At 49.4% G+C, this 115,343-nt stretch carries 87 protein-coding genes, 3 tRNA genes and 1 pseudogene; 52 read left to right on the forward strand and 39 right to left on the reverse strand.

What is annotated here, in order from left to right; all coding sequences use genetic code 11:
* Together UF06_RS26685 and UF06_RS00145 are read left to right on the forward strand one after the other, a co-directional pair.
* Positions 1–589 (forward strand): annotated as a pseudogene (locus UF06_RS26685) (hypothetical protein); the annotation flags it as partial.
* 9 nt (positions 590–598) lie between these two features.
* Positions 599–2,218, forward strand: a complete 1,620-nt coding sequence (locus UF06_RS00145; RefSeq protein WP_045568627.1) for a BatD family protein — start codon at positions 599–601, stop codon at positions 2,216–2,218.
* A 48-nt stretch (positions 2,219–2,266) separates the two neighbouring features.
* Here the strand turns inward: UF06_RS00145 and UF06_RS00150 are convergent, their stop codons facing one another.
* From UF06_RS00150 to UF06_RS00170, 5 genes are all read right to left on the reverse strand, one after another.
* The gene (locus UF06_RS00150; RefSeq protein ID WP_045568628.1) at positions 2,267–4,336 is read right to left on the reverse strand and encodes a GGDEF domain-containing protein; all 2,070 of its coding nucleotides are present in this window, start codon (positions 4,334–4,336) and stop codon (positions 2,267–2,269) included.
* Positions 4,337–4,654: 318 nt separating this feature from the next.
* Complete coding sequence (gene pstB / locus UF06_RS00155) at positions 4,655–5,404, reverse strand: phosphate ABC transporter ATP-binding protein PstB (protein ID WP_045568629.1); 750 nt, start codon at positions 5,402–5,404, stop codon at positions 4,655–4,657.
* Between the two features lie 58 nt (positions 5,405–5,462).
* Positions 5,463–6,326: a phosphate ABC transporter permease PstA gene (pstA, locus tag UF06_RS00160; RefSeq protein ID WP_039428021.1), complete on the reverse strand. Its 864-nt coding sequence runs from the start codon at positions 6,324–6,326 to the stop codon at positions 5,463–5,465.
* 21 nt (positions 6,327–6,347) lie between these two features.
* On the reverse strand, positions 6,348–7,280 hold the full coding sequence (gene pstC, locus UF06_RS00165; RefSeq protein ID WP_039428023.1) for a phosphate ABC transporter permease subunit PstC: 933 nt from the start codon (positions 7,278–7,280) through the stop codon (positions 6,348–6,350).
* A gap of 86 nt (positions 7,281–7,366) precedes the next feature.
* Positions 7,367–8,188 carry a phosphate ABC transporter substrate-binding protein gene (locus UF06_RS00170; protein WP_045568630.1) on the reverse strand — a complete coding sequence of 274 codons (822 nt, stop codon included), beginning with the start codon at positions 8,186–8,188 and terminating at the stop codon, positions 7,367–7,369.
* 434 nt (positions 8,189–8,622) lie between these two features.
* Between UF06_RS00170 and UF06_RS00175 the strand changes: the two genes are divergently transcribed.
* The gene (locus UF06_RS00175; RefSeq protein WP_045568631.1) at positions 8,623–10,266 is read left to right on the forward strand and encodes a methyl-accepting chemotaxis protein; all 1,644 of its coding nucleotides are present in this window, start codon (positions 8,623–8,625) and stop codon (positions 10,264–10,266) included.
* Positions 10,267–10,409: 143 nt separating this feature from the next.
* Here the strand turns inward: UF06_RS00175 and UF06_RS00180 are convergent, their stop codons facing one another.
* The 6 genes from UF06_RS00180 to UF06_RS00205 all read right to left on the reverse strand — a co-directional run bounded on the left by UF06_RS00180 (position 10,410) and on the right by UF06_RS00205 (position 20,484).
* Complete coding sequence (locus tag UF06_RS00180; RefSeq protein ID WP_045568632.1) at positions 10,410–10,982, reverse strand: DUF1566 domain-containing protein; 573 nt, start codon at positions 10,980–10,982, stop codon at positions 10,410–10,412.
* Between the two features lies 1 nt (position 10,983).
* Positions 10,984–12,426, reverse strand: a complete 1,443-nt coding sequence (locus UF06_RS00185; RefSeq protein WP_045568633.1) for a DUF1566 domain-containing protein — start codon at positions 12,424–12,426, stop codon at positions 10,984–10,986.
* 34 nt (positions 12,427–12,460) lie between these two features.
* Positions 12,461–14,755, reverse strand: a complete 2,295-nt coding sequence (locus tag UF06_RS00190; protein ID WP_045568634.1) for a proprotein convertase P-domain-containing protein — start codon at positions 14,753–14,755, stop codon at positions 12,461–12,463.
* Positions 14,756–14,764: 9 nt separating this feature from the next.
* On the reverse strand, positions 14,765–16,906 hold the full coding sequence (locus UF06_RS00195) for a TonB-dependent hemoglobin/transferrin/lactoferrin family receptor (RefSeq protein WP_045568635.1): 2,142 nt from the start codon (positions 16,904–16,906) through the stop codon (positions 14,765–14,767).
* Complete coding sequence (locus tag UF06_RS00200) at positions 16,903–18,909, reverse strand: prolyl oligopeptidase family serine peptidase (protein ID WP_045568636.1); 2,007 nt, start codon at positions 18,907–18,909, stop codon at positions 16,903–16,905. Before UF06_RS00200 ends, UF06_RS00195 begins: the two co-directional genes overlap by 4 nt.
* A gap of 234 nt (positions 18,910–19,143) precedes the next feature.
* On the reverse strand, positions 19,144–20,484 hold the full coding sequence (locus UF06_RS00205; RefSeq protein WP_045568637.1) for a DEAD/DEAH box helicase: 1,341 nt from the start codon (positions 20,482–20,484) through the stop codon (positions 19,144–19,146).
* A 331-nt stretch (positions 20,485–20,815) separates the two neighbouring features.
* Between UF06_RS00205 and UF06_RS00210 the strand changes: the two genes are divergently transcribed.
* Entirely contained in the window at positions 20,816–21,115 is a 300-nt protein-coding gene (locus UF06_RS00210) for an Lpp/OprI family alanine-zipper lipoprotein (RefSeq protein ID WP_045568638.1), read from the forward strand.
* Positions 21,116–21,134: 19 nt separating this feature from the next.
* Here UF06_RS00210 and UF06_RS00215 read toward each other — a convergent pair whose 3' ends face one another.
* Genes UF06_RS00215 through UF06_RS00230 form a run of 4 tightly spaced genes read right to left on the reverse strand, consistent with a single transcriptional unit; the run spans position 21,135 to position 25,211 of the window.
* The gene (locus UF06_RS00215) at positions 21,135–22,052 is read right to left on the reverse strand and encodes a L,D-transpeptidase family protein (RefSeq protein ID WP_045568639.1); all 918 of its coding nucleotides are present in this window, start codon (positions 22,050–22,052) and stop codon (positions 21,135–21,137) included.
* A complete protein-coding gene (phrB, locus tag UF06_RS00220; RefSeq protein ID WP_045568640.1) occupies positions 22,053–23,462 on the reverse strand; it encodes a deoxyribodipyrimidine photo-lyase in 1,410 nt (469 codons plus the stop codon).
* Positions 23,459–24,268: a MerR family transcriptional regulator gene (locus UF06_RS00225; protein ID WP_045568641.1), complete on the reverse strand. Its 810-nt coding sequence runs from the start codon at positions 24,266–24,268 to the stop codon at positions 23,459–23,461. Before UF06_RS00225 ends, phrB begins: the two co-directional genes overlap by 4 nt.
* The gene (locus UF06_RS00230) at positions 24,258–25,211 is read right to left on the reverse strand and encodes a DUF523 and DUF1722 domain-containing protein (RefSeq protein ID WP_045568642.1); all 954 of its coding nucleotides are present in this window, start codon (positions 25,209–25,211) and stop codon (positions 24,258–24,260) included. The genes UF06_RS00225 and UF06_RS00230 overlap by 11 nt, the downstream gene beginning before the upstream one ends.
* 415 nt (positions 25,212–25,626) lie before the next feature.
* Here UF06_RS00230 and deoD point away from each other — a divergent pair, with 415 nt between their 5' ends.
* The 7 genes from deoD to UF06_RS00265 all read left to right on the forward strand — a co-directional run bounded on the left by deoD (position 25,627) and on the right by UF06_RS00265 (position 34,526).
* Positions 25,627–26,337, forward strand: a complete 711-nt coding sequence (deoD, locus tag UF06_RS00235; RefSeq protein WP_045568643.1) for a purine-nucleoside phosphorylase — start codon at positions 25,627–25,629, stop codon at positions 26,335–26,337.
* A gap of 50 nt (positions 26,338–26,387) precedes the next feature.
* Complete coding sequence (locus tag UF06_RS00240) at positions 26,388–27,857, forward strand: lactate dehydrogenase (protein WP_045568644.1); 1,470 nt, start codon at positions 26,388–26,390, stop codon at positions 27,855–27,857.
* Between the two features lie 168 nt (positions 27,858–28,025).
* Positions 28,026–29,522 (forward strand): hypothetical protein, encoded by a 1,497-nt coding sequence (locus UF06_RS00245; RefSeq protein WP_045568645.1) that lies wholly within the window; start codon positions 28,026–28,028, stop codon positions 29,520–29,522.
* On the forward strand, positions 29,503–31,086 hold the full coding sequence (locus UF06_RS00250; RefSeq protein WP_045568787.1) for a GGDEF domain-containing protein: 1,584 nt from the start codon (positions 29,503–29,505) through the stop codon (positions 31,084–31,086). Before UF06_RS00245 ends, UF06_RS00250 begins: the two co-directional genes overlap by 20 nt.
* A 294-nt stretch (positions 31,087–31,380) precedes the next feature.
* The gene (locus UF06_RS00255; RefSeq protein ID WP_045568646.1) at positions 31,381–31,929 is read left to right on the forward strand and encodes an ECF-type riboflavin transporter substrate-binding protein; all 549 of its coding nucleotides are present in this window, start codon (positions 31,381–31,383) and stop codon (positions 31,927–31,929) included.
* A gap of 6 nt (positions 31,930–31,935) precedes the next feature.
* The gene (locus tag UF06_RS00260; protein WP_045568647.1) at positions 31,936–33,687 is read left to right on the forward strand and encodes an ABC transporter ATP-binding protein; all 1,752 of its coding nucleotides are present in this window, start codon (positions 31,936–31,938) and stop codon (positions 33,685–33,687) included.
* The gene (locus UF06_RS00265) at positions 33,684–34,526 is read left to right on the forward strand and encodes an energy-coupling factor transporter transmembrane component T (protein ID WP_045568648.1); all 843 of its coding nucleotides are present in this window, start codon (positions 33,684–33,686) and stop codon (positions 34,524–34,526) included. The genes UF06_RS00260 and UF06_RS00265 overlap by 4 nt, the downstream gene beginning before the upstream one ends.
* A gap of 49 nt (positions 34,527–34,575) precedes the next feature.
* Here UF06_RS00265 and UF06_RS00270 read toward each other — a convergent pair whose 3' ends face one another.
* Positions 34,576–36,900: an FdhF/YdeP family oxidoreductase gene (locus tag UF06_RS00270; RefSeq protein WP_045568649.1), complete on the reverse strand. Its 2,325-nt coding sequence runs from the start codon at positions 36,898–36,900 to the stop codon at positions 34,576–34,578.
* Between the two features lie 928 nt (positions 36,901–37,828).
* Between UF06_RS00270 and UF06_RS00275 the strand changes: the two genes are divergently transcribed.
* On the forward strand, positions 37,829–38,731 hold the full coding sequence (locus UF06_RS00275) for a LysR family transcriptional regulator (protein ID WP_045568650.1): 903 nt from the start codon (positions 37,829–37,831) through the stop codon (positions 38,729–38,731).
* Between the two features lie 14 nt (positions 38,732–38,745).
* Positions 38,746–39,612 (forward strand): formate dehydrogenase accessory sulfurtransferase FdhD, encoded by an 867-nt coding sequence (gene fdhD / locus UF06_RS00280; protein WP_045568651.1) that lies wholly within the window; start codon positions 38,746–38,748, stop codon positions 39,610–39,612.
* A 30-nt stretch (positions 39,613–39,642) separates the two neighbouring features.
* Here fdhD and UF06_RS00285 read toward each other — a convergent pair whose 3' ends face one another.
* Positions 39,643–40,824, reverse strand: coding sequence for an MFS transporter (locus tag UF06_RS00285; protein ID WP_045568652.1), 1,182 nt, complete (start codon positions 40,822–40,824; stop codon positions 39,643–39,645).
* Positions 40,825–41,021: 197 nt separating this feature from the next.
* Positions 41,022–44,183, reverse strand: a complete 3,162-nt coding sequence (locus tag UF06_RS00290; RefSeq protein ID WP_226972228.1) for a S41 family peptidase — start codon at positions 44,181–44,183, stop codon at positions 41,022–41,024.
* Between the two features lie 392 nt (positions 44,184–44,575).
* On the opposite strand from UF06_RS00290, the gene UF06_RS00295 reads away from it, so the two are divergent.
* Positions 44,576–45,076 (forward strand): GNAT family N-acetyltransferase, encoded by a 501-nt coding sequence (locus tag UF06_RS00295; RefSeq protein ID WP_045568654.1) that lies wholly within the window; start codon positions 44,576–44,578, stop codon positions 45,074–45,076.
* 47 nt (positions 45,077–45,123) lie between these two features.
* Here the strand turns inward: UF06_RS00295 and UF06_RS00300 are convergent, their stop codons facing one another.
* Positions 45,124–45,399 (reverse strand): GNAT family N-acetyltransferase, encoded by a 276-nt coding sequence (locus UF06_RS00300; RefSeq protein ID WP_082069508.1) that lies wholly within the window; start codon positions 45,397–45,399, stop codon positions 45,124–45,126.
* Positions 45,400–45,587: 188 nt separating this feature from the next.
* Between UF06_RS00300 and UF06_RS00305 the strand changes: the two genes are divergently transcribed.
* Positions 45,588–46,322, forward strand: a complete 735-nt coding sequence (locus UF06_RS00305) for a flagellar brake protein (RefSeq protein WP_226970788.1) — start codon at positions 45,588–45,590, stop codon at positions 46,320–46,322.
* 230 nt (positions 46,323–46,552) lie between these two features.
* Here the strand turns inward: UF06_RS00305 and UF06_RS00310 are convergent, their stop codons facing one another.
* On the reverse strand, positions 46,553–48,913 hold the full coding sequence (locus tag UF06_RS00310) for an ATP-binding protein (RefSeq protein WP_045568657.1): 2,361 nt from the start codon (positions 48,911–48,913) through the stop codon (positions 46,553–46,555).
* Between the two features lie 273 nt (positions 48,914–49,186).
* On the opposite strand from UF06_RS00310, the gene UF06_RS00315 reads away from it, so the two are divergent.
* Together UF06_RS00315 and UF06_RS00320 are read left to right on the forward strand one after the other, a co-directional pair.
* On the forward strand, positions 49,187–49,681 hold the full coding sequence (locus UF06_RS00315; protein WP_045568658.1) for a hypothetical protein: 495 nt from the start codon (positions 49,187–49,189) through the stop codon (positions 49,679–49,681).
* A gap of 14 nt (positions 49,682–49,695) precedes the next feature.
* Entirely contained in the window at positions 49,696–51,327 is a 1,632-nt protein-coding gene (locus tag UF06_RS00320) for an ABC transporter ATP-binding protein (RefSeq protein WP_045568659.1), read from the forward strand.
* A gap of 213 nt (positions 51,328–51,540) precedes the next feature.
* On the opposite strand, the gene UF06_RS00325 is transcribed toward UF06_RS00320, so the two are convergent.
* The gene (locus tag UF06_RS00325) at positions 51,541–53,586 is read right to left on the reverse strand and encodes a prolyl oligopeptidase family serine peptidase (protein WP_045568660.1); all 2,046 of its coding nucleotides are present in this window, start codon (positions 53,584–53,586) and stop codon (positions 51,541–51,543) included.
* Between the two features lie 160 nt (positions 53,587–53,746).
* A complete protein-coding gene (locus UF06_RS00330; RefSeq protein WP_045568661.1) occupies positions 53,747–54,646 on the reverse strand; it encodes a LysR family transcriptional regulator in 900 nt (299 codons plus the stop codon).
* 172 nt (positions 54,647–54,818) lie between these two features.
* Here UF06_RS00330 and UF06_RS00335 point away from each other — a divergent pair, with 172 nt between their 5' ends.
* The 10 genes from UF06_RS00335 (at position 54,819) to UF06_RS00380 (ending at position 65,699) form a co-directional block, all read left to right on the forward strand.
* On the forward strand, positions 54,819–56,513 hold the full coding sequence (locus UF06_RS00335) for an L-lactate permease (RefSeq protein WP_045568662.1): 1,695 nt from the start codon (positions 54,819–54,821) through the stop codon (positions 56,511–56,513).
* A gap of 164 nt (positions 56,514–56,677) precedes the next feature.
* Positions 56,678–57,817: an FMN-dependent L-lactate dehydrogenase LldD gene (gene lldD, locus UF06_RS00340; RefSeq protein WP_045568663.1), complete on the forward strand. Its 1,140-nt coding sequence runs from the start codon at positions 56,678–56,680 to the stop codon at positions 57,815–57,817.
* 95 nt (positions 57,818–57,912) lie between these two features.
* The gene (locus UF06_RS00345; protein ID WP_045568664.1) at positions 57,913–60,756 is read left to right on the forward strand and encodes an FAD-binding and (Fe-S)-binding domain-containing protein; all 2,844 of its coding nucleotides are present in this window, start codon (positions 57,913–57,915) and stop codon (positions 60,754–60,756) included.
* 115 nt (positions 60,757–60,871) lie between these two features.
* On the forward strand, positions 60,872–61,627 hold the full coding sequence (locus UF06_RS00350) for a helix-turn-helix transcriptional regulator (RefSeq protein ID WP_045568665.1): 756 nt from the start codon (positions 60,872–60,874) through the stop codon (positions 61,625–61,627).
* A 124-nt stretch (positions 61,628–61,751) separates the two neighbouring features.
* The gene (locus UF06_RS00355; RefSeq protein WP_045568666.1) at positions 61,752–63,620 is read left to right on the forward strand and encodes an MFS transporter; all 1,869 of its coding nucleotides are present in this window, start codon (positions 61,752–61,754) and stop codon (positions 63,618–63,620) included.
* A 48-nt stretch (positions 63,621–63,668) separates the two neighbouring features.
* Complete coding sequence (locus UF06_RS00360) at positions 63,669–64,319, forward strand: cob(I)alamin adenolsyltransferase/cobinamide ATP-dependent adenolsyltransferase (RefSeq protein WP_045568667.1); 651 nt, start codon at positions 63,669–63,671, stop codon at positions 64,317–64,319.
* Positions 64,320–64,488: 169 nt separating this feature from the next.
* On the forward strand, positions 64,489–65,070 hold the full coding sequence (locus UF06_RS00365; RefSeq protein WP_045568668.1) for a porin family protein: 582 nt from the start codon (positions 64,489–64,491) through the stop codon (positions 65,068–65,070).
* Between the two features lie 216 nt (positions 65,071–65,286).
* Positions 65,287–65,377, forward strand: a tRNA-Ser gene (locus tag UF06_RS00370).
* Between the two features lie 33 nt (positions 65,378–65,410).
* Positions 65,411–65,486 (forward strand) — tRNA-Phe (locus UF06_RS00375).
* A 137-nt stretch (positions 65,487–65,623) separates the two neighbouring features.
* Positions 65,624–65,699, forward strand: a tRNA-Asn gene (locus UF06_RS00380).
* Positions 65,700–65,912: 213 nt separating this feature from the next.
* On the opposite strand, the gene UF06_RS00385 is transcribed toward UF06_RS00380, so the two are convergent.
* Complete coding sequence (locus tag UF06_RS00385; RefSeq protein WP_045568788.1) at positions 65,913–66,785, reverse strand: mechanosensitive ion channel family protein; 873 nt, start codon at positions 66,783–66,785, stop codon at positions 65,913–65,915.
* 118 nt (positions 66,786–66,903) lie between these two features.
* Positions 66,904–67,356 (reverse strand): copper resistance protein NlpE, encoded by a 453-nt coding sequence (locus UF06_RS00390; protein ID WP_045568669.1) that lies wholly within the window; start codon positions 67,354–67,356, stop codon positions 66,904–66,906.
* Positions 67,357–67,598: 242 nt separating this feature from the next.
* Between UF06_RS00390 and artP the strand changes: the two genes are divergently transcribed.
* The 6 genes from artP (at position 67,599) to UF06_RS00420 (ending at position 72,107) form a co-directional block, all read left to right on the forward strand.
* Entirely contained in the window at positions 67,599–68,327 is a 729-nt protein-coding gene (artP, locus tag UF06_RS00395) for an arginine ABC transporter ATP-binding protein ArtP (RefSeq protein WP_045568670.1), read from the forward strand.
* Positions 68,328–68,385: 58 nt separating this feature from the next.
* On the forward strand, positions 68,386–69,117 hold the full coding sequence (locus UF06_RS00400) for a lysine/arginine/ornithine ABC transporter substrate-binding protein (RefSeq protein ID WP_045568671.1): 732 nt from the start codon (positions 68,386–68,388) through the stop codon (positions 69,115–69,117).
* Between the two features lies 1 nt (position 69,118).
* Positions 69,119–69,808 (forward strand): arginine ABC transporter permease ArtQ, encoded by a 690-nt coding sequence (gene artQ, locus UF06_RS00405; RefSeq protein WP_045568672.1) that lies wholly within the window; start codon positions 69,119–69,121, stop codon positions 69,806–69,808.
* A complete protein-coding gene (gene artM / locus UF06_RS00410; RefSeq protein WP_045568673.1) occupies positions 69,805–70,473 on the forward strand; it encodes an arginine ABC transporter permease ArtM in 669 nt (222 codons plus the stop codon). Before artQ ends, artM begins: the two co-directional genes overlap by 4 nt.
* 199 nt (positions 70,474–70,672) lie before the next feature.
* Positions 70,673–71,086, forward strand: a complete 414-nt coding sequence (locus UF06_RS00415; RefSeq protein WP_045568674.1) for a GFA family protein — start codon at positions 70,673–70,675, stop codon at positions 71,084–71,086.
* Between the two features lie 271 nt (positions 71,087–71,357).
* A complete protein-coding gene (locus tag UF06_RS00420; RefSeq protein WP_045568675.1) occupies positions 71,358–72,107 on the forward strand; it encodes a transporter substrate-binding domain-containing protein in 750 nt (249 codons plus the stop codon).
* Between the two features lie 288 nt (positions 72,108–72,395).
* Here the strand turns inward: UF06_RS00420 and UF06_RS00425 are convergent, their stop codons facing one another.
* Complete coding sequence (locus tag UF06_RS00425) at positions 72,396–73,172, reverse strand: transporter substrate-binding domain-containing protein (RefSeq protein WP_045568676.1); 777 nt, start codon at positions 73,170–73,172, stop codon at positions 72,396–72,398.
* A gap of 205 nt (positions 73,173–73,377) precedes the next feature.
* On the opposite strand from UF06_RS00425, the gene UF06_RS00430 reads away from it, so the two are divergent.
* A complete protein-coding gene (locus UF06_RS00430; RefSeq protein WP_045568789.1) occupies positions 73,378–74,913 on the forward strand; it encodes a methyl-accepting chemotaxis protein in 1,536 nt (511 codons plus the stop codon).
* A 35-nt stretch (positions 74,914–74,948) separates the two neighbouring features.
* Positions 74,949–75,677 (forward strand): transporter substrate-binding domain-containing protein, encoded by a 729-nt coding sequence (locus UF06_RS00435; protein WP_045568677.1) that lies wholly within the window; start codon positions 74,949–74,951, stop codon positions 75,675–75,677.
* Between the two features lie 124 nt (positions 75,678–75,801).
* Here the strand turns inward: UF06_RS00435 and UF06_RS00440 are convergent, their stop codons facing one another.
* Positions 75,802–77,844 (reverse strand): PhoX family phosphatase, encoded by a 2,043-nt coding sequence (locus UF06_RS00440; protein ID WP_045568678.1) that lies wholly within the window; start codon positions 77,842–77,844, stop codon positions 75,802–75,804.
* Between the two features lie 259 nt (positions 77,845–78,103).
* Here UF06_RS00440 and UF06_RS00445 point away from each other — a divergent pair, with 259 nt between their 5' ends.
* On the forward strand, positions 78,104–78,442 hold the full coding sequence (locus UF06_RS00445; RefSeq protein ID WP_039428128.1) for a 50S ribosome-binding protein YggL: 339 nt from the start codon (positions 78,104–78,106) through the stop codon (positions 78,440–78,442).
* A 450-nt stretch (positions 78,443–78,892) separates the two neighbouring features.
* Here UF06_RS00445 and UF06_RS00450 read toward each other — a convergent pair whose 3' ends face one another.
* The gene (locus tag UF06_RS00450) at positions 78,893–79,087 is read right to left on the reverse strand and encodes a hypothetical protein (protein WP_045568679.1); all 195 of its coding nucleotides are present in this window, start codon (positions 79,085–79,087) and stop codon (positions 78,893–78,895) included.
* A gap of 1,096 nt (positions 79,088–80,183) precedes the next feature.
* On the opposite strand from UF06_RS00450, the gene rimK reads away from it, so the two are divergent.
* Both rimK and UF06_RS00460 read left to right on the forward strand, forming a co-directional pair.
* Entirely contained in the window at positions 80,184–81,089 is a 906-nt protein-coding gene (gene rimK / locus UF06_RS00455; RefSeq protein WP_045568680.1) for a 30S ribosomal protein S6--L-glutamate ligase, read from the forward strand.
* A 65-nt stretch (positions 81,090–81,154) separates the two neighbouring features.
* On the forward strand, positions 81,155–81,583 hold the full coding sequence (locus UF06_RS00460; protein ID WP_045568681.1) for a RimK/LysX family protein: 429 nt from the start codon (positions 81,155–81,157) through the stop codon (positions 81,581–81,583).
* 26 nt (positions 81,584–81,609) lie between these two features.
* Here UF06_RS00460 and UF06_RS00465 read toward each other — a convergent pair whose 3' ends face one another.
* Positions 81,610–82,401: an MBL fold metallo-hydrolase gene (locus UF06_RS00465; RefSeq protein WP_045568682.1), complete on the reverse strand. Its 792-nt coding sequence runs from the start codon at positions 82,399–82,401 to the stop codon at positions 81,610–81,612.
* 236 nt (positions 82,402–82,637) lie between these two features.
* Complete coding sequence (locus tag UF06_RS00470) at positions 82,638–83,018, reverse strand: hypothetical protein (protein WP_045568683.1); 381 nt, start codon at positions 83,016–83,018, stop codon at positions 82,638–82,640.
* A gap of 212 nt (positions 83,019–83,230) precedes the next feature.
* On the opposite strand from UF06_RS00470, the gene UF06_RS00475 reads away from it, so the two are divergent.
* The 9 genes from UF06_RS00475 (at position 83,231) to UF06_RS00515 (ending at position 96,071) form a co-directional block, all read left to right on the forward strand.
* Complete coding sequence (locus UF06_RS00475; protein ID WP_045568684.1) at positions 83,231–83,686, forward strand: hypothetical protein; 456 nt, start codon at positions 83,231–83,233, stop codon at positions 83,684–83,686.
* Between the two features lie 90 nt (positions 83,687–83,776).
* The gene (locus UF06_RS00480; protein WP_045568685.1) at positions 83,777–85,144 is read left to right on the forward strand and encodes a TolC family protein; all 1,368 of its coding nucleotides are present in this window, start codon (positions 83,777–83,779) and stop codon (positions 85,142–85,144) included.
* 19 nt (positions 85,145–85,163) lie between these two features.
* Positions 85,164–86,867, forward strand: a complete 1,704-nt coding sequence (locus tag UF06_RS00485; RefSeq protein ID WP_045568686.1) for an efflux RND transporter periplasmic adaptor subunit — start codon at positions 85,164–85,166, stop codon at positions 86,865–86,867.
* On the forward strand, positions 86,867–89,995 hold the full coding sequence (locus tag UF06_RS00490) for an efflux RND transporter permease subunit (RefSeq protein ID WP_045568687.1): 3,129 nt from the start codon (positions 86,867–86,869) through the stop codon (positions 89,993–89,995). The genes UF06_RS00485 and UF06_RS00490 overlap by 1 nt, the downstream gene beginning before the upstream one ends.
* A gap of 94 nt (positions 89,996–90,089) precedes the next feature.
* Entirely contained in the window at positions 90,090–90,656 is a 567-nt protein-coding gene (locus UF06_RS00495; protein WP_171816680.1) for a cupredoxin family protein, read from the forward strand.
* A 163-nt stretch (positions 90,657–90,819) separates the two neighbouring features.
* Positions 90,820–92,274, forward strand: coding sequence for a DUF3404 domain-containing protein (locus tag UF06_RS00500; protein WP_045568689.1), 1,455 nt, complete (start codon positions 90,820–90,822; stop codon positions 92,272–92,274).
* On the forward strand, positions 92,271–92,921 hold the full coding sequence (locus UF06_RS00505; RefSeq protein ID WP_000821694.1) for a response regulator transcription factor: 651 nt from the start codon (positions 92,271–92,273) through the stop codon (positions 92,919–92,921). Before UF06_RS00500 ends, UF06_RS00505 begins: the two co-directional genes overlap by 4 nt.
* On the forward strand, positions 92,918–93,748 hold the full coding sequence (locus UF06_RS00510; protein WP_045568690.1) for a DUF2861 family protein: 831 nt from the start codon (positions 92,918–92,920) through the stop codon (positions 93,746–93,748). Before UF06_RS00505 ends, UF06_RS00510 begins: the two co-directional genes overlap by 4 nt.
* 88 nt (positions 93,749–93,836) lie before the next feature.
* Entirely contained in the window at positions 93,837–96,071 is a 2,235-nt protein-coding gene (locus UF06_RS00515; RefSeq protein WP_045568691.1) for a glycoside hydrolase, read from the forward strand.
* A gap of 83 nt (positions 96,072–96,154) precedes the next feature.
* On the opposite strand, the gene UF06_RS00520 is transcribed toward UF06_RS00515, so the two are convergent.
* The 3 genes from UF06_RS00520 to UF06_RS00525 all read right to left on the reverse strand — a co-directional run bounded on the left by UF06_RS00520 (position 96,155) and on the right by UF06_RS00525 (position 99,960).
* The gene (locus UF06_RS00520) at positions 96,155–97,855 is read right to left on the reverse strand and encodes a methyl-accepting chemotaxis protein (protein WP_045568692.1); all 1,701 of its coding nucleotides are present in this window, start codon (positions 97,853–97,855) and stop codon (positions 96,155–96,157) included.
* Between the two features lie 247 nt (positions 97,856–98,102).
* Positions 98,103–98,387, reverse strand: a complete 285-nt coding sequence (locus tag UF06_RS25435; protein ID WP_139046229.1) for a hypothetical protein — start codon at positions 98,385–98,387, stop codon at positions 98,103–98,105.
* Positions 98,380–99,960: an ATP-binding cassette domain-containing protein gene (locus tag UF06_RS00525; RefSeq protein ID WP_045568693.1), complete on the reverse strand. Its 1,581-nt coding sequence runs from the start codon at positions 99,958–99,960 to the stop codon at positions 98,380–98,382. The genes UF06_RS25435 and UF06_RS00525 overlap by 8 nt, the downstream gene beginning before the upstream one ends.
* Positions 99,961–100,453: 493 nt before the next feature.
* On the opposite strand from UF06_RS00525, the gene UF06_RS00530 reads away from it, so the two are divergent.
* Both UF06_RS00530 and UF06_RS00535 read left to right on the forward strand, forming a co-directional pair.
* A complete protein-coding gene (locus UF06_RS00530) occupies positions 100,454–101,038 on the forward strand; it encodes a hypothetical protein (protein ID WP_242401969.1) in 585 nt (194 codons plus the stop codon).
* Positions 101,039–101,121: 83 nt separating this feature from the next.
* Positions 101,122–101,712 (forward strand): hypothetical protein, encoded by a 591-nt coding sequence (locus UF06_RS00535; RefSeq protein ID WP_045568694.1) that lies wholly within the window; start codon positions 101,122–101,124, stop codon positions 101,710–101,712.
* A gap of 43 nt (positions 101,713–101,755) precedes the next feature.
* Here the strand turns inward: UF06_RS00535 and UF06_RS00540 are convergent, their stop codons facing one another.
* Together UF06_RS00540 and def are read right to left on the reverse strand one after the other, a co-directional pair.
* On the reverse strand, positions 101,756–103,087 hold the full coding sequence (locus tag UF06_RS00540; protein WP_045568695.1) for a ferric reductase-like transmembrane domain-containing protein: 1,332 nt from the start codon (positions 103,085–103,087) through the stop codon (positions 101,756–101,758).
* A gap of 142 nt (positions 103,088–103,229) precedes the next feature.
* On the reverse strand, positions 103,230–103,736 hold the full coding sequence (gene def, locus UF06_RS00545; protein ID WP_045568696.1) for a peptide deformylase: 507 nt from the start codon (positions 103,734–103,736) through the stop codon (positions 103,230–103,232).
* A gap of 333 nt (positions 103,737–104,069) precedes the next feature.
* Between def and UF06_RS00555 the strand changes: the two genes are divergently transcribed.
* The gene (locus UF06_RS00555) at positions 104,070–105,362 is read left to right on the forward strand and encodes a hemolysin family protein (RefSeq protein WP_045568698.1); all 1,293 of its coding nucleotides are present in this window, start codon (positions 104,070–104,072) and stop codon (positions 105,360–105,362) included.
* Between the two features lie 89 nt (positions 105,363–105,451).
* Here the strand turns inward: UF06_RS00555 and UF06_RS00560 are convergent, their stop codons facing one another.
* From UF06_RS00560 to UF06_RS00580, 5 genes are all read right to left on the reverse strand, one after another.
* Positions 105,452–106,627 (reverse strand): D-alanyl-D-alanine carboxypeptidase family protein, encoded by a 1,176-nt coding sequence (locus UF06_RS00560; RefSeq protein WP_082069514.1) that lies wholly within the window; start codon positions 106,625–106,627, stop codon positions 105,452–105,454.
* Positions 106,628–106,802: 175 nt separating this feature from the next.
* A complete protein-coding gene (locus UF06_RS00565; protein WP_045568700.1) occupies positions 106,803–107,321 on the reverse strand; it encodes an NUDIX hydrolase in 519 nt (172 codons plus the stop codon).
* Positions 107,322–107,490: 169 nt separating this feature from the next.
* The gene (locus UF06_RS00570) at positions 107,491–109,671 is read right to left on the reverse strand and encodes a TonB-dependent receptor (RefSeq protein ID WP_045568701.1); all 2,181 of its coding nucleotides are present in this window, start codon (positions 109,669–109,671) and stop codon (positions 107,491–107,493) included.
* Between the two features lie 206 nt (positions 109,672–109,877).
* Complete coding sequence (locus tag UF06_RS00575; RefSeq protein WP_045568702.1) at positions 109,878–110,810, reverse strand: exopolyphosphatase; 933 nt, start codon at positions 110,808–110,810, stop codon at positions 109,878–109,880.
* Positions 110,811–110,967: 157 nt separating this feature from the next.
* On the reverse strand, positions 110,968–111,834 hold the full coding sequence (locus UF06_RS00580; protein WP_045568703.1) for a YdcF family protein: 867 nt from the start codon (positions 111,832–111,834) through the stop codon (positions 110,968–110,970).
* Between the two features lie 175 nt (positions 111,835–112,009).
* On the opposite strand from UF06_RS00580, the gene UF06_RS00585 reads away from it, so the two are divergent.
* Entirely contained in the window at positions 112,010–113,380 is a 1,371-nt protein-coding gene (locus UF06_RS00585) for an L-serine ammonia-lyase (RefSeq protein ID WP_045568704.1), read from the forward strand.
* 299 nt (positions 113,381–113,679) lie between these two features.
* Entirely contained in the window at positions 113,680–115,164 is a 1,485-nt protein-coding gene (locus UF06_RS00590; protein WP_045568705.1) for an MFS transporter, read from the forward strand.
* Positions 115,165–115,343 lie beyond the last annotated feature (179 nt).

Raw genomic sequence — 115,343 nt, forward strand, 5'->3', positions numbered from 1 at the left:
ATATCAAACGCAAAAGCAACAGCAACAGCAAAAGCAAGCGCACCAGCAACAGCAACAGCAACAGCAACAGCAACAGAAAAAACAACAGCAACAGCAACAGCAACAGCAACAGCAACAGCAACAGCAACAGCAACAGCAACAGCAACAGCAACAGCAACAGCAACAGCAACAGCAACAGCAACAGCAACAGCAACAGCAACAGCAACAGCAACAGCAACAGCAACAGCAACAGCAGTCTTCGAGTTCAGAGAGCAGCCGTCAAGAAAAAACGGCAGAAAAATCGTCGTCAGCAGATAAAAAAAATGCGCAAGATGATCGCCGCGAAGACGCAGAGTCAAAGCCTCAAGAAACTGCCAAAGCACAAGAGCAAGAGCAAGAGCAAGAGCAACAAGGCAAACCCAACTCCACAGAAAGTAGCAATAGCGAACAACAGCCAAGCGTTCAGGCAAAGCAAGACGAAGTGGATGCTGATAAACGCAAGTTGGAGGCGATAGAGAGTGCTCGCGACCCTGCTTATTTGCTCAAAGTGCAGATCTTGTTGCAAGCACAAAAGAGACCTAAACCGGATAACAATGGAAAAACTTGGTAGCGAAACCCGATGAAAAAGTTAAGCCTGTTTCTTATCTTGCTGATTGGCTTTGTCAGTCAGCATGCCTTGGCAAACTCCTTGGTTGCCAGCGTCAATAAGACCCGATTGGCACAAAATGAGCTGATCGAGCTGCGCATTCGCGCCGATTTTTCTGTCGATTCCAGCGACATTGATTTGAGTGTACTCGACAACGATTTCTTCAAATCGGGGCCTCAGTTCAGCTCAGCCAAGAACTACATCAACGGTCAGTACTCACAAAAAAGTGAATGGGTACTTTCCATCTCGCCAAAACGTACTGGGAACCTGACTATTCCCGCGTTCAGTGCGGGAGGGCTGCAAAGTCAACCCATCGAGTTGATCGTCTCAAGCGATAGCAATACGCCAAAGGTGAGCGACATCATCCAATACTCGATGCAGCTCGGGCAACAAACGCTCTACCCCGCGCAGACCACACCGCTAAAAGTGGAGATCCGCATTAAAGCGGACCCAAGACGTTTGGAAAACCCGCGCATCGTTCCGCCCTCAGTAAACGGTTTGTCGATGCAGCCTGTCGGGCAAAGCAAGCAATACCAAATAGTCGAACAAGGACTGCAAGTGACCGTGGTCGAGCAAAACTACCTCATCAGCGCACAAACAGCAGGCGAGTATGAAATCCAAGGCCCGCAGTTTCAGGGCTCACTGATTTATGGCGACAGCCTAACCGGCTCGGCCCGCCTGCTATCGCTCAACAGCAGCGGTGAATCGAAACACATTGAAGTGAAAGCCATCCCGGCCAACGCTAGTCGGCCTTGGTTGCCCGCGAGCCAACTTGCACTGACCCAAAGCTGGCAAACCAGCCAAGGGGGAAATTTAGACAGCGTGGAACAAGGGAGTGCGATTTCACGCATTATCAAGCTCAAAACCAAAGGGATCTCGGCCGACCTGCTACCGGAGATTGCGATCAATTATCCCGACTCGGTGCGTGTCTACCCAGAAAAGCCACAGTTTAGTACCGCTGATGATGGCAGTGTAGAAATGACGGTCAAACAGGTGCTGATCCCAAGCCAAACAGGCCGTTTAACGTTACCTGAACTGAGTATCGATTGGTGGAACACGCAAAGCGATCAGCCAAAACGCGCGACGCTCGCTGGGCTAACCCTAGACATCACACCGAGCAGTTCACAAGTGTTGAGCCTGCCAACCTTGCCGGCGGCAAGTCAGGTCAACAACGAAAGCAACCAGAACGCGGCGGCAGAAAGCGGCGCATCCCCCATTTGGGTTTATCTCACGAGCCTGTTTGCCGCGCTGTGGGTTCTCACTCTGCTTGCCTTTGCACTTTACTGGCGCCGCCAAACTCGTCGCACGCAGGCACCTCATCAGCAACAGGCGCTCACGATGGGCGAAAACTCGGTACTGCAAGCGATTGAGCGGGGCGACGCGGCGCAGATTGAGGCGGCCACGCGCATTTGGCTAAACCAACATAAGGTAGACGCCGCGTTACGTGCGGAAATTGAGCAGCAGCTTGAGTTAATGAATCAAGCGCACTTTTCAGCCCAAGCGGGAAGTTGGACGCCCGAACCACTGAAGCTTTTGCTTAGTCGCGTAGGGAAAAGTCACAACAGACAGGAACAGCCGCTCGCCAAGTTGTAAATGGCCTCACCACGTCACGAAAATTTTTTGGCCATCGATTGATGGCCATTATTCGGTGAGCGCTTCAACGATATCGTGATAATGACACACTCGGTTGCGCCCCGTTTCTTTTGCTCGGTAGAGCGCTTGGTCGGCTTGTTGATAAAGGCGATCAAAATGCAGGTCGCGGCCATAGGCTCGTTTGCTTGATACGCCGACAGAAACGGTCAGCAAATGGCCATGCGGATTCACTTCGTGCTTAATTTGCTCTTGTTCAATCCGCGCTCGAATACTTTCTGCTCTTGCTCTGACCGTCTTTTCATCGCTCCCTACCATCAACAAAACAAATTCTTCACCGCCAATGCGGCAGAACACTTCTTCTTCATTTTGCGTGTGATGCTCAAGAATGTGGCCGATGCGTATCAAGGCAATGTCGCCTTCTAAATGGCCGTAATGGTTGTTGAACAAGCCAAAGTGGTCGATATCAAGCAAGATCAAACCAAAAGCGAGTTCCTGCTCATCGTCATTGTGGCAAGCGGTTTCCATAACATGTTCGAGCATGCGGCGGTTACCAAGCCGTGTGAGAGGATCGAGTTTAGAGAGCACTTCCAGTTGCAGATTCGCTTGTTCCAGCTCCAGCGTGCGTTTACGCACCTCTTTTTCCAGATTTTCATTGAGCTCACGAATCGCTTCCTGCGCCTGAGTGCGTTGCAACACCTCAGCCAAACTGGAGGCAAACATACGGATTACCTCTCGCAGTTGCGAGGTCAGCGGCCCACGGGTTAATAGGTTGTCAACCGCAATGAATGCAATCGGGCCATCGCTATTGCTGGTGAGTAGCGTCATCGCTCCCCAGCCAAAACCGACAATATTGCAATCGTGATAAATTGGTACTGACTCTTCAAACGCGACTTCGTTAGGCATAGAGCGAGCGAGATTAATCAACGAATAATCTTGTGTTTCACCAAAGAAATAGGACTCGTCGACCACATTGCCTTGAATGTCCGTACCCCAAGTCCCTTGCATGTAAGAGCAGCTCTCATCGGTGAGAAACACCGCCATGCGATCCACGCCTAGGTGAGTAATGGCAAAACTGACCGCCGAACGGCACACGTCGCTCACTGTGGTGCAACGCGACAACTCCACCATACTGGAGTGCAACATGCGCACGTTTTGCTCTTGCCGTTTACGGATATAGATCTGCGACAGTAGCGCACCGAACGACTGCAACATCTGCTTTTGATAGCTGGTGATGGGTTTGCGGTGAATAAAATTATCCAGCGCTAGCCAGCCGAAGGGCTCGTTTCCGTCACGCAAAATCAGCATCACATTCCAACCCTGCCCGACCACTTTGCCAGCCGTATAGAGCGGCGTTTCATCAATCACTACCAGGTTGGTTTCACGCGAGGAGAGTGCGGTGATGTACTCTTCACCAAGTTGGTGTAGATCGTATTGAGTGTGGAATTCGCTGACGGTATTGCCGTGTTCGTCGGTACCGTAAGTACCGCTAAAACAGCGTTTTTTCATATCGAGCAACATGAATGTTGAGCGGTCAAAACCAAGGCGATCACGCAGCGCCTCGACTGCCATTCGGTAGAGATCGTTGAGCGAACCGGGGTTTGAAATTTCTAATGCCACTTGCTGCACCAACTTCATGTTGTCGATAAACCGCTCACGCTGATTGATTTCGTCAATGTATTGCGCTTCACGGATATCGCGATTTTTCACTTCCAAGCAAGCGTGTTTTTCGGCGCGGATGCACTGCCAGCGCGCCGCAGCCAGTTGCATCACATCGTGGGTCTCTTCATAAATATGGTGCGCTGAGCCTTCGTTTACGCCCTGAATTAACAAATAGGTACGCAGCATCGGATAGTTGTCCAGCATCATGATGTAGCTGGCGCCACCTAAAGGCTGTTGGTGATCCCAGTTGCAGGTGTTGATGGCCAGAGGAATTAAGCTTTCCGAAGTATCAAACTGGCCCGCCCATGACCAAAAGGTGGCAGGAAACTCGCTTAAACTGCACGGTTCACCATGACGGTATTGCAAAGTAAAAGAGGTGTTGATCAGCGGATCGTCGAAAATCACCATCGCTTTCGGACCCACCAACTCAGACAAAAACTCAAAGATGGTTTGCGCCAACAGTCGATGATCCCTCGTTGACGATACCTTACGTGTAAAGTTCCTGATCTTCACCTTGCTACACCACTTAATTATTCTCTCGAATTAAAGTTAGCGAGGAGTCAATGTGCAATCAATCGCATTAACAATCAGCTGTTAAGTGCTTCGCAAATTTGCCCGTTGAATAGTCACAAATACGATAGCGGCAACAGTTTAAGTGCCAACAGACTTGCTATCTTATGAGGCTTTTTATTACCACAAATAGAAAAAAGCCCCTCGTATGAGGGGCAAGATTTACCATCGCTTGTAGTTATAATATTGTATGCCAGCAATTCGGTATTAACCAAAGTCACCATTCACATAGCCGCGAGTACGGTCATCTTTCGGCTCACCGAAAATCACTTGCGTCTCGTTGTGCTCCACCAACTCTCCCATCAGGAAGAAAGCGGTACGGTCGGAGATACGGCGCGCTTGCTGCATCGAGTGGGTTACGATAACAATGGTGTAGTTCTTCTTCAGCTCTTCCATCAACTCTTCGATTTTGTGCGTTGCGATCGGGTCAAGTGCGGAGGTCGGTTCGTCCATCAGAATCACATCCGGCTCCATGGCAATCGTTCGAGCAATACACAAACGCTGTTGCTGACCACCAGAAAGGCCGAACGCGTGTGATTTCAAGCGATCTTTCACTTCATCCCACAGCGCGGCACTGCGTAGAGAGCTTTCTACTACTTCATCGATGTGTTTTTTGTCTTTGATGCCTTGGGCACGCAGGCCATAGGCCACGTTTTCATAGATGCTCATTGGGAACGGGTTTGGCTTTTGGAACACCATGCCGACTTTGATGCGCAGATCGGCGACATCAACGTTGCCATAAATATCTTCACCATCCATCGCCAATTTACCGGTGATTTTTACCCCTTCAATCAGGTCGTTCATGCGGTTGAGGCAGCGCAGCAGCGTCGATTTTCCGCAGCCTGAAGGGCCGATTAGCGCCGTCACCTGGCGGACAGGAATCGGTAGATTGATCGCTTTTAGCGCTTGGTTGTCGCCGTAGAAAAGGTCTAAGTTTTCGATATCAAATTTGTTCATGTTCTTCATCTCTAAATCGGAAAATTCGTGTCATTTAACCTGCGAAAGCGCGCAGTGATTAATACGTTGCGGTGTTGAAGCGCTTGGCGATCAGTTTGGTCACCATGTTGATCAGAAGGACCAATACAATCAGCACCGTTGCTGTACCGTAAGCCTGATTCCACTCTTCGATGGTAAACAGCTCTGTGGTTAGCTTATAAAGGTGAACCGTTAGCGTACGGCCTGAATCGAATAACGAATCAGGAATACGTGCAACCATGCCTGCTGTGAGGAACACAGGCGCGGATTCACCGATGACACGACCAATACTTAGAATGACCGAGGTTAAGATACCTGGCATTGCGCTTGGAAGAATCAAACGCCAGATAGTGTAAATTTTAGAAGCGCCCAAACCGTAAGAGCCTTCGCGATATGTCTGTGGCACGGCCATCAACGCCTCTTCCGTGGTACGGATAATCACAGGCAAAATCAGAATACTCAGGGTTAACGCGCCGGAGAGAATCGAGAAACCAAGGCCAAGAATGGCAACGAAAAACGTCATACCAAACAGACCGAAGATAATTGATGGAATACCTGCCAGCGATTCAGTACAGAAGCGAATCACCTTGACCAAGCGGCTACCCACTTTGGCGTATTCGGTTAAATAAATCGCGGTCATGATGCCCAGAGGCGCCGCTACTGCGATAGAAGCAATAACCATGTAAATGGTTGAGATGATCATCGGGAAGATGCCGTGCTCATCACCCGTACGAGTGTAATCGTCGGTAATGAAATTCCAATCCACGTGCTGTAAGCCATTCGACAGAATGTACCAGATGATCCAGAAGAGGAAGCCAACGGTCAGAGCCGCTGCCAACCAGATAAAGCCACTTAACACATTGTCTTTAAACTGACGTGCTTGTTTTAATTTTGCGCGATCCATAATTGTCACCTTCACAAACGATTACTTCGCTTTTTCTCGGTTAAGGTAAAGCAGAGATGCGTTGAGCATCATGATGAACACCAGCAGCACGACACCTGTGGCGTAGAGTGCATTGGCGTGCACACCACTGGCATAGGACATCTCAATCGCGATGTTTGCCGTCAGTGTACGAGCGGAGTCTAAAATGCCTTGTGGCATGGCTGGAGCGTTGCCCATCACCATAATGATGGCCATAGTTTCGCCAAGCGCTCGGCCAATTCCTAGAATAACGCCAGTCATGATGCCGCTGCGCGCAGCAGGAACAAGCAGTTTGAAGATAGTAAAAATTTTCGAAGCACCCAGCGCCAAGGAGCCCTCTTTGTAAGCTCTTGGCACCGCACGAATCGAGGTTTCTGATACGGTAATTACCGTCGGCAGAATCATCACACCAAGCACAATAATCCCTGCCAAAATGGTGTTACCCGCTGGGACGTCAAAAACGTTTTGGATCAGAGGTACGATGATAACTAGGCCAAAGAAGCCGTAAACGACCGAGGGGATGCCGGCGAGCAGTTCAACCGCTGGACGAATGATATCGGCGACACGCTTTGGCGCAATTTCTGCGATAAAGATGGCGGTTAACACCCCGACAGGCACACCAACCAAAACAGCGCCAAAGGTGGACACCATTGAAGCGACGATCATGGTCGCGACACCATAAAGTGCAGGTGGCAGCCAATCTTCACCGAGTACGATGCCTGAAACACCAGCCTCTTGGAAAGCGGGAATACTCTCTCGCACAATGAAGTAGGCAATCACAGCCAAAGAGACGATGCCAATCACCGCGCTGGTTAAGAAAAGACCGTGGAAGATACGTTCCCGCCAGTCAACTCTCTTTTGTGTACGTAAACCGGATTTGCTAATAGCTTTGGCTTCACTGTTCATAAGCTTTTCACTACGAGTTGCGATGGTCATTATAAAATCTCACGTTTCGATAAAGTTCGAAGTGGATAGAAAACGCTCAGCCCACAATCAGGGCTGAGCAAATTGAGCGATATTGATTAGTGAACTGAGATGTAGCCTTCTTTCTCTACCAGAGTTTGTGCTTCAGGTGTCAGCATCCAATCTAGGAACTTCTGAGTTTCTGCTGAAGGTTTGCCTTGCTTGTAAAGCACGAGGAAAGGACGCGCTACTTTGTAAGAGCCGTTTTTCACGTTAGCTACCGATGCGTCGGTACCGTTAATCGCGAGTGCGTGAACGGATTCATCCACAGTGCCCAGTGAAATATAACCAATTGCGTATGGGTTTGAAGCAACCATAGTTTTCAGCGCACCGTTACCGTTGGCGACTTGAGCGCGTTGAGAGATAGCCGATACTTCTTTACCAGAGACTTTCTTTTTCAAGCTCATGATGTCTTCGAATGCGCCGCGAGTACCCGAAGCGGTGTCACGAGTAATCGCAACGATTGGTTTGTCTTCGCCGCCAACTTGTTTCCAGTTGGTCACTTCACCTTTGTAAATTGCAGTCACTTGTTCAGCCGTCAGGCCTTTTAGCGTGTTTTTAGGGTTAACCACCACTGCGATACCGTCACGAGCGACCACTTCTTCAACCAAAGTTGGCTCTTTTTCAGAAGATTTTAGGTCACGAGATGACATGCCAAGGTCGGCACTGCCGTTTTTCGCCGCTTTCACACCAGCAGAAGAACCCGGTCCTTGTACTTCGATAAATACATTTGGGGTTTTCTTCATGTACGTTTCAGAGAAAACTTCCATCAGTGGAGTTACACTGCTTGAACCCACTGCAGAGATAGTTTCTTTAGCAGAAGCTGAGGTCACTGTCAGAGCGCCCAATAGAGCGATTGCACCGATTACTGTCTTTTTCATCACAATATCCTTTATGGCTCGATTGCCGTTGTGTTTTACTTGAACGAAGCTCACTTTAGGACGCGAATGTGACATTTGTGTTTCACTTAATTGAACCCTCTATGACACATTGCTGATTGATCAATTAATAATCGCAGCCACTACTTAGAGAAAATAGGCGAGAAAAACATTATTTGCGCCCTGGACTAAAAACCGCGCCATACCTGCTAGAACCGACTCTCAACAAGCAATCTATTCATCAAAAGTTACAGATATGCGCAAGAAATCGGCACTCGTTCGCACCATCTCACCGATTTGAGACACACAGCAAATTAGTAGTGATATTTTTGACAAAATAAGTGGTTGAATAGGCCAAATTTCAATTGATAGATTTATGTATAAATCACAAATAATATTTATTATCATTTAGAAAATAAATACAGAGGGTTGTTTTAATGCGTCAATTACTTAGCGCACTGTCGATCAAGGCACAAATTTTGCTGCCGGTCGCGTTTACCATTGTTCTTTTACTCGCAGGGCTCACCGTAGGCACAAGCACACTTAAGCAGGCGTTTGAACGCGTCACTGTCTCCACAGAGCAGCTCATCGTACACAAAAGTGAGTTGGGCGAAATCGTCGATAACATGTACGCCATGCGCATCAAGGCCATTTATAGCCTGTTTAATCCCGATGATGTCAGTACCTTGAGTCAAGTCCTCGGTGAGAGACAAAGCAATATTCGCCTCTTGCTTAACCAGATAAGCACCATGGATGGCTTAGAAACGGAGACGCAGCAAATGCGTCAGGCGCTGGATCACTACGTAAGCTATTCTCGCAATACCATGCTGCCACTGCTCAATACCAAGCATCACGAGCGTTACCCGCCACCGGGCTTTCAGGAGCAATACGATAACGCCATGAGCGCCTATCGCTTCGCTGGCGAAGAGATGGTGAAAGCGATTGATCGACTGTCCACAAAGCTCAATCAGATGGCATTAGATGAGGTCAGCGAAACGGGGCAACAGCACGATAAAACCCTGATGGTATCCGTGTTCGCCATGATTGGCATTCTGACCGTCGCCGCGCTGATTAGCCTGCTGTTAGCCAGCCTGATCGTTAAGCCGATCCGAGCTTTGCAGCAGACGATGCAACAAGTCGCCAGCGGTAACTTGCTGGTTAACGCCGAGGTAGAAGGCAAAAATGAAGTCGCGCAACTGGCGCAAGATGTCAACAGCACGGTGAAGCAGTTACGCCAAACCGTCGATTCTCTGGTGCGTATCAGTGTCGATGTGGCGTCAGCGTCGACCGAACTTGCTGCCGTAATGACACAGTCGAGTGTCAACTCTGATCAAGAAAAGAGCGAAGTCGAACAGGTGGCTTCCGCCGTCAACCAGATGGAATCGACCGCCGCCGATGTGACCGCCAACGCGGCCAAAGCAGATGGTGCTGCCAATCAAGCCAATCAACTGGCTAAACGTAGCCTAAATATGTTCGAACAAAACAGCCGTGCCAACGACAAGATGGCCGAGCAGCTTAACAACGCCGCCCAAGTGGTCACCTCGCTGAAAACCCAATCGGAACAAATTGGCAAAGTGATTGAAGTGATTCAAGGCATCTCGGAGCAAACCAACCTACTCGCGCTCAACGCCGCCATAGAAGCAGCGCGAGCGGGTGAAAGCGGCCGAGGGTTTGCGGTGGTCGCCGATGAAGTACGTATGCTCGCAGCAAGAACGCAAGACTCGACCAAAGAGATCCAAGCCATCATTGAAGAGCTGCAAAATCAATCGGGGCGGGCCAACGAGAGCATGAACTCCAGTTTGCAAATGCTGACCAGTAACCAAACCTTGGCCAGCGATGTCAGTGCCACACTGCAGGAGATCAGCCATTCGATTGAAGAACTGGCACTGATCAACGCTCAAGTGGCGACCGCGTCTGAAGAACAAAATCAGGTGACGTCAGACATCAACAGCAATCTGAGCAATATCTACGAACTGGTGAGTCAAAATGTTACAGGCATTACCCAAGCGGCGGCGGCGAGCCACGAGCTTTCTAACTTGGCGGAGAACCAAAAGCAACAATTGGCTTACTTCAAGGTTTAAAGCTTAGGATTTTGCTTTGAGCGCCTCGATAAACCATTTCATGTGACGAAAAAGAACAAGCTCCGCCAGTGCGGAGCTTGTTGCTATTGATTTTCAGTAAATCGCTGAGTTTTAGTAGACAGCGATTCGCATCTGCACCTTGATTATTGTTCGTCGGTCACCAATAACATTGAGAAGGTGCTGCTCTGCGCAGAATGAGGGTAGTTGTACACCTCACCATTAACGGAATCAAAGGTCATGATCCCCTGCCCATCACCACTTGGTGTGTTGCTCCAGATATAACCGCTTAAATCCCCTGTTTCCACCGTGTAGCCGCTAGCAAACGCCGTCCCATTCATCGCCGGGCCGAAGCAAGCGTGCTCGGTCAAAGCGACCAACTCTTTAATGTTTGGCAAACGCCACTGCTTTTTCTCCGCAAAATTGTGCAGTGCATGGTTACCCGACTCATCGCGGATCTGCTGGGCGGTCAAAAGTGCACTTTGCCACGTCACCTGGTCAGCCGTACCCGTACACGCTTGCTGCGCCGTATTCCAACTCATACCAACCGGGCAGCGCATCCACGTCAAACCTGTTTTCAAATCGGTTACTGTACCTTGCGCGGAGTAATCATAACGCGAGTTTGGGGCACTTTTGGCGATATCAATTGAACACTCTTGCGCGGCTATCGCCGTTTGAGACGCCGCAGCGAGCGCCAGTGCGGTGATTAATTTTTTCATCTTACTGCTCCTTTGCTGCAACCAGACGGATTGGGAATTGGAAGGAAGTACCGCTATCTGGGCTCACCTTATCGGAGTAAATTTCCACAAAGCTCACGTATCCACGATCCGCACCTTTGGTCGCGACCACCGGAAACTGAACCACGCCCAAAGTTTGATATGGCGAATAGCTGTTGAAGCTAATGTTGTTCAGCCAAATCGCGCCAGTATTAAGATCTGGGCTGCCTTGTGTCTGCTGGGGGAAATAGCGGACATCGAGACCATAGACTTGATCGTTTTCATCTTTGGCCGTTTCCCCAAAGTCGATGATGTCGTAAAACTCAAGGTAGGTCGGCAAACGCCACTGAGTGATGCCACACAGACTTTGTTGGTTCATGTGTGCAACGTATTGTTGGGTAGAGCAGAGATTGTCTTTGGCCTCGACACAACCAACCACTTGCAGATCGTCGCTGTAAGGTTTGAAAGTCTGTGACTCAAACACAAAGGTGCGATCCTTAAACTGCACTGAGCTGGCATCGCCACTTTTGTTTTCCCACACCAGCCCGCTACGCTCATCCAGCGTACAAGCCCAATTGGTCGCGTCATCGGCTAAGGTTTGACCTTTGGCATCCAACTTAACAAATTTGAAACCGTTGCCCGTCAGCGTTTGTTGGTCGCTGTTATCAAGGCCATATTCTGCATCCTGCCCAGGGTAAGACTCTTGCGCTTCCGCCACCTCTTGATCGCCATCGGTGAAATAGAGTGTCGCGCCTGTATCATTGTGGCCGATACGACGCTGTACTTCGGAGACGATGTTCGCAACGAGTGCAGCGCGCTCCGGTGAAGTAAGGAGCGCAGCCGTGAGGGATTTGCCGTCAAAACTCAGATCCTGCGCTAACAACGAAACGCCGCTTCTCATTTGATCTGTCGTCATCTCAGCCAGCAAGGCCAGCGTGTTTTGTTCCAGCGTCACCAACGCGTTTTCACTGGCATTTGCCAGCACACTGCCACTTAGCGATACGCCCGCCGCGGTCAACTGCGATTGCACGATCTGCTCCGCTTGCTCTAAGGTGTAACCATCATTGACCAACCCCGCCAGCAAGGTGGTCACGCCATTGATGCGATTCCCCTGGGCGAGTCGTTGCCCCGGAGCCGCCAGCGGTACGACCTGCCCTGCTCCGTTATCCACTTGCGCCAGGATCGTGCTGATCAAGATGTTTTTGTTGGTCGAGGTAAGAGAGAATTTGCCGCTATTGTCGCTTTTCGCTTTCAGCTCAGTGCTATCGCAGACAAAATTTTGGTTGTCATCGATACACACCGACGTATCGAGCAGTGAACCGGGCATCGCGATATTTCCTGACACTTGGTAGGTTGGCACTTCGCTACCGCTACCGCTACCGCCGCCTCCACCACCGCAGCCAGCAAGAGCTAAAGAGATAGCAATGACAGAATATTGAAACTTCATAGATTGATCTTCTTCTAGTAAATTGCGTTTGTTGTTATCGAGAGCGCAAGGCTCTCACCATGGCAAGCAGTAGCAGCCCGAGCAAAGCAAAAGGAGAACCGCTGCCACCGGAACGGCTGCTCTGGCTCTCACCATCCGTATTGTTGCGGCTGCCCGCACTGCACTGATATTGAGCAAAATGACTTACGCCCCACGATTTCAGAACCCCAACGTTCCCCGAGATGCGATCAGATATTTCAAGACGCCAAGTGCCCCAGCTTGGCTCGCCAAGTAGCGCTTGCAGCTCCTCGTCATACTGAGCCGTGAAGTAACCTTGAAAACCGTGTTGAGAGCCAGATTGGTGACTGAGCAGTGGCACCGATTTGCCTTGCGGAGAGATCAACGTCACCTGCAGGTCTTGCAGTGCGCTGTGCTCGATGTGCAAATAAACGGCGAAGCTGCTGTCAATTTTGCGCGTTTTGTCGGTTAGGGTTTGCACAAAGATCTTGTTGCCGGGGCTAGTCCTGCCTTGGCTATCGACTTTGGCATCCAGCAAAGGCGCATTCAGGTTTCTGGCTGGGGTTTGCAGCAGCGGCGTGCCGTTCACTAGCGATACGATGTCGCGCCACGACTGCGCTTTTAGTCTGTCGGCGAACTGATAATCCAACGCCACTGTCGAGTCAAACTGCGCGCCACAAACAAGCCCATCGGGCAGTGCGACCTGCAAGGTTTGCGCATCCGATAAGGTGGTCGCGATCTCTCGCACCTTCGCTCCGTTGAGCTGCCATTGACCTTGAATGCTCGCTTGGCGCTCATTGGCCGTCAGGCTGAGTTCAACTGGCTCGTTTTGTCCAATGTAACGGGAGTTGTAGCGCACGTTGAATGGCGCTTTGAGCAGGTTATGACGATTGAAGCTTTCAATAAGAAACTGCGCATATTCCTTGTTTGGAAACAGCGTTTTGGCAGCAAAAACCGTCGACTCCGCTAAATCGTGCATTTTTACCCCACGGCCAACCCCGTACATGCCCTCAAGCACAATGGTGTCAAACTCTCGAAACACGCTGTCACTGCCATCACCATAACGGGCGACCGCCGCTTTGAGCGCTTGAAACAGCGGCGTTGACCAAAGCTCGTCACCTAATTCACCTCCCACACTCACGTGCGCGGGGTATTCGGCCTCTTCGAAGTAGCGCGCGCGCTGATTCCACAAGCTGCGGGTCGAGCGGCGCACGCCAAACACACCATCCCAATTAAATACGGTATCAATCTCAAACTCTTGACCGCGACGAGAAGCGTCCAAATATTGCTGACGATAGCTGGCGCTGCCTGCCCAATAGTCTCCCAGCCCTTCGCCAATCGCTCCTGTGTGTCCATAAGCCCAGTCCGGTACTATCTGATAATGAATGCCGTGACCGAGCTCATGACGGATCACGTCGGCATCGATGGCGTCAGGCGACGCGCCACCGATACCGAACATCACCGCACGCGGGCCGTAGTAGTAACTGGAATTGTCCTTGGCTAAACCGCGCGCATCAAAACGCAGTGGCTCTCTAAACAAGGTGTAGTTCAGGCTGGCTAAATAGCGCAGCGAGCTATCGAGATGATAAAACGCCATGAGCTGCGGAAAAGCGTCGTCACCCAAACGCACACTTTGCAACGCATCAATAGAAGGAAATGCTTCAACGCCCTCAGGCGCTAAGAAATCACCACTGTCACGCACAGGCTCGCCACCCTGCTCAGTGACCGCGAGCAGCGCCTGCGCGTCCACTTGCTTAACACGCGGATTGGCAAGGTAGAGCTGGCCATCGGCTTGCAAAACTTGAATGGATTTCTCAACATACTCGACCGCTTGCGGGTATTCATCCAATGAGGACCAGACCGTCTCTGGCGCCGCTTGTTGCTGCATGGTGCGCAGATCTGGGTCAAACAGCGAGACTGTAACATCCAGTAAACTACCTGAGCTCAGTGCTGGCGGCTCCTTTGCTTCCAGCGTGCGCGGTGACTCGATTTCTGCCGCCACCAGCGCTTGGCCGTTACGCAGCTGCGTGTCTTGCACACTTTTAAACACACGCACCACTTGCTGCTCTGGGTTAGTCGTCACGACCAAGGCGCGCTGCGGCTGATAAACACCATTGACCCAAACATCAAAATTGTAATGGCGGCCCAGCTTCGACGCCGTTTGGTAGCGCAAGATAAACTCGCCGTCCTGCGCATAATGGGCATCAAGGTAGCTTTTGGCTTGCGCGGCATCGGCGACCGTCGTGCCTTCGGCAGGGTAATCCCACTGTCCGGCCTGAATCGCTGGCGCTGCCGCAACCAAAAGTGACAGCGCTAAAGGGGTTAACTTCATGGTGAAATCCTAGAACTGATATTTGGCATTGAGAGTGAAATAGCGTCCCGGCTCACTCGAGTAGTGCTTGTCTTGGTCAAGAATGCCGGCAACGTCTTGATAACGGATGTACTTTTTGTCAAACAGGTTGGCGATCGTCGCACTGAGACGAAGATCTTTAGACAGCTGGTAGGTCGCCCCGATATCCACACGATTCCACGCGCTGGTGATGGCACACTGAGCCGCTAAACCGAGATCGGTTTGGCAGGTCGGTACGCGATCCATCGCCGTTGCCCAGCTCCATAAGCCGTAGGCACTAAAATCTTGCACGTGATAGCCGAGCGACACACTGCCTTCCAGTGGCGTGATACTGCGAATGTAATCGCCGTCTGCCTCTTTCCCATCGACGTAACCCAGCTTGGCGCCGACGTCCCACTTTTGGCTCAAGGCGTAACCCGCAGAGACTTCTGCGCCATACGTTTCTACGCCCTCAAGGTTTTGATATTGCTTGATATAATTGCCGCTGTTGGTATCAAAGCTGATGGTGACGATATCGATGAAATTGTCGAACTTGTTGTAAAACGCAGCCAGCGACAAACGCACGCGGCCGTTATCAAATTTGCTGCCAATCTCAAAAGATTCCGAGGTTTCCGCTTTAAGATCCAGATTCGGCGCAATCACGAAAGGGGTCAGAGGAACGAACTCGTGTGACACATAGCCATAGGCTTTGTCATATTCCGCGGCTCGGTAACCGTGGTTGTAAGAGAGATAAACCCGGTTGTTGGCAAATAGCTCGCGCGACAACGACAAACTCGGCGACAGCTCTGAACTGTCGATATCTTTCAGCGGGAAACCGCCGACTTCGCCATCGGCATCTGGCGTCAAGCGATGAGCGTCAAAGCGCAAGCCGCCGGTAAGGGTCCATTGTTGCAACTCGATCATGTCTCGCACATACAGCCCAAGGTTGTAAGCGCGAGCCGGGGCAAACGGCTGCTTGGCTGAGATTTTGACGCCGTTCCAATCCAGCACCTTATCGCGATCGGTGCGTTGGTAGTAGTCACTTGCCAGTTCGATGCCAAATGCCAGCTGATGATCTGCGCCTGCGGCGAAAAGCGACTGCGTGAAATCAGCGCGCATGCCGATTGTTTCATCGGTGAAGGTTTTGTGTTCCTGTTCGCGGCGCTTGACCAGCAAATTATTGTGATCCACTTGATGCATCAAACGGTTGGTTTGCTCGTCTGACTCAGTATGACGCCAATAGAGTTTCGTATCTAACTGACGGAACCAAGTGGGATCCAGCGGGGTAAGTTCAGCGCCAAGGTAAGCGCTGTATTCTTCGCTGCTTTGATCTTGCGCGAAGTCTTCTATTTTCCACTCTCCATCTTTTTGAATCGAGGCGGAGCCTTCCAAACGAGTTTGGTTTTGTGTGTACAGCTCGGCGCGCGCTTTTAACATCAGCTCATCGCTGTAAAAATGGTTGAGGCTGTACGCCACGCTATAACCATCAAGCTCACGGTTATAGGAATCTTGATCAAAATTGCGCGTCTCTTGCCCTTGCCAGTAAGCCACGCTGATCAGGCTGTCAGTATCGCCAGAACGAAAGGCGAGATTGCTCGCACCTTTGTACTTTTGGCTGATGTCGGTGTACGTGCCAGAAACATCGGCGTAGAAATCCTTGCCTTGCAAAAAATCACTCGGCTGCTTGGATTTTAAGATCACCGCGCCGCCAATCGCCCCCGAACCATGCACCGATGAGCTCGCTCCCTTGATAAGCTCAATGGTACTTACATTGGCAAGATCAAAGGTATCGCGCCCCACTTGATCATTGATGTCATTGGCGCCAAAGCCGTCAGCAGAGCGAATGCCATCGCGAATGATGCTGATACGATTGCCCGTCATACCACGAATGGTGATGTTTTGTGGTCGGCCCGCACCGCCCGTCACGCTCACGCCGGGCTCGCCTTGCAGCGCATCGTACAGCTCGGTCACGCCTCTCTCTTCCAGCGCATCCCCCGTCACTACCGCGACACTGCCCGCCACCTTCGAGATCGGCTGCTCAATCCTATTCGCCGTAACGACCACTTCTTCCATCACCGCTAGGTTTTCTTGCGCGTGGACGACATTTGCAGCCAGTACCGACAGTACCGCCGCACAAACAGGATTCAACTTCATTTTTGCTCCGCTTGGCTCGATGTTTTAAACAGTGAAATCAGAAACGCGTATTCCAACGCTTGTTGCTCCAGCGCTTTTCGGCGATCGCTGGCATGGCCCGATTCGAAATCGGTTTGCAGTAAATAAGGACCTTGACCGGTGCTCAATGCGGCCAACTTACTGAGATATTTGGCTCCTTCCCAATAAGGCACACGCTGATCATTTAGGCCGATCTGCACCAATAAGGGTGGATAAGGAACGGCTTTGATATTTCCATACGGGTCATAGGCTTGCATCGCTTTTAACGCGCTTTCCACCTGCGGATTGCCCCACTCGCCATATTGCTGCTCAGTCAACGGTAGGCTGGTGTCGGTCATGCTGTTCACCACATCGACAAACGGCACTTTAAGCACCGCTCCGGCAAAAGCTTGCGGCGCTTGATTGAGCGCTCCAGCCACTAAAGTGCCGCCCGCGCTAGAGCCCATGGCGTAAACCAAACGCTCACCCTGTTGGTAGTGTTGCAGGCTTTTGGCGGCGGCGACGAAATCATCCATCGAGTGGCGTTTCTGCTCACCTCGCCCCGCTTGATGCCAAGCGTCGCCGTAGTACCCGCCGCCGCGCACATGGGCAATGGCGTAAATCGCCCCTTGATCCAGCAAGCTGATGATTTGCAGCATAAAGTAAGGTTTCATGGTAAAACCGTAAGCCCCGTAGCCGTACAAAATCACTGGCGAGTGTGCGGTAAGTTTATCTTTGCGATAGGCAAGCGTGATCGGCACCTCAACCCCATTTTGATCAAGGATCACCTGCTCAGAAACGTAGCGCTCAGCATGGTAGTTTTGATAGACATCTCGTGACAACGTCACCAGATCAAGCGTCTTCACATTCAACTCTTGCCACATTGGCGGAGTAGTCATGGACATGCTGCGCAGACGAAGTTGATTGCTGGAGAAATCGCCATTGCGCGATACCCACGCCACTTGTCCTTGCTGATTAAGCGGCAAACGCTTTTTCAACTCGCCAGCATAGTTAAACACCAAGACTTGTGAATCGGCCTTTTGCTGAGTCACGGCCACTAGCGCGTCGGCAAACAGATAGAACTGCTGCAACCCATCCAGCGCCTGAGTAAAACGCGTCCACTCACTTGGCTGTTTCAGCGGCGCGGTATACAAGCGCGGTTGGCCGTGCAAATTACTCTTGATGAACAGCGTGTCTTTGGCGACATCGGCGTAATACTCAAGGCCAGCTTGCGCTGGGCGAATTGGCCGCACTTCACCGCTTTGTAGATCGAGCAGTTTTTGTTCACTGCTATTTTCATTATTGCTTTGCAGCAAGGCATAACGCGGATCGCTGGCTTGATAAAAAGAGAGTAACCAGTCCGCTCTCTCCTCTTGCCAAATCAGTTGTTCGCTCAAATCGGCGACGGTTAGGCGGCGGATTTCACTTGGCCTTTGCGTGGTGGGATCTCTACGAATCAAGTAAACATATTGCCCATCGGCCGAGTAAAGCATTGACTGATCGAGCCCGGTGGCTAAGATTTTCTCTCCCCCTTGTTTGAGGTCGACTTCCACCAGTTGATAGCGCTCTGAGCCGTCGATATCTTCGCTAAACAGCAACTTACTTTGATCGCGGCTGACCGCCCAAGCACCGATTTGATAGTATTCGGCTTGCGCTTGTCTTGGCGCAAACGAGTAGACCAGCTGAGCTTGCGCTTTTGCGTTTGCTCGGCGCAACAAACTGAGTTCGCCCTGCTGCGAAGAGAGCTTCCATTCCATTGCGAAACGGCTTTGCCAAGGTTCATCAGCCTTACTGACCGTCATCGCTTGCCATTGGCTCAGTAACGAATGCTGCAAATCACGTAAAGGTGACAGTACCTCGTCAGTCAAGCGATTGTGTTGCTGCAAATACTCCAGCACTTGCGATGATTGGCGACTCTCATCGCGCAGCCATTGGTAAGAATCTTGGGCAAAAGTAATTCCTGCCGGAGCCACAGCCAGCATGAGTAAAACATGAGCAAATTTCATGAGAAAAGGCACTTAGATTTATAGAATTAATAAACGTGCCTATTCTGCCTATAAATAGAAATGATATCAATTATCATTGGCGTTATTTTTGAGATTAATGTCACATGACAGTAGTAGGAATACATCTCGTTTACATACGATCGACGGTAAAAGCGGCCAATCGATCATATCGCGAAGATTTAGGGAAAAAAAAAAACCGCCAGTCGGCGGTTTTTCAAACAAGAAGGTTGAGGATTACTCGTCAGCAGCAGATGGTGACTTTTTCTTCGGAATAAAGATGCTGTCGCCCACGGCCACATTCTGATAGAAGCTCCTGTCGCGCTTAGCAGGTTTCTTCGCTGTCGATTTTGCTTGCGGTTTGGCTTTCTTCTGCACCACCGCTTTTTTATGGTAATCCGGTTTGCGTGGTTTCAGACCGGTAAACTTGCCTTTCAGATCGTCGAAGTGGCTAAAGGTAATGTCCTGCTGCAAAAACGCTTCAACACGCTTAAAGCTGTCCCAATCTTTTGGCCCGACAAGCGAAATTGCGTCGCCTTTGTTGCCAGCACGTCCAGTACGGCCAATGCGATGCACATACTCTTCGGTGTGTTTTGGCATATCGAAGTTAATCACATGAGTCACGTTAGCAATATCCAAACCACGCGAAGCAATGTCGGTTGTAACTAAGATCTTAAACACCGCACGCTCAAACTGGCTCATGATGGTGTTGCGCTGGGTTTGGATTAACCCACCGCTCAGAGCCACCGCTTTGAGGTTTTGTTGGTTGAGTTTTTCCGTCAGGCGATCGGTGTCAGCACGCGTGGCGGTGAAAATGATCACCTGACGGTATTCGGCTTCGCTTAATACGCGATCCAGTAAGGCTTCTTTGTGATCAAGATGGTCACACAAGTAGAAACGCTGTGTGATGTCTTTGTGCTCTTCATTCGAAACACCGATGGAAATGCGCTTCGGTGAATCAAGCATTTCCGATGCGATGTCATTCACTTCCGCATGATCTAACGTCGCAGAAAACATGAGCGTCTGACGACGACGATGCTTGGCCGCGTTGTGGATCCGACGCAGCTCTGGGGCAAAACCGAGATCCAACATGCGATCGGCTTCATCTAGCACTAGCGTTTCCAGGCCGTCTAAATAAAGTGAGCGGTGCTCAAGATGGTCAGCCAAACGCCCAGGCGTGGCGACAATGAATTTCGGGTAGCGGCTGAGCGCTTTCACCTGATCATTGAAGTTTTCCCCACCAACAATCAAGGTCGCATCGTAAGACAAGCCCGCTAGCATAGAGCGCAACTCTCCGTACACCTGTTTGGCTAACTCACGGGTTGGCGCAAGAATGAGCGCTCGAGGATCTTTTGCAGATAATGCTTTGTTCTTTAAAGATTTGTGCAAAATCGGCAACACAAACGCAAGGGTTTTACCTGAACCGGTTTTGGACGATGCCAGCAAGTCTTTTCCTGCGATCGCCACGGGAATGGCTTGCTGCTGAATTTTGGTCGCTTGCTTGAAATCAAAATGTTTTAAGGTTTTCAACAAACGATTATCTAGGCCTAAATCTTTAAATTGCAAAGGGTTCTCCACTTATTCGCACCAGTCCAGACAGGCAAATTTTATGCTGGAAATGGCTTTTAAAAAACGCGCAATGATACCGCAAACCACTTGATAAAGGATAGAGATCACAGAAAATTAATCCACCTCTGCGGCCTAGTTTCAAGCTCAACATCCGCTAGCCGCGAGGTACAACGGGCAAAAAGTGAGTGTTTGGTCAAAAATTCAGGTATTTGCGCCTCTGCCACAGTTTAACTCACGCTTGTCACTTATACTGTTTACAATCATGGTGTCTTTATGATTGATATAAGCTTTATGATTGATCTAAGCAGTGACTAACTAAAAAGTAGAACAAGGAGTTTTTATGAACAAAATCCTAATTGCAGCTGCCGCAACGTCTGTCCTTTTACTGGCGGGGTGTGCATCAGGACCGGATGCACAGACCAAAGCGGCCATGTCGCAAGTTGACGATCTGAAGAATCAGGTTGAGATGCTGAGCAAAGAAGTCGCGGCATTGAAGAGCAATCAAGCCGATGCAGAAATGCGGGCCCAAAACGCCTCAATGGCAGCAAAAGAAGCATCAATGGCCGCGATGGCAGCACAAGAAGAAGCAGTGCGTGCTAACGAGCGTATTGATAATATCGCGCAATCTTATACCAAATAATCTTCACTCAGCGCCGGACTTAACCAAAGTCTGGCGCTGCCACTTCAACGGGCACCCCGTTTTGTGATGTCAGTACCGCTCTTGCTTTGCTGTCATCCAAATTGAGCTCTCCCATCCACCAATCCAACTCGATAGGCACAGTCAGTTCATCTTGTACACCGTTGCTGCGTGTCAGTGGTTCGTGCGCCTCAAGATAGACAATACGCCCCGGCTCCAAGCTGACTTTAACTGGCTGGTTGATAACCGCCACCTGCTCCCCTTTCTGCACTTGAGAGAACAGCCATTCGATATCTTTTGGCTCCATTCGAATGCAACCAGCGCTGACACGTAAACCGATACCAAAATCTTTATTGGTACCGTGGATCAAATAATCACCACTGCCATAGGCAAGACGCAGCGCAAATTCTCCGAGCGGATTTTCCGGGCCTGAGGGTACGATGGGAGGAAGTTCAATACCTTTCTTAAGATACTCTTTACGGATAGAAGCGGGCGGCGTCCACGTTGGGTTCGGTCGTTTTTCACTGATTTTGGTCACCATTTCTGGCGTGTCTCGGCCAATACGACCAATCCCGACTGGGAACACGTGTACCTTGTTGATTTCAGGCTCAAAATAGTAAAGACGCAGCTCGGCCAGATTGATCACTATGCCTTTGTATTCCACAGGCGGCAGGATCATCTGTGTTGGTACTGAGAGCACGTAACCCTCTTGCGGCAAGAAAGGATCAACCCCTTTATTGGCCGCCATCAAAGCAAGAAAACCGACATCGTAGTGCTTGGCAATATTGGCCATGGTTTCACCACTTTCAACCACATGGTGCTGAATGCGGCCAATCAAGCGGCTCCCTTCCCGCGGCAAATCAAATGTCGCCGCCCATAAACTGCCACTGGCCAACAGAGAAATAAAATAAGCCGATAATCGCGCCGTCTTGCCTTTCATCTAGTCGCTGTCCTTTGCTCTTTTGTACTCCGCTAAGGTTATCTCTCTTTCCCGTTTGTGATCAACCATCGGCGCTGGGTAACTGAGCATGCTTTTCCCAGGCCAGTTCCACGGCTGATGAATGTATTTATCGGGTACACTTGTCAGCTCAGGCACCCAGCGGCGAATGAAGCGACCATCCGGGTCAAATTTTTCCCCCTGACTGGTCGGGTTGAAAATGCGAAAATAGGGCTGACCGTCGCAACCTGTGGATGCCGACCACTGCCAGCCGCCATTATTGGCTGCAAAATCACCATCAATCAGATTTTGCATAAAATACTGCTCGCCATCGCGCCAGTTGAGGTGCAAATCTTTGGTGAGAAAACTCGCCACGATCATGCGCAGGCGATTGTGCATCCACCCGGTTTCGTTGAGTTGGCGCATCGCCGCATCGACTATCGGATACCCAGTTTGGCCTTGCTGCCACTTTGTAAGCCATGCTGACTTACCCGGCCAACAGAGTTTGTTTTCCCATTCGACAAAGCCCGCCCCTTTTACCAACTTAGGTTCAAACCAAATCAGATGTTGATAAAACTCGCGCCAGATCAGCTCACTCAGCCACGTTTCCCGCCCCGGCGATAAAAACGCTTGCTGCCAATGCAAACGCACGATGCATTGGCGTACCGACAACGCGCCTAACGCTAAATAGGGCGATAACTGACTGGTGCCAGCCACTGCGGGAAAATCGCGCTGCTTTTCGTAGGTATCCACCGACGTTGAGCAAAAGTCCCTGAGGCGCTGCAAAATCGCAGTGCTGTCTGCTGGCCAAGCATCGCTGGCTTTTCTCGGGAAAGAAAATGGCGCGTCAGGCGTTAAAATTTGCTCAGCCAAGCTTTGCGGTAAGTGACAAGGTGCAACCGCAGAAGAGGTGGCAATCACGGGCAGCGTAAACTGGCTTAACCAAGCACGTTTAAACGGGGTAAAGACTTTGAAGTACTCGCCCTGCTTGTTGCGCACTGAACCAGGTGGCATTAGACATTTGTCGTGAAAACTTTGTAGATGCATGCCGCTTTGCGCTAACTCAGCTTCCAGCCAATGGTCACGCGCCTGCTCATTCACTTCATATTCAGCATTGATCGCCACGCTATCTGCGCCGAGCCGCCGAGCCCAGCTAGCAACTTGTACTGCACTCTGTTGGTAAGTGTCCACTTCGGCGTAAAGCATAGGAATATTGAGCGCCGCGAGGTCGCGTTGCAACTCAGGTAAGCGACGCCAAATCCAGTCTGCTTGAATAGGCGCCATGTGCTGAGATTGCCACTGCTCTGGCGTGGCGACAAAACAGGCGACCACCTGCTGCGAGTTTTGTGTTGCATATTGCAAAGCGGGGTTATCGATCACGCGCAGATCGCGTCTAAACCAAACCAGTTTCATTGACTTTCCTGCTCAAAATGGAGTTTGCTCAGCACTTCTGACAGCGTGATCGTTGAATTTTGCTGTTGCAGTTGACGCACAATACTTTGCTGCTTCTCCTGCAGCGCACGATTGGAAAACAGGTGCACCCGCTGATATTTAGCTAACACATCGGCTTGCAGCAAACCACTGACATCATCAACGTGATCAATCAAAGTGATATGCCAGCCTTGATCGCTCAAACGCACTGCTTCTATCCAGCTTGCCAACGAATCGCTGCTTTCATAACTGATAATCAAACACTTACCTTTGCTCGCCGCTTTGTTCTCGGCATCCAATACGGCGGCTAAACGACGCACAAGGATCGAACGCAACAACCCTTTTTGCAGTGAACGGTTAGCGCTTTTCACCAACTCCACAGACTGCAATATCGGCGATAGAAACTGCTCACACACCACGTTGAAGGGGTACTCGCGCAGCACGGTGTTTAATAGGCTTTCCACTTTGCCTGCACTGAGATCGGCTAACGCAGAGAGCATAGCTTCGACTTCTTCAAGCGCTTGGCTCTCTAGGCGGCTAATATCGGCCGTTTGGCCCAACAAGGCCTGCACTTTACCAATCGCGACCCCTTTGGCCAGCCAGCCTTGGATATCGCGGATCATCGCCAAGTTTTCTTCATTGTATAGCCGATGACCTTTTTCGGTCCGTTGCGGCTGAACGAGATTGTAGCGACGCTGCCAGGCTCTGAGTGTCACTGGCTTCACGCCCGTCATTTCTGCCACTTCGCGGATGGCGTAGAGTTTCTCTTCTGTTTGCTTACAAACCATAACGTAACTTCAATTCCTGAGGATGAGGAGCCAAAAATTTCTGACTTTGCAGATAATCATCGGGATAAGTGTTGAGATAATGTTTTATCAGTGTCAGTGGCGCCAACAAAGGCAGCATGCCTTGACGATACTCGTCAATTGTTCGAGCCAACTCTGCTTTCTGCTCTTTATTGAGCACTTTCTTAAAATAGCCCTGCAAGTGCATCAACACATTGGTATTGTTTTTGCGACTGGCACGGTGGGTTAATGCACGCATCAAATCCTCTCGATATAAGGGGATAAAGGCTTCCAAGTCGTACTCAGCAATCGCGGCAACCAAGCGGCCAAGCTCACGATAGGATTGCGGGTGGTGCGCCATCAAGGTCAGTTTATAACGTGAGTGGAAATCGACAATGCTCTTGCGCGTACGCACGCGTGCCACATTCTGATTAAAATCATGCAAGCAATAAACGCGGGTGATGAAATTTTCACGCAATACCGGGTCGTGCAGTCGGCCATCTTCTTCTACGGGCAACCACGGCATTTTGCGCATCAAAGTCTGCGTGTATAAGCCGACCCCCTCTTTCTCCGTGCCATGCTGTTTATACACCTTGACCTTTTCCATACCACAGGTTGGCGACTTGGCGCAGACAATATAACCACTCAACTCTGCGTCCATCAGTTGCGATACTTTCTGTTCGGAATAGGCCAGCATTGCATGCGAGTAATCCTTGTCAGGATTTTTGCTCTCCACTAAAGCAATGCGTTCGGCGTCCGAGACCAAACGAATTGTCGGGCGTGGCACAGGCATGCCCATCCCCACTTCCGGACAAACAGAAACGAAATCCATATATGCGCCAAGATCCTGGACAACAAATCGACTCAGTTTGTGTCCAGCGTCAAATCTGACTTTATCGCCAAGCACACAGGCGCTGACGCCAACTTTGATACCTGTCTTTTCCATCACACCACACCTTGTACAAAAAAATCTCCTGTATAGATATAGCAAAAAAACCGTGAGTTATACAAACTTTCTTTTTGTATACGTACAGATTTTCGCAAACAGAATAGGTTACTTTATGATTAACAAGGTTAATATCTTGTGAGTACAGTCAACGAATCACATCATTCTCATTAACAGCCAGCCAAGTTTACTATTGGTTTGCCAGAGACAAATCGATTGCCTTTTTGCTTTCAACATATTTAGTTATCAATAGAGACACAAAGACATAAATCAAAGCAATCTGTGAGCACTGTCTCATGGAATATCCATTTATCTAGCTAGTATTGCCTCAACGAACAGAAACAGTTTCAACAGAATTGGTAATTAGAATTCACTTTTGATGATAATTACCTCAATAGAAATATTGGAGAACGCTATGGCAACCCCACACATCAACGCACAACCTGGTGATTTTGCAGAAACCGTCCTGATGCCAGGTGACCCGCTGCGCGCGAAATACATCGCAGAAACCTTCCTCGAAGACGTTAAACAGGTTTGCGATGTGCGCAACATGTTTGGCTTCACTGGCACTTACAAAGGGAAGAAAGTCTCTGTGATGGGCCACGGCATGGGCATCCCATCCGCGTGTATCTATGTGCACGAGTTGATTGCAGAGTACGGCGTTAAGAACGTGATCCGTGTCGGCAGCTGTGGCGCCGTACGTGACGACGTAAACCTGATGGACGTGGTCATCGGTATGGGTGCATCTACTGACTCTAAAGTGAACCGCATCCGTTTTAACGATCACGACTTTGCCGCTCTAGCAGACTACGGCCTGCTTGAAGAAGCGGTTAACCAAGCACGTGCGCAAAACGTCCCTGTAAAAGTGGGTAACGTGTTCTCTGCCGATCTGTTCTACACCCCTGAAGCTGATATCTTCGAGAAGATGGAGAAACTCGGCATCCTAGGTGTGGATATGGAAGCTGCGGGCATCTACGGCGTAGCCGCTGATCTCAAAGCAAAAGCGCTGACTATTCTGACCGTTTCTGACCACATCATCCGTGGTGAAAAACTGAGCTCAGAAGATCGTCAGAAGTCATTCAATGACATGATGAAAGTTGCTCTAGAAACCGCAATCAATATCTAAACTTTTGGCCGAGTTCGCTCGGCCATCCGAATAATCCCGAGGGGGTGATTGTGTCTAACGGCGAACTGCCAAAAGACGCAGATGGGTTACAACTCAACTTTTGTAAAACATTGGCGTGTGACAACTTTGGTCTGAGCGATGCAAAGCGATACGTTTTGCAACATGCGAACCCTAAGCGTCCAGCGATGGTCTGCCGTGAATGTGGTGCTTTCCCCCCCTTACTTAACAACCGTGAAGTGCTGAACGAGCTGCATCGCTTGCGTCAGCTTCACAGTGACGGCCTGCCAGCTTGCCGCAACGACGATTGCGCCAACTTTGGCCTATCCGTTCATACTCACAAACACCTCTACCATGCGTTTGGCTACAGTGGCGATCGACAAAGATATCGCTGCAAAAACTGCCAATCGACTTTTGTCGACAAATGGTCTGGGGCAAATAAAAAGCTGCAATTCCAAGAAAACTTGATGGGCCTGCTGTTTACGGGCTACTCAGTGCGAGAGATATGCCGCAAACTGCACATCAATCCCAAAACGTTTTACGATCACGTCGATCACATCGCTAGCCGTTGCCGCCGCAAATTGGCTACCATTGATGCGCGCTGGGTCAATCATGCGCAAAGTTATCAGCTTGCTTCCCATTATGTTCCGTTACAGCCGAACAGTGATAACGGCGTGTACTGGATCGCGTCTGGCGAGGCCCAATCCGGCTATATTCTCTGCCAACACGTCAACTACTCGGCCAATGAAGAACCTTTAGGCTCGGTGGATCATAACCCTTACGAGCCGGTTTCTCGTTTTGTCTCTCCCGATTACGTTGCCGAAGCCAAAGAAGCGGCAGGAGCACCGTCAGACTATTTACGCGAGCGGATTGATCAGAAATATCAAACTATTCTGGCACGTGGAAATGTGGAAGACCCGATAGGTAACATGACGGTGTTTAACTATCCGTCAAAAGGCGCAGTGGTTCGTCCGCCATACACTTCTTACGCTCACTATCTTCATGTATTGGATATGTGCAACGACGCTTGTCGTGTCTCGATTTACATGCCACAAGATCCATTGCTGCGCTCTGCGGCGCTGAGTGTTTGCCTCTCGCGGATCAAGAGCCAGAATGTTGACCTGATGTATGTTGAAGAAGATGCGGACTGGAAAATGGATCAGCCTTTTGAACGAGTCGATATTGTCTATATGAGCTGGTGGCGAGATCGCTGGGCAATCGCCAATCAAGGCGACATGCAAAAAGGCATCTGTTATCTTGCCGGCAATAATAACCATCCTGAACAATGGTTTAGTACCGCTACTACACGCAACATCGCCTTCTTCCAGCGTCGCTTCCAAGTTCTGTTTGAAAGCTTTATCAATGAACCAAGACGCAAACTCCGCCCCGGAGGCATTTTGTCACTGCTGGATATATTCAGAGCGTGGCACAATTTATGCTACCAAGACAAACAAGGGCAAACCGCTGCACAGCGGCTCGGCGTAACTGAAAAGCCACTGACACTCAAACAGCTTTTGTCCTAATGCAGCACTGTAGAAGGTTTAACCTGAGTTAAGAATGTGAAATAACGCCCAATATTCATAACCCAGCGGCAGCGAGCGGAACAATTAAGCCCGGATATAGTGCTAATTTTTGACACGTCAATATAATGAAAGTGTTAGACGCCCTCTTTACTGTCACGGATGTAAACTTTGGATAAAAGCCAATTTCAGTTAGATACAGAACTCAGACAGCTCAAGGCTCGCATCAATCAAGAGCCAGAAGCGGTATTCAAAGTCGCTGAACAGTGCTACGTCCGTGCGGAACAAATTCTCTACCCTGAAGGTGAAATTCGCGCGCTGCTGATCCTCTCGCAGTGCTGTTGGGACTTGATGGACTATCGCCGTGGGCTGAAGTTTGTTAAAGACGCCTACAGTAAACAAAACCGCTTAGATAACGACGATCATCTTCCGGAAATTCTCCATCTTCACGCCCTGCAATACTGGGGACAAGCCAAGTATTACTCCGCCCAGCAGTATTGGATAAACACTCTTGAACAATCCGCATTGGTTGATGAGGTGGCGATCCAAATTGAGGCTCTGATTGGCCTTGGCAATGTTTGGCGCATCACGACAGACTACAAACTTGCCGCCGCCACCCATGCACTCGCGGTTAAAGTCGCTAATAACGCCCGCATTGATTGGCTGGAAGGCAAAGCACGGATTTTGCTTGCCTGGGACTACTACCTGCTCAACAACTATGTGGAAATGTTAACCGTGCTGGACGGTGCAGCCGAAGTGCTTAAGGATTACCACGACAAAACATGGCAAGCCGAAATCTGGGATTTTCGTGGATTAGCCTTACTTGGGCTAGAGCGGCTTGACGCCGCCGACGAAGCGACGCAAAAAGCCCATGAACTCGCCGTTGAGCACAACCTGACGTGGATGAAAGCCCATTCGTATATAAGCCGAGCGCGCTTGGAACTACTGCGTAAAAATACCCTCAACGCGGCGAAACTGCTCGCGCAAGCAGAAGCGTCCGCCGTTCGTTTTGACAATGGCGAACTGCTCAGCCAAATTTGCTTTCAACAGTCTAAAGTCGCCGAAGAGCAAGGCAATTATGAGTTGGCATATCAAGCCTTTCAGAAATACCGCCGCCACTCACTGCAGATGCTCAGAGAACAAACCAGCCGCGTCAGCATGGACAAAGCTCGTGGCTCAAAAAGACAACTGGAGCAGCGCGCTCGTAAACTGATCAACCGCATACGCGCGCAGCACGAATATGATCCGGAAAAGCAATTTTCCAATGTGGTGTCCGAGACTTATTGGTGGGAACAACTGGTTCTGTTTAAGACCGAACTGAAAAAAGGCAACCACGCGGTGATCATGATCCGCCACAGCGACTCTGCGTATTTAGACGTTTGTACTGAACTGGCGCACAGCCTCTCCACCACTAAAGATCTGATTTCCCGTTTGAGCGCCGACCATGTTGCGATGCTGATCAGTGAAAAAGAACAGGCGGCCGAAGAGTTGTTCGCCATATTCTCCAGTATGCTGAGCATCTATCCTTGGAAACGCAAAGGTTTGAACGGCGCCCTACCCGAAATCACGCTGCACGACATTCTCACTTTTCCGTTTACGCTAGAGCAGTTGGAAGAGAGCCAAAGAAAAAAGACAAAGGTAAAGAAGCATGGAAAAGCTGCTGAATAAAGTCACCGATGCAGGTTTTGATCCTGCCTCCGTGGCCGGAGAAGAGGCCATTATTCTTTGGAATCATGTTCGCCAGCATGTTGCTTCCACCCGCAAAGAGCGCGCGCACTGCTACATCATCAGCGCGGAGTATCGCTACGAGTTAAAGCAGTTACAACTGAGCATTGACGAGTTGCGTCAAGCGCTTCAATTGCTTGAATTACCTGAAGACGCAGAAGACATTCTTACGGTTAAGGCCAGCCTGAGTGAACGATTGGTCGACATTGGTGACTACACCGCCGCACTCAATGAGTACATCTCCTCCTCTAATATTGCCGTTGAACACGGGTTTATTGATGAATATGTGACCACGATTGTCGGCATGGGTAACCTTTGCGATGCGTTTGGCGATCACAACCGCGCTCTGCGTTACTATCAAAAAATTGATGGTATTGACCACTCCATCAGCAGCCGCTCGCTGCGGCTACGTTATAAACTCTATCTGCTCTCCTGTTACATCCATTTAGGCCGTGTCAATGTGGCCAAGGATCTTTTAAAAGAGTGTGAAGAGCTGAGTATTCTGGTCAGCGATAAAATTCTTTCAGGGCAAGTTCTGCTTTACCAAGCCAAGCTGCACCGATTGCAGAACCAACACATGCAAGCCTTGCTGGCTCTGTCAAAAGCTCAGTACTCCTCAAGTAGCCTGCACTCGAACTGGCTGTCGATCATGAATCGTATCGAGCTAGCTTATTCGTTATGTGCGATTGGCAAACAAGAACTCGCCAATATGCTGCTGGTCAGTGCAGCGAAGAACATTGAGCTTAAAGCCTCTCCCATCGTTGCAAAGCAGTTTTACGACGCAATGAGTAAGGTATTAGCCGCGCAAGGTCGATTTAAAGACGCGTTGGCGTGTGAGAAAAAAGGTTTTCGCATTGAGTCGGATCTGATGAAACATATCCCGATCAGTGAACTTGGGGCAAGCCAGCTGCGCCGCATCTCCCGTTTTGATCTGCAACTGAAATTGATCCTCTCTGAGATTGAAAACAAGGAACTCAAAGAGACCACGCAGCAGCACAAAAATACCATGGCGCAGTTGCAGCAGGATGTGTTCACCGATCCGCTTACCGCGCTGCACAACCGACGTTGGCTGGACGTCAAACTCAAAGATCTGCTGCTGCATGAAACGCCGTTTGCGCTGATGGTGATCGATATCGACCACTTCAAATCTATCAATGATGAGCTGAGCCATTTAGTCGGTGATAAGGCGATCGTCAGCGTTTCACATGAGCTTGCCGCTTACTTTAGGTTTCGCGGTGCCTCATGCGTACGTTTTGGCGGAGAAGAGTTCTTAGTGATCTTAGAAAATACCGACCTCGCTAAAGCCGAGCTGCACGCAGAAAATTACCGCGAACGCATTTTCCAGTTTGGCTGGACAGAAATTTTAGGTGAACGCGGTTTGACCGTCTCAATCGGCATCACCCTACATCGTGATGGTGAAAATACCCAGCGCACCTTCTATCGCGCCGACAAAGCGCTCTACCGCGCCAAAGCCAACGGGCGCAATCAGGTTTGCACTGAAGAGTAACGCAGTGTGGGGTTTCCCACGCTGCTGTTTTTTCTCTAAAGCATCCCCCACTCGCGCCATCCCATCAGAGTCCATTCCCTCACCTAATATAATTCTGTATACTGCGCGCCTTATTTTTATGTGTGCTGAAAAATCAAGCGTGTCATAAGGATATGCAGAAAACATCACAACTTTTCTGATGATTAATCGCACCGACCATAAGCTACTTGGTTGTTTTGTCCATTTCATAGACAATCAGGCGCGACTCATCACAAACAATGATGTGTTCTTTCGATAATTGAACAGAGGTTAACTATGAATCTTTCAGCTAAAACCGTAGTGGTAATTGCAATCGGGGCGGCGCTTTACGGCATTGGTGGGTTGCCCATGTTTGGCATTCCGGTCTTTGCCAACACCACTCTCAAACCTGCGATGGCGGTCCTCGCGCTGTTTTCTGTTCTCTTTGGCCCTTTGGTCGGTTTTTTGGTTGGCTTTATTGGTCACTGGGTGACGGATCTGTTTGCCGGTTGGGGCGTGTGGCTAACTTGGGTTCTCGGCTCTGGTTTGGTTGGTTTGATTATCGGTTTCTTCCCATCTCTGACTCGCAATCGCTTAGAAAAAGGCGAATTTAGTATGAAAGACTTTGCCCTGTTCGTGCTGCTCGCGCTGCTTGGCAACGTGTTTGGTTATGGCTGCTCTGCGTTTCTCGATACCCTGTTATATGCCGAACCTTTCAGCAAAGTCTTTACCCAACTGACTATCATTGCCTCAGGTAACACCGTACTGATCGCCGTTGTGGGCTATTTCATTCTTAAATCGGTCGCGAAACGCAATAAACAAAGCCGCAACTTAACTGAGGCTTAATCGCGCATGACCATCGAATTTTCTAACTTCTCTTTTCGATATGAGTCGCTGGACAAACCGACGCTAAAAAATATCAATCTAAGGATAGAGAAAGGAGAGAAAATCGTCATCATTGGCCCAAGCGGCAGCGGCAAATCGACGCTTGGCCAATGCCTCAATGGGCTTATACCACATGCGGTTAAAGGAGAAATCTCTGGCAACCTATGCATTAATGGGCAAGATACTGGCCCTTTTGAGATGCACCAATTCACCGAGCAAGTGGGCACGGTATTGCAAGATACCGACAGCCAGTTTGTAGGGTTGAGCATTGGTGAAGATATTGCGTTCGCGCTGGAAAACCAACTGACTAGCAATATTGAGATGTACCCGCTGGTCAAAGCCACTGCGCGTATGGTCGATCTGGAGATGATGCTGGAGCGCTCGCCGCACGATCTCTCCGGTGGACAGAAACAGCGTGTCTCACTGGCGGGCATCTTAGTCGACCATGTCGATATTCTGCTGTTTGATGAACCGCTGGCCGCACTTGACCCGAAAACGGGTAAAAAGACCATTGAAATCATTGATGATCTGCACACACAAAGTGGCAAAACCGTGGTGATTATTGAACACCGTCTGGAAGATGTGCTGCATCGGCCAGTGGATCGCATCATCTTGATGGATAACGGCGAGATAATTGCCGACACCACACCTGACAAGCTGCTTGCTTCTTCTTTGCTGGCGCAGTACGGAATTCGTGAGCCGCTCTACCTTTCAGCCTTAAAAGCGGCGGGCTGCCAGCTTACTGAACATCATCATCCATCGAAGCTGTCGCACATCCCTGTCGAACCGTTTGCCGAACCGCTTCGCGCTTGGTTTGATGCCGCTACCAATGCCTCTGACTTCCCTTCGTCTGCTCCTCTTTTGCAAGTGCGTAATTTGACCTATTCCTATGATGGTGAGAAAAATGCGCTTGAGGGGATGAATTTCGACATTCAACGCGGAGAGTTTGTCTCCGTGCTGGGTAAAAACGGCTCAGGAAAATCCACCATCACCAAACTGCTGATGGGGGTACTGACGCCAGATGCAGGTGCAATGTACTTAAATGGCGACGACCTCAGTCTGTTGTCGATTTTTGAGCGCAGCCAAAAAATCGGCGTAGTGATGCAAAACCCCAATCATATGATCTCCCATCACATGATTTTCGATGAAGTCGCTTTTGGCCTGCGTAATCGTGGCCTCGACGAAATGCAGATCGAGAGCAAAGTGCTCGACGTTCTGGCGCTGTGTGGACTGAGCAAATATCGGCATTGGCCGATTGAAGCGCTGAGCTACGGACAGAAAAAACGCGTGACCATCGCCTCGATTCTCGCTTTAGAGCCGGAACTGTTGATCCTTGATGAACCGACCGCAGGTCAAGATTATCGCAATTACACCGCGATGTTGCGCTTTATCGAAAAACTCAACCGCGAGCTTGGCATCACGGTGATGATCATCTCGCACGATCTGCACCTAGTGCTTGAATACACCACACGTTCGCTGGTCATTGCCGACAGCAAATTGATCGCCGATGCGCCGATGACCCACGTTTTGAGCTCGCCCACTTTGCTCGATAGCGCCAACCTCACGATCACCAGTTTGTACCCGTTGGCGGAAAAATTTGCCATCGCAGACCGTGATGGGTTAATGCGCCACTTTATCGCCAGCGAGAAAGCCCATCGCGAGAAAGTCGACGAAAGTGAAACCTTGTCAACCGAGCGCTGTCACGAGAAGCAGGCATGAAAGAGACCAAAATGAAGTTTGGTATCAACTACATTGATACCCAATCGCCATTGCATCAACTTAACGGCATCACTAAGTTCGCCCTGTTTATCGCGTGGATCACGGTAGTACTCACTACCTTTGACTTACGGATGATTGGCTTGTTGATCATCGCAGGTCTTGGGCTGCTAAAACTCACCCGAGTGCCATTTCGCGTGTATAAACCTTTGCTGCTGGGTACCGCGAGTGTTCTGCTGCTCAACGCACTGTTCATGTTTGCCTTAGCTCCGCAGCAAGGCAGCGAATACATCGGCACTGCGCACGTACTGCTCTCGCTGCCCGGAGACTACTCGCTCACCCAAGAGACGCTGTTTTACCTAGTCACCGTGACGCTGAAATATTTCAGCATGTTCCCGATTGCGTTGGTGTTTGTCTTCACAACCCATCCGACGGAGTTTGCCGCGAGCCTTAACCGCCTCGGCGTGCCTTACAAAATCGCCTACGCGGTCAGTTTAACGTTGCGTTACCTACCGGAAGTGAAGAAAGATTTCGTCAATATCATGCACGCCCAGCAAGCTCGCGGAGTCGAACTCAGCAAGAAAGCACCGCTGTTTACGCGTTTGAAAAATGTCGCCAAAATTCTTGGCCCGCTCATTTTTTCCAGCTTAGAGCGCGCAGACCAAATTTCCAACGCGATGACACTACGCGGCTTTGGTCGGCATAATTCGCGTACTTGGTACAGTTTAAAACCGCTCAAACAAATGGATTATCTTTGCCTAACCGCGATTGTCGTGATCGTCGCGGCAGCGATTGGTAAGCGCTTACTCGACACGGCTCTATTCTGGTATCCGTGGTCGTAAAAACAGCGAGGCCCTGCATTATGCAGGGCCTCGCAATTTAGCATAGTGATTAGACTGCGGTGGTCGCAATCACCTCACTTGGCTGGGCTTTTTCAAGTTTAATCGCAATAAACTTGGAGGTTGGGGTAAATGTGCGTTCACCGTAACTCTCCAGCGGAACCAAAGGGTTAGTCTCAGGGTAATAGGCCGCAGCTTGCCCCGCAGGCATATCATACGCCACCAGCTCAAAGCCGCTCACACGGCGTTCCACGCCATCTTCCCACAAGCTCACCAAGTCGACTTTGTCACCCGCTTGATAACCCAAACGGCGAATTTCCTCTTGATTGACAAACAGCACATCACGTCGGCCAAATACGCCACGATAACGGTCGTTCAAACCATACAGCGTGGTGTTGTATTGATCGTGCGAGCGCAGCGTTTGCAAAATCAGATCCGGAATATCACCACGTGACGTAACGTGCTCATTCACCAATTGTGCTGGCAAAGCCGAAGGAGAAAACTGCGCTTTGCCACTGGCGGTATTCCACTCACGCCGCGCCGCCGCATTGCCCAGATAGAAACCGCCAGGGTGCTGCACGCGTTGGTTAAAATCTTTAAAACCGGGAATAGTCTGCTCAATCAAATCACGAATACGGCTGTAGTCGGCGATGGCCCAATCCCAGTCAATCGGGAAGTTGCCCAGCGTCGCTTTAGCAATCCCGGCCAAAATGGCGGGTTCAGAGCGCAAATGTGGCGAGCGCGGTTTCAACTGACCATACGAGAGGTGCACCATACTAAAGGTATCTTCCACCGTTACGCCTTGCGGGCCATCAGCTTGCTCGTCGATTTCAGTGCGACCCAAGCACGGCAGGATCAAGGCATCACGCCCGGTCACCAAATGCGAGCGGTTGAGTTTAGTGGCGATGTGTACCGTCAGCTCACAGTTACGCATGGCTTGGTGAGTGCGAGGCGTATCCGGTGTTGCTTGGGCGAAATTGCCACCAAGACCGATAAAGACTTTAGCGCGTTTTTCTTCCATCGCCTGAATCGCCTGCACGGCGTTGTGGCCATGTGAGCGAGGCACCTTAAACTGAAAACGTTTCTCCAGTGCATCAAGCAAAAACGCAGGCGGTTTCTCATTGATCCCCATGGTGCGATCGCCCTGCACATTACTGTGACCACGCACTGGCGATAAGCCTGCGCCCGGTTTGCCCACGTTGCCGCGCAGCAATTGCAGATTCACCACTTCCTGAATGGTTACTACCGAGTGGCGATGCTGCGTGAGCCCCATCGCCCAGCACATGATGACGCGATCGGCGTGGCGATAGATGTGCGCCAGCGACTCAATTTCATCGAGTTGCAAACCTGATTGATCAACAATTTGCTGCCAAGATGTTTGCTCAACGGCGGCTAAATAGGCGTCTAATCCGTTGGTGTGCTGACGAATGAACTCGTGGTCAAACACAGGTTCCCCGCCCTGCGCGTACGCTTCACGTTCCCATTGCAAAAGAAACTTCGCCATGCCGCGAAACACCGCCATGTCGCCGCCCAGCGCCGGATGATAATAAGCGCTGCTGGTCGGTTTAGAGCCGTTGCGTAGCATTTCAATCGGCAATTGTGGGTTTTGAAAACGCTCCAAACCACGCTCTTTGAGTGGGTTAAGGCAGACAACCTGTGCACCGCGTTTTACCGCCGCGCGCAGCGGTTCTAACATCCGCGGATGGTTAGTACCGGGGTTTTGTCCGACAATAAAAATCGCATCAGCGTGCTCAAAATCTTTAAACACCACCGTGCCTTTACCCACCCCGATGGTTTCAAACAGCCCGATCGCGCTGGCCTCGTGACACATATTGGAACAGTCGGGAAAATTATTGGTGCCAAAGGCACGCACAAACAGCTGATAGAGATAGGCCGCTTCGTTGCTGGCTCGCCCCGAGGTGTAGAATTCCGCTTCATCAGGCGACTGCAGCGCGTTGAGATGCTTGGCAACTAAATCAAATGCCTCTTGCCAAGAGATAGAGACATAGTGATCGCTACTCGCATCGTAGCGCATCGGATGGCTCAAACGACCTTGGTATTCCAACCAGTAGTCACTTTGCTTTGCCAACTCACTGACACTGTGCTGGGCAAAAAATTCCGGCTCGACTAAGCGGCTGGTGGCTTCCCAGTTGACGGCTTTGGCGCCGTTTTCGCAAAAATTGACCACGCCGTTTTCCGGCGATTCTCCCCAAGCGCACCCGGGACAGTCAAAGCCACCATTTTGGTTAGTCTTGAGCATCGCGCGTAGGTTACGAAAGGCATTGTCGCTGCCTAACCAGCTTTTCGTGACCGCTTTGAGCGCTCCCCAGCCACCAGCAGGGCCAGAATATTGTTCAATTTGTTCTTTTTGCTTCATGACGACACTCCTCGTTCGGAATGACAATGAACTCTGATTTACCACTCGGATTTATTAATGAGCGATAGAAAATAGCGATCCTAGCGTCAAGCACTTTGATTTCGGTGAAATAACGTTGAGGAGATAAAGTTCACTGACTGATTATTCAATGCCACAAATTATTTGGGGCGATTTTTATTTTAGATAGAGGTTAATCGCTATCTCTACGTTAGTCAAATTGATTGATTTAAATTTTAATTGATAGGAACTATCAGGATAATTAAATACAAAGCTTGCATTTTCATCACTTTTCTCGCTATTGCTCTCTTAAAAACAAAGCGTTGAGAGCCATCACTGCCAAACGGGTTAATATTTCAATCTTGATAGAGCTCATCTATCAATTGATAAAAACAATCAATTTGATCTGGGTCATTTTCAACTTTATTCTTGACCACAATCAAAGAAAGTGAAAATCAGCACAGAGTAAAAGCGTATTTAAAACTCAGAAACATTTCCGTAAATAGCTATTTTTTAACATTGAAAATCATTATTTAAATGAAGATTAAATGTTTTTATAAATTTTAATTTCTCTTTAATATTCGGAAATCAGCAAACTGATATATTCTGTAAATTAATTAAAATAGCTGTGGTATTGTGAGCGAAACATCTATTTTTTTGGTGAGATTGCTGTATTCCACTGAGACTTTGCCACGACCATCAATGCTTATTTATCGACCAACTCCAACCGCTATCATTACGCTACCCCGATCCGATTCACGACGTTTTTCTCTCGTGCGCCTTGAGTAGAAAGATATGGCGTTTTCAATAAGCGATGCGTACTCACCGATTGCAATCCGAAGCGCTGATCGTCAATATTGAGCAAAACGACTCAAGTCAGGCCGTTTCAATGCCTGCAACCTCTCTACGCTTGGCGGCTTAGGAAAGCACTATGGATATTAAGCAATTGAAATACCTCATTGCTCTCGACGAAACCCAGCATTTCGGGCAAGCCGCAGCGATGTGCCACATTACCCAGCCAACCCTGTCGATGCGTATCCGCAATTTAGAAGAGGAGTTGCAACTCACTTTGATTAACCGTGGCCAGCGCTTCGAAGGATTTACCGATGCAGGCGAGCGCATTCTCGCTTGGGCGCGCAGTGTGCTCGCCGCGCACGACGGTTTGCAAGCAGAAGCCGCCAACTGCCGCGGGCAACTGGTCGGGAATCTGCGTTTTGGCATGGTCCCTCTAGCCAGCCTTGACCCGATGACGTTGCTCAAGCCACTCACCCAACACTACCCAGATCTGCGCTATCAGCTCTTTTCGATGACCTCGGAACAAGTAGTTGACGCGTTAAACCGCAATCAGCTTGATCTCGGCCTTTGCTATCTCGATCAACTCGATACGCGCCAATTTGAGGTGTTTGAACTTCAACCTACCCGCATGGGGCTACTGCACGATAACCGTTATTTTTCCTTCGACCAGAGCGAAATGGCTTGGGAGAGTCTCGATAAGATCCCGCTTGGCTTGCTTACTCAGGGGATGCATTACCGCCGCTCGATTGACCTTAGTTTTCACAGTCACGCTATTGAACCGCACATTCAGTTAGAGAGTGACTCGACATTTCAGTTGCTGCAAGCGGTCAACGCCGGGCTATGTTGTACCATTATGCCACTCAATGGTGGCATGGAAGCCATGAACGAGCATCTGCGGATGATCCCGATCGCCAAAGCCAAGGTACACTCGCGGATTGGCCTACTGATTCGCAGCAGTGAACCGCGTTCGGTACTGGCTGAACGATGCTTTGCCAAAGCAAAGACGATATTTGCCGCCGACTCGCTCACCACGGCATAAAGAGAGAAAAACTCATGACCTGCACCATCACACCTCTGACGCAACTGAGTGAAACCAACTTCGCTGCACAAAAACCAGATCGTTATCAATATGTAGAGATGGATACCGGACGCACTCAAGGCAGTAAAGCGCTGGCGAGTGAAACAGCGCTCTCCATCAGTTTTAATGGCATCAGCTACGCGGTGATGATGGTGACACCGGGCAACATCGAAGATTTCGTTATTGGGTTTAGCCTCAGCAGCGGCGTGGTGCACTCAGCTCGTGAAATTCACGATATGCAGTTAAGCGTTGGCCAAGATTCACTGCATGCGGCGGTTGAGATCGCCAATCGCGCATTTTGGGCGTTGAAAAGCCAGCGTCGCCAGTTAGCCGGAACCAGCGGCTGTGGCATTTGTGGCGTGGAAGCGCTTGAGCAAGCTTTGCCATCGCTGGAAACACTGCCAGAGGTTGCGCCGCCTAAGCCAGCTTTGTTTTCTGGGCTACGTGAGCGCATTCAGCAAGCGCAAGTGTTGGCTCAACATAGCGGCGCATTGCACGCGGCGCTGTATGTCACTGACGTCGGTGAACTGGCGCTGTGCCGCGAAGATATTGGTCGTCACAATGCCTTGGATAAACTGATAGGCGCGATGGTGCAAGCAAACGTCAACCCAGAACAAGGATTTGTAGTGATGACCAGTCGCTGCAGTTTGGAGCTGATCCACAAAGCGGTGCGCGCCAGAATCGCCACCTTGGTGACGCTCTCGGCACCGACTTCACTGACGGTGCAATGGGCTCGCCGCCATCATTTGAACCTCGTCCATCTGCCCAAAAACAGCGCGCCGAGACTCTACAGCCCGGCGCCGCTTTGGGGAAACGAGCGACTCAAGCGAACTCACCAGTGAGTAAAAAGCAAGTTCGCTATGATGAATAGCTTAGCTCCAGCGCAAGACGCGCGTTTCGTTCCCTTCCTCTGGTTTGGCCGGAATATTGAGCGAGAGTAGCAAACTCACCCCAGCCATTGCCGCGCCAATGTAGAACACGCTGGAAGGCGAAACCAGCCAGATCACGCCAAAGGTCACCGGAATCACTACCGCCGCGATGTGATTGATGGTGAAAGCAACACCTGCGGTTGAGGCCATGTCTGCTGGATCAGCAATCTTCTGGAAGTAGGTTTTGATCGCCAGCGCCAGCGCAAAAAAGAGGTGGTCAATCACATACAGCGCGGCGGCCCACTCTGCACTTTTGACTAAGCCGTAGCCGACGAAGACAAAAATCAGCCCAACGTACTCAAACATCAGCGCCTTGCGCTCACCCACCACACCGATAAAACGGCCAATCCGTTTGGCAAACAAAAAGTTGAACAGATAATTGATCAAAAACAGCAGCGTAATATCTGCTGCCGAGTAGCCAAATTTTTCCACCATCAAAAAGCCCGCAAACACCGTGAAGATCTGCCGGCGTGCACCACTCATAAAAGTGAGGGCGTAGTAGAGCCAGTAGCGCTTACGCAGTACCAGCTTCTTATTTTGTTGTACCTCGGTTTTAAACTGCGGAAAAGCAAACACCATCACCAGCACCAACACGAACCCGACACTACCAGCAATCAGATACACAGTGCGAAAATCGAATTTCAGTTGCTCCAACATTAACCAAATCGAGCCGTAAGTAACCAGCGAAGCCAGTGCGCCCACTGAGACATATTTACCCAGCATTTCCGGCGCTTCCGCTTTACTCAGCCACTGTAAGGAGAGCGACTGCTTGAGGGTTTCAAAGTAGTGAAAGCCCGTCGACATCAATAACGTAGTCAGCAGCAGACCAAACAGGGAAGGAAACAGTCCGGTGATCGCCGTGCCGAGCGTGAGCATTGCCAGTGAAATCAACATGAAGCGTTGTTCACGAATAAACAGTAAGACAAATACCACGGTAAAAGCGAGAAAACCGGGTATTTCACGCACACTTTGCAATAAACCAATATCCGCACCATCAAAGTTGGCTTTTTCTATCACAAAGTTATTGAGAAGCGCCATCCAAGTGGAGAAGGCGATAGGCACGATGATGGAAACGAGCAGTAAGAAGTTTTGCGGTGTTTTCCAACCTTGGCGGTTTGCGGTCATGAGCTGTCCCTAGTTTTGACGTGAATAAGCCCAGCGCGGCCGATTCAGAACAGTCGTCATCATACTCTGCTGGCATTCAAAGGTGAAATTATTGTTACAAAAGGTATCGGTGGGAAGAAAAGGATAAAAAAGCCCCCCGAGATGGACAATCTTCGGGGGGCTCAATCGACTTCGAACAGTGAGGAATAGAGGCTCTACTACTTCGCTTTATCCAAATCTGCGAGTAGGGTTTCAACCGCGACTTTCAGTTGTCTGTCGTAATTTTTGGCTATGTCTTCCGGCGAGTTGTAAACCAACACATCCGGAATCACCTCTTGGTTTTCAAACCACTGCCCTTGGTCGTCTTTAAAACCAAGTTGAGGCACACCGTAGACGAGTCGAGACTCTTGCTGAGGCTCCCACAACACCGCCGTGCCTGTACCCGGCACCCGTTCACCGACCAATTGGCCAATGCCTTCACGCTTGTAGAAATAGGGCACAATCGAACCGTCAGAATAGCTCGCCGCATTGGCCAACATGACACTCGGCTTCGCCCAGCGGCGCTCAGGGAAAGTCGACAACTGATAGCCGTCACGAGTGACTTGGGCGCTGTGGCGCGTACCGGAGAGCACTTCCATGAGTTGGTCGTGCAAATTGCCGCCCATGTTGTAGCGAATATCGACAATCACACCTTCTTTGTCGTTGTACTCACCAAACAACTCATTAATCAACCTTTCGTAAGAGATCGGTCCCATCTCTGCCACATGAACGTAACCCAAGCGCCCTTCAGACCATTCCTCCGTCAGCGCTTTGCGCTCGTCAACCCAATGCTCATAGGCCAGTTCCGCTTCGCGGCCCAGATCAATCGCCACCAATTGGGTCTCTTGCGGCTCTTTTTCTCCCGGGCTCAGCACATTCAGACGCACCATTTTACCGACTTTGCCATCCAGTAGCGGATAAATGTTCATCTCTGGCGTGATTTCTTGGCCATCCACCGAGTAAATAATGCTGCCCGGTTTGATGATGGTCTGATAGGTGTCAGCAGGACCCGCAGGCAGCACGGCCTTAATACGCACCCCTTTTCCACGGTAGTTGTCATCATAGAAAAGCCCTAAAGAAGCTTGTTCTGGCCAGCCAGATTTTCCGTCAAGGAAGAACGCGCCAGTGTGTGAGGCATTGAGCTCGCCCGACATTTCACTCAGCAGCTCGGCGAAATCTTGGTAGGTACGGATTCCAGCCAAGTGCTTGCGGTACGCCTCACCGTAAGCGGCCCAATCCACGCCATGCAGCCCTTTGTCGTAAAACTTGCTTGCGGTTAAACGCCAAGCATGGTCAAAAATGTACGCCACTTCTGCGCTAAAGTCGTAATTGGCTTCAGCTTGGTAGTCGACATAGTTGGATTCGCCACTCGGCAGATGAAGCTCTTCAATACCGTGATCGCCAATCAGCACCAGTGTCTCACTGTCTGGCTCCATTTCGATCGCTCTCACCTCTTCCGCCGCACGGGTAAACAACACTTCGGTGCTGCTATCTTCAATCATGATCTTGGTGAACTCGACACTATCGCCAACTTGGTTTGCCACCAACAGCGCTTTGTTATCACTCGAGAGGTAGGTAAAGCGTGGCAACATGGAGTACGGCGTGATGCGGTAAGTACGATGCTTGAGTCCGCGCGGCTCAACCAGCGTATCGATAGGCATCGCTTGCTCACCCTCTTCGCCCTTGTCGAGCGCGATTTCTCGATCAAGCCACTTCTGCTCTTTACTTTTCTTTAGATCGTAATCGGCCTTTTGGTTGAGCACCGTGACGTAGACATCCGACTGCACTGCCCAATCGTCGATATCACGCAGGCTGTTTCTGTCGGTTAACCAGTAGACCATCTGTCCATCGGCGCTAAATTTCGGCTCACCTTCAACAAAACCGCTGTTGGTGATCTGTACTGGCGCTTCGCTGCCGTCGGCTTTCAACAGCACGATATCGGCATTGTAAACCGCACGGTTACGCGTCACCAAATATTGGCTGTCGGGCGACCATGCGTAGCTTAGATCTTGGTCATAGTAGGAATAGAGCTGGGTATCATTGAGTAACACATAGTGTTTATCTTCTTCCAGATTGTAGACTTTAAGCGTGTTGCTGTTTTCACGGTACGCCAGCTTTTTGCCATCAGGCGAGTAGAGTGGCTGAGTTTGATCAACTGGCTCATCCGACAATTGCTCTTCTTGCACATCCAATGAGGTGGAAAAGCTTTTGCCCGTATCGTTCACATAACTGTGGAAGATATCCCAGTTGCCATAGCGCTCTGAAGCATATACCAGCGACAAACCGTCAGCCGAGAAAGAGACATTTCGCTCTGCTTGCGGGGTTTTGGTAATGCGTTTGGTTGCCCCCGACAGCAGCGACACGGTATAGACATCGCCACGGGCCACTATCGCCACTTCAGGCGCCACCGGCGAAACCGCGATTTCTGTCGCTTCATAATTGAGATTAACGAAGTGTTTGCCTTGCCCGAGAAACACCTGACGGATATTGACCTCAACTGGCTTTGCGGCGGACTCACTCGCCGCTTTATGCCAGATCTGCCCGTCAAAGCCGTAGGCGAGATCGCCTTGTTGGCTGGTTGAAAGAAAACGCACAGGCAAAAACTCGTGCTGGGTGATTTGCACTGGTTTATCCGCTTCATTCAACCCTTTTTGCCAAATGTTGAAGCTGCCTGAGCGCTCCGACAAATAGAAGAGCGACTGCCCATCGGCAGACCAAACGGCATCGCGATCTTCACCACGGTATTGTGTGATACGGCTGTGTTTGCCTGTTTGTGGATCAAAGCGCCAGATGTCGCGCGCTGCGTCAGAGACATCGCGTTTACGCCATTGCTGTTCCATCGGGGATGGCAGATCGGTATAGAGATACTGGCCATTTTTCCCATTGATGGACAAACTGCTGAGCGGATTCGACAGCATCAACTTTTCTCGCCCACCTTCTGCATTCACCGCATACAGCTGCGCAGACGCGGTGCCGGCAAAGCCATTGTTCACGCTGGTATCGGCATCGCCCAAACGCGCTGAGCTGAAGTACACCTGTTTGCCATCGGCGCTGAAAGCGTAAGGCACATCTTTGCTGAAGTGGTAAGTTAAACGCTTCGCTTCGCCACCGTGCAGCGAAGTGATGAATACGTCACCCGGGCCAAAGCGGTCAGCATTGAAAGCGATCGACTGACTGTCTGGCGACCAAACTGGGTGCTCGCTGTAGCTGTCAGCCGAGGTCAGTGGCAGCGCATCACCCCCTTGCGAAGGCACCAACCAAATCTGTCCGGCATAGGTAAAAGCGATATGTCGGCCATCTGGCGACAAGGCAATATCGCGCATCCAAGTTGGGGATGGCATTTCGGTCTTTGGAACAACACTTTCCTGAGCAACGCTCATCATTGGGCAAGCGAGAGTCATCGCCAACACCACGGAGCTAGGAGTCAAACGTCGCAATTGCATCAGTTTTCCTTATTACTTTTTAGTTATTTAATGTGACCTGTTTATTCAACAGTGACAGGGCATCCTATTACAGAACAAAATCTTTCTGAACAAAAAAATGGCCACAAAAAATGGTGCAACTGCTCACTTATCAGCCAAGCATCCAATAACTCTGCTGAAACCTCCGCAAACCTCGGCGATTTTCTTTGGTTTTTCCTGAAATCAACTCACTAAATTTATTAACAAAAAACCTGGTTTTTATGATTTTTTCTGGTTAGATTGGTTAAAAAACAACAAACAAGGAGAAAAGCATGGAAATTATCGTTCGTCCGACTTGCGTTGATGACGCGCAAGCACTGGTGGAACTCTATTCACAACCGAAAGCGCAACGTGAAACCCTGCAACTCCCAAAACCGTCAGTAGCAATGTGGAAAGAACGCTTATCGAATATTCCCGCCGGAGTGTATAGCTATGTTGCGGTTGTCGATGGCAAAGTGGTCGGCAATATCGGCTTTCACCATTCTCAACGTCCGCGCACCGCGCATACCGCCTCATTTGGTATTGGCGTGCATGACGACTATCACGGCTTGGGGATTGGCAGTAAGTTGATCGAAACGGTGACCGAGCTGGCAGACAACTGGCTTAACGTTCACCGTATTCAGATTGAAGTCAACAGCGATAACGAAAGAGCCATCGCCCTGTATAAGAAACATGGCTTTGTGATTGAGGGAGAGGCGGTGGATGCGTCATTTCGCGATGGTCAGTTCATCAATACTTACATCATGGGGCGCATTCGCCAACGTGCTAGTTAAAGCGCAATCATAGGTTCTCAAGGCCAGCAGTGCTGGCCTTGTTTTTATCAAGCGGCCAAGCTCTGCCAGCGCGGATTGCGCTGCAAATAATGCTTCACATAGCTGCAAATGGGCACCACTTTGTAGCCAGCTTGCTCAATTTCAGGCAGTACCGCTTCCATCAATACTTTACCGTATCCCTTACCTTGCAGGGCCTCTGGTACCTTAGTTGAGGTAATGTGCATCACCCCATCGACCAGTTGGTAAGCGAGTGTGGCATAGTACTCTCCCTCCAAATGCACGCTGTAACGTTGACTTTTCTCATCATGAGTGACGTTATTCACACTATTCCTCCAAAATTTCAGGTATTTATCATTGAACATGTTAATCCCCCTGAATAAAATTCCCAATCGAAATATGCGCGAATACCATTTGGGGCATACGCTTAGTGTATGCGAGAAGGCAGTGGCTCATCACTGCCAAATCTCTCGGGCTGCTCTATCAGGGATCACAACAATAAATGACGTTATCTATGGCGAGAATTCAAGGACGTAGTCCGTCGGTACAACAGAGCAATCAAACGCACAACGTATCCACTTTAAACAGTACGGACGCACTGGCGATGATTGAGCATGGCAGTGAAATGACGCTGAACGTCACCACACCTGTCGGTATCAAGTTTCTAACCACAACTAAGTTCATTGGTTCGCACTCTAACAATGCGATATTAATCGAAGTGCCACAGATCTCGGATGAAGATCTGCGTTTCTATTTTCAAGCGGGCTTTTGGATCAATATCAAAGCGCTTTCGCATCGCGGTGAAGGGGCGATCATTCAGTTTCGCAGCCAAATTTCCTACCGCTTGGGCGATCCATTCCCGCTGCTGGTGCTGAGTGTGCCCAGCACCATGCAAGTGTCGCAGCTGCGCAAAGAGATCCGCTATGAGGTGAACCTTAGCGCGAAAGCCTATTTGGGCGAGATTGGCGTGGATTGCGAAATACGCGATCTCTCCCGTGGCGGCTGCCGATTTATTACCACACCGATGAGCCGCACTTTCCAAGTGGGCGAAGAAGTGTCGCTCGACATTGTCTTAGGTAAAAATGGCGGCGTGACGCTCGCCCCGCTCAAAGGCAAAGTGTGCAATTTGCAACGATCGACCCATTACGCTCGCTATGGGGTGGAATTCGATGACTACGGCAAAGTCAACGCCAAGAGCCTGCTCAGCCACCTCACTTTCGATGGCACCAAACTTAAGCTAAGAAGCTAGATGATAAAAAAACCGCCCAAACTTGTGGCGGTTTTTTGTTTTACAATACACGGATTTTACAGACGGAAGAAGCTTAACTGCTCTTTCTGTTTTTCGGCTAGATGCGAAAGCTCGGTGGAAACAAGCACCACCTCTTCTGAAACACACGTCAATTGTTCGACCGTGTGATACAAGTGGCGAATACGCCAGAGAAGACAAAGTAAAGGGCCACTTAGTGACCCTTGAAAGGCTTATTTGCGTAGTGCGTTGAGCTTCGCTTGGGCGATACCAAAGATGGTATCGATCGGGTAGCTGCCATCGTCGGTCGGCTCACCAGCCCGTTTGCCAGTGAAGATTTCAATCGCTTCGGTGACGTGTTCAATCGCCCAGATGTGAAACTCCCCTTTTTCTACTGCGCGCACAATATCCGGGCGCAGCATCAAATTATGCACGTTAGAGCGCGGGATGATCACACCTTGCTGCGGATGACGTCCTTTGATCACACACACATCAAAGAAACCTTCGATCTTCTCGTTCACCCCGCCAATTGGCTGCGATTCACCAAACTGGTTCATGGATCCGGTGATCGCAATGTCCTGACGATTTGGCTGTTTAGAAAATGCCGACGCCACCGCGCACAATTCCGCCATACTAGCGCTGTCGCCATCCACGCCACCGTATGATTGCTCAAAGGTAATCGTGGTGGTTAAGGGCACACGCGCATTGCGGCCGAACACCGACGAAAGATAAGCAGAGAGGATCATCACCCCTTTGGAGTGAATGCTGCCGCCGAGATCGACACTGCGTTCAATATCAATTACTTCGCCATCACCATAGCAAGTAGTGGCTGTAATGCGGTTGGGGGCGCCAAACGCATGGTCACCGGTGCTGATCACAGACAACGCGTTGACCTGACCGACCGCTTTCCCTTCGGTGTGGATCAAGGTGGTGCCATTGATAAAGCCTTCCATCACTATGTCTTTTAAGCGGCTCACACGCATCTCTTGATTACTCAGCGCCTCTTCCACATGACCGATGCGGATCATGTTGGAATTGGACTGCTTCGCCACGTAGTTCGACTCACGTAGCAGATTGGCGATGTGCGCCGAATGCAGGGAAAGTTTGCCCTGATCAGCGACGATGCGCGAGCTGTGCTCAATGATGCGTGCAATGGCTTTTTTATCGCAATGCAGCATGTTGTTGTCATGCACCACGCTGGAGATAAAACGCGCGTAGTGCAACTCGGATTCCGGAGTGCGCTTCATCTCGTCTTCGAAATCGGCGGTGACACGAAACAGTTCGCTAAACTCAGGATCGTAGTGTTGCAGCAGTTGATATGTGCGATAGTCACCAAACAAAATGATCTTAATATCCAGTGGGATAGGCTCGGGATCGAGCGATACCGCGCCAGTCAGCGTGACCTCTTTTTCCAGCGACGTAAAACTGAGGTGGCGTGAGCGCAGCGCCCGTTTTAGGCCATCCCAAACGTAAGGCTGCTCGAGCACTTTTTGCGCATCCATCAGCAGCACGCCGCCATTCGCTTTGTGCAAACTGCCTGCGCGAATCAGCGAAAAGTCGGTAAACACTGTGCCTTTAAAGGTCGCGGTTTCAATCGAGCCAAACAGAGTGTGATAGTTAGGCGTCTCTTCCACCACAATAGGAAACTCGTCGGTTTTGCGGCTGACTAGCACGTTCACTTTGTAACGACGTGGCAATCTTTTATCCAACGCAGCCGAAGCGATCTCCCCTTGCTCACCGCTCTCTTCCAAAAAGATGTCAGCATTCTCAATGATGTCTTTTTGCAGCTCGGTGAGATAGGTTTTGATCTCCGAATATTGTGAATAGTCGAGTTTGAGTTGCTTGATAAAGTGGGTGATCACATCACGCGTCACATCATCATTGAGCTTTTTGATCTTCTCAGTGTACGCCTCTTCCCACTCGGTAAGCTGGCGCACCATGGAGCGTAAACTCACTTCAAGCTCATCAATGCTGGCCCCAAAGCTCTCTTGTTCTTTGCGACTCAGCGCATCAAAGGTTTCTTCGGTATGCAGCTCTTCACCATTCATCGCGACAAACTGATAATCGCCCTGCGTGGTAATCGTAAGGCTGATGCCTTTCTCTTTGGCATCTTTTGAGATGCGTTCCAGCTCCGCTTCTTGCTTTTGCACCAGCTGATTTTTCAATTTGTCGGCGCGGCTGAAGTACATTTCATTGTCAAACGCCAAAGGCATCGCATTGACCAGCTTGGTCATCAGCTTTTCGATGTCGTTACGAAAGCGCACCCCGACCCCCTGGGGAAGTTTAAGCACTTTGGGCGTGCGGATATCTTCAAAATTCGCCACATAGCACCAATCGTATAGCGAGCTGGCATCATGAGGATGACGATTGAGGTAGCGCAGAATCATGGTGCGTTTACCCAAACCGTTCTGACCGATGGCGTAAATGTTGTAGCCTTTCTCCTTGATCGACATCGCGAACTCGACCGCTTTTTGCGCGCGCTCTTGTCCGACAATCTCATCGATCGGTGTCAACTCTTTGGTTGACTTACATGGCAGTTGTTCTAATTCAGCCACAGAGTAAAGTTGGTCTGCGGTTAGTCTTTGAATCGCCATACCTGCCTCCTTGTTCTTGTTGTTGTCTGGTTACCCTAAGCCCGAACAATGCGGTCATTGAGCGTTCTGTCGAGATGGTTGGGCGTATCTAGCATCACAGTACATCAAGTCTAGTTGGATTTAATAGGATTTTTAGTGACTTAACCTACAGCCGCGCACAACTGGACATATTTCCACCAGCTTGGCTCCTAGTCCATGCTTTTGATACTCACTTGCATTTGATAATAATTTTCATTTAAACTTATGGAAATTATTTTGCTGAGGATTGAGACAGTGGATGTGGAACAATGTTGGTTGCGCTACCTCAAAGCGCAAGAGCTGATGGAACAAGGCCACTGGCCGGAAGCGCACCATTTGTATAACGATGTGCTTTCACATCTGCCCATGCATATTCAATCTGCAACCGAGGCCTGTTCACTCAAGCCCTGCCAATTTGCTTGCCTGCTCAGCGGCCTGCGCGACGCTAGTATCGCGCAATCTGAAATTTATAACCGCATGGGGTTACATCACGACGCTTTCGCCACCCTTAATCAAACCTATGCGCTGTTTCAGTTCCTCGCTTTGGAATCGGGCGAGTTGATTAACCGATTACGCTCCACTCTAGTTCAGCATACCGACGCGCTGCTCTCCTACATGGCCGCTTTCTGCCGTGCACAGCGCAACGCGCACTGGATGCTGGAGTTGGAACATGTCAGCCGCGCTCATGCCCAGTTTTCGGCGCTCCATCATTACTCAGGGGCTGCTCAAGTGGCCAGAGTGCTCAATTAAGACAAGGAATTTCAATGTCATCGCAACCCATTCTCACGGTAGAGAATCTCTCCGTCAGCTTTACCACCAACGACGGTATCGTGGATGCAGTAAAAAAAGTTACTTTCCAGCTCAACGCAGGGGAAACGCTGTCGATTGTCGGCGAATCTGGTTCAGGAAAATCGGTCTCTTCCAGCGCCTTAATGAAGCTGTTGCCTAACAACGCCATCATCCATCCAGACTCTTTGATTGTTTTTGAAGGTCAATCGATCTTAGAAAAAAGCGAAAAAGAGATGCGCGCCATTCGCGGCGATCGCATCGGCATGATTTTCCAAGAGCCGATGACTTCGCTCAACCCTTATTTGCGCGTCGGCATTCAAGTCGCCGAAGCGATCATGTGCCATCGCGCCGTTTCGCCCAAGCAAGCCAAACAGAGAGTACTGGAACTGTTTAATCTGGTGCATTTGCCTAACCCACAGCAAGCGTATAAGAAGTTTCCCCACGAATTTTCTGGTGGTCAATTGCAGCGTATTATGATCGCCATGGCACTGATCAACGAACCCGATATTTTGATTGCCGATGAACCCACCACGGCGCTGGATGTGACGGTACAGGCGGAAGTGCTGCAACTTATCAAAGAGATCCAAGCCAAAATGGGCATGGCGATATTATTCATCACCCACGATCTTGGTGTAGTGAAACACTTTGCTGACCGCGTACTGGTGATGTGCAAAGGTGAAGTGGTGGAACAAGGTGAGACGGCGACGCTGTTTGAAAATCCGCAACACGATTACACCAAGATGCTGATCAACGCTATCCCTAAAGGCAGCAAAATCGCGCTGGATGAGCGAGCGCCCATGCTACTCAAAGCCGAAGATATTCGAGTGCAGTTTCTCACCAAACCTCACTTCATCCCTAGCCGCTGTGAGTATTTTGAGGCAGTCAAAGGCATTTCGCTGCAACTCAAACGCGGTGAAACCTTGGGGATTGTTGGCGAGTCCGGTTCGGGGAAATCGACCTTAGGCCGCGCTTTAATTGGCCTACTGCCTTGCACTGGACACATTGAATTTCAGGGTAACGATCTCCATCAGATAAGCGCCAAGCAACGTTTTGAGCTGAAGAAAGAGATGCAAATGGTGTTTCAAGATCCCTACGGATCGTTATCACCACGCATGACGGTGGGCGAGATCATCACCGAAGCGCTCACCGTACATCGTCCCCAAATGAGCAAAGCCGAGCGGATGCAACGAGCCCGTGAAGCGCTCAAAGAGGTACGCTTGGAGCCAAACGCGATTAACCGCTACCCGCACGAGTTCTCTGGTGGTCAGCGTCAGCGCATTGCCATTGCCCGCGCCTTGATCCTTGAACCGTCGTTTATTTTGCTCGATGAACCGACCTCAGCACTCGATCGCTCGGTGCAGTTAACCGTGATTGATCTGCTCAAAGATTTGCAGCAAAAACACAATATCGGTTATCTGTTTATCAGCCACGATCTGTCGGTAGTTAAAGCGCTTTCAGATCGCGTGTTGGTGATGCAAAAAGGCGAAGTGATGGAACAAGGAAGTGCCGAGGCGATTTTCCATCATCCACAAAGCGATTACACCAAGAAGCTGATCAGCGCCTCATTTGATCTCGATAGCCAACTCAAGGTGGAGGAAGTGGCCTAGCGTCATCTGTTTGTCGTAATTACACGCTAGTCTTCAAAACAGCAGAATAAATAACAACGTCAGTCATCGTTACAACAAGCAAAAAAACAGAAGTATTAAAAAGTAGGTATAGCTACCTTCGGCATGGCCGCCGACCCGTCAGTTGTCTCAGGCTTAACAGACGCTGACAAAAATGCCGCGACACTGTCGCGGCATTTTCACTTTCTCGCGGGTTTAAGCTGGGCTTAACTCTCGGATCCCCATGTTGAACAGAGTGAAGGCGTATAGGTCTGTCGACAGATCGATCATCTTACTCATTGGCATTCCCGCACCATGTCCCGCATTGACATCAATACGGATCAGAACAGGATTCTCTCCCGCCTGCTTTTGCTGTAGTTGGGCGATAAACTTGTAGGAGTGGGCAGGCACAACGCGATCATCGTGATCAGCGGTGGTCACCAAAGTCGCTGGGTAATGCACGCCCTCTCGCACATTGTGCACCGGTGAGTACCCCAGCAGATAGCGGAACATCTCTTCACTTTGCGCCGAAGTACCGTAGTCATATTTCCAACCTTCACCAGCAGTAAAGGTGTGATAGCGCAACATATCCAACACCCCCACCGCAGGCAGTGCGACTTTAAACAGCTCGGGCCTCTGCGTCATACACGCGCCGACCAACAAGCCACCGTTGGAGCCGCCGCGAATTGCTAAGTGCTCACTGTCAGTGTACTGCTGTTCAATCAAGTATTCGGCCGCAGCGATGAAGTCATCAAACACGTTTTGCTTTTGCATTTGCGTGCCGGCGTTGTGCCACGCTTTACCATATTCACCGCCGCCACGTAAGTTGGCCACCGCGTACACGCCGCCCAGTTCCAGCCAGCTTGCCACCATACCGGAAAACGCAGGCGTGAGGCTGACATCAAAACCACCGTAACCATAAAGGATGGTCGGGTTTTTCCCGTTGAGCTGAATATCTTTTTTGTAAGAGATAATCATCGGGATCAAGGTGCCATCTTTTGAGGGGTAGAACACCTGCTCAGAAACAAAATCCTCGCGCTTAAATGGCGCGCTCGATTCGCGATACACCACCGATTCGCCACTGTGTACATCCAAGGCAAAAATGGTCGGCGGCGTCACGTAGTTGGTGAAGGTGTAATAGAGCGTTGATTGCGACTTTTTCCCTTCCAGACCGCTCGCGCTGCCTTCGCCGGGTAGCTGGATCTCTCGGATCAGCTCGCCTTGGTAGCTGTACTGCACCACTTTCGACAGCACATCGACCATGTAAGTGGCAAACAGATAGCCGCCAGCTGCTACCACCTCTAAAGGCTGCTCTTGCTCGGCGATCACATCGCGCCACTCGCCGCTGGCTATATCCACTCTGACTACTTTGCCGTTAGGTGCATGTAAATTGGTGTAGAGGATAAAATGGCTGTCGGTTGCGTCGAGCAGCTCGGTGTCCGAGTCGACATGCTCCAGCAGCGTGAAGACTTGGCGCTCCTCGCTGTGCAGATCGATATAAAACAGCCGGTTACCTGAGGTTGACTCGCGGCCGCTAATCAGCAAATAGCGATCATCGTCTGTCGTTTGACCAGAGACATAGCGATGCACTTCGCCCTCATTTTCACCAAACACCAACACATCTTCTGATTGCGGGGTGCCGAGCTGATGATAATAGAGCTTGTGCTGCTCAGTGCGCGCCGAGAGCTCACTGCCTTGCGGCTTGTCGTAGCGAGAATAGTAGAAACCTTGGCTACCGAGCCACGCCACGCCGGTAAATTTCACATCGACCATTTCTGGTTCAATCTGCTCACCGGTTTGTGCATTGAGCACAAAAATCTTGCGCCAGTCACTGCCCCCTTCGGAAATGGTGTACGCCACCAGCGAATCATCTTTAGAAAAATAGACCTGATCTAACGAGGTGGTGCCATCTTGTGAAAAGCGGTTGGGATCGAGAAATACCTGCGCTTCATCCTGCTCGCCTTTACTGCGATACAACACGCTTTGGTTTTGCAGACCATCGTTTTTATAGAAGTAGGTATACTCGCCGCGCAGAAACGGCTGAGAGTATTTGGTGTAATTTTGGCTGGCCGCGATTCGCTCACGCAGCGCATTGCGAAACGGGATTTGCGCTAAGTAATCGAAGGTCACGGCGTTTTGCCGATCCACCCATTGTGCGGTTTCCTCGCTGCGATCGTCTTCCAACCAGCGATAAGGATCGGCGACTGGATGGCCAAAATAGTGTTCGATAAGCTCTTGTTTTCGTGTGTTTATATATTGCATAACGTCCCTGTGGTCTTTCTATGCTTGGAATGAAAGGAATCGCCAGCCATCGGCTATTCCTTGCTAATAAGAATAATTTTCACCCCTTAGTTCGGGGTGAGAGGCGACTTTTTCAAGGTTAAATTGGCAACAATCCTCGAAATGCTGAATAGATCGCAGTTCAGAAATAGTGCGAGATGGTGAGATAGCGCGCGCGAATGTGTTCAATTAACAGGCGGACTTTGTTCGGTGGTTGACGCGTAAATGGATAGACGGCGTAGATACCAAGCTTTTTACCCACTTGCTCTGGAAAAATATCCACCAGCTGGCCGTTGCGAAAATCGTGGTAGACCAAACAACGTGGCACATAAGCGATACCGTGGCCACCGAGCGCCGCTTTGCGCAGTGCGGTGGCGTTGTCTGTGGAAAAACAGCCAGAGACTTTGACAATGTAGTTGCCTTTGCTGCCTTTAAACTCCCAATCTGACGCGCCCGTGGTTTGATAGGCGTATTGCAGACAGTTGTGGTTGGTCAAATCATCCGGTTTGATCGGTTTACCATGCTTGGCGATATACGAGGGTGAGGCGCACACCACCCACTGCGAGTCGAGAATGTGACGCGCGATCAGACTGGAATCTTCCAAATAGCCTGTGCGGATCACCAGATCGTATCCTCCAGCGACTAAGTCAACAAAGCGGTTGTCCAGCGACATGTCAACGGTCAGCCCCGGATGCAGGTTGCAAAACTCAGCCACCGCGTCGGCTAAAATCAGATCGCCCGAGATGGTCGGCACCGACATTTTGATGTGGCCGCGGACGTTTTCGCCGAAACCGGAAATCGCGTCCATCGCTTCCATCGTGGCTTGCTTCACATTTTTAGCACTGTGTAACAACGCCTTGCCTGCTTCGGTTAACGTCAATTTTCGCGTGGTTCGATACAATAGCTGCACGCCTATCTCTTCTTCCAGTCTGGCAATTCTTTTACTAACTACTGAATTTGTAAGGCCATTTTCTTCCGCCACCTTACTAAAATTGCCCTGTTCTACCACTTGGCAAAACAAAATTAGGTCATCTGCTCGCATCTTATTATGTGATTTTTGGAAATAATGAATTTCATTATTTCCCTATATCAATAAAAAATAAAGGGGTAAATTCACCACAAATTAACAACCCCATTACAAAAACAATAAAGGATTTTCAAGATTTCAGCCGAACTCGCCTGAGATTGGAAAGTCAGAGTACGAGGAAGTACCCATGAGTGAAACCATACTTGCCTTGGTGGCCTTTTCGCCGATTGTCGTCGCCGCCATCCTACTTGTTGGCCTTAACTGGCCAGCCAAAAAAGCCATGCCAGTCGCCTTTGGCCTGACCGTTATCATTGCCCTATTCTTCTGGGATATGTCCGGTACACGCGTGCTGGCGTCTATCCTACAAGGGCTTGGCATCACAGTGTCGGTGCTGTGGATTGTGTTTGGCGCCATTTTCCTGCTCAACACCTTAAAACACACGGGTGCCATCACCACCATACGTAACGGCTTTACCGACATCTCCGCTGACCGGCGCGTCCAAGCCATCATCATCGCTTGGTGTTTTGGCTCTTTCATTGAAGGCGCATCCGGATTCGGCACGCCCGCGGCGATCGCAGCTCCGCTGCTGGTAGCGATAGGCTTTCCGGCGCTCGCGGCGGTGTTAATGGGGATGATGATCCAATCGACACCCGTCTCTTTTGGCGCAGTCGGTACGCCGATCATCGTCGGTGTCAACAAAGGCCTCGATACTCACAACATCACTGAAAGCCTGCTCGCCCACGGTTCAAGCTGGGATATCTACCTACAGCAAATCACGTCAAGCGTCGCGCTTATTCACGCCGCCGTTGGCACGGTAATGCCAGTGCTGATGGCCATGATGCTAACCCGCTTTTTTGGCAAGAATCGCAGTTGGAGCGAAGGCTTGGACATTCTGCCTTTCGCCCTGTTTGCTGGCTTGGCGTTTACCGTGCCTTACGCGCTGACTGGTGTGTTCCTTGGCCCAGAGTTTCCGTCTCTGATCGGTGGTTTGCTTGGCCTAGCCATCGTGGTTACTGCGGCAAAAAAAGGCTTTTTGGTCCCTAAAAGTCAATGGGATTTTGAAGCGGAAGATAAATGGCCAGCGGAGTGGTTGGGTTCACTAAAAATCGACCTTGAAGAGGTCAAAGGCAAACCGATGAGTTTAGCCAAAGCGTGGACACCTTACGTGCTACTGGCGGTGATTTTGGTCGCCAGCCGTGTCAGCTCAGAGTTCAAAGCATTTTTGACCAGTGTCAGCATCAGCTCTGGCAACATTCTCGGTGAAACAGGCATCACTACCGCGTTTCAGCCACTCTATCTGCCGGGTGGGATCTTAGTCTTCGTCGCACTGTTGGCCGTGCTTATCCAATCGGGCAGTGTAAAACCGATGGCGAAAGCGTTCGGTGAATCAAGCAAAACCTTGGTTGGTGCTGGCTTTGTTCTGGTCTTCACTATCCCGATGGTACGTATTTTTATCAACTCAGGGGTTAACGCTGCGGATTTGGCCAGTATGCCCGTCACTACCGCGAACTTTGCTGCGGACTTAGTCGGCTCGGCGTTTCCGGCACTGAGTGCGACCGTCGGTGCACTGGGCGCGTTTATCGCCGGCTCCAACACTGTCTCTAACATGATGTTCAGCCAGTTCCAATTTGAAGTGGCGCAAACCCTGACCATTTCCAGTGCCGTTGTGGTGGCGCTACAAGCGGTGGGCGCTGCCGCAGGCAACATGATCGCCATTCATAACGTGGTCGCTGCGTCTGCGACTGTCGGCCTGCTTGGGCGTGAAGGTGCGACACTGCGCAAGACCATTATTCCCACGTTCTACTATCTTGTGATGACAGGCATCATAGGTTTGGTGTTGATTTATGGTTTGCAACTGACCGACGCCCTGATGATTCCATAACCACCATGTCACTGCACGGCATCGCGCGCCACATTGATTCGGCGCGCATGCTTGGCAAGCTTACTTCAGATGTCGACTGCGACTTGTCGCGCAGTCAGTGAAAGCGGATTGAGCAGTGTAACACGCTCAAATCGCGCCCTTAGATTGACAGCTAGGAACCCAATATGATTATTTCTGCTTCGACCGATTACCGCGCTGCGGCAAAAGCCAAATTGCCTCCGTTTCTTTTTCATTACATTGATGGCGGCTCTTACGACGAGCGCACGCTCAAACGCAACACCGATGACCTCGGCGACGTCGCACTGCGCCAACGCGTACTGCGCGACATGGCTGATCTCAGCTTAGAAACAGAAATTTTTGGTGAAAAATTGGCGATGCCTATCGCGCTTGCCCCTGTAGGTTTAACCGGCATGTACGCGCGGCGCGGCGAAGTGCAAGCAGCGAAAGCGGCGGAGAAGAAAGGCATTCCGTTTACCATGTCGACCGTTTCCGTCTGCCCGATTGAAGAGGTCGCTCCCGCCATTCAACGCCCAATGTGGTTTCAGCTTTACGTGCTCAAAGATCGCGGCTTTATGAAAAACGTGCTTGAGCGCGCCAAAGCCGCAGGCGTAACCACACTGGTGTTCACGGTTGATATGCCAGTACCGGGCGCGCGTTATCGCGACATGCACTCTGGCATGAGCGGCCCAAATGCGGCGATGCGTCGCGTGTTTCAATCTATGCTGCACCCAAGCTGGGCGCTGGACGTTGGTTTGCTGGGCAAACCGCACGATCTGGGCAATATTTCCACCTATCGCGGCACGCCAACTAAGCTGGAAGATTACATCGGTTGGCTGGGGGCAAACTTCGACCCTTCAATCTCGTGGCAAGATCTCGAGTGGATTCGTGACTTCTGGGATGGGCCGATGGTGATTAAAGGCATCTTAGATCAAGAAGACGCAAAAGACGCGGTTCGCTTTGGTGCCGACGGCATTGTGGTGTCGAACCACGGTGGCCGCCAGCTGGACGGTGTCTTATCGACCGCCAAAGCGCTGCCAGGGATTGCCGATGCCGTCAAAGGCGACCTGAAAATCTTCGTCGATTCAGGCATCCGTACTGGCCTAGATGTGGTGCGTATGCTGGCGCTTGGCGCCGATTGCACTTTGCTTGGTCGCTCGTTTGTTTACGCACTGGCGGCGCAAGGCGGTGCTGGAGTTGAGAACCTGCTGGATCTCTATGCTAAAGAGATGCGCGTTGCGATGACGCTCACAGGGGCGAAGACCATTAGCGATCTTTCGCGCGATTCTCTGGTAAAAATGCCTTAAGCGATTGATATAAGAAATGGTGCTGGAAAACGTGAGCCCAGCACCGCAGCCATTTCAACCATAAAAGCACATCGGCTGCACTGAAGAAGGAAGCAATGATGGCTAACACCCTTTCCAACGCCACTTATCAACAACTCGAAACGCTATTTGCGACACGCATTGAGCCAAAGAGAATCATCACTCAAGAAGCCAAGCGCCTCGCTTACGGCACCGATGCCAGTTTTTATCGCTTGATCCCCAAGATTGTTCTGCGACTCAAAGATCTCGACGAAGTGATTTTCGCCATTCAAAGTTGCCGCGAACTGGGCGTGCACTGCACCTTTCGCGCCGCTGGTACCAGTTTGTCTGGACAGGCAGTCTCTGACTCCGTGCTCATTACCCTAACCGACGACTGGCGCGGCCATGAAATTATCGACAATGGCCATAAGATCACTCTGCAACCCGGCGTGATCGGCGCAGATGCCAACAAATACCTTGCACCTTTCCAGCGCAAGATCGGCCCAGATCCCGCCTCAATCAATACCTGCAAAATCGGCGGCATAGCGGCCAATAATGCCAGCGGCATGTGCTGCGGCACCGCGCAAAACTCTTACCGCACCGTGGATAGTATGAAGATTGTGTTTAGTGATGGCACCGTACTGAACACCGCAGATCAAGCCAGCATCGCGGCCTTTATGCAAAGCCACGCTTCGCTCCTCTCCGGCATCGAAGCACTTTGCCAGCAAGTGGCTGATAATAAAGAATTATCAGATAAAATTAAGCACAAATATCGTCTTAAAAATACCACAGGTTACGCTCTTAATGCCCTGGTGGATTACCAAGATCCGATTGAAGTGATTGAACACCTGATGATTGGCTCAGAAGGCACTTTAGGTTTTATTGCGGAAATTACCTACAACACTGTGATTGAGCACCCCAATAAAGCCTCGGCATTGTTGGTCTTTGCCAGCATCGAAGAAGCGTGTCGCGCCGTGACCACATTATCTAAGTTGCCCGTGGCCGCTGTGGAACTGATGGATGGCCGCGCGCTGCGCTCTGTTGCCGACAAAGCGGGCATGCCGAGCTTTATTCCATCGTTGGATCTCGAAGCCGCTGCTATTTTGGTTGAGTCTCATGCAAGCGGCCAAACCACGTTAGATTTACAATGTAAATCTGTGATGGATGCACTAACAGAGTACACCATTATTGAGTCGGTGCCCTTCACCAGCGATGCTGCAATCGTTGCGACACTGTGGGGGATTCGCAAAGGGATGTTCCCTGCCGTGGGCGCGGTGCGCGAAGTCGGCACCACGGTGATCATCGAAGACGTTGCTTTTCCAGTGGAAAACTTAGCCAACGGCGTGCGTGACTTACAAGCCTTGTTTGATCGCTTCCAATACAGTGAAGCGATCATTTTCGGCCATGCGCTCGAAGGCAACTTGCACTTTGTATTCACTCAAGGGTTTGATAGCCAAACAGAAATTGACCGCTACGGCAAGTTTATGGATGAGGTTGCAGAGCTCGTCGCAGTCAAGTATCAAGGCTCGCTTAAAGCGGAACATGGTACAGGCCGTAATATGGCCCCCTATGTCGAGCTAGAGTGGGGCCGTGAGGGCTACCAGTTGATGCAGCAGATCAAAGCACTGTTCGATCCGCAGGGCCTGCTCAATCCTGGGGTCATCATCAATGATAATCCCCATTCGCACATCGAAAACCTCAAACCCATGCCAGCCGCTGATCCTTTGGTCGACCGTTGTATCGAATGCGGCTTTTGTGAACCAGTTTGCCCATCGCGTACGCTCACGCTGTCGCCGCGTCAACGGATCGTATTGTATCGTGAGCTGCAACGACGTGAACGAGCAGGCGAAGATATTCAAGCGTCGGATTTAAAGAAAGTCTTTGACTATCAAGGCATTGACACGTGCGCGGCAACCGGATTGTGTGCCGATCGCTGCCCAGTTGGCATTAATACTGGCGATTTGGTGAAAAAACTTCGTATCGCCAAATATGAGAAATTTACGCCGATCGCCAAATGGACGGCGGAGCATTTTTCCACCACCACCGCATTGGCGCGCACTGGTCTCAAAGCCAACCAGATCGCCACTAAGGCGCTCGGCGCAAAAACGGTCGGTAAACTGACCAACGGACTGCGCTCGCTTTCCAAAGGGACCACGCCTATTTGGTTTGCAGAATATCCGCAGGCCAATACGCATGACTTAGGTAAAGTCCCACTGGCGCAGCGCTGCGACGAGAAGAAAGTGGTTTACATGCCCTCTTGTGCCAGCCGTAACATGGGGCAACAGAGCAGCGCGGCAGATCAACGGCCACTGACCGAAGTGACATTGTCACTCATAAGCAAGGCGGGATACGAAGTGATCATCCCTGCGCAATTGAGCAATCAATGTTGTGGCATGCCATACGACAGCAAAGGGATGAACGAATTAGCCACAAACAAAGCTAAACAGTTGGAAGAAGTGCTGTGGCAAGCTAGCCGAGAAGGAACCTATCCGGTGCTGATGGATACCAGCCCTTGCGCCAAACGCAGTATTGAGCAGTTTAGCAAGCCGCTGGAAGTGCTTGAGCCTACGGGTTTTGTGCGCAAGTATCTGCTGGAGCATCTGCACATTACTCCGCTCAACGAAACCGTCATGTTGCACGTCACGTGCAGTTCACGCCGCATGGGACTAGAAAACGACATGTTGGCACTGGCCAAAACCTGCACCAGCCAAGTGATCGTGCCTGAGCATATTCAGTGTTGCGGCTGGGCTGGCGACAAAGGGTTTACTACGCCAGAACTCAACGCCGCCGCGGTTCATCCGCTCAAAGCACAAGTGCCAAACGATTGCACTCGCGGTTTTAGTAACAGTCGCACCTGTGAAATTGGTTTGTCGCATCACAGCGGCATTCCTTACCAATCCATTTTGTATTTGGTCGACGAAGTCTCTTCCCCGAGAGGCTAACGTTGTTTTCCCCCTTGGCCCTGTTTAGGGCCATTTTTTGTTGTTCGCAATTTCATATTGAGGTGGGCATACTAGGCCGAATTGGAAACTGAGCAAATCAGATGGAACAAAGGCCATGACCGAATCGCAGCAACTGATCGCTGAACTGAAAACCCAACTGAAATTACGTGGTGTGCACTATGCCGACATCGCCACCGCCTTAGATCTGAGTGAAGGCTCAGTGAAACGCTTGCTGGCAGAGGGCAACAACATCAGCTTGGCGCGTTTGGAACGTATATGCCAGCTTATCGACTTAGAGATGAGTGAGTTGTTTAAGCTCGCCTATGCGCAAAAACAGGGGCTGACCGCGCTCAGTTATCAACAGGAGAAAGAGCTGATTGACGACAAAGCATTGCTACTGGTCGCGGTGTGCGTCGTGAATGGCTACACCTTTAAACAGATCGCCGAACAGTACCAATTCAGTGAACCGGATCTAATACAAAAGTGCGTGCAACTCGATCGTCTTGGTATCATCGAACTGCAACCCAACAACCGCTTTAAATTGAAGATCGCCAAGCAGTTTGCCTGGATTGCCGGTGGCCCCATTCAATCGTTTTTCCAGCAGCAAGTGCAACACGCCTTTTTCAACAGCTTTTTTTCCGCAGAGGATGAGAAGCTGGTGATGGCGACGGGTTTGATGTCGTTACCCAGCAACCAGAAAATGCAGCAGAAAATGCAAAAACTGGTCAGCGAATTCTACGCCACCTGCCAAAGTGACAATGAACTGGATATCAAAGATCGTCACGGGACATCATTGGTGCTCGCGATTCGCCGCTGGACTTTTCCGCTGTTCGCCGAGCGAGAAGCAAACGCGACCCAGCGTAAAAAGTAACATTAGATTGCATATCGAGTAACAATATACGTTACTTATAACGCCGTTCTCGCGCCTAAATGGGATTTGCTGCACTCTGCCAGCCATTGGAACCTGGTTAAGCCACGCACTCATGGAGGCTACAATGTTATTTTCTCGTCGATTTTTTCCTTACTTTTGCACCCAATGTTTGGGCGCTTTGAATGACAATGTCTATAAAAATATCTTGCTGCTGATGGTCACTTACAGCCAGCTCGATAGCTTGCCAATGCCTGTCGATCTATTTGTCAACTTGGCTGCGGGTCTGTTCATTCTGCCCTTTTTACTCTTTTCTGCGCATGCTGGGCAAATCGCCGATCACATGGACAAAGCACGCCTGATCCGCCGTTTGAAAATCGCCGAATTCTTTATCATGGGCTGCGCGGCCGTGGCTATTTTGACGCAAAGCCCTATCGCCATGCTGGTGCTGCTCTTTCTCACGGGTACCCAGTCGGCGTACTTCGGCCCAGTGAAATACTCTCTGCTGCCGCAAGCGTTGCAACCTCGTGAGCTGGTCAAAGGCAACGCTTGGGTCGAAATGGGCACCTTTATCTCGATTCTTGCAGGTACTCTAACCGCCGGATTACTCATCGCGCTCGACAACGGGCTACCGATTGCCGCAGGGCTCGTGCTCGTTTTGTCACTAATTGGGGTGTTCACCAGCCGTTTGATCCCTTCTTTACCTGCCAGTACTGCGGGCAAGGGAAGCTTCCAGCCAATTTCTGCCTTAATCACCACACTCAAAACCAGCCAGCGTAATCGCGGCATCTGGATGGCAATCCTCGCCATCAGTTGGTTTTGGTTTCTGGGCGCAACTTATCTAACTCAGTTCCCTAACTTTGCGAAAATCCACTTGCACGCCGACAGTACTGTGGTCTCGCTGCTGCTGGCCCTCTTTTCTATCGGCATTGCCGCTGGCTCTTGGCTGTGTGAAAAGCTCTCTTTTGATCAAGTCGAACTCGGTATTTTGCCCTTTGGCATTGCTGGTTTAACGCTGTTTGGCATTGACTTGCTGCTTGCTCTTCCGCAAAGCCAACCGTTGACTGATTCATACTGGCAAGCAGGAGCATTTATCGCTCAGTCTGAACACTGGCGAGTTATGTTTGATCTCTTCATGGTTGGCCTTAGTGGCGGCCTGTTCGTTGTGCCACTGTATGCTTTTATCCAATCACGCGCCGAGCATGGGAAATGTGCGCAAGCAATCGCCGCCAACAACATCATGAATTCGCTGTTTATGGTCGCGTCAGCCGCGTTGGCCATCCTCCTTTTAACGGTGCTCGGGCTCTCTATCGTCCAGTTGTTTGCTCTGCTCGCGGTCGTCAATCTTATCGTGGCGGTATACGTTTATCGCCAAGTGCCTGAGTTTACGCAACGTTTTGTCAGCTACTTACTCAGCCATCTGATGTATCGCGTGACTATTCGTGGCCGAGAGTTGATCCCTCAGCAAGGAGCCGCCCTGCTGGTGGCGAACCACGTCAGTTACGTTGACGCGCTGATTCTGATGGGGGTGTCACCAAGGCCAGTTCGTTTTGTGATGGCGAAAGAGATCAGCGAAATACCACTGCTCAAACCTCTGTTCCGACACGCTGGCGTTATCCCTATCTGTTCGCCGAAAAAATGTCGTGACACCTATCAAAACGCTTTTCAGCAAATAGACCAAGCGCTCAACAATGGCGAAGTGGTGTGTCTTTTCCCTGAAGGTCGTTTGACCACCGACGGGTTGTTGGGTGAATTTCGCCCCGGAGTAGAAAAGATTTTACAACATAACCCAGTCAAGGTGATTCCAGTGGGTTTAGTCGGACTGTGGGGATCGTTTTTCAGTCATAAGAATGGATATGCTTGTACTAAGCGACCAAGCCGCTTCTGGTCAAAAGTCAGCGTCAACATTGGCGAGGTCGTGTCTGGTGATGTCACTGACCGTCACCAATTATTTCAGCAAGTACAAAACTTGCTTGCTCAAGCAGAGTCACAGTAACGGAATAAATCGCATGCGATACTCATCGCAGCCACGAAAGGAGTCGAGATGAAAATCATCATCTTACATGGGTTGTATATGCATGGCTTGGTCATGCAGCCACTTAGCCACCGCTTGCGAAAGCTGGGCTATCAAACGCAAACCCTGACCTACAACTCAGTCAAGATTGATGAGGAAAAAGTCTATCAAACGATCGATCAGGCGCTCGACCCCTTATCTCCCAACGTGTTAGTGGGTCATAGCCTCGGCGGGCTGATGATCAAACATTATCTTGCGTCGCGACAGCCTTCGATAGCCTGTATCTCCCATGTCGTAACCATAGGCTCGCCATTAAAAGGCGCATCCATTGCTGAGCGTATTAAAGAATTAGGTTTTGGTGCCATGCTTGGTAACGCGCCTAAGCACGGTTTGGATCTGCACGATGACCGTTGGCGATGGCCGCAAAAACTGGGCAGTATTGCGGGCACCCTGCCTTTGGGAGCAAGACCGCTGCTGCTAATGGACGATCACACCCTATCTGACGGCACTGTCACTGTCGAAGAGACCAAAATCGCTGGCATGACTGACCATTTCATGGCACGCAGTAGTCACACTGGCCTAATCTACAGTCGCTTCATTGCCAAGCAGATTGACCACTTCATTCGCTACTCCTGTTTCAAACACAACAAGAGTTGGGTTAAAAATCGCCATCTAAAATAGACAGCATCTATAAATCCCACCTTGCCTATGGCTATTACTATGAGATTTATATATCATCACGCCCACTATAAAACAGTGTTCAAAATCAGAGCACAGAAAGTGTTGTGGGTTGCCAGAAAAAAACAGCAAGCAACTCCTTAGACCAAAGACCAACTTAGTGGGAATAACAATGAAAATGAAAGCGATCGCGATCGCCATATTGAGCCTAGCCGCCGTGTCTGCAGCTCAAGCTGAGTCGAAAGTGTCAGGATTTTATGTTGGTGGTGGCGTGGGTTCTACCGATTTCGACAGCGATGAAAGTGTGGATGGCAAAGCCGATGGCAGCGCGCTAAAACTTAGCGCTGGCTATCAGTTTAACCGTATCGTGGGCATTGAGGCGCAATACAACAAATACGGTGATATTAAATTCACTAATCCCGTGAATACTTGGTCGCCTACGACATTGTCGATCAACGCTAACCTAGGATACAGCTTTGACAACGGCTTTCGCCCGTACGGTTTAATAGGTCTTTCAGCGCTTGACCTGAGTGAAACGACACAAACACTCGAAGACGATCAAGGTAGTGCAATCCATTTCGGCCTCGGTCTAGAATATGCGCCGCCAACACTGGATGGATTAGCGTTGCGCGTCGGATACGATACCGAGATCTTCGGTATCAGTACCACTTATGTGCAAAACAGTACTGTGGTCACCAAAGACGTGGCTTACAGCATCGGCGCGGTTTATGCAGGTGTCACTTACAAATTCTAACTGCCCAGCAGCAGAAAAAACGTCACGAGCCGGAGTCACACCACTCCGGTTTTTTTATCTTTATTATTTGAACGCATACTTTGCGACGGAACGTCGCGGAAAAAGAGATCAAGCGCTCAAAATCACAGCGAACAAGCGCTTAAATGGCGATAAATCAAGCAATTGAATTTTTTTCGCTTTACAAGCGAATCGCTTCCCCCTATTATCGCGGCCTACGGAGAGATGGCTGAGTGGTTGAAAGCACCGGTCTTGAAAACCGGCGTACGTTAATAGCGTACCTAGGGTTCAAATCCCTATCTCTCCGCCACTTTTGCACTGTTTAGCTTCTGCTAGATAGTTTGCCTCGATAGCTCAGTCGGTAGAGCAGAGGATTGAAAATCCTCGTGTCGGTGGTTCGATTCCGCCTCGAGGCACCATTTAAAATAGCTGGTGTTTTTTTGTTGAAAACCCCGGTCAGTCCTCTGGGCGAGCCCGTTATTCCGCCTCGAGGCACCATATGTCACTGGTGATTTGTAAAAAGCCCAGTTAGTGCCGAGCACTATACACGAATAGTTCCTCCTTAGCTCAGTCGGTAGAGCGACGGACTGTTAATCCGCAGGTCGCTGGTTCGAGCCCAGCAGGAGGAGCCACTTTTAGAAAGCCTTATCGCAAGATAAGGCTTTTTTTTATGCTTCAGCAATCGGGTAACCGCAAGTCAACGCCGACGTCAGCAGCTCTTGCTTGACCGCATTACCACATCCTTTATCCATCAATTCTCTGTCTTCCCCATGGCACTGCCATTTTTTCCCCGAGCGACGTTGCGTTTGACCACACCTTTCAGTCTAGGCCTCGGCTACGCTGCTTCAAGCGGACAGAGACAATTCCGATTCTTTCTTTTCCTGAGTTTTAAAGCGTTCTTCGTACGCATGCATAAAATCCTGGCGTATCAAGTGTTCCAGATGGGTCGCTTTATCGGTCGGGCAAAAGATCATGTAGTGCACAACTTGCTCACCAGCGGCGGTGGTCGTAATGTGGATGTGCGGTTCAGAGCCCGGTAAATCGACACCCGCATGCTTTTCAATCATGGCGTTGTAGCGGCGAGCCACGTCACTGAAATAGTGGCAGTGTTCTTCAATCTTTTCGGTTAAAAGAGGGATAAGCGGATACAAGTTGACGAACTCCGGCACCACAATGGAAAAATTGTGGTAAACGTAGCGCTTCATAAAATTGAGGTTTTTCACCGGGTAGGTAAAAAACATGCTGTTCGGCAACGTCGCGGTTTTTCCAGTAAAGTGATACTGGCCGTGGTGCAAATCGATCTCTTGAATCACGGTTGCCATCATATTGTGTTCGATCACTTCACCACAGATCTTGCCCACTTCTATCCAATCTCCGACGCGAAACGAGCGCGAACTCGCTCTTTGAATGGAGCCAGTAAAACAGAGGATAATCTCTTTCGAAGCGACCACGATTGCCACCGCAATTGCGGTGACAGAAAGAGCGAACTGGTTGATTTCCGCTTGCCAAAGGGTAAACAGAATAAGAAGTGTCGCAGCGAATGTGCCATTTTTAGTGCGCGACATCCAGTTACGCTGTTTTTGCGTGATTAACGCAGCATCACCGCGGATAATTGACAAAGTAAAACGACGAATCGCGATGACGAATAACACAATCAACACGGTAAAAACCAATTTGTGCTGCAAAAGAAAATCGACAACCAGCAGTACGTTCTCCACAAAATACCCCATAGAAAAAAGAGAACTCAATCCCTCAGTTTGCGTAGGCGCACACTCTATAAAACTGGTCGCCAGAGCGCAAACGGCGGCCACAAAAACGTTAACTCACCAGAGTTATTTACTGTTTGCTCAGACGGTACAGGTCAGCCATTTGCCCGGTAACGCGCTGCCCTTGTCTATCGAGCATGAAGAGGACATTTTCTCCGACGAAGAACTGATTCGGCGCATCTTCACCAGAAAGAATCACCACACTGCCGCGCTCATCCCAATGAAATCGGTCTTGCGAGATAAATTGCCCGCTTATTTCGCCAACATAACTGCGAATGAGCTGATAAGTACCATCTTGATTCAGTGTGAGAGAAACCTCAATGCCCTCGCAATCAGCACAAGGCAGTGTACCTTGGTAAGTGCCGTTCCAATCGAGCGAATTTCTCGCATTATGCGCGCTGTCAGCAACACTCATCTCTGGCTCACTTTTCGTGGCTTGGGCATCCGCACTAAGATTCTTGCTTGACTGACAACCAAACAGTAGTGAGGCAACTCCCAAGGCTACGATTACATTCAGTTTCATTTTCTCTCCTCAATTCGTTGCTTTCGCCTCATCTTAGCCCCTTTGCTAAGAAAAACAGCGTCGTTTAGCTATTATTGACTCAATATTGGCAAAACGGATTCTGGTTTAACCAGTAGGTCTGTCTGACAGATCGGCTTAAAACTATACAAAAGAGCAATAAAATAAATTTATATACATTTTTATTGCATAGATCAGCAAAAATGCTAGCATAAGCCACATAACAACTAACGCAGAAATGAGACATGACGATTCAGGTTAATGGCATCAATAAGTCTTACGGTAACACCCAAGTATTGCACGATATTCATTTTCGTTGTGACAAAGGCGAAACCTTAGTCTTACTCGGCCCAAGTGGTGCGGGTAAAAGTTCTCTTTTGCGCGTTTTGAACCTGCTTGAAAATGCCGATAGCGGGCAACTGAACATCGCCGGGCAAACGTTCGATTTCACCCATCCAATGAGCGAGCATCTGGGTTTGCAGCTCAGACGTCAAGTCGGCATGGTTTTCCAGCAATACAACCTTTGGCCGCATATGACTGTGCTAGAAAATTTAGTGGAAGCCCCGGTCAAGGTCTTAGGTTTGAACAAAACCGAAGCCAAAGAACAAGCGACACAGATTTTAACCACGTTGCAATTGGCTGAAAAAGCAGATGCTTGGCCGTTGGAACTCTCCGGTGGTCAGCAACAGCGTGTCGCTATCGCCCGCGCCCTGATGATGAAACCCGAGGTACTGCTGTTTGACGAACCAACGGCGGCGCTCGATCCTGAAATCACCAATCAAGTCGTGAAGATTATTAATCAGCTGAGTGAAACGGGCATCACCCAAGTGGTCGTGACACACGAAGTCGATTTTGCAAAAAAAATTGCCAGCCATGTGCTCTACCTTGAGAAAGGGAAGATAGTCGAGCATGGCACTAAACAAGCCTTTACCCAGCCACAAACTAGCCAGTTTGCGGACTATTTAAAGCACTAAACGAACAATAGGCTGGCTCCAGAGGGGGCATCAGCGCATAAAAACACGGAGTATTACAATGAAAAAGATTTTACTGGCATCCCTTATCGGACTCGTCTCTGCCAACGCAGCAGCGCAGCAGGAAATTAAATTCGCCATGGAAGCCACTTATGCGCCGTTCGAATACATGGATGAGAACAATCAAATCCAAGGTTTCGATGTGGATTTAGCCAACGCGCTGTGTAAACAGATGCAAGCGAAATGCAGCTTCCACAATCAAGCCTTTGATAGCCTTATTCCTGCCCTGAAGTTCAAACGTTACGACGCCGCGATTTCCGCAATGGACATCACCGAAGCCCGTCTTGAGCAAGTGAGCTTTACGGATGCTTATTACGATAACTCAGCGGCATTTGTTTCCATCGCAGGCAAAGTGGCCGATCAAGGTGCTCTGAAAGGCAAACGCGTTGGGGTGCAAAACGGTTCAACTCACCAAAGCTACTTACTTGAGCAAATGGCAGGTGTGACCGCCGTACCTTACGCCAGCTATCAAGACGCCTTTATTGACATGAAAAATGGCCGTATTGATTCGGTGTTCGGTGACACTGCGGTTGTCGCAGAGTGGTTCAAGAAAGAGAACAATCTCGCTTACGTCGGCGAGTATGTAACCAACGCACAGTACTTCGGTAACGGCTTTGGCATCGCGGTCAATAAAGATAACCAGAAACTGGTCGCTGATCTGAATGCAGCACTTCAAGCTGTGAAAGCGAACGGCGAGTATCAAACCATTTTTAACCAGTACTTCGGAAACTAATATGGGGCTGACGGGCTACTCACTTTCACTGGTTCAAGCAAGCTGGATGACCGTTCAGCTTGCAGTGGTCAGCCTGTTGGTTGGTCTGGTTCTGGCGGTCATTTTCGCCAGCGGCGAGATGGCTCGGCTTGCCGTCGTCAAGTGGCCAACAACGCTGTTGGTCACCTTGCTGCGCGGCCTGCCTGAAATTCTCGTTGTCCTGTTCATCTATTTCGGTTCAACACAGGTACTGTTTTTGCTCACGGGGGATTTCATCGAAGTCAGCCCGTTTCTCTCTGGTGTGGTGGCGTTGTCACTGATTTTCGCTTCTTATGCCTCGCAAACCCTGCGCGGCGCACTCAAAGCGGTTGGCAGAGGACAACGTGAAGCGGCCAGTGCGCTGGGCATAGCCAAAAGCCATGCGTTTTTTCGTATCGTACTGCCACAGGCCATTCGCCACGCGTTGCCTGGATTAACCAACCAGTGGTTGGTGCTGCTAAAAGATACCGCTTTAGTTTCCTTGATCGGCGTGACGGACCTGCTCAAACAGGCGCAGTTAACGTCAGCCGCAACCCATGAGGCCTTTACTTGGTATGCCACTGCGGCGGCGATTTACCTGCTTATTACACTAATCACCCAACGCTTGGTGAAAGTGCTCGATAAGAAATTCTCCATTCAAGGAATGAGTATCAGCGAAGGAGGTAAAGCATGAAAGAGCAACATGTTTGGCAATTGCTGCAAGGCTTAGCCACCAGCTTAGAATTAACTGTCGCTTCGCTGCTTGTGGGCTGTCTCCTTTCTCTGTTGATGACCACCACATTGATTTTAAGAGTGTCCGTGGTGCATTGGCTGAGCCGGGGCTTGATCACCCTGTTTACTGGCACGCCGCTACTGGTACAGATTTTCTTAATCTATTACGGGCCCGGGCAGTTTGATTGGATTCGCGACAGCTTTCTATGGAACTGGTTTAGCCAACCTTGGTTTTGCGCCATGCTGGCACTGGCTCTCAATACGGCGGCCTACAGTACTCTGTTGTTTAAAGGCGCATTTAACGCTATCCCTTCCGGACAATGGCAAGCTTGCCGTGCATTAGGCATGGATAAAATCAGAACCTTACAAGTATTACTGCCTTATGCGCTAAGACGTGCTGTACCGGCTTACTCGAATGAAGTGATTTTGGTGTTCAAAGGGACGTCGCTGGCCAGCACCATTACCATTATGGATTTGATGGGTTATGCACAACGCATCAATGCACAAACCTACGATACCTTGACCGTGTTCGGTGTCGCTGGGGCGTTTTATCTCACCATCAATGCGATCTTGACCTTGCTTTTCCGTCAGATTGAGAAAAAAGCCCTCGCATTTGAAGCGCACTAAGTGGCCAGCTCTCAATGCTTATCCGATTGTGATATATCAACGGCAGAAAGCCATATCGCTCTCTGCCCTTTCTATTCCACCTAATTTCCCACCCAGATCACTCTTTGCAATGAAATCACACTAAAGCCACAATTCTAGTGGCAGAGCAATGCACTTTTTCCCTACAGTATCCAACATCAACTCACCAAAGGAACTGTTTATGGAATTTCCAATTAGCGCCTGCTGTCAATGTGGACAAGTCGAATATCAACTGCACAAGGCTCCTTTTAAAGTGCTTGCTTGTCACTGCACTGAATGTCAAAAACTCGCTACCAGCCCCTTTAGTGTTACAGCGCTGGTTCATGTGCAAGACATTGAATTTAAAGGTGAGATGCATGAGTGGCAACGCGCCTCCGAAAGTGGCAATATCAACGCCGCTAAATTTTGTCCCGGCTGTGGCAACCGAATATATCACTTCAACCCCGCGGCACCAGAGGTCATTAAACTGAAACTCAAGCCCGTTGCGCCTGATGTTCAGTCCCTGTTTCAACCGACTACCCATGTTTGGATCAAGGAGAAACAGAGTTGGTACGAGATCCCACAAGGTGTTGAGGTATTTGAAAAGCAATCCTAACCTAGGCTGTCACACAGAATGGGCTGAACCAGCCCATTTTCTCTCTAGGCCGAAAACGTTCGGCTTTGCTCTCCCTTCCCTTTGATCGTATCTAGATTTTCATTACTAACATCCTTATCACCAATGTGGCGACTTTAGTCTAACCTAAATAAAGCGGTCTGTTGTTTACCGCCATGGATTCAAGTATTCAGTCAGATTCACTAGTCAACCTCGACGAATAAGTTTATCGCTAACACAACTTTCATCTAGGTGACCGGAAAGGAGACACGGCATGAACCGATTAACCACCACTTTTTTTCCTTTTATTCTTATCGCACTGTTTTCATCCAGCAGCTTGGCCAACACCGTGAGGCTCGCCAATGGCGAATGGGCACCTTACCAATCCAAATCACTCAAACATGGAGGTTATATCTCTCATTTAGTCACGGAAGCCTTCGCCGCAGAAGGCTACAACGTTGAGTTTGTTTACTTACCTTGGAAACGGGGTTTTGAACAGACACAGGACGGTGAGTTAGACGGCTCATTTCTGTGGAGCAGAAATGACGAGAGAGCGCAGCATTTTTTCTACTCAGACAAAGTGCTGACTCTAAAAACATCCTTATTCCAACGCAAGGGCGCACAGATTATGTGGAGTAAACCAGAAGATCTCGCCAAATACGCTATCGGTGGTGTCATCGGCTATGCCTACGGCGTTGAGGATTTAGAAAAGCAAGGTGTGGTGAAGATCTCTCGCATCTCCGATGCCGACGCGAACTATAAAAAGCTTGCGGGCGGGCGTTTAGACATTGTTTTGGAAGACTCCAATGTCGGCCAAACGACCGTCATGCGACTCGGCTTGGCCGATCAAATCGAAATGAATGACAAACCGATCGTCGAGAGGGACTACTTTCTCATCGTGCCGAAAAAATCACCCAGAGCGCAAGAGATCTTAGATGCTTTCAACCGCGGCCTAGCTAAAGTACTGGCTGAGGGTAAGCTAAACGAATTTGAGCAAGAGTCAATCAAGGGTAATTATCAGTAACGCTACTACTTCGATGTTCCTCTAATAAAGAAATTTAGGGGAACATCAGGCATTAACTGTAATTCTATTTTTTATTCAAATTAATTATTCTAACTCTTCCTTACTGCCATGATTTTTATTATCTTCAAACATGGTTTACATTATTACCATACGAAAATCGAGTCTGATTAATTTTTCAAGTATTTTAAACACAGATAAGATAGTCAAATAATACTTATAAATACAGTATCTCGCTGCATAAAAAAGTGAGCGCATTTATCATCGCTCACTTTTCCATTAAGAGAATTATCACATTCCAGTTTTATCAGGCGTCAGACTAGAAAAATAGGTGTCGATCAATTCAAAGTAGCGCCCTGTTTGCTTCATTTTCTGCAATTCCACATCAAAGCGATTTCGTAATTCTTCACTCTGGCGCTTTTTAGAAAATGCAATATAACTCAAGGTGGTTTGCATCGGTGGCAGCATGATTTCCAGTTTGTCTTGTAGGGCTAACCGAGCGATGATACTGCGAGCACCAAACTCATTCGACACCCAAAGGTCGACTCGGCCAGCACTCAGCATCAGAGCACATTGCTCAGCGGAGTTCTGCCTAGCAATGGTTTTAAATGCGCCAGATTTGATCTTCGAATCGATATACTCTCCGTAGCTCACTTTATTGACCACACACAAACTCAAACCATCAAAACGCTTTTGCTCTACATCATTAGAATTTACCGAACTATCTTGATTACGAATCAAGCTGATATTTTGCCTAAACAAAACCTGTTCACTGAAATAAGCAAACTCTTCTCTCTGTGGCGTTTTAAATATCGTAAATATGGCATCGACTTCACCTATCTCCATATAGTTAAGTGCTCGTGCCCAAGGAAGAATGGTGATTTCAACGGGAACCTCTAAGTTGTTAAATATTTCTTCAACTAAACTCACGGCTATGCCAGATACTTGCGAGCCTTTACTTTCAATATAAGGCGGGTATTCAAGCGTGACTACATGTAGAGATTCGGCCGCCATTGATTTGGGTAAAAAGGTTAACAGGAGCAAACCCGTAGCTGTCCATTGTTTCATATTAAATCTCTCCAGAGACAAATATCACTGTTAGTTATAGTTCTGCCTATCAAGATAAATCAAGAAATCAGTAAAGTGAGAAAGATGAACTGCCGACAAAACAGATAACAGGCTATTTTCTATCAAATTAAGCGATGATTGAATTTGCATATTCTCTCGCATGACACTACTTTTTTAAGAAGCATCCAAATCGAGAGTGCCTGCCGTGAAAAGTTTAAAAATCGTATTTCTCGCCCAAGTCATTTTCGCAGTCACCTTAGTTCTTCTGGTTTCTGCCTTTATTAAACATCAGAACTTTAAACAGACTTTGACTTCTGAACTGATGCTGAGTGTCAATAACACCAGCCAACGCATGGCCATCAGCCTCCCCAAAGCGGTATGGGATTTTGACCTTGATACCGCGAAAAGAGCGATTTCTGCCGAGTTGAACTTGCCAGAAATTTCAGCGATTCAGTTGCAAGACACGCAAGGGAGCGACTTGGTGTTCTTGCAGCCCAACGAAGGTGAAAACAATCAAGTTGGTGTGGAAGTCAAGGACAAAAGCGCATTTTCAGCCGAGATGATGGTGAGTAAAGAGCTGCTTTTCTCCGACTACGGCGAGGAGAAATCGGTTGGTAAGGTGAATGTCTACTACAACACACACGTACTAGATGAAAAACTGGCGCAGTCTCTACTTCTCAATCTTGTAGAGCTTGGCATCGTTGCTCTGATTATCAGTATCGTTGTTATCGCCGCGCTGGTGGCTACCGTTTTGAAACCGATACGCCAGCTCACCAACGTGATTCAATCGCTCTCATCCGGCGATGGCGATCTGGCTAACAAGCTCGCCCCGGCGAAGTACAAAGAGTTTGATGAGATTACCGACGGCATCAACACCTTTACCGAAAGCTTGCGTGTGATTGTTCAAGATGTCAGCCATTCATCCGTCACTTTGGAAGAGAAAGCGCGTGAAAGCGGCAGTAACGCCCGCGAGAATGCCAACAAGCTTGAGCAGCAGAAACATCAACTGAGCACCGTCGCAGCGGCGGCAACCGAGCTCAACCATTCAGTCTCTATCGTCGCAGACACCGCCGCAGAAACGGCCGATCAAGCTCACACTGCGACCTCCCTTGCCAATCAAGTCAATCAGGCCATCGAACATTCTGCGAATGAAATCATTAACATGCGCAATGAAATGAATCAGGTAAACGACAAGATGCATGTGTTGGTTAACGAAGGAGAGAAGATTACCACCGTGCTCAATGTGATTAATGATATCTCTGAACAGACGAACCTACTAGCGCTTAACGCGGCTATCGAGGCGGCTCGCGCTGGAGAGCAAGGCCGTGGTTTCGCCGTGGTCGCCGATGAAGTACGCAATTTGGCGGTGAAAACTAGCCAGTCAACCGAGCAAATCCAGAAAAACATTGCCACCTTGGGCAGTGCAACCACCTCGGTAGAACAAGAGCTGTCACGCATTGCCTCTTTGTTAGAGAAAACGGCAACCCGAGTGAGTGATTCACAAGATTCGGTCAATCAAGTGCAAGAATTGATCAGCGTGATCTCTGATCGTAACGGCCAAATATCTCAAGCCACCGAGGAACAAAGACAAGCGGTTGAAGAGATCAGTCAAGCGATCGTCGAGGCATCTGAAGCGTCCAATGAAGTCTCCTCTGGAGCGATTCAAAATGCCCAACGCACCGAAGAGGTACTCGACTTAAGCCAGAGCATTGCTCGACACATGACCAAGTTCCGTACCTAAATTTAATTAGTTTCTTATAAAAAAGAGGGAAGCTTATGAAAACGCTTTTGCTTACAGTCAGTGCCTTATTACTCTCCTTCTCCGCCCATGCTGCGACCATCACGGCGGCTCAAGATCCTTGGCCACCGTTTGTTCAGCAAGACAACATGAACAAAGGGATTTCAGTGGAAATCGTTACTGAAGCCTTTAAAACACAAGGATATGATGTGGATTTTAAAATCATGCCTTGGACACGCGCGCTCACTGACGTAAAAGAGGGGCGAGTAGATGTGCTGGTCGCGACTTGGTTCACTCAAGAGCGAACTTCCTACCTCAATTACAGTCAGCCCTATCTGGAAAACTCGCTTAAGTTTATAAAGCGTAAAGGAGACAGCTTCGAGTATCAAAACATGTCCAGCCTGACCGGAAAGAACGTTGGCATCGTACGCAATTATGGTTATGGCGATGAGTTTCTCAATGCGACAAATTTCAATAAACCTGAAGCTAACGATCTACTGACTAATGCGAAGAAACTTTTGGCGAACCGAATTGATTTGACCTTAGAAGATGAGTTGGTGGCTAAATCCACCTTGTCAGGCGCAGGAATGAATCTAGATGATTTCGAGTTTACTCAAAATGCACTTTCAATTAATCCTCTCCACGTCACCTCTGGGGTAGCGAACGCTCGAAATGGTGAGATTATTGCGGCGTTTAACAAGGGTCTGGCCGAGATCAAAGCAAACGGTACGTTCGACAACATCTTACGCAAATATGGCATTAAGTAGTGTCTACCTCTCAAAGATGAAAGGGATTTGATGAGAAGAGAGACCCAAGAAACAAATAGACAGAAATAAAATGGCCCCTCGAAATCGGGGCCATTTTTGACTGCGGCTGACTGAAAAAATGCGATTAGAGCGCAATTTCTCCACCATCTTCACGGCGAATCACGACCGTTGCGGCGCGAGGCCTTACCGTTTCGCCCGTAGGTGTTACTTCTGCTGCATCATCGGTATATGGCCAGTTGCCCGGATGTTGAATGTTCACGAACACCGATTTGTAATCTGGACTAATGGCAAACCCCGTCACTTCACAACCGTTTGGTCCAACAAAAAAGCGCTTCAACTGCGTTTGGTTGTCGGCACCAACCGTCACCTGCTTGCCATTTTCGTCGACCATACGTGAAGGTACGACAGCCAACATTTGATCATTGGTGTAACCGGTGACTTCACTGGCACCGTTATCCGTTTGGATCCACAAGATACCGCGGCCATCAAAGGCCAATCCGTCTGGGCTGGCAAACTGGTTCAAATCCGTCAAACCAGAGCGGTTGGTATCGGCATTACCATTGGCAGGAGAACCAAAGACAAAAATATCCCAGCTAAACTCAGTCGCACTTGCGCCTTCTTCCCAACGAATTACGTGACCAAACTTATTGTTCAAACGTGGGTTAGCCGAGTTAGCTTCTATGCGCTTGGTATTGTTGGTCAAAGTGAGATAAACGCTGCCTGTGTAGGGATCCACCGCACACCATTCAGGGCGATCCATAGGCGTCGCGCCAACCAAGTCTGCAGCACCTGCGGTATTGAGAATGATATCGGCCAGCGAAGCAAAACTGTCTGCTAGTGTGCCTCCGTCTGTTGTCACACTCTCCAGAGTAAGTGGTAGCCAAGTACCTGTTCCATCTTCGTTGAAGCGTGCGACATACAAGGTGCCTTCGTCCATGTATTTATCGCCAGTTGCTAAGCGGTTAGCGGGTTCAGCATCTGCTGCATCCCACAGCGCTTTCGATTCAAACTTGTACAGATACTCGAAGCGAGAATCGTGGCCGGAATAGAAGACCACTGGTTTACCCACTTGCAGCTTACCAAACGTACAACCTTCATGACGGAAACGGCCAAGCGCAGTACGTTTTACCGCTCTTGAGTTCGCGGTATATGGGTCAATCTCAACGATGTAACCGTGACCACTCGCTTCATTGCGGTAGTCATCCATCGCGCTTGCCCCAGTTGGTGCAACGCTAAAACGGGTAAATTCGTCTAGGCGCTCTTCTGCATGTCCAGCTAGCGTTTCCCACGCGTAACGCGTTGTGCCACTCTTTTCAATACCGATACGAGACTGCTCTGCGGTCAAAGTGTCTGTATTGATAAAGTAACCCGGCCAGTTTTCTTCACAGGTAAGATACGTGCCCCAAGGTGTGTAGCCGTTACCGCAGTTGTTTAGCGTACCGCGCGCTTGGCTGCCGTCTGGTGAGAAGCGCGTCACCAGATGTTCGGAGTACGCCATTGGGCCGGAAATGTCCATAACCGTCGCCCCTGTGTAGCGGCGGTTAAGCGGATCGTTGTCCACCATTTTCCACACATTATCTTCGAGTTTGATACGCACAACTGAAACGCCATGTGCGTTAATCTCTTTGCGCACTTCATCAACGATGGTACGAACGCCATTGACAAAAGTTTGACCATTGGTGTGCAAGGCATCTTCATCAATGTATTCGTGGTTGATACACAGTAAACCATCATTAGGATTGCCATTGAGTGGGAAGAAATGCATCCCATCATGGTGCATGCCGAGTGAGTATTGCTGATCGTCTGCGCTGTTGCTGGCATCCGATTTCCATGCAGCCGCTTTACTATTGAGCGGAGTTCCCCAAGGAACTAGAACTTGTGCTTTGTACCCTGGTGGTACACTCACCGCATCGGTTAACGATCCAGCAATTGAGTCAAAATTAAGTACCGCCGCCGCCTTACCTGCCCCTGCGTTACTGCCAGCCGATGCAGCCGTTGAAGAGCTGTTACAACCCGCTAAACCAAATGCGCCAAACGCCGTCATCGCACTGATACCCAGCCCCCCTTTGAGGATGTTACGTCGAGTAAGACTCGCTTCTAAAACGTCTTCAAAAGGCTTGTTTTGGCTATGGTTATAACGCGTCGCGTCAAATGTTTCCTTACTCATAAGTTTATTGTCCCAAGTGTTAATAATTAGAGTTGAGCGGGAACATAATGAGATAGAAAAATGACAAATTTTGTCTATCTTTATGAAAGTTTGTTTGAATAAATGTTATGAATTAGTCAATTAGAAGCGAATAAGCGCAATAGTCTTTGGTTTCTCGGACAAACAACGTTATAAAGACGCACGCCTGAACAAGCAAAGCATACTCAGTTGTTTTTGCCGTATGGGCTTTTTATCATTACAACCCTAGCGAGAGAACATAATGAAACTAGATAAAGTGGAAAACAAAAACCGTCGTCTTCGCAAAAAACTGTTTTTAGGCGAGTTCGCTATTCTTGGTTTCGAAATCAGCTGTGAAACCGACATCCACGACTTTGATCGCTATGACGTTTTTGTCGATGACTTCATTGATTTCATCGATGCGTTGGGTCTGTGCTTTGGTGGCGGCGGTCTAGAGCATTTCGAGGGTTTTATTTGTGCCAAAGAGCGTTACGCGAGCGCGACAGAAGAGCAAAAAGCGCAAGTACTTGAATGGCTAAACGCACGTGCAGAAGTCAAATCGGTTCTTGCAAGCGATCTAGCCGACGCAAACTACCTGTAAGATCTATTTAAGATCTTGATACAAATTCGGATTCTGGTGAAATAAAACTGACTAGATGAAGAGATATTTGAGCTGGCAGTTCTGGGGACCACTCCTCCAAGCGCCAGCTCGATTTCTTTGGTATAGCTTATTTATTGCGGTATTAACTTTACGGTTTGCGGTTGTAACTACTTAGCAAGATTTTTTAGATGCATCTTTCACATCTTTCCAATATTGGATACGGATGCGATGAAGCTGAGCTCTTCTCACTTTTCTCATAGCAATCTCCTTAAATTATCTGCCTAAATATAGGCTTATCTATTTTCTCTGAGGTTTATTTGCCTCGATAACATATCGAGTAACCTCGACTCTGGCCGTGATTGACTTCACAAGTTAATGACAAAGCACCAAGAGTTGCAACTCATTTTTTGAACCCTAATGTGCATATTGTCATGGCTCTGACCAATCTACTTAGCTCATATGACAGAAAAATGGCAAATTTGTTCCGTTTTCCTGATGATTAAAACTCATACAATTCTCATGCCAGTCCATCAGCCTCATTTTTAGTAACGGCACACCCACTCCGCATTCATCCATCGGTGAGAGTGTGACAGCCGCAACATCTTTTCCCATAACAATAAAATGGTTAATAACGACTTTTGCCATCTAGTTTGTGCGAGATCTCTTACACGGAATGTAAGCCTTTCTACTATTCCCAGCTAAGACCATAACCAATAAAAACTACAACTTATTGTTTTTATATCAATTTTATTCAAATGGTATTTTTTCTCACTAATTATTTTCCACAACAGCAATTGTCAGCGTTACGTAAAAAATCAATACTAGGTTCGTCAACAGGATGTTGGCGGGAACAGGACAAAGCCTAAAGGATTGGGTATCTTCAGGATGAAGATTTGATGACTTAGGATGAGTTATCAGCAAGGAAGTGACACTCTGGGATAGAGTTACGCCCGTCAGGATGACAGGCCAGGAAGGACACCGCTAGGAAGGCGATGTAGCAAGGATTAGGTTAAAGGATTTAGCCAATATCATGGATAGATGCAGGGAGCACTATCAGTAGCTGGATTGCTGCGAAAGAGAATAAGCCCCGTCTGGGAAACCAGGCGGGGTTTTATTTTTATCCCTAAACAAGATCGCTGCACAAAAAGTTGTGTTTTTGCACATTTTCAACCATCAGTGCTAGAGAACCTTGCAGAGATCGATTAAGTTGCTACCAGTGGTTACTAAACGTTCAAGAAATGAAGGGCTGTTTGGCAAGATCGATTACCGATAACGCGCTGTCACCCTAGCTGAGAACATAGGTAGAAGAAAAAAACAATCGCATCGGATGAGTTTCCTCTTCTATTATTACTAAACAGGTAGCCCGCCACTTGTTGCATTTTCCCGATTAGATGGTTATTTTCAGACGGCCAGAAGTCTAATCGGACCAGTTGTAACTCACGCTACCATAACCAATTTTTCTAATATCCGACGCCTTTTTCACTTGACAATCATTAGCCGTAAGGGATGCCACGTTGATAGAATATTTTTATCATTACGATGATTTTTTTTCGTTTTCATCGCTAGTTAAAAAAATCTAAGGTGCGCACCTCAAAAACGATGTGGTGTTCTACCACAATCCTGAATCGTGTGAACGAATGGTTTTTGCCCGCATTATTTAAGGGGTATGTCACATCATTTAAACCCGTTCGCTTTATTCTTAAATGATTTGAAATTGGTAATGACTTACTAAGGAAATGCCATGCGTATTGCTATTCTTTCTCGTAATGAGAGTCTATATTCCACCACTCGCTTAAAGCAGGCTGGTGAAGCACGTGGACACCAAGTGGATGTCATCGACACGTTGCACTGCTATATGGACATTACGAGCAACAACCCTAAGATTCGCTACAAGGGTGAAGAATTGCCGGAGTATGACGCTGTCATTCCACGCATTGGCGCTTCAGTGACTTTCTACGGTACCGCAGTGGTTCGCCAGTTTGAAATGATGGGTACATTCTGTATCAACGAATCGGTTGCCATTAGCCGCTCGCGCGACAAACTGCGTTCTTTGCAGTTGTTATCGCGCAAAGGCATTGGCTTACCACGCACTGGTTTTGCACATCATCCAGATAATATCCAAGACGTAATCAAAAACGTTGGTGGCGCTCCGCTGGTGATCAAGCTTCTTGAAGGCACTCAAGGCATTGGTGTGGTATTGGCTGAAACCAGCAAAGCAGCTGAGAGCGTGATCGAAGCCTTTATGGGTCTGAAAGCCAACATTATGGTGCAAGAGTTTATCGAAGAAGCCAAAGGGGCTGACATTCGTTGTTTTGTGGTTGGCAATAAAGTGATTGCGGCGATGAAGCGCCAAGCGAAAGAAGGCGAGTTTCGCTCCAATCTGCACCGTGGCGGGACTGCACAGCTGATTCGTCTCAGTAAAGAAGAGCGCGCGACCGCCATCAATGCGGCGAAAGCAATGGGACTGAACCTTTGCGGTGTGGACATTCTCCAGTCGAAAAACGGCCCTGTGGTCATGGAAGTGAACTCTTCTCCTGGCCTAGAAGGGATCGAGAAAGCCACGCAAAAAGACATCGCTGGCATGATCTATGAGTTTATCGAAAAGAACGCGAAGCCGAATGCTAATCGCACACGAGGCAAAGGATAATCATCCGCGGTGAAAGCGAGCCTTTCACTATACTTAAAATTGCGTAGCAAGCTTGGATATATACTATGACTCAGAAATTGATCATCGGAAATACTGAAGCTGTCTGCTTACCAGAGTTAGGGATTACTCACTTAGAGACGCGAATTGATACTGGCGCGCAGACTTCTTCTCTGCACGTTGATAATCTACTTTGTCTGAGAAAGAAAGGCAGAAAGTACGTCGAGTTTGACCTTCATCCTGATGTCTATCATTTGGAAAAAATTGTGCGTTGCAGTGCGCCTCTTAAAGCATGCAGAAAAGTGAAATCTTCCAACGGAACCTTTGAGCACCGCTGTGTGATCGAAACCCTGTTGCGAATGGGAGACCAAGAGTGGCCGATTGAAATCACGCTTAGTAACCGCCAAGATATGACCTACATGATGTTGTTAGGCCGTCAAGGCATGTCAAATAAAGTCCTAGTGGACCCAAGTCAGTCTCACATTTTGGTATCTTGAGCTGGTAGGAGGAGATTTTCTCCTCCTCACTCTCTTTTACGACCTTTCTTGCTGCCTACCGCGAAACGCCATAGTGAACCAGCTAATCCTCTCAGCTTGACTTGCGTTACACGCCAATGTGTTGCTGGGCTGCGCGGCGCTGTACTCAGAATGTGCTGATAAGCAATTTCATCAAATACCACCTGTCCTCCATGCGCAGCAAGTAGCATTTTCGGCTGCATTTCGAACACTCGCTTAAGCGATGTACGATATTTATTGGGATGAAAAACTGGAAAAGGCGCGATTAGATGCTTTTTCACTTCCACCATTAAATCTGCGACATAGAGAATATCTTGCTGAGGATGATAGACCGAGAGATCGCGATCGGTATGCCCCGGCGTTTCTAAAATTTGCCAATCTTCAAAGCCCGGAATCGGTTGACCGTCACACAAGCGGTAGTCCGGTTTAAGCCGCCTCGAATACCAAAGATTACGCTTTGGCTTTTTTAGTCGATTAGCCATCCAACGTGCTAACGCTAGATCGGTTAAATGCATCAAAAAACCATCCCAGCCGTGATACCAATCGTGCGTTTTGTCAGCCGAGACCAGTTTGCACCCTGTCAAACGTCGCAGAAGATGTGCCCCACCCGCGTGATCTGGGTGCATGTGCGTCACCACCACCACTTTGAGGTCAGAGAATGACTTTCCCAACTCGTGCTCAATAAATTGCTTAAGATAGGGAATATCGGCCCGGCTTGCTCCATCCAAGAGCATCAGTTTGTCAGGGTATTCCGCCAAATACATGATCTGGATATAACCTTGAATTGTATGTAATCTCACCAAAATTTCCCTTTATTGCCTTTAGTTGGGCATCTTATCCGTGACTCAATCTGGTCTGACCAATAGATTAGCAACAAATTTGTACAACGTCAGCTATGCGCCACATTAACGGGGAAATCGTGTGGACCGAAATTTAAGACTCCTCGCTAAAAACAAAAATCCCTCAATCAACGCTGAGGGATTTTTTAATTTTTTGGCCTGAAAAACGCGTTTAAGTTAACTCATTTCGCTCAGTGTTACTCACTGTCCATTTCGCAATCGGTACAACTTTGTAGGGCAATTTCGTGTTCGAACACGATTGTCTCGTTACCTTGTACGGTGAGATCGGCGATTTCAGCCGCGACTTCTTGTTCATCTTCTTCTTCTACTTGATCCACCAGCTCTTCTTCTGAGTAGCCGTAGAAATTAAGCAACAAGTAATCACGCGCTTCTTCTTTGGTGCAAGTCACGTTGACCGCCAGATCAGGTTCAACATTGTCTTGTGCAGTAATTACTGCCACTTGCGCTAACACATCCTCTTTCATCGCTGCCGTTAGCCAACCCAGATCCGTGCTGACGGTGGTTTTTTTACAGTTAAAACAAGGAAGTGGATGAAAGTAATATTGGAAATTAGTCATAAGTCATTTCTTCTGTGAGTGTTGAATAGCAGGATTATGCGCGATTTCTCGCAAAATACTATCTCAATAGAGATGGAAATCAGAATTGCTGTTCTGCGGCGAACTCGCGCTAACACGATGAGGCAAAATCCTCCTATAGAACGCTTTTATTCTTGACCTTCCCCTAGGGTTAAGCTTTAAAGTACAGCTAAGTTTTTCATTAAAGGCACGACATGCGTTTCTCTTCTGTTCGCATCTTCTGGATATCCATCATCAGCATGTTTGCCATGCTGACCTCTGGTATTGTTTCCAGCGCGCCTTTAATGACTTTTCAGATGCTAAGCGCAGTGCAATCTCAAAGTACGGTGCAGTCTCAAAGCACCATGACATCCGATTGTGGTATGAGCGTGAAGGTGGTTGATCCCCACGCGATGCACTCTGGAAGCCATCAATCGGCAAACTCTCAAGCCGAAAGCAATCAAGCAGCTAAGACGCCAACCAACCACTGCGCCACTGACGCCCCATCGATACACAATTGCTGTACTGCGGCCTGTGTCAGTGTCTTTGCGTTTTTGCCCCAAACTGCGCACTCCTTACCTGTCTCTTACAACATGGCGCTGATCCCTCGTGAATCAACGGCTTGGTCTATTGAAAGACAGCAATCTCTTTATCGCCCTCCAATAGCGTAATCCGATCATCAATATGTCGTATCACAAGCTCTAACGAGCTGTGGTGTGTATTTTCACGTCGCTTTTTGACGTGCAGATTGGATTATGAAAATGAAACCAAGCTTATTGGCGCTGTGTATCAGCGTTTCCGCTCTGGTTGCAACTCCAGTGATGGCGCAGTCTTCCACTGCCCCAACAGGTCAGTTGCTCTCACAGAGCGATCCTTTAACCCTGCTGATTGAACAGGCTCTGGCGAATGACGCCAGCCGCAAGCAGATTTTTGCCCAATCACAAGCCATGCGGGAAAGCGGCGTTGCAGCCTCTACCTTGATGGATCCCAAACTGAAAGTGGGCTTTGGTGGTTTACCGGTCGATAGCTTTAAGTTCGACGAAGACCCAATGACCAACATTTCTGTCGGTCTAATGCAGCAGTTTGAACGAGGTTCAACGTTAGACTTACAGAGTAAAAAAGCCACTCAGCAAGCCGATGGTATGGCGCTTCAAGTCGACACCCGCGAACGGGAAGTGGCCAACAGTATGACGCAACTTTGGCTGGAACTCGGCTATCAGCAGCAAGCTGAACGCGTTCTGCTTGAAAATCAGCGCTTAATGCGTGAGCTAGAAAGTTTCATTAGCACCAACTATTCGATTGCTAAGAGTGAAGCCCAGGACCTGCTCAATGCGCAGTTGCAAGTCAGCCAATTAGAAGAAAAGCTGCAAGCCAACCAGCAGATGCAACGCCGCATTCTGGCACAAATGTCCGAATGGCTCGGCAGCGAATGGCTGTACCAACAACGCGATCTCAAAGCGAGTAATCAACTCAATTGGGATGCGTTAGAGCGTTTATTGTCGGCGTCATCCACGACTCAGCACTTCGCCCTATTGGCCCAACATCCGATGGTGCAAATGGCCAACGCCAATATTGCGGTCAGCCAAACGCAAGTAGAGCTTGCCGAGCAATCTTACACCCCTCAATTTGGTGTCGAAGTGATGTATGCCTACCGCCAAGCCAACAATATGAAGGGGGAGCCCGCCTCCGATCTGGTTAGCGCGTATCTCACGATGGATATCCCACTGTTTACCGGAAATCGTCAAGACCGAGCACACGCTGCGGCCCAATATCAGGTGGGTGCGGCTCAATCGCAAAAAGATCTCCTCCTGGCGCAGATGAACGCCAAAGTGAACGCGTTATTGGTGGATAGAAGCAATCTCGAACAGCGCTTTGAACGCTACCAAAATACCTTGCTTGAACAAGCCAAAGCGCGCACCAAAGCTGTTGAGCGGGGCTACCAAAACAGCACTGCACAATTTAACGACGTGATCGCCGCAACCAGAGATGAATTGGCAGTGGAGTTGGAGTCGCAGCGCCTTCTCACCGACCTCAATCAAGTGAACAGTAATCTTGCGATGTTGCTTGGCGGCTTCACCTATACCGTCACCCAACCCGAACTCGCGGATATTGACGCGAACCGTCGCTAATTTGCCAAGGAATTACAGAATGAAATCACTACAAATCGCAACGGTTGCCCTACTGATTGGCGCTGCACTCGGCTTTACGGCTAATCAATATTTCAATGCTCATGACATGAGTGCCATGGCTGCTACCGACAACAAAGCAAGTCATGAGCCGTTGTATTGGGTTGCGCCAATGGACCCAAATTACAAACGCGATAAACCCGGCAAGTCACCTATGGGTATGGATCTCATTCCCGTCTATGCCGACGATCTCGCAGGGGCAAACGACAAGCCCGGAACGGTGAAGATCGACCCTTCAGTTGAAAACAACCTAGGGGTAAAAACGGCCGCAGTCGAACTGGCCAAGCTATCACCACGCATCGAAACCGTGGGTTACATAGCGTTTGACGAAAGCCAGCTGTGGCAGACCAACGTACGCGTGTCTGGCTGGGTGGAAAAACTGTATATCAACGCCGTAGGTGAGCAGGTGAAAAAGGGCGAGGTTCTCTTTACCCTCTACTCTCCTGAACTGGTCAAAGCGCAAGAAGAACTACTCAATGCCAAACGCACTGGCCGTGATGGGCTGGTTAAAGGCGCGACAGAGCGATTACTTTCTTTGGGCGTCGACCGCGAACAGATCAACCAAGTGATTCGACGTGGTAAAGCATCACAAACCATCGAGATCAAAGCGCTCGCTAATGGCGTTATCGCCAGTCTCAACATTCGCGAAGGTGGCTACTTATCACCCGCACAAGCGGTCATCAGTGCTGGCCCTCTCAATGAAGTGTGGGTAGATGCGGAAGTGTTCGAGCGACAAGCACACTGGTTAACTAATGGAAGCCAAGCGAGCATGACGTTGGATGCACTGCCCGGCAAAGCTTGGCAAGGTGAGGTCGACTACGTTTACCCCATTCTTGATCCGAAAACACGCACATTGCGCATGCGTCTTAAGTTTGCCAACCCAAATGGCGAACTCAAACCAAACATGTTCGCCAACATCACCTTGCAGCCCGTCAGCGACTCCGAAGTGCTCACCGTACCAAAATCTTCGGTGATCCGCTCAGGTGGTATGACGCGTGTGGTTTTGGCGCAAGGTGACGGTAAATACCGCTCAGCACGCATCGAAACCGGCCGAGAAGCCGATGACAAAGTGGAAGTACTCCAAGGCTTAAACCAAGGGGATCGCATTGTCACCTCTGCGCACTTTATGCTTGATTCGGAATCGAGCCAAACGGCCGATCTTTCGCGCATCAATGGTGTTGAAGCGCCAGCAGAAACCGCGTGGGCCAAAGGCGAAATCACCGATCTTATGGCCGATCACGGCATGTTAACCATTAACCACCAGCCTGTACCAGAGTGGAATTGGCCCGGCATGACGATGAATTTCAACGCCGCGCAAGGGGTGGATTTAACCAAGCTTGCCAAAGGACAGGCCATCGAATTCGAAATGCAAAAAACCGCCGACGGCCAATACCAAATCGTCGCTATCAAGGCAGACAACAGCGCCATTGCGTCTGAAGTTTGGCTCAGTGGGGATATCTCCATGTTGATGGCGGATTTTGGCATGGTTACCCTCTCCCACCTTCCTGTCGCTGAATGGAACTGGGATTCAGGTGAAATGAACTTCTCTGTGGGTGAAGAGATCAATTTGTCGGGCTTTGAAGAAGGACAGAAAGTACGATTTCTAGTTGCTAAAGTGGGCTCTGACTACCAGTTGAAACAACTTGAAGCGATGGGAGGTCAATAATGATAACAGCGATCATTCGTTGGTCTCTCAACAACCGTTTTCTGGTGTTGATAGCCACACTATTTCTTACCCTGGGCGGGCTGTACAGCGTTAAAAACACGCCCGTCGATGCGCTCCCCGATCTCTCTGATGTGCAGGTGATCATCAAAACCAGTTACCCAGGTCAAGCGCCGCAGGTCGTGGAAGATCAAGTTACCTACCCACTCACCACCGCCATGTTAGCGGTGCCGGGTGCCGAAACAGTGCGCGGTTACTCGTTTTTTGGTGATTCCTACGTCTACATCATCTTCAACGATAAAACCGACATGTATTGGGCGCGCTCTCGCGTTTTGGAGTATTTAAGCCAAGTGGCGCCAAAACTGCCACCCAATGCCAAGCCGACACTCGGCCCCGATGCGACGGGTGTGGGCTGGATCTACAGCTACGTGCTGCAAGACAAAACAGGCAAGCATGATTTAGCTCAGCTACGAAGCCTACAAGACTGGTTCCTAAAGTATGAGCTGCAAACCGTCGAAGGGGTGTCGGAAGTCGCCACTGTTGGCGGTATGGTCAAACAATACCAAGTGCAGATCGATCCTGCGAAATTGCGTGCTTACAACTTAACGTTGCAGCAAATCAACATGGCGATTCAGAACGGCAACCAAGAAACGGGCGCCTCAGTGATTGAGGTGGCAGAAGCCGAACACATGGTGCGCACCACGGGCTATCTCAGCAGCGTTGAAGATATTCAGTCCCTACCGCTTAAGGTGACCGATAAAGGTACACCACTACTACTGGGTGACATTGCCGATATCAACATTGGCCCACAAATGCGCCGCGGCATCTCTGAATTTAATGGTGAAGGGGAAGCCGTGGGTGGCGTGATCGTGATGCGTTTTGGCGAAAATGCCAGCCAAGTGATCGACAACGTCAAAGCAAAACTGGCAGACTTGCAACGCAGCCTACCAGAAGGCGTGGAAATCGTGTCGACTTACGATCGCTCGACCCTGATCAATGCGGCGGTTGAAAATCTTTGGAAAAAACTCGCCGAAGAGTTCATTGTGGTGGCGGTGGTTTGTGCGCTGTTCTTGTTCCACATTCGTTCATCCTTGGTCATCGCACTGAGCCTCCCTGTCGGTATTCTCTCCGCCTTTATTGTCATGCACTGGCAAGGAATTAACGCCAACATCATGTCTCTCGGTGGCATCGCCATTGCGATTGGGGCCATGGTGGATGGGGCGATCGTGATGATCGAAAACGTCCACAAGCACATTGAACGCACACCGCTTACGGATAAAAACCGCTGGCAAGTGATAGGTAAAGCGGCTGAAGAAGTCGGCGCGCCGCTGTTCTTCTCACTGCTTATCATCACGTTAAGCTTTGTTCCCGTGTTCGCACTGGAAGGCCAAGAAGGCAAGATGTTCTCACCACTCGCCTTCACCAAAACCTACGCAATGGCGGCCGCGGCGGGGCTGGCCATTACCTTAGTCCCCGTTCTGATGGGGTATTTCATTCGTGGGAAGGTGCTTTCTGAACATAAAAACCCGGTCAACCGTGGTTTAGTTGCTCTGTATCGCCCACTACTTAACCTCAGCCTAAAATACCCAAAATCGATGATCGTGCTGGCATTGGGATTGATGGCATCGGCTTACTACCCGACCAGTCAATTGGGCAGTGAATTTATCCCGCCATTGGATGAAGGCGACTTGATGTACATGCCAACCACTTATCCGGGCATTTCCATCGGTAAAGCGCGTGAGCTGTTGCAACAAACCAACAAGCTGATCAAAACCGTACCGGAAGTGGAAACGGTGTGGGGCAAAATTGGCCGTGCCGATACCGCAACCGATCCCGCGCCACTGACGATGATCGAGACGGTTATTCAGCTCAAACCGCGCGACCAATGGCGTGAAGGCGTGACGACAGAATCACTTCGCAAGGAGTTTGATAACCTTGTTCAGTTCCCGGGCTTAACCAACGCATGGGTGATGCCGATCAAAACCCGCATCGACATGCTTGCCACAGGTATCAAAACACCGATCGGCATTAAGATCGCCGGTCCTGATTTGAAAGTAATCGAGCAGATCGGCTCACAACTCGAACCGATCCTCAAAGGCGTGCAAGGCACCGCGTCTGTTTACGCTGAACGTGTTGCGGGTGGGCGCTATGTCACCATCGACATCAAACGTAAAGCGGCAGCACGTTACGGTTTGAGCATTAAAGATGTTCAACAAGTGATTTCCACCGCGGTTGGCGGCATGAACGTGGGAGAAACCATTGAAGGTCTGGAACGCTACCCCATCAATGTGCGTTATCCGCAAGACTACCGTGATTCCGTGGTCAAATTGCAAAACCTACCACTGGTAACGCCAAACGGAGCACGCATTGCACTCGCCGATGTGGCAGACATTCGCTATGAAGATGGTCCACCGATGATCAAAACCGAAAACGCGCGTCCAAACGGTTGGGTGTTTGTCGATATTGATGGTCGCGATTTGGGCTCTTACGTGCAAGAAGCGCAAAGCGTGGTGGAGGAGCAGCTTGAACTTCCCGCAGGCTATTCACTCGCTTGGTCTGGTCAGTATGAATATATGGAACGCGCTAAAGAGCGACTCAGTGTGGTGGTGCCCATTACGCTGGCCATCATCATGCTGCTGTTGTACTTCAGCTTCCGTCGCGTTGGCGAAGTACTGATCATCATGGCGACACTCCCTCTGGCGATGGTGGGCGGACTGTGGCTGATGCATTACCTCGGTTACAACTTCTCCATTGCGGTGGGGGTCGGCTTTATCGCACTGGCCGGGGTGGCGGTGGAAATCGGTGTCATCATGCTCGTCTACCTCAACCAAGCGTGGCATTACAAAAAGCTTCACGCTGAAGAAAACAAACAGTCGCTCGTTGCACAAGATCTCACCGACGCGATCCGCGAAGGCGCTGGTTTACGTGTGCGCCCAGTCATGATGACAGTGCTAACAGTGATCATTGGCCTTATCCCAATCATGTACGGTGAAGGCACGGGCTCTGAAGTGATGCAGCGTATCGCGGCCCCAATGATTGGTGGCATGGCTTCAGCACTTCTGCTAACGCTGTTGGTTCTCCCTGCCATATTCAAGTTATGGAAGAGCACCGAACTGACCAAAACCGAATAAAAAATCACGGGCAGTACTGGCTGCCCCCTTAACAAAACAATCAACAACAGAAAACAAAAGAACACGACTTAAAAAGGAAACCACCATGAACAAGATGACAAAAACAGTGATTGCAGCCGTACTGACTTTCTCTGCCACCGCAGTATTGGCCAACACCATGGATCACTCCAAAATGGACCACTCTAAGATGGATCATGGAAAAGTGGACCACAGCAAAATGGATCACGGCAACATGAAAGAAGGCAGCATGAAAATGGATCACTCATCAATGATGGGTATGGAAGGCATGTCTGACGTTGGCATGCCAGCAAAAGGGGCGAAGCCTGATAAAGTGGCGCACGTAATTTTGAGCGATGACATGAAGATCACCTTCAAAAAAGAAGTGACGATTGAGCCAAACGACGTGGTGCAGTTCGTTGTGATGAACACAGGCAAAATTGACCATGAGTTTTCGATTGGCTCCGCGGCTGAGCAGCTAAAACACCGTGAAATGATGAAACAAATGGGTAGCCATGCACATGACAGCGGCAGCACGGTGACGGTTCAACCAGGCAAAGCCAAACAGTTGTTGTGGCATTTCCATGGCGATAACAAAGTCGAGTTTGCCTGTAACATCCCAGGTCACGCCGAAGCGGGGATGGTGAAAAGCATCGAGTTATAAGCACATCGTTTTACTTTTACCAATCGAGCGGTGGATATCTTCCTTAATGTGAACAATCTGCCGCTCGTTTTGCTCTGAACGACACATTTGTTGACATAGAGATTACAAATCTCCGTCTTGAGCCACTACTATTGGCATGAACCCAATTCTAAGTGTTTAGATCATGACCTTGCTGCTGAATCACCGCTGGTTAAGCCTCTTACTGTGTAGCTTATGGGCAGTGCCCGCACTGGCCAATATTGACCTGCCTGAAACTCAGCGCTGGTCGATTTTTTATCGCGCAGCGCTTGAGCAGCAAAGCACGCCACTGGTGGCGAGCCAAACCCTCAATCAATACCCGTTTGCGCTACTCAGCAGTCATAGTCAATATCCTGATTTTACTCAATATACTTGGCAAGAGATCGCGGATTTAGCCGCCATGGCCGAGCAGTGCCAGCCGCTTAACTCCTCTTCGCCGTATTTGGCGAAAGCGGTCGAATTTGAGTTGGCGTTATGTCGCCAAACGCCGCTCGGCGCAGAGTGGTTTCAGCGTGTTGCGTGGCAACATCCGGCGGGAGGCAGCTACGCAGATCGCTATATTGAACACTTACCGGATGCAGAACAGGCAAGCTTTGCTTCGACGCATCCAACACGTTTTACTTTGGCGAGTCGCTATCATCCGTTACATACCTTGTGGCAACGACCGGGCGCTGCCGGAGTGGATGCACTGCTCAACGGTTTTCGTCTCTATCTTGCGCCAAATGATGAGCTGTGGCTAAGCAGCGAAGCGGGCTGGCATATGCTTTCGAGCGTGCAGTGGCGCGCACTCACCGCACCACTGCCATTCACACTTGAGCCTTATCAAGCGCAAAAGCCTTGCGATGAACGTTACAGTAACCTCTGCTTTAATCAGCGCGTTAGCAGTCATGCGCTGCTGTATAGCGGTTTGGTTATCGGCGTGTTGCTTGCGTTTGGCGCTGCGCTGCGTTCACTTTGGCTGCGCTATCAAGAAGGGCGCGAGCGGCGCTTTATTTTGCAACTGCTGACTCACGAACTGCGCACGCCCATCACCAGTTTAGGGTTTACCGTCGAGTCACTACGCGGCCAATTTGATGAGTTATCCCCCAAGGCGCAAGAGAGCTTATGGCGATTAATGGCCGATCATCAGCGGCTAGCACAACTGAGCGAGACCAGTCGCCACTACTTGAGCCCGAGCCACGATACTATGGCGCGCTACCCAGCGCAGTTGAGTGACTTTATCGAGCATTGCATTGAGGACTTTGAGGTTGAGCTTCATCTCAAACACGACCCAATACTCGCACTGCCCTATTACTGGCTTGGGCTGTGCATCACCAACTTACTCAGCAATGCCAAACAACATGGCGCGCCGCCCATTCGCCTGACGGTAAGTGTGGTTGCACAAACGCTGCGCATTGAAGTGGAAGATTGCGGTGAATTTCCCTCTTTCTACCAACGTCTGTGCAAACGACTTTCGAGGCATCAAGACACTCACTCGCGCCCAAACACAGATAACATGGGCGTTGGCTTACAGTTGGTGCGAAAACTCATCACCCAAATGGGCGGCAAACTGGTTATCCGTCGTCATCCAACCCGTTGTATTTTGGAGCTGCCGCTATGAAGCGTATTTTGCTGATTGAAGATGACACCTTACTCGGCCAAGGTCTGCGCGATTATCTGCATGACCATGGTTATGCATGTGAGTGGGTAACGCAGAGCCAACAGGTCGAAAAGCACTGGTTCAGTACCGATCTGGTGATTTTGGATCGGCAATTGCACGATGGTGACAGCCTGAAACATCTGCCGCACTGGTTGATGCTTAAAGCCCTGCCAGTGATCGTACTGACCGCCAAAATTGAAGTGGAGCAACGGATTGAAGGGCTCAAAGCGGGGGCGAAAGATTATGTGCTCAAGCCCTTTTCCCACCAAGAGTTGCTGGCACGCATCGAAGCGCAACTGCGCCCGCTCGGCAGTAGCGTACTCAGCTACGCGGATATTGTGGTCGATGTGGCTAATCGATCTGTGCTGCATAACCAAACGCCGGTTGAGCTCAAACCGAAAGAGTTTCAACTGCTGTTGATGCTGTTGCAAAATCCGGGGCGCGTTTATCACCGTGATGAGCTGCTCAATCTTATTTGGGGTTATCAATATTTCCCAACCACGCGCACCGTGGATAACCACATTTTGCATTTGCGACAAAAGCTGCCGCAACTGGATATCGAGACCCTGCGTGGCGTGGGTTATCGCCTCAAAGGAGCCTCCGTATGATCTGCGCCTCTTTTCGCAATCACGTTACGCAACTTGGTATGCTCAGCGCGTTAGTAAGCGGCGCCGCGATAGCGGAAACGCCTCCAAGCCCCACCCATGCTTGGTTTCGCACCACACCGCTGCAAAGCAGTTACCAGCTATTGGTTGAGGGGCATCCCACGCAAGCGTGGCACGAGCTCATCCACACACTGTCTACCACGCCCGTAGCCGAGCCTTTTTGGCAACCAATTAAAGAGGTCATTCTCAGTCAAACCCAATGCGGACAAGCACTTCCAAGCACATCGCCTAACGATCTCGCGATTGCGGTGACTTTTATTCATAAGTTCAATCAGACATTCCAAGGCTACCAAGTGAGGCTGAGCGCCGAAAACCTCACCCAGCCGCTGGCGGTGCGTCTGGCTTCTGCGCAAGGTGCAACCTTGTTAGCAGCAGAGCTTGCGCCTGCCGATTACGCCGAAGTGGAAAGTCGCGATCTGCTTTCGCCGTATGCCGCAGGTGTCTATTGGCTCACTCTGGGCGAGCAACGCATGGCGTTGCTGATTTCGGCCCCTTCCAGCACACCGTGGATTGAACAATCCAGCGCGGCCGATCTCACTATCCGCTTCCCCGCCACGCCTTCGGGCTGCGCATCGTCACTGGCTCGTTGGCAATTTTTTGATCAAAACTTTACCCTGCTGCACTCACAAACCGTCAACCGTGATCAGCCTCCTGCCCCACCCACAGCCCCTTCTCAAGCGCGCTGGCGTAGCCTCAGCGTTATCCAAAGTGAATACCAAGGCACCATTCGCGTGGAGCAAATGCAGCGCCTGACGATACCCATTGACTAAGTTCAGGCAAAAGAGGGAAAGACATACTGGTGACAAAACCTATCGATGGACGAGGTTAAATATCTGGGTTACTCGATAGGAGACCGATATGAAATTGACCTTTTCCTCACTGGGGCTACTGCTGCTGGTGAGCGCGCCGAGCTTTGCGTTGACCTTAAAACAGGGCGATCAGCACTGGCAGATTGACCCCGACACACTGGCCATCAGCCTCAAGCAAGACTCACAAACTTTCGCTATCAACCAAGGCAGCCTACAGATTGACGGGCAGACACAACAGGCAACGCAATTAACCCAAAGCGCCGAGCAAGCAACATGGACACTCAAGCCAAGTGGCGTGCAAGTGTCTGCACAGTTACAACAAGGGTTGAACATCGATTTTCGCTGGCCAAGTGCTCGTGGGATTGAACGCCAAGCTCCTAAAGCACTGCGCTGGTTTGATCTCAGTGAAGCATCGACCCAAACGCTGTTACTGCCGTTTGACGAAGGAATGCGAGTGCCGACCGATAACCCGACTTGGACACGTTATTTGATAGACAATCATTCGGGTGCCAATACCACGCAAGATCTCAAAATGCCGTTCTGGAGCGCGCAACAGGGCGAACACTTCATCAGCTATCAACTGCTCAACGCCACCAATAACCAGCTGAACTTTAGTGAGCAGCAAAACAAGTTGGACTTGCAAGCCGAGCACTGGTTTACCCCGCTGAACCAAAGTGAGCCTTTTAGCGTGCGCATCACCGTGGGCGATGAGATGCTGGCAGGAGCCAAAGCTTATCGCGACTGGCGCGAAGCGGCGGGGCTGCGTGTTTTACTTGCAGAAAAACGCAAGGCAAATCCGCAGATCGAAAAAATGATTGGCGCAAGCCACGTCTATCTATTCGGGCGTGATTTAATCGCAGTGCAAGATGTGCGGGATTGGTGGGGACTGCGCGATTGGTTTTGGCGCTCTGAATTTACCCCTTCGCCAGCGTTACAAAAGGAATTGGCGAGCCTAAAAAAAGGCCAAGACTGGCTTAATCAGTATCAGAAAAAATTGCTGGTCGGTGAGATAAACCAAGCCTTGAACCAGAAGTTCAAGGCCGACCCATCGTCCATTCAAGCGCAGTACCAAGCCGCGCAGCAGCGCAAAGCTTGGCTGACTGAACACGCTGGCGCATACCTCAAACCAAGCGATCACTGGGGACAAGGGTTAGCGCAACCCATGATCAGCACCCTTCAGCAAGCAGGATTAAGCAAACTCTGGCTAGGTCTTGATAACTGGATGCCAGCCTTTTATCAGCCGCAAGTGGTCGATAGCGCCAAACAAGCCGGCTATTTGATTGGCGTGTATGACTCATACAATACCGCGATTGAAAAAGGCATCAACGACAGTTGGCTGACCGCGCAGCTGCCGGATCGCATGCGCGAAAACTGCGCGATTGAAAAAGCCGATGGCACGTTGCAACTGGGCTTTCGCGGTAACGGCTTTTATCTCAATCCCGCCTGTGAACTCGGTTACGTTAAACAGCGCGTGCAAGATATTCTCCATTTCGGGCGCTTTAACAGCCTGTTTCTCGATGTGGATGGCACCGCCATGGCGCGTGAAGATTACCGCTCGCGCAGCAACGAAACCGCGATGCTAGCCGCCTTTAACACCCGAATGCAGGATATTGCAAACACGCCGAAGCTGATTTTGGGATCGGAAGATGGCAATGCCCTGACCACTCAAGGGCTGGTGTTTGCTCATGGTATGGAAACAGTCGGCTTTGGCTGGACAGACCAAGCGATGAAGAGTGACAAGCAGTCACCTTATTATTTGGGCAACTGGTATCCCGATGAAAAGCCGGATTTTTTCTTTAAATCAGCGCAAGTCAAAGAGCCTTATCGCAGCTTACTTTTTGCCCCAGAGTACAAAGTGCCGCTCTATCAAGCGGTGTTTCATGACGAGCTGATCAGTAGCCACCACTGGCACAGCGACAGTTTGAAGTTTTCGAATATCAAAGCCGTGCGTGATTTGCGTGCCATGCTGTTTAACACTCCGGCGATGGTGCATTTAAGCCGCGATGAAACGCATAAAAACTCCGCGCGTATCGAGCAGCTCAAGCACTATCAACAAGGTTTTTTGCCCTTGCATGAGCAGTTGTGGGATAAAGCCTTGGTCGATTTTCGCTGGCTGGATAAGCAAGGCCAAGTGCAGCAAACGCGCTATAGTGATGGCTCGATTCTCAGTGCAAATTTTAGCGCGCAGCCGTTTAAGCTCGCAGGAGGAGAAGTGATCGCGCCACACAGCCTATTGGCCAAGCGCAGTGATGGGCAAACACTGACTTGGGCACCAATGCCATAAGTGCGGGATCAGCGCTTTGTATCCAAGGCAAAAAAACAAAGCCGCCATTTACTCTGTGGTGTAAACGGCGGCTTTATTTGTATTCATATTGACTGTTTGACCACAAACTTGCCCATAAGCATTCTCAATGCTTGTGCTTGCTGCGCTAAGTCCTCACTGGCTTGGGATGTTTCATTAGAACTCATCATCACAATTTCACCAGCGTCGCGAATACCGTTGAGGTTGCTACTTATTTCTTCTGCAGATACTGCCTGCTCTTCACTCGCCGCTGCAACTTGGGTATTCGCTTCCATCAATTCAGCAAGAGCATTTGAAATCACATCCAGCTGCACTTTCGCTTCTTCGATAGACGCAAAACTGCTCTCGATCTTTTCATCGCTAGAGTGGATCATATCTACCGCCGTGCCAGCGCGCACAACTAGGGTGTTGATGAGATTACCGATTTCTTGTGTCGCGTGTTGGCTTCTCGAGGCAAGCGCACGCACTTCATCGGCCACCACAGCAAAACCTCGTCCTTGTTCGCCAGCACGAGCCGCTTCTATTGCCGCATTTAGCGCGAGCAAGTTAGTCTGCTCAGCAATGCCTTCGACCACCATGACAAAGTTTTGGATCTGCTCGGTACTAGTTTGTAGCTCTTCTATGATTCTTTGCGAACTTTGCGCGCTTTCCACTAACTCTTTAGACAGGGACTGGGTTTGACTAATCACAACGCAAGTGTGTTTGACATTTTCATCCGCTCTTGCTGTCGAGGTCGTTGCCTCTTCCGCACTGCTGGCAACCTCGGTAATGCTCGCGGCAATTTGATGCATCGCACTCGCCACTTGATCCATATTCTGCTGTTGTCGCTCAACAGAGCGACGGTTGCTATCCGCCACAGCGGTTAGTTGGGTAACCGTAGATGCAATCGTGTTAGCACGATCGATAACCTCTCCTACCATGCTTTCAAGCGCTTGAGCCATGCTGTTCATGTGTGTTAGCAACTGACCGATTTCATCTTTGGAATCCACCTGAGCTCGTTGAGTGAGATCGCCATGAGCGATTTTGTAAGCGAGATTTCTTGCATAGGCCACCGATTTAACGATCTGCTTGCTAAACAACAGACCCAATGTTGCGCCGAATGCTAACGCAAACAAAGAGAGGAGCAACATACCACTCAGCGCTTCTTTTTCTTCCTGTTCGGCTATGTGAATCGATTGAATCGTTGCCGCTTCAATTTTGCCCAACACCTCAATTAAATGATGATCCAGTTGCTCTGTATAGGCTTCTAACTCTGCGGCTAAGGTAACGAGTTCAGCCGCAGCAACGCCTTTGTGCAACTCTGCCAGCAGTTTATTCAGTTGACGCTCAAAACTTGCTTGTTCTTGCTGCAACGCTTGAAAATCTCGCTCTAAGTTTTGTAAATAACGTTGAACTTCTGGCATGACGTTTTGTTGTAAAGCGATGTTTAGCGCCTGGTTGGCTTTCTCTAGTTCTAGCCGCCCCTTGTCGACACCGAGCCGCAACTTGTTGAGATATTGCAGTTGTTCGTTCGCAGAGGACTCAAGCGGGATCTGAGAGAAACGCAGCAACTTTTCCAGCATTACCGCGCTTTCAAGCTGGTGAACGGTTAAGTCAGTGACAACTTTGGTCAAAGGAATATTATTATTGGCGATACTGTCTATCTCTAGAGCAACTTTCTCCATTTTAGTGACCGCAAACGCAGAGACAAGGATGATGAGGCTCAGTAGTGCGCCGACCAAGCTACTCATTTTTTGCGTTATCGTTAAATTGTTCAGCCATTTCATATTCATTCGTCCTTGCGCAAAATAAAACCAACTTGGTAAATGCTAGCCCCATCTCCAAAGCTCGAAAAACTCTATAAGCCAGACGACTGAAGTCGTTCTAATTCACGCATCATCCAAAGTGTGGATCGTCTTCCCATCTCTTTTTTGATTCTTTCATTTTAGACCATGATTAAAGTAGAACAAGCTAATTAAGTGATGAATGAATAACTCTTTAGGTTAAGAAAAAGCCAGTCACCGGGACTGACTGTCATTGGAAATGAGACTCAGGAGACGAGCTTTGTCGCAATTTACGCCGCTGCTTCTTACAAAGATACATCGCCTCATCCGCTTCAGAGAGCAATGCTTCAACCGAGTCTCCACAGAGATGTTGCAACCGTGTAGCTGCTCCCCAGCTGTATTCAATCGGCGGAAAACCCGATTCACTTTGTGATTTCAGGCTCTCCTCCAAACGCGCGATGGTGCTAGCCACATCATAATGGCCGCCATGTTGGATCAGAGCACTTACCTTTAAGTACAACGCCTTACTAGCCAAGCGACTCCACGCGGCACTCTTTGTCCAATTTTGCGGCCTCAACGAAATAGTCGTCGTGACTGACGAGAATCAAAGCCCCACGATAATCGCGCAACGCAGAGGCTAACACCGATTTCGCCTCGATATCTAAGTGGTTATCGGGTTCGTCCAATAGCAGCAAAGGATCGCCGTCAACATGGCTAACCATCAGCATCGCCAGTTTCATTTTTCCCCCGCCACTCAGATGTCGCGCTTTTCGATGTACCGAGTCACCACGAAAACCAATTCCTGCCAACAGCAGTCGCGCATCGTTGTCATTCAAGCCTAAACAAAAATCGATGAGGTTTTCCAGCACACTGCGTTCAAGCTCAAGCAAACGATAATCCTGATCTAAATAAACTACCGATGTGTTGAGCTTGATTTGACCTTGATACTCTTGATGCAACCCCGCAATCGCTTTGAGTAAGCGACTTTTACCACAGCCATTGGCACCACTTAGGCACAGGTGCTCAAATTGCCTAACTTGAAAGTCCAACAACGGATGATGTGCACCGCCAGAGCGATAGCGCTCAACACTCAGCAGCAGCCGATTTTTATTGCTCTCAACATCAGCCAGATAGATTGCGGTTGGCGATTCGAGCACTCTTTTTGCTGACAAACTCAACAACTGCTGCTGATTACGTTTCAGTTGATTTTTCCCATTGATGACAGTTGCAGAGCGACTTTTTTCCGCACTGTTTTTTTTGCCGTCCATCAATATCTTCGGCTGGCTACCTGTTCTTAGCGCTTTTCGCCCTTGAGTTGCGCGCTGTTGCGCTTTTTCGTGGCTTTTTTGCAACTCTCGCGCTATCGATTTCTGCTCGCTTTTCAGTTGGGCGACTTTTCTCTCTAGTGCTTGTTGCTGTAATTGCCACTGGCTATGGTACGCCGCATAGTTACCTTCAAACCAATGTAACCCCTCTGAAGTCAAACGCGCTATACGATCCATCTCCATCAACAAGGCACGATCATGACTGGCGACTAAAATTGGACGCTGTTCTTTTCGTAACTGAGTTATCAGCCACTCTCTGCTCAATGTGTCGAGATGATTGCTGGGCTCATCCAACACTAAGGCATCACTTGACGCCAGAAACAAGCGCTTGAGCTTTAAAAGAGTAAACTGCCCGCCGCTCAATTCACGGCAGCTCGCCTCAGCTGGCAGCGTGATTCTCAGCTCATCTAATATGCTTTGTATCGTTTCAACGATGTTCCACTGCTCACCAAGCTGGGTAAAGTGTTTAGCGTCCACACTCCCAGCCTCAATGGCGCGCAAGGCTGCCAGTTGTTCTGCCATGCCTAAGTAGGTCGCGATCGTTGTATCACGTTCTTGCTCGTGAATATTTTGATCAAAATAGCCTATCGTTGCGCCAACATGGACATGGCCTGATGTTTCGGTGAGTTTACCGATGAGTAGTTGTAGCAACACCGATTTTCCGACGCCATTGCGCCCGACTAAACCACTCTTTCCAGCAGGCAAATGAAAATCCAGCGAATGGAATAACCATTCACCACTATTTAATTGAAAGCTCAACTGATGAGCATGAATATTGGGCATGAGACCCCCTTACTATTAAAAACAGTAAGAAGTCAGTCGGCTAAAATTACCCTCAGACCCGAGTGCTAATCCCCGCAAAAAATAGCACGGAGCATCGAGTAAACAAGGTTAAACTAATTTAGATTTTCAGATAGACGGAAACGCAACTACGCCAACTAACTCCAAGAGCCGAATGAAATATCATCGGTATAAGAAAAGTTAGATATCCATGTTGGCGTCATCTCCGAAAGAAAGGATGTCGGGAGGTTAACAATTGAACAATGGCGATGTCAAGCGTGTAGCAAAATAGGGATAACAACCTGCAACAAAAAAACAATATTATCAATAACCAATAAATTTGTGATTCACCATTGATATTTAGAATAATCATAAAATCAAGCAATGAATCACATGATATTTTCCTCATCCTATCTATGCATCACAAATACAACTACAAGTGATCGTAATGTGTATAGATATTATTAAAACGTTAAATATCAATAAGGAACTATCTGTGAAAAAGTTGGCTTTATCTAAAGTTTTTCTCTTGGGCTTAATCGCGTCTTCTACAGTGAATGCAAACGGCCTATCAGGCGTGCTAGGCATTGGCTATGGGTTCGGTGGTGATGACCTGTTTAAAGGCATTTACGATAACGGCGATAGTGAAAAAATCAAAGCGAACCAAGGTGTTTCTCTCTTCGGTGGCGTTGATGTAGCGCTTCCGCAAGATTTTCTTTTACGCGGTACGATCGGTTACAAATTTGATAGCATCACCGCTTCAAATGGCGATGTGAGTTTCGATCGCATTCCGCTAGAATTCACCGCGTTTAAAGCGTTCAACGAACATAAAATTGGCGCAGGTATCGCCTACCACACGGCGGTCACACTAGAGTGTAAAGTAACCAATGTTTGCGATGGCGAAGTCGAGTTTGATGACGCAGCAGGCTTTACCGTGCAGTACGAATACGCTTTTGCTCCTCTAGCGATCGGTCGTTTTGCCGTTGGCGCAAAATACACCAACATTGATTACAAAGTCTCTTCGACTGGAGAGAAATTTGATGGTAGTGGCTTTGACTTTCATCTGAGCTACTTATTCTAAATAGATATCCTCTAAGCAAAAAGGGGAGCGTTGTTCATTGAGTCAACGCTCCCTGTGAAAAATTTCAATGTTAGGGATAGACAATGAAAAAACTGTTGCTTCTTCTCTTATTCTCGGTTAATTGCCACGCATTGGGTGAAATAGCCCTCACCAACTCAGACATCGATTTTGAGCCGTTTCTCTCTGACTCTCTGCAAATCCCGCTTTCCCAATATGCCGAACAGCCATTGGCTTTTACTCCAGATTTAGTAGGAACAAAGCCTTACATAATCAATAGCACCACTCAGCAAAATTGGAATGTTGTATCTAACGAGGTCATCCCGATGCTACTCATTGAGTCGGTAGCGGCGGCTTATTCTTATTGGGCCTCTAAAGATCCGGCCACTGCTGGAACCTTTTTAGGCCTCTCGGGCTTATTTCTACTCGATATGGAAAATAGAAAAGTTGGCGCCATTGGCGCATTAACTCTAGGCGCTTTAGGCTTGTACAATATCAATATTGATGAAGATGAAAAAAGTGAAGGTGAGATTTTTCGCGATAATATGATTGGGGTAAATCTCATCTTCTTGTCGATGGCAACGACCCATCTCCTCTTTCCTCGCCTGCAGGGGGATATCAGTATCTATCCTCAAGGCAAAGATACGTGGTTTATTAACTACCAATATCGCTTTTAATCACTAAAACCGTCAGCCCGCTGATTTACGGGCTGACTGATTTCTAACGCATCACAAATTTTTCGGCGTGGAAAACTTTATCAACATTCACTCGATAAGGTTTGAGCGCTTTTTTCAATGCGTTTGAAAACGGCGCAGGTCCACAGAAATAGAACTCGAACTGACGCAAATCCCCACATTGCTGGGCAATGGTTTGCGCCGAGAGTAGTAGGTCCTTGCTTGCGTCAATGATCGTTAATGACACTCCGGCTTGTTGCGCTTTTTGCTTAAGTTCATCACACAAGCTTGGCTCTGCCTGCTGACAACAGAAAAACAGATGCGTGTGCGGGTGAGTCTGTTGACTGGCGAACCACTCTAGGCCCGCCATAAACGGCGCGATACCGACGCCCGCACCAATCCAGATTTGAGGCCGCTCAGCGGTAAACTCAAACTTGCCGTACGGCCCTTCTATTTGCAGAACATCCCCCTGACTTAAGCGTTGATGTAACCCGGTTGTAAAGTCTCCCAGCTCTTTGATCAAAAACCTGAGCTGAGAGCCGTTCGGTGCGCTGGCGATGGTGAAAGGGTGCGGCTCTTCCCCGGCAAAACAGAGATAAGCAAATTGCCCGGCCTGGTGGCTTGGCCACTTAGCCTCGGCTTCCAACGTGAGATCCAGTGTCTGACTTAACGCACAGTAGCGTAACGCTTTTACCGACGCAGAGTAACGCGCTCGGCGTCCGACCAATCCCGCAAGGCTGTACAAAGCGGCTAAAGAGCCAACCACAAGAAAACTGGTGGTCAACCAGTAGATAGGCTCTCCCCAATAGGCACGTTTTAGCAGCACAAACGAATGAAAAGCCACTAGCAAGTAAACGACAGCCATTAAACGGTGAGTGAGACGAAAAGGTTTATACTTGACAGCAGACCAAAGCGAGAGCACAAGCAGAGCGAGTAACAGATAGAACCCCCATTCGCCACCTTCCAGTGCCACTGGTTTGAGTTGTTTCAACCACTGTGCCCAGCCTGTTAAGTTCGCATTCGGGCCAGAGCCATTAAACCGGACAGGTTTTGATATCACCTCTAATGAAATCAACCACTTGGGCAAATGATATGCCAACCAGTGGAACGCTCCAAGCAGCACAGCGGCAATGCCGAGCCATTTGTGAATGCGGTATCCTTTATCCAGCCCTTGCGTCCAAGTCTCGATTATCGGCAAGCGCAGCGCCAGCACCATCGCAGTCGACATCAGGATGAGAGACAAAATGCCAGAATACTGTATTAATCCCGATCGCCATTGGAAGAAATTATCCGAGGTGAGTAGTGATGGCTCCGCTTGAATCCACAGCAGTGTGACAAGCGCAACCACGCTAAAAATGCCATATTTAACCCTATCCATAACCAATTCCGCTTTTTTATTAAGGTTATTTTAGAGTAACCAACCTAATGTAAAGCAGCGTTTCATCTTGGTAAATTTGGGTAAAGAAAAGGCCACTCTTTACTAGTGGCCTTGTTTTCGCTTGAGTACAGCAGATTGGCGATTAACGCGCGCGATTTTTGACAAACTTCTTCACTTTCTTCATCGCCATTTGCTGTTTGAGTGGCGACAAATAATCGATAAACAGATTGCCGGACAGGTGATCAATTTCGTGCTGCATCACAATGGCGAGAAAGTCACTGCTTTCGATTTTAAGCGGTTTGCCGTCACGGTCTAACGCTTCGACCACTACAGAGGTGTAGCGCTCAACATCGGCGTAGTATTCTGGCACCGACAAACATCCTTCCTGTCCCATGGCTTTGTTATCACCACTGACAACAACCGGGTTAATCAGTATCAAAGGCTCATTGCGCTTTTCCGACAAATCGATCACCACAATCGCCTCTTCGCGGCCCACTTGAGGTGCAGCCAGGCCAACGCCATTGTCGGTCGCGTAGAGGGTATCCAACAGATCGTCGATCAGTGTTTGTACTGCAGCAATATCGGTTACAGGTTTGGACTCCACGCGAAGTCGCGGATCGGGTGCGGTCAGAATGTCTAAAACAGCCATGGGTTCCTTAAATCATCGATTGAATAAAAATAGCGCGGCGTAAGATAGTGTTTTATCACTCACTTGTAAACCTATGCTTGGCTAGGTGCTGGATATTCTTTAGGAGAGAGGAAGAAAGCGCAATCCTTCATTGCTCGCTTCATCTATTCACCACTTGGCGCTAGAATACAGCTGGTAGAAGCGAACTCGATCGCATTGCTGACAACGAAATGCACACCCGCTGTGGCCGAGTCTCGTTTCACCTCCTTCTTATTTAAGCAAACAAGCCGCCAACCCGTTTCTCCTGTTCCATTCGGTTGGTGGATTTTATTGAACGCTACTTGGACACTCATCATGAGTTTATTTGAGAACTTCTCAATCATCATTGCGCTGATACTAACCAGCTGCTTTTTTTCTATGTCTGAAATCGCCTTGGCCGCGGCAAGAAAAATGCGTCTCCGCCAATTTGCTGAAGAAGGAGACGAACGCGCCACACAAATCCTTGATCTGCAAAGCAACCCCGGCAACTTCTTCACCGTGGTGCAAATTGGCCTAAATGCGGTCGCCATTATGGGCGGTATTGTCGGTGAATCGGCGTTTACTCCGCATATTAAAACACTCTTAGAAAGCTGGCTGCCTGTCGCTTGGGTTAACCAGTTAAGCTTTTTCTTCTCTTTTATTTTGGTCACTAGCCTATTCATTCTATTTGCGGATTTGATGCCAAAACGTATTGCCATGGTGATGCCGGAAAAAATCGCCATGACACTGGTTCGACCGATGCTGATCTGCATTTCTCTGCTAAAGCCTTTTGTTTGGTTCTTCAACGGCTTGGCAAACACCATTTTCCGCATTTTTAGCGTCCCTGCTGAGCGCAATGATGACATTACCTCAGACGATATCTACGCAGTGATGGATGCGGGCGCGGAAGCGGGCGTTCTCGATCGCGGCGAGCAGAAGATGATGGAGAGCGTATTTGAGATGCAGTCGGTCCCGGTGACTTCGGCGATGACGCCTCGTGAAAGCCTGACGTATCTCTCGATGAAAGATGATGAAGAGCTCCTGAAGAAGAAGATTTCCGAAGATCCGCATCATAAGTTTTTGGTCTGCGATGATCAGTTGGACGCAATCAAAGGCTACATTGATTCAAAAGAGCTGCTGACGCGCCTGATTAACGGCCAGCCACTTAACTTAAAAGATGGCAGCATGATACAAGCCTGCCCAATCATTCCCGACACACTCAGCCTTTCTGAAGCACTGGAATACTTCAAAAACACCCGCGCTGATTTTGCGGTGATCATGAACGAATACGCCTTAGTACTTGGCATCGTCACGTTCAACGATTTACAAAGTGCGGTCATGGGCACTTGGGTACTGGCCGAGGGGGAAGAGCAGATCGTTGCCCGCGACCACAACTCTTGGCTGGTGGATGGCGTCACACCCATCACCGACGTGATGCGCGCTCTGAACATTGATGAGTTCCCTCACCCGCAAAACTACGAAACCATCGCCGGTTTTATGATGTATATGCTGCGCAAGATCCCACGCCGCACCGACTCCATCATCTACTCAGGGTACAAGTTTGAAGTGGTCGACATCGACAACTACAAAGTCGACCAGCTATTGGTCACTCGGGTTGAAGTAAACTGATCGCACTAGAAAAAATCCCTTTGCAATGGCAAAGGGATTGTTGTTTGGTCTTTCTGTTTTAGCGCTTTGGTTTTCACGCTTTGCTTAGATTAGAATAGATTGCTCAGCCAACGCTTAAACCAATCCACTAAGCGCTTAAACAGGCTACCTTCATCCACCGATTCCAATGCCACCAAGTCTACCTGTTTGACCACCTTGTCATCGATTTTATACAACACCTGACCGACCACCTGCTGCTTTTTCACTGGCGCGGTGATGTCGCTGGTGTACGTTAGTTCGGCATGCAGATTCTTACTCTCACCTTTAGTTAACGTTAAAAAAACTGGCTCGGCGATGCCGACTTTCAGCTCATCTTGACTGCCCATCCAGATCCTTGGTGTGGCTAACACCTGGTTTACATCGGTAGGAGAAATCGTATCGAAAAAGCGAAAGCCATAACTGAGCAATTGCTTGCTCTCAATTTCCCGACTGCTGGTGCTGTTTGAGCCCATGACCACCGAGATAAGACGCATGTTGCCACTGGTCGCGGACGTGGCGAGGCTATAACCCGCACCGCTGGTAAAGCCGGTTTTCATTCCGTCCACATTGAGGCTGCGATCGCGCAGCAAACCGTTGCGGTTGTACTGGGTGATGCCGTTGTAGGTGAACGAAGTCTCACTGTAAAACGGGTAGACAGCGGGTAAATCGCGAATAATCGCTTGCCCCAACTTGGCAATATCACGCGGGGTTGAGTAGAGCCCTTCGCTGTCGAGCCCGTGCGGATTGGTAAACGCACTGTTTTGCAGGTCAAGTTTTTTCGCCCAAGAGTTCATTAAGCTGACAAACGCCGCCTCGCTGCCGGCAACATGCTCGGCAATCGCCACGCTGGCATCATTGCCAGACTGAACAATAAGCCCGCGATAGAGATCGCTCATGCTGACTGAAGTACCAACTTCGATGAACATTTTTGAAGAGTCAGGGAAGTTTTTCGCCCAAGCATTGCGGCTCACCACCACTTGATCGTCAAAACCAATGTTGCCGCGATTCATCTCCTGCCCTGCCACATACGCGGTCATCAACTTGGTCAAGCTGGCGGGGTTCATCTTCACGTCGGCATTTTTGGCGACGATCACTTCACCAGAGTGGTAATCCATCAGCAGATAGCCTTTGGCGCTCAATTGCGGAGGATCGGGTACGACGGTAGGCGCAGCGATAGACGCCACGCTGCTCAAGCTGGCAAGCAGCGTCGCACTGAAGGTCACAAGAAATTTTCTATTCATAGCCATCATCTGTAGTCAAAACTTACCTGAGTATATTCAAGTACGTCTTTGTTACAGCGTTTGTGTTACGAATCGTTACCTTTCTTCGAACAATGTCGCAATCTTCTATGAAAACCAATAATTTAGCGGCAAACGTAGCGCTAAATTATTGATAAAAAATAGTTTATCGCAGAGGAGGACGTTAGAGCAGCTCTTTGGCGATCAAGCGTAGCAAGAAGGTCTCTCGCTCGACGCTTAATCCCTTTTTCGAACTCTGCGCCATGGTTTGCTCATTATGCGCAATCGCCTGATGAATATTGATCCACATTGGTCGCATGCCGTTGATGATTTCATACTGCTCAAAGCGCGTCTCACCGAGTTCTCGGTCTATGTTGCAGGTATAACAATACGAGTGCATGTGCATCACATTCGCCTCTCCTTTATACCAAGGACGAAACTCTTCATAGATACCAAATGGCTTGATGTTATGAATATTCGTCGCACCTGTCTCTTCTTGCAGCTCGCGGATCATCCCAGCAATCACATCTTCCCCTTCGTCCAAACCTCCACCGGGAATGGTATAGTCATGATAACGCTCGGTGTAGAGCAATAGAATGTCCTCACCATCCAGGCAAATTGCTCGGGCGGCATTGCGCTTGAAAATGATTTTATCGTCCAGATGATCGATATCCGGATGAACGGCGGTTTTCAGATGTCTCATGGCGTCACAGCTCTGGGTAAACAGTGGCAGGGATACTAGCAAAAATCGCTCTGTAATCAACCGTGATCACAGAGCGAAAAAGAGAGATTGCGCTAAGCCAATCGCGATGGGGAAAATCCATTTAGCTCACGGCCTGCGCTCTTGGCGACACCATAAGTATTTGTTGCTGCTAATATTTGTAGCTAAGGTGCAGCTTAATTTCTCGTCCGAGCGCTGGCACCCCGTTCATCAAATAGGGTTCGTAGTAGCGGTCAGTTAAGTTCTTCACCACGACTCCGGTGCGCAGCCCAGGTACTTGTTTGACGTCCCAGTAAAGATAAGCGTCTTGCAGCGTGTATTGATCGCTCGGCAGATTCGACAGCATATTGCCCGGTTCGGTTTTGTTCTGCACATCGTACCAACGTACCTTCCAGCCGGTGCGTAACCCTTCCATCCACTCATAACCAAGGCCGAGGTTGATGTTAAGCGGTGGTATGTTCGGGCGGTCCTCATCGGCACCCGTCGAATCTTTCAAGCTGCCTTTGTTTTTGCCGCGAGCATAACTGGCGGAGAAATCGGAATAGAAATCGTGCCAACGAAGTTGCGAAATCAACTCGAAACCATAAATTTTGTAACCATCGAGATTGGTATTCCAACTTTGCAGCGCGTTACTCTCTTTATCCAAGTTGGCTCCCTGTCGGTTACCAACGTTGTTGCTGATGTCGTTGAAAAAAATCGTCAGTTCTGTGGCAAGTGCACTGTTGTCGCCAAACAAATCCTCGTCAATCTGAATAACACTGCCCTGATAAGCATGCACGCGCGACACGTCTAAATCTCGCGCAGAGGCGGGAGCGCTGGCCTTGGCAAACTGCACCGAATAGAGATCGTCAATCGTAGGCGCTTTAAGTGCGTACGCGTAAGAGAAATTGAGCAGCGTACTTGGGCTCGCTTGGTAGTTGATTTCTAAACGTGGACTAAAGCCCTTATGTGTGGTTTTGCTGTAGTCATGCCCTGCATCAGGGTCATTGTAATCGGGCGCCGCGTTGCCTTTACCCTGGCTTTCGATGTGCTCGTAACGCAGTGACGGAATAATCTGCAGCGCATCACTCAGGCGATAGTGATCCGCCACATACACGGCATAAATCGATTGCTCGCCCGACGGTTCAAAGTAGGGCGTGTACCAACCGTAGTTTTTCTCCGCTTTGCTTTTGTACGATTCGTTGTACACCAGCGACTGACGATCGGTTTTTTCGTATTGCAGCCCCATCACCAGATCGTGGTCGCGAAAACTCGCGCGGTTGGACAAATCGACGTAGTCACGTTGGTAACTGAGCCATGATTCGTGCCCGTAATTACCAACCGACACAAACATTTTTTCAAAGGCGATATCCGGGCGAACCCAGTGCCGTTCGTTTTTGGAACGCGCCGCAGTCAAGGTAAGATCGAGGTACGGATTGGAGGGCATGTAGCGATAAGACAAGGTGGTGGTGTTGTCTTGATAGGTGTTGTATGCCGTATTGGCGTACTGCGCCGCTTCAAGTGAACCATATTTTTTGATGTTGTAGTCGGAGATCTCCGGCATTTTTCCGCGCCGGTTTGCCCAAGGTTTGCGTCCTTCATCACGATAGCGTGTCGTGATCACGTTCAACTGGTGATGATTGCTTAGATAACCGACTTTCAACAGCAAGTTATCTTGCTCAAACGCCGAGTAATCGACTGTTTCGCCGCCGCCGACTTGCACATCTTGCGAATCTTTGAGTGAGCCATTGGCTAAGAAGTAAAACCCTGTGTCACTGCGCCCGTAAAAGCTTAAGGTTTGGCTACTCTCATTACCATTGGTGTTGTAACCGGTGGAAACGCGCGCGCCCAAGTTTTGCCCAACCTCTAGAAGATCATCAACCGTTTTGGTTTTGATGCGGATCACGCCACCAAATTTGCCGTTCAACGCTTGATAATCATGCGCCCCTTTGATGACTTCGGTTTCTCCGATCAAGAATGGGTCAAAGAAAAAGGTGCCATAGCGATACTGCTGAAAACCGATCGGTGCGCCGTCGACGTAAACAGCAATATCACTTGGATCGCTAAAACCGCGAATGTTGATCCGTTCGCCACCAGAACGCGCTCCGCCATCCAGCGTCGCGCCGGGCACAGAGCCAACCAGCTCAGCAAAATTAGCGTACTGCTGCTCTTCAATCTGATCAGAATCGACGATGGTTTCTGCCGGCTTGGCGACGGTAATGGGTTTGGCGTAACGCACCCCAAGTACTTCCACTGATTCATCAGTTTGTTCACTAGCATGCAGAGCGAGACTGTGGAAAACCGCTAAAGAGATTAGGCTTACTTTACAATAAATTGAAAAATGAGGGTTCATAGCAACCGCTTATCGTTGTTATCGAAGCGACTGATTATATGAATCTCTCCTCATTTTACAAATAGAATTGATATTTATTATCATTTAAATTTTAACACCAAAGTGTATAACTTCCGACGGGAAGGGAGAGGGACCGAGAATAGTCGCCTGCGTTGGCTTTTCTCACCAGCTCGCATCAAGAGTTCTCGATTCCTCGTGTTCTTTTTCTATCCGTCTCGATTGATCTGAGCAATCAACTCCGCTTGGACGCGATCGGCGTCTTCCACTTTAATTTGGCAAGTTCCCGCTGCGTGGTGGCCACCGCCGCCATAGTTGAGCATCAGCGCGCCAATGTTGGTTTTTGAGCTGCGATCAAAAATAGACTTACCCGTGGCAAACACGATGTTCTGCTTTTGGAATCCCCACATCTTGTGGATTGAAATGTTACATTGCGGAAACAAAGCGTAAATGATGAAGCGGTTGCCCGCGTAAATGGTCTCTTCACCAGTCAAATCGAGCAGCACCAAGTTGTGGTAAACCTTGGCGCAGCGCTGGATCTGCTCTTTAAACTTCACTTCGTGTTCACGATAGAGATCGATACGCTCTTTCACATCCGGCAGCGCTAGAATCTGCTCAATGGTGTGATGTTTACAGTACTCGATCAGATCCATCATCAAGTTGTAGTTTGAGATGCGAAACTCGCGAAAACGGCCTAACCCGGTGCGCGCGTCCATCAGAAAGTTAAGCAAATTCCACCCTTGGGAATCGAGTACTTCATCGCGGGAAAACTGCGCAGAGTCGCCTTTATCTACCGCCTCCATCATTTCCAGCCACTCATGCGGGAAAACTGATGTGCCGCCGTAGTAATCCCACACCACTCGCGCCGCCGAAGGCGCATTAGGGTCGATGATGTGGTTTGCACGCTCGCCACGGTTACGAATCGTCTCTGATAAGTGGTGGTCAAACACCAAGTGCGCTTCCGCTACGTAAGGCAAGTTGGTCACAATGTCGTTTGCCGTAATGTCAATCAGCCCGTCTTGCATGTCTTTCGGGTGCACGAACTTTATCTCATCGATCAAATCTTGCTGCTTGAGCAAAACAGCGCAAACCAGACCGTCGAAATCACTGCGCGTTACCAGTCGGAATTTTTGTTGTAACATTTACATTTCCTTTGCCAATGATGGATTGCCATACGATAACCGGAGAGAGAAAAGCGGCGCAATAACCCGGTAAATATCAATGACAAAAATAAGAACTTCGCCACTTTCGAGCTAAAGTAAGGATAGTCGAACCCCTTATAACTAACAAACCTCTCACTTAATTGAGGCTAAAGATTGGGGTTTGTTCCGGATCGAGCCGACGATTAAGCGAAATAAGCTGTTGGTTGAACACGCGAGCAATTGCTTTTACCGACTCAATATTTGCCTCAGGTGGCGTATCACCAATCCAGCCCTGTAAGCGTGCAAAGTCAAAATTCAGCGCAGCATAATCAGCCCGCTGGGCAATGATCGCCCCAATACGCGTCAAGGCGCGCGTCGCGCTTTGCAATGGCAGCGCCCTTACCTCGGCAAGTGGCCCATGGAAAACGCCACGCGCTACCCCTTCCAAATAGACCCGATAGGGCGTTAATTCGTCGATCAACATAAACAGTTCCGCCTGCGGGCCATCGTGTGGATACGGTACGCACAGATGATCTTGCAGACGATAGCTGATGGCTAGCTCGGCACCAAGCACCGCGCAGCGCTCTCGCAAAACGCGCAGTAGGCCTTGCTCGTCCATCGATTGCTGGATCTCAAAGATGCGCTGCAAGTGGTAATTGTTCGAAACAAACGTCACGCTCAGCTGCCGACCCGACTGGCAGATCCCGCTTTCGATCAGCACCCGCGAAACTTGCAGAATATTTTCTACCGTACTGGTTGATTGCTCTTCTAAAAGAATTCGCTCAGGCGCAACGGTCAACCCTTGCTGCTGACAAAGAAGAGTGAAGTATTCAAGCATCGCGTTCGCTTCTGAGCGAGTTTGCCCTTGGGTCACGCCACCACAAAAAGCGATCAAGCACTGTTCGTCCAGCGCTCCTTCGCTCAGCGCGGCCACTAGCGCCTCCACGCGACTGCGCCCTTCTTCGGTTAATTGGTTAGCAAACAGTCTCTTACCAAGGACTATCACCACGTGGTTTGCATTCATCTTTTCTCTGGCTCTCAATTTTTTCGCAGCGGCTGTATGGACTGCTGTACTTTTAGCCCTTTTGGCGCTACTTTCACCACACAACAAGCCATTAACAAAATAACAACATTAAAACTGTGGTGGTGTTGGTGAATCACACTAATCCATCTTGAGCACTGTCAATAGGACGTTAATCATGCTGTCAATTTTCGATATCTTCAAAATCGGCGTCGGGCCTTCAAGTTCTCACACCAATGGCCCTATGATTGCCGGGTATCAGTTTACCCAATTGTTGGGCGAGGATCTTGCCAAAGTTCATCGCGTTCAGGTGGATCTCTACGGTTCACTATCTCTAACTGGACGCGGTCACCACACCGACAGAGCGGTCATTCTTGGTTTGCTGGGTAATCGACCAGATACCATTCGTATGACCAGCGCCAACCTCGCGCTGCATCAAGCGATTAATGAGGAGCAACTCTCACTGCGTGGTGAGCGTTTTATCACCTTCCATTTTGCCAGCGATATTCTGTTTCATCGCGACAACCTGCCATTACACGAAAATGGCATGACCATTAGTGCCTTTGACTCGCAGGGTGAGCGGATTGCCTTCGAAACGTACTATTCGATTGGCGGCGGGTTTATTGCCACCGCCGATGAACTCCTTAATGGCAAGAAAGAACAGGGCGTAGCAGTCGATTTTCCGTTCAAAAATGCAGAGGAAATGCTCGAACTGGCGGAGAAAAATGGCCTTAGCCTCGGTGGAATGATCCTACGCAATGAACAATCGTTCCATGATATGGCCACCATTGATGCCAAAGCAGAGCAGATCTGGAAAGTGATGAGTTTGTGCATGAAACGCGGCTTTGATACGGAAGGCATTTTGGAGGGGGGATTGAACGTCACGCGCCGTGCCCCCAACCTGCTGAAAAAGCTTGAAGCCAATGCCGCGATTGAAAATGACCCGATGGAAATTATGGACTGGATCAACTTGTTTGCCTTCGCAGTCAGCGAAGAGAATGCAGCGGGTGGCCAAGTGGTGACCTCCCCGACCAATGGTGCGGCTGGCGTTATTCCTGCTGTTCTGATGTATTACCATAAATTCATCAAAGAGTTAGATACAAAACAGCTCAAAGATTTTCTCGCCGTTTCTGGCGCGATTGGCATCTTGTACAAAACTAACGCTTCCATCTCTGGGGCTGAGGTCGGCTGCCAAGGCGAAATCGGTGTCTCTTCTTCGATGGCTGCGGCCGGATTAACCGCGCTGCGCGGTGGCAGTAACGAGCAAATCTGCATTGCCGCGGAAATCGCCATGGAACACTCACTCGGCATGACCTGCGATCCGATAGGTGGTTTAGTGCAAGTACCGTGTATCGAACGTAATGCCATGGGGGCGATGAAAGCGATCAACGCATCACGCATGGCTCTGAAACGCACCAGCAAATGCCTAATATCATTAGATAAAGTTATTGATACCATGTATCAAACTGGCAAAGACATGAACAAAAAGTATCGGGAGACTTCACTCGGTGGATTGGCGTTAATCCACATGGCGCCACCATGCGAATAGTTTTTATCGACGCACTTCACACCACTAAAGGGCAGAATTTCTGCCCTTTTTCTTGCTCATTCGTCAAATTTCACACGTTCAACTGATTTGAGTTTAACCAGAGATTAGTTCACTCAATCTCTCATCACTGCGAACTTTTGATCTAAGACAACGCATTAGCAAAGCAATCGTTTCGCATTAGAAAATGTAGTGAAAGGCATATTTTTTCTGCGACAATTGTTTCAAAATATTACTAACCGGTTAAGTAGAATAAAAGCAGTTATAAACACTGCCTATAAATCAAATATGAGCAATTAATTATGTGGAATAAACTAAATAAATCCATGATGTTCTGCCAAATGATGTTTGGCTTATCTTTCTACGGCGTGATGGTCATCCTGACCCGATTTTTCCTCGAAGAGCTAAATTACAGCGAAGCGGACACCATGATGGTGGTCGGTGCTTTTTCCGCCATCGGGCCGCTGTTTGCCATTGCGGGCGGCTTTATCGCCGACAAGTTCCTCGGTGCTTATCGGGCTCTGACTATCGCTTATTTCGGCTTCGCCAGTGGTTACACTTTGCTGGTGCTCGGCGCCACAACGCAAAATGTACCGATGGCACTTAGTGGTATCGCTTTGGCAAGCTATTCACGCGGTTTGATGTCTCCTTCTTATCCCAGTTTATACAAGCGCACTTTTAACTCTCAGGAAGACTTTGAAAACGGCTACCCAGTGAACTACTCGGTCAACAACATTGGTGCCTTCCTCGGCCAATACCTGTTTCCGATGTTTGTGTTGGTCGTTGGCTTTAACGGCAGCTTTATGCTCTCGTCGGTGTTGGCCGCATCTGCCGTGATCACCCTAGTCTTGATGAATAAAGGGCTGCGTGATGTAGCGACGGAAATCGACCAGCAACCCGTCAGCAGCAAACATTGGGCGGCATTTCTTACCTTATCTTTAGGCATGATCGGTTTAGTGTTCTTCATGTTCTCCAACATGGCGATAGGCCAGAACATCGTTTACGCCATCGGCGCTGCGGCCATTATCTATTTCATATCACTGATGCTGAAATCGGATAAGAGCGATGCGTTGAAGATGGGTACGATTTTGATCATCACCTTCCTCACCACCTGCTTCTTTGTCTACTACGGCCAAATGATGACCTCGATGAACATGGTGGCGATCAACACCATGCGCGGCGATCTGTTTGGTTTTATTCCGGTTGCGCCGGAAGCGGCCATGGCGATGAACCCACTATGGTGTATGGTGGCGGGTCCTGTGATTGCACTGTTTTTCTCTAGCCTTGAAAAACGCAACATCAACTTCTCCACCGCGACCAAAGTCGGCTTCTCGTTTATTCTCACCGCGATTGCGTTCGGTATTCTTACCTTAGCGGTAACCACCGTCGGTGAAGATGTGCTGATCCGCCCTGAAATTTTCTTAGCCATTCACTTCTTCCAAGCTTTTGCTGAGGTGATCGTCGGTTCAATGGTGGTGGCCTTTATCCTTTCGGTTGCGCCGAAACACATAGAAAACTTCTCGGTCAGTCTCTTCTCGGTGGCGATTGCGCTAAGCGGCATTGTTGGCGCGGTGTTCTCCACCTCAATAGCACTGGAGAAAGGCCAAGCCATCACACAAGAGATTGTGCACACGGTGTATGGCGACTACTTCCAGTTACTCACCGTGCTAGCAGTGGTGATGGTCGGTGTGGCACTGGGCGCCTCTTTGGTAATTCGCAAAATGTTGCAAGCGGCAGAAGCGAAGCAAACCCCAACGAAGAGTATTGAGCTGGAAGCGCGCAGCTAATTTGCCCTCACCTCGATTGATATCTAGCCCGCATTCGCGGGCTTTTTACTTTTTCACAAGTAACCATTTCGCTATTAACTATTTGAACTGTTAGTTAAAAGTCGAAACTCGCTCTATCCTCAGCACGGCTCCTTACAAATCCATACAAAAGCTCCGTGCTTTTTCTCATAAAATAAACA

It is taken from the genome of Vibrio sp. S234-5 (genome assembly GCF_000960595.1).
In the GTDB taxonomy this organism is placed as follows: domain Bacteria; phylum Pseudomonadota; class Gammaproteobacteria; order Enterobacterales; family Vibrionaceae; genus Vibrio.

Bases quoted from the DNA above. Each gene is read 5' to 3' on its own strand.
- UF06_RS00255 (WP_045568646.1), top strand. From the start codon at position 31,381: ATGAATCTTTCAGCTAAAACCGTAGTGGTAATTGCAATCGGGGCGGCG.
- UF06_RS00535 (WP_045568694.1), top strand. From the start codon at position 101,122: ATGAAAAAACTGTTGCTTCTTCTCTTATTCTCGGTTAATTGCCACGCA.
- UF06_RS00420 (WP_045568675.1), top strand. From the start codon at position 71,358: ATGAACCGATTAACCACCACTTTTTTTCCTTTTATTCTTATCGCACTG.
- UF06_RS00195 (WP_045568635.1), bottom strand. From the start codon at position 16,906: ATGAAGTTGAATCCTGTTTGTGCGGCGGTACTGTCGGTACTGGCTGCA.
- pstA (WP_039428021.1), bottom strand. From the start codon at position 6,326: ATGGATCGCGCAAAATTAAAACAAGCACGTCAGTTTAAAGACAATGTG.
- UF06_RS00480 (WP_045568685.1), top strand. From the start codon at position 83,777: ATGAAACCAAGCTTATTGGCGCTGTGTATCAGCGTTTCCGCTCTGGTT.
- phrB (WP_045568640.1), bottom strand. From the start codon at position 23,462: ATGAAACTGGTTTGGTTTAGACGCGATCTGCGCGTGATCGATAACCCC.
- UF06_RS00560 (WP_082069514.1), bottom strand. From the start codon at position 106,627: ATGGCTATGAATAGAAAATTTCTTGTGACCTTCAGTGCGACGCTGCTT.
- def (WP_045568696.1), bottom strand. From the start codon at position 103,736: ATGGCTGTTTTAGACATTCTGACCGCACCCGATCCGCGACTTCGCGTG.
- UF06_RS00275 (WP_045568650.1), top strand. From the start codon at position 37,829: ATGGATATTAAGCAATTGAAATACCTCATTGCTCTCGACGAAACCCAG.
- UF06_RS00330 (WP_045568661.1), bottom strand. From the start codon at position 54,646: ATGCGAGCAGATGACCTAATTTTGTTTTGCCAAGTGGTAGAACAGGGC.
- UF06_RS00170 (WP_045568630.1), bottom strand. From the start codon at position 8,188: ATGAAAAAGACAGTAATCGGTGCAATCGCTCTATTGGGCGCTCTGACA.
- UF06_RS00190 (WP_045568634.1), bottom strand. From the start codon at position 14,755: ATGAAGTTAACCCCTTTAGCGCTGTCACTTTTGGTTGCGGCAGCGCCA.
- UF06_RS00305 (WP_226970788.1), top strand. From the start codon at position 45,588: ATGGCGAGAATTCAAGGACGTAGTCCGTCGGTACAACAGAGCAATCAA.
- UF06_RS00390 (WP_045568669.1), bottom strand. From the start codon at position 67,356: ATGAAACTGAATGTAATCGTAGCCTTGGGAGTTGCCTCACTACTGTTT.
- rimK (WP_045568680.1), top strand. From the start codon at position 80,184: ATGCGTATTGCTATTCTTTCTCGTAATGAGAGTCTATATTCCACCACT.
- UF06_RS00145 (WP_045568627.1), top strand. From the start codon at position 599: ATGAAAAAGTTAAGCCTGTTTCTTATCTTGCTGATTGGCTTTGTCAGT.
- UF06_RS00400 (WP_045568671.1), top strand. From the start codon at position 68,386: ATGAAAAAGATTTTACTGGCATCCCTTATCGGACTCGTCTCTGCCAAC.
- UF06_RS00440 (WP_045568678.1), bottom strand. From the start codon at position 77,844: ATGAGTAAGGAAACATTTGACGCGACGCGTTATAACCATAGCCAAAAC.
- UF06_RS00335 (WP_045568662.1), top strand. From the start codon at position 54,819: ATGAGTGAAACCATACTTGCCTTGGTGGCCTTTTCGCCGATTGTCGTC.
- UF06_RS00230 (WP_045568642.1), bottom strand. From the start codon at position 25,211: ATGGAAAAGACAGGTATCAAAGTTGGCGTCAGCGCCTGTGTGCTTGGC.
- UF06_RS00565 (WP_045568700.1), bottom strand. From the start codon at position 107,321: ATGAGACATCTGAAAACCGCCGTTCATCCGGATATCGATCATCTGGAC.
- UF06_RS00325 (WP_045568660.1), bottom strand. From the start codon at position 53,586: ATGCAATATATAAACACACGAAAACAAGAGCTTATCGAACACTATTTT.
- UF06_RS00365 (WP_045568668.1), top strand. From the start codon at position 64,489: ATGAAAATGAAAGCGATCGCGATCGCCATATTGAGCCTAGCCGCCGTG.
- UF06_RS00590 (WP_045568705.1), top strand. From the start codon at position 113,680: ATGTGGAATAAACTAAATAAATCCATGATGTTCTGCCAAATGATGTTT.
- UF06_RS00450 (WP_045568679.1), bottom strand. From the start codon at position 79,087: ATGGCAAAAGTCGTTATTAACCATTTTATTGTTATGGGAAAAGATGTT.
- UF06_RS00265 (WP_045568648.1), top strand. From the start codon at position 33,684: ATGAAAGAGACCAAAATGAAGTTTGGTATCAACTACATTGATACCCAA.
- UF06_RS00485 (WP_045568686.1), top strand. From the start codon at position 85,164: ATGAAATCACTACAAATCGCAACGGTTGCCCTACTGATTGGCGCTGCA.
- UF06_RS00345 (WP_045568664.1), top strand. From the start codon at position 57,913: ATGATGGCTAACACCCTTTCCAACGCCACTTATCAACAACTCGAAACG.
- UF06_RS00540 (WP_045568695.1), bottom strand. From the start codon at position 103,087: ATGGATAGGGTTAAATATGGCATTTTTAGCGTGGTTGCGCTTGTCACA.
- UF06_RS00510 (WP_045568690.1), top strand. From the start codon at position 92,918: ATGATCTGCGCCTCTTTTCGCAATCACGTTACGCAACTTGGTATGCTC.
- UF06_RS00290 (WP_226972228.1), bottom strand. From the start codon at position 44,183: ATGCCATCCCCAACTTGGATGCGCGATATTGCCTTGTCGCCAGATGGC.
- UF06_RS00585 (WP_045568704.1), top strand. From the start codon at position 112,010: ATGCTGTCAATTTTCGATATCTTCAAAATCGGCGTCGGGCCTTCAAGT.
- UF06_RS00295 (WP_045568654.1), top strand. From the start codon at position 44,576: ATGGAAATTATCGTTCGTCCGACTTGCGTTGATGACGCGCAAGCACTG.
- UF06_RS00500 (WP_045568689.1), top strand. From the start codon at position 90,820: ATGACCTTGCTGCTGAATCACCGCTGGTTAAGCCTCTTACTGTGTAGC.
- UF06_RS00270 (WP_045568649.1), bottom strand. From the start codon at position 36,900: ATGAAGCAAAAAGAACAAATTGAACAATATTCTGGCCCTGCTGGTGGC.
- UF06_RS00520 (WP_045568692.1), bottom strand. From the start codon at position 97,855: ATGAAATGGCTGAACAATTTAACGATAACGCAAAAAATGAGTAGCTTG.
- UF06_RS00320 (WP_045568659.1), top strand. From the start codon at position 49,696: ATGTCATCGCAACCCATTCTCACGGTAGAGAATCTCTCCGTCAGCTTT.
- UF06_RS00200 (WP_045568636.1), bottom strand. From the start codon at position 18,909: ATGAAATTTGCTCATGTTTTACTCATGCTGGCTGTGGCTCCGGCAGGA.
- UF06_RS00570 (WP_045568701.1), bottom strand. From the start codon at position 109,671: ATGAACCCTCATTTTTCAATTTATTGTAAAGTAAGCCTAATCTCTTTA.
- pstC (WP_039428023.1), bottom strand. From the start codon at position 7,280: ATGACCATCGCAACTCGTAGTGAAAAGCTTATGAACAGTGAAGCCAAA.
- artP (WP_045568670.1), top strand. From the start codon at position 67,599: ATGACGATTCAGGTTAATGGCATCAATAAGTCTTACGGTAACACCCAA.
- UF06_RS00215 (WP_045568639.1), bottom strand. From the start codon at position 22,052: ATGAAAGGCAAGACGGCGCGATTATCGGCTTATTTTATTTCTCTGTTG.
- UF06_RS00555 (WP_045568698.1), top strand. From the start codon at position 104,070: ATGAGTTTATTTGAGAACTTCTCAATCATCATTGCGCTGATACTAACC.
- lldD (WP_045568663.1), top strand. From the start codon at position 56,678: ATGATTATTTCTGCTTCGACCGATTACCGCGCTGCGGCAAAAGCCAAA.
- UF06_RS00250 (WP_045568787.1), top strand. From the start codon at position 29,503: ATGGAAAAGCTGCTGAATAAAGTCACCGATGCAGGTTTTGATCCTGCC.
- UF06_RS00445 (WP_039428128.1), top strand. From the start codon at position 78,104: ATGAAACTAGATAAAGTGGAAAACAAAAACCGTCGTCTTCGCAAAAAA.
- UF06_RS00495 (WP_171816680.1), top strand. From the start codon at position 90,090: ATGACAAAAACAGTGATTGCAGCCGTACTGACTTTCTCTGCCACCGCA.
- artM (WP_045568673.1), top strand. From the start codon at position 69,805: ATGAAAGAGCAACATGTTTGGCAATTGCTGCAAGGCTTAGCCACCAGC.
- UF06_RS00475 (WP_045568684.1), top strand. From the start codon at position 83,231: ATGCGTTTCTCTTCTGTTCGCATCTTCTGGATATCCATCATCAGCATG.
- UF06_RS00435 (WP_045568677.1), top strand. From the start codon at position 74,949: ATGAAAACGCTTTTGCTTACAGTCAGTGCCTTATTACTCTCCTTCTCC.
- UF06_RS00360 (WP_045568667.1), top strand. From the start codon at position 63,669: ATGAAAATCATCATCTTACATGGGTTGTATATGCATGGCTTGGTCATG.
- UF06_RS00225 (WP_045568641.1), bottom strand. From the start codon at position 24,268: ATGGTTTGTAAGCAAACAGAAGAGAAACTCTACGCCATCCGCGAAGTG.
- fdhD (WP_045568651.1), top strand. From the start codon at position 38,746: ATGACCTGCACCATCACACCTCTGACGCAACTGAGTGAAACCAACTTC.
- UF06_RS00580 (WP_045568703.1), bottom strand. From the start codon at position 111,834: ATGAATGCAAACCACGTGGTGATAGTCCTTGGTAAGAGACTGTTTGCT.
- UF06_RS00415 (WP_045568674.1), top strand. From the start codon at position 70,673: ATGGAATTTCCAATTAGCGCCTGCTGTCAATGTGGACAAGTCGAATAT.
- UF06_RS00525 (WP_045568693.1), bottom strand. From the start codon at position 99,960: ATGCCCAATATTCATGCTCATCAGTTGAGCTTTCAATTAAATAGTGGT.
- deoD (WP_045568643.1), top strand. From the start codon at position 25,627: ATGGCAACCCCACACATCAACGCACAACCTGGTGATTTTGCAGAAACC.
- UF06_RS00425 (WP_045568676.1), bottom strand. From the start codon at position 73,172: ATGAAACAATGGACAGCTACGGGTTTGCTCCTGTTAACCTTTTTACCC.
- UF06_RS00210 (WP_045568638.1), top strand. From the start codon at position 20,816: ATGAACAAAATCCTAATTGCAGCTGCCGCAACGTCTGTCCTTTTACTG.
- UF06_RS00490 (WP_045568687.1), top strand. From the start codon at position 86,867: ATGATAACAGCGATCATTCGTTGGTCTCTCAACAACCGTTTTCTGGTG.
- UF06_RS00310 (WP_045568657.1), bottom strand. From the start codon at position 48,913: ATGGCGATTCAAAGACTAACCGCAGACCAACTTTACTCTGTGGCTGAA.
- UF06_RS00355 (WP_045568666.1), top strand. From the start codon at position 61,752: ATGTTATTTTCTCGTCGATTTTTTCCTTACTTTTGCACCCAATGTTTG.
- UF06_RS00470 (WP_045568683.1), bottom strand. From the start codon at position 83,018: ATGACTAATTTCCAATATTACTTTCATCCACTTCCTTGTTTTAACTGT.
- UF06_RS00575 (WP_045568702.1), bottom strand. From the start codon at position 110,810: ATGTTACAACAAAAATTCCGACTGGTAACGCGCAGTGATTTCGACGGT.
- UF06_RS00515 (WP_045568691.1), top strand. From the start codon at position 93,837: ATGAAATTGACCTTTTCCTCACTGGGGCTACTGCTGCTGGTGAGCGCG.
- UF06_RS00460 (WP_045568681.1), top strand. From the start codon at position 81,155: ATGACTCAGAAATTGATCATCGGAAATACTGAAGCTGTCTGCTTACCA.
- UF06_RS00350 (WP_045568665.1), top strand. From the start codon at position 60,872: ATGACCGAATCGCAGCAACTGATCGCTGAACTGAAAACCCAACTGAAA.
- pstB (WP_045568629.1), bottom strand. From the start codon at position 5,404: ATGAACAAATTTGATATCGAAAACTTAGACCTTTTCTACGGCGACAAC.
- UF06_RS00260 (WP_045568647.1), top strand. From the start codon at position 31,936: ATGACCATCGAATTTTCTAACTTCTCTTTTCGATATGAGTCGCTGGAC.
- artQ (WP_045568672.1), top strand. From the start codon at position 69,119: ATGGGGCTGACGGGCTACTCACTTTCACTGGTTCAAGCAAGCTGGATG.
- UF06_RS00185 (WP_045568633.1), bottom strand. From the start codon at position 12,426: ATGAAGTTTCAATATTCTGTCATTGCTATCTCTTTAGCTCTTGCTGGC.
- UF06_RS00175 (WP_045568631.1), top strand. From the start codon at position 8,623: ATGCGTCAATTACTTAGCGCACTGTCGATCAAGGCACAAATTTTGCTG.
- UF06_RS00285 (WP_045568652.1), bottom strand. From the start codon at position 40,824: ATGACCGCAAACCGCCAAGGTTGGAAAACACCGCAAAACTTCTTACTG.
- UF06_RS00180 (WP_045568632.1), bottom strand. From the start codon at position 10,982: ATGAAAAAATTAATCACCGCACTGGCGCTCGCTGCGGCGTCTCAAACG.
- UF06_RS00505 (WP_000821694.1), top strand. From the start codon at position 92,271: ATGAAGCGTATTTTGCTGATTGAAGATGACACCTTACTCGGCCAAGGT.